We start from the raw sequence: 91284 nt of genomic DNA, 5'->3' as shown, positions 1-91284 counted from the left end.
GGATGTGCAACCGGCGGATTGCGGTCCCTAGCCCCGCGTCCGGCGGCGCCCTGTTTCCCGCTTGGTTCGATCGGCGCGCACCCGGATCTGCGGCGACGAAAGTTGCCAAGCGGATCTCGACCTTCGCGAGTCGTCAGGCGGCCCTTCGAACAAGCGTTGAACGGCAGTTGTCGGCAGAGTCTTCTCAAAGAAAAACAGACGCCGCCGCGGTCGACGGCCGTTCCCGGCCCATCGATGAAAATGGCCGGATCGGCCACCCGCCGCGCGAGGATGCGGTCGACCATCCGCCCCGCCCCCACATTGCCCCGGCTGCGCTGGTGTCCGACCGGCCCGCCGCGCGACAGGGTGCATTCCGGTCCGCGAGGGGGCGAAGACAAGGCAGGTGGCCAGCGGAGACCCCCACGAAGAAGTTCCGGCGCAACGACCGGGCGCTCTGCGGACGGGGTCCTGCCCTGCGTTCATGGGTGCCCGCCCGACGCGGATTTCCCCGGGAAATGCGTCGCCGCAAACCGGGCCTTACGATCTTGCTGCCCCTCATCGTCCGTCCGGAGTCAGGGCGCGACTTGCGGCCGGGAGAGCCGTCTGCCGGGCCTTCCATGCACGGGTTGGGAGGTTTTCGCATTATCACTGCCTGTCGCAGGATCAGGCAAGAATACTGCGGCAATGGTCTATCTGCATCAAGCTTTCATGGACTATCCAGCATGCAACGGCGACGCACATGCTCGCGTGCCGACCTCGAAAGGATACAGGATGGAACTCACGCAGGACTGGGACAAGACCTTCCCGAAAAGCGACAAGGTCGACCACCGCAAGGTCACCTTCTCCAACCGCTACGGCATCGAACTGGCCGGCGACCTCTACACCCCGAAGGGCGGTGGTCCCTTTGCCGCAATTGCGGTCAGCGGGCCCTTCGGTGCGGTGAAAGAGCAATCCTCCGGCCTGCACGCGCAGACCTTGGCCGAACGCGGCTTCGTCACCCTAGCCTTCGACGCCTCCTATACCGGCGAAAGCGGCGGTGAGCCCCGCAACCTGGCCTCGCCCGAGATCAACACCGAGGATTTCAGCGCCGCCGTCGACTTCCTGGGCCTGCTGCCCGGCGTCGACCGCGAACGCATCGGCATCCTGGGCATCTGCGGCTTCGGCGGCATGGGCCTGAACGCGGCCGCCGCCGACAAGCGGATCAAGGCCGTCGCCGCCACCACCATGTACGACATCAGCCGGATGATGGCGAAGGGCTACTTCGACAGCACCACGCCCGAGCAGCGGGCCGAGGCGCTGGACGGCCTGAGCCGTCAACGCTGGGCCGACGCCGAGGCCGGCGCCCCGGCCTATGGCCCCAACGGCCTGGAACTGAAGGGCGGCGAGCCGCAGTTCGTCGTGGAATACGCGGCCTATTACAAGGACGAGAAGCGCGGCTTCCACCCGCGATCCGTCAATTCCAATGCCTCCTGGACACTGACCACGCCGCTGTCCTTCATGAACATGCCGCTGCTGACCTATATCGACGAGATCGCGCCGCGCCCGATCCTGCTGGTCCACGGTTCCGCGGCGCATTCGCTCTACTTCAGTAAAACCGCCTATGAAAACGCGGCGGAACCGAAGGAACTGTTCATCGTGGAGGGCGCCACCCATACCGATCTCTACGACCAGATGGACAAGATCCCCTTCGACAAGTTCGTCAGCTTCTTTTCAGAAACCCTGTGACGAACCGGCGGAGCCGCCTTCGGGTGGCTCCGCGATTCCATTTGGACATCGCGCAAATGAGCGAACACGAAACCCGACACGGACAGACGCCGCACGCGAAACTCGCCGGGATGATCCGGGGCTGGTCCGGCCCTGCCGAGGATGTCTCGACACCGATCGACGGGCTGAGCTTCTTTCAGCGCACCCGGCCGACCGAGCCCGATCTCTGTCTGGTCGAGCCTGCGCTGCTGGTCGTGGCCCAGGGGGCAAAGCAGATGTTCGTCGGCGGTGCGCCGCATCGCTACGACCCTTCGGGCTTTCTCATCACCTCGCTGGAAATTCCCGGACAGACGCAGATCATCGAGGCCAGCCCGGACACCCCCTGCCTGGGCCTCGTCCTGAAGCTCGACCAGCGGATTCTGGCCCGGATGGTGGCCCGCGACGTGACGCCGCCGCGCCGGCAGAGAGACCGCAGCAGCGTTGCCGTGGGAACCATGACGCCAAAGCTGATTGCCCCGCTCGAAAGACTGGTCGCGCTGCTTGACGAACCCGACGCACTCCCGTTCCTTGCCCCGCTGATCCTGCAGGAGATCCATTATCGTCTTCTGGTCAGCGATCAGGGCGCGCGCCTGTGGTCCTTCGTGGCCGCAGGCACCCCGAACCAGCGGATCCTGGCGCTGCTCAACTGGATGAAGCTGAACTATGCCAAGCCGCTTCGCGTGGAGGATCTGGCAGAGCGCGCGCAGATGAGCGCCTCGACCTTCCACCAGCATTTCCGCGAACTCACGACCATGAGCCCGCTGAAATACCAGAAGTGGCTCCGCCTCAACGAGGCGCGGCAGTTGATGCTCAACGATCACCTCGATGCGGCCAGCGCTTCCTATCGCGTGGGCTACGAAAGTCCGTCGCAATTCAGCCGGGAATACGCCCGCCTCTTCGGCAATCCCCCCAAGCGGGATATAGAGAAGCTGCGCCTCGATGTTGCAGACTAGGCGTTCGGTCCCGGCATCTGGTGGAGTGGGTTGGCGACGATTCTGTCCGGCTCCGAAGTGCAGACTTTGCAGGCATCGTGGGTCATGAGACCGCTTGGGGCTCTGAGCCCGCGCGCGACCTTATCGGCGGCCATGTATCGACCCGGCGGAATCTGGTCGGTCAAGCCGCCGATCTGAATGCCTCGACAGGCGTAGGCAAGGCAGGCGCCTGATGAGGGCGGCGGTTCGGCCTGTCCCTTTCGACATCCGGTATCCTCGGCCGCGATCTGCTTCGCAGCACGCCTCTGGTCGGCAGCTGCTGTCCAGAACCGCCCCGTATTTATCGGTGAGCAAGAAGCTCGAAGCATACCCGTGATGAGCAGGAAATCTTACAGCCCATCCTGCCCGGCCGAGCTGCGTGAGCGCGGCGTCCGGCTTTTCAGGGAACGCCGTGGCGAACACGCCGGCGATAACGCGGCCTATCGGGCGATTGCGCCGAAGCTCGGCTGGTCTTCGGACAGCCTGCGTGTCTGGTGCCAGGGCACCGAACGCGATGCCGGGGCCCGGCCTGACCAGCGCAGAGCGGGACCGGAGCGCGCCGTTGGAGCGCCGTTGGTCCGAGAGCGATGGCGAACGACCTGGAGCGCGAGGTCCGGGAGTTGCGGTCAGCCAACGAGAGTCTGACTGAGGAGGATCAGGAAAACGTCCGGGGGACGTTCTCCCCGACGAAGGCGAGCGCGTATATCGCCCAGGCGGACCTGGATAGCCGCGACGGGTGAGGAGATCCCGGTCGCGCTGGCACTGACAAGTGCCGATGCCCCGCAACGGGTGCGGGAGCCAGCCGCAGCGGCGTTATCTTGGGCGCTGTCTCGGGACGTATGGGGAACGAACGGCACCGATTTTGCACATGCAATCGGCGCCCGTTCACGCATCGTTCCGTTGCACGCCGCAAGAATATGCATGGCGGACCCTTTTGATACTTGCGGTTTTTTCCGGGGAAGCGTATTTGCGGCGGCGGGACACCCCTCCCCAACGAGGGGCGTATATCTGGAAGGATACCAGCGATGGTTACCGCTACCCCGGCAGCGCGCCCGGTCAATCCGCGTTTTTCGTCCGGCCCTTGCGCTAAACTCCCCAACTTCTCTGTCGACATGCTTGCGGACGCCGCTCTTGGCCGGTCGCACCGTGCCGCCATCGGCAAGGCCAAGCTGAAGGCCGCCATCGACACCACGCGCGAGATCCTCGGCGTGCCTGCCGACTATCGTATCGGGATCGTGCCCGCCTCGGATACCGGCGCCGTCGAGATGGCGATGTGGTCGATGCTGGGCGCTCGCGGAGTCGAGATGCTGGCCTGGGAAAGCTTCGGCGCGGGCTGGGTCACCGATGTCGTCAAGCAGCTGAAGCTCGACGCCACCGTGCGCGAGGCCCCCTATGGCGAGATCGTCGATTTCGCCGAGGTCGATTTCGACAAGGACGTGGTCTTCACCTGGAACGGCACCACCTCGGGCGTGCGCGTGGCGAATGGCGACGCGATCCCGGCTGACCGTGCGGGCCTGACGATCTGCGACGCGACCTCGGCCGCCTTCGCGATGGACCTGCCCTGGGACAAGCTCGATGTCGTGACCTTCTCCTGGCAGAAGGTGATGGGCGGCGAGGGCGCGCACGGGATGCTGATCCTGAGCCCGCGCGCGGTCGAACGGCTGGAAAGCTACAAGCCCGCCTGGCCGCTGCCGAAGATCTTCCGCCTGACCAAGGGCGGCAAGCTGATCGAGGGCATCTTTGTCGGCGAGACCATCAACACCCCGTCGATGATGGCGGTCGAGGACTACCTGGTGGCGCTCGACTGGGCGAAATCGATCGGCGGCCTGCCGAAGCTGATGGAGCGCTCGACCGCGAACTTCAGGGCGGTGCAGGACTTCGTCGATGCGAAACCCTGGATCGAGAACCTGGCGGCGGACCCTGCGACGCGGTCGAACACCAGCGTCTGCCTGAAATTCACCGACGCGCGGATCAAGGACGGTGCGGCCTTCGCCAAGGCCATCGTCAAGCGGCTGGAAAAGGAAGGCGTGGCCTTCGATATCGGGTCCTATCGCGATGCGCCCGCGGGTCTGCGGATCTGGTGCGGCGCCACGGTCGAGGCCGCCGATGTCGCGGCGCTGATGCCCTGGATCGAATGGGCCTTCGAGGCCGAGATCGAGGCGCAGACGGCCGCCGCCTGACGCGAATTTTCTGCGAAAATTCGTGGCCGGGCGATGCCCGTCCGGCCCATGCCCCCATTCCATGAGGAGTGCCCAAATGGCCCCCAAGGTTCTCGTTTCCGACAAGCTTTCCGAAACCGCCGTGCAGATCTTCCGTGACCGCGGCATCGATGTCGACTTCCTGCCCGACCTCGGCAAGGACAAGGACAAGCTGCTTGAGGCAATCGGCCAGTATGACGGCCTGGCCATCCGCTCGGCCACCAAGGTGACCGAAAAGATCCTCGAGGCTGCCACCAACCTCAAGGTCGTCGGCCGTGCCGGCATCGGCGTCGACAACGTCGACATCCCGGCCGCGTCCAAGAAGGGCGTGATCGTGATGAACACCCCCTTCGGCAACTCGATCACCACCGCCGAACATGCCATTGCGATGATGATGGCCGCCGCCCGGCAGATCCCCGAGGCCAACGCCTCGACCCATGCCGGCAAATGGGAGAAATCCCGCTTCATGGGGGTCGAGCTGACCGCCAAGACCCTTGGCCTGATCGGCTGCGGCAATATCGGGTCCATCGTCGCCGACCGTGCCATCGGCCTGAAGATGAAGGTTCTGGCCTACGACCCCTTCCTGTCGCAGGAACGTGCCGACAAGCTGGGCGTGACCAAGGTCGAGCTGGACGAGTTGCTGCCCAAGGCCGACTTCATCACGCTCCACGTGCCGATGACCGAGAAGACCGCCAACATCCTCTCGAAGGACGCGCTGGCCAAGACCAAGAAAGGCGTGCGCATCGTCAACTGCGCCCGCGGCGGTCTGGTCGACGAGGAGGCCCTGGCCGAGCTGCTGAAATCGGGTCATGTCGCGGCCGCGGCGTTCGACGTCTTCGCGGTCGAGCCCGCCAAGGAGAACATCCTGTTCAACCTGCCCAACGTCGTCTGCACGCCGCACCTGGGCGCGTCGACCACCGAGGCGCAGGAAAACGTGGCCCTTCAGGTCGCCGAGCAGATGTCGGACTACCTGATGACCGGCGCCGTCACCAACGCCATCAACATGCCCTCGATCACCGCCGAGGAAGCCAAGGTCATGGGACCCTGGATCAAGCTGGCCGGGCATGTCGGGTCCTTCATCGGGCAGATGACCGACGAGCCGATCAAGGCGATCAACATCCTTTATGACGGCGTCGCCTCCGACATGAACACCGCCGCCCTGAACGCCTCGGCCATCGCGGGCGTCCTGAAAGAGGTGATCGCCGAGGTGAACATGGTCTCGGCCCCGGTGATCGCCAAGGAACGCGGCATCGCGATCTCGACCACCACCCAGGGCAAGTCGGGCATCTTCGACGGTTACATCAAGATGACTGTCGTCACCGACAAGCGCGAACGCTCGATCGCGGGCACCGTCTTCTCGGACGGCAAGCCGCGCTTCATCCAGATCAAGGGCATCAACATCGATGCCGAGATCGGCGAGCACATGCTGTACACCACCAACCGGGACGTGCCCGGCATCATCGGCGCGCTCGGCGCGGCGATGGGCGCGCATGGGGTCAACATCGCGAACTTCACCCTTGGGCGGACAAAGGCCGGTGAGGATGCGATCGCGCTGATGTATCTGGACCAGCCGATGCCCGCACATGTAGTGGAAGAACTCGAGAAGACCGGGCTCTTCCAGCAGGTCCGCCCGCTGGAATTCGAGATCGCCTGAGATCGCGCCGGCCGGGCCGGATCGGTTTGAACGACAGGGAGGGCCTGCCGCGTGTCTGACGGCAGGCCCTTCGCTTTTTGAGGTCGAGAAAATGCTGAGAACCTATGCCATTGGCGATATCCACGGACAGCGCGCCCTGCTGGAAGCGGCGCATGCCCGCATTGTCGAGGATCGCGCGCGGACCGGCGATGCCGAGGCGCCGGTCGTCCATGTCGGCGACTATGTCGACCGCGGCCCCGACAGCTGCGGGGTTATCGAGTTTCTGCTGGACGGGCTCCGGCGCGGCGCTCCCTGGATCTGCCTGATGGGCAATCACGACCGCTGGATGCAGCATTTCCTGCTGCCGACCTGCGAACAGGAGCCGACGAACCCCGCCATGCACTGGCTCGAGGACGGCGTGGGCGGCCGGGCGACGCTGGCCTCTTACGGCGTCGATGCGGGCACGCACCGGATGATGCTGGACATTCACGCCGATGCCCGGGCGCAGATCCCGGCGGACCACATGTCCTTCCTCGACGACCTGCGGCCCTTCTACCGGCGCGGCGCGGCCTTCTTCTGCCATGCGGGGATACGGCCGGGCATTCCGCTGGACGCGCAGGACGTGACCGACCTGTTCTGGATCCGCAGCGAGTTTCACCGCGACACCCGCGACCACGGCGCCCTGATCGTGCATGGCCATACCCAGGTCGAGGCGGTCAAGAACTGCGGCAACCGGGTCAATCTGGACACCGGGGCGGGCTATGGCCGCGCCCTGTCGGCGGTCGTGATCGAGGGTCAGGATGTGTTCCTGCTGAGCCCGGAGGGCCGCGTGCGGATCGACCCGCTCGACTGCCGCGAGGCGGTCTGACCGGGCCGGGGCCGCTTTCGTCCGGCCGCCGCCCGGGGTAGAACCGCCGCCATGACCGAAATCGACCCTTCCAGCCTGCACGATCCGGGCGGCAAGACCCGCTGGGCGCTGCCGCCGGGCATGCGCGGCAGTGCCGTCTTTTCGCCCTGCGGACGCTACCGGACCCGGCTCGAACGCGACTGGACGCCCGAAGGCCAGCCCGCCCGGACCATCCTCTTCTGCGGCATGAACCCCTCGACCGCCGATGCGCTGGTGCAGGACAATACCTGCGCCAAGGAGACAAGGCGCGCCGCGGTGCTGGGCTTTACCCGCTATCTCAAGGGCAATGTGCTGGATTATCGGGTGACCAACCCCAAGGACTTGCCGAAGGATCCGGCCCTTGCCTGCAGCCCCGAGAACCTGCCCGCGATCCTTGCCATGGCCGCCGAAGCCGAGGTCGTGGTGATGGCCTATGGCCGGCTTCATCCTCGCTATGCCGGGGTGGTGGACGGCATCGTCGCCGCGCTGCGGGACAGCGGCCGGCCGCTGTTCTGTTTCGGCAAGAACCAGGACGGGTCGGCCAAGCACCCGCTGTATCTCAGAAACGACGCGCCGCTTTTGCCGTTCTGAGACCTAGCGCGCCAGCGACAGCACCTGACCGAAGGGCGCGCCGCCCGGCGGCACCTCGCCCGGCACCGCCCAGATCACCGGCAGGCCGCGCGGCGGTGGCGGGCCGAAGGGTCCCAGAAGGTCGGTCAGGATCACCACCGCCGAGGGGCCCAGCGCCAGCGCCTCTTCCATCACCGCGATGAAGGACGTCCCGCCCTCGCGCGAGAAGAGCACATCCGCGATGCGGCCCTCCCAGATGCCGCCGCCCATCACCTGATGGCCCTGCACCTTCGTGTCGAAGACCAGAACATGTGTCTCGGCCCCGGTGCGCTTGGAAATCCCCGCCACCTCGGCTGCGAACTTGGCCAGCAGGGTCGGTTCGACCGACCCGGAACTGTCGATGCCCACGACGATCCGGGGGATTTCGAGATCGCGGGTCCAGGCATATTCGAAGGCCGGAGAGGGCTCGCCCCGCGCCCGCGCGTCGCTGTCGCGCGCGATCCAGCGCCGGGCCGGGCGGGTGCTGCGGGGCTGGGGCTGCACCGTCACCGCCCGGGTCACCAAGGCGCGCAGATGCTGTTCCCAGGGGGTGTGAACCTCGGGCAGGTCGGCCAGCCGGTGGCCGAGCATGCCGATGCCGTGCCCGGCGATCCGCCCGGCCTCCATCGCACGGGCCACGCGCTGGCGCCACTCGGCATCGGCCTCGCTGCCCGCGCCCTGATCGCTGTCGGTGCCGCCAGTGTCGATATCGGGGGCAAAGCCCTGCTGGCGGCCATAGTCGCGCGCGGCCTCGGCGACAGCGCCCCCGGGCCGTGGCCGCGCCTCGCCGGTGCTGCCCTGCCCCTGGCCCTCGCCCGCCGCGCCGCCCGCGCGCATGCCACGGTCGCCGGCCTTGCCGCCTTGGGGCGCGTCGTCCTGCAAAAGCCGCAGATAAAGCCGTTCGGCATCGTAGCGGGTCACCGCCTCGTCGGCGCCCAGCTCTTCTCGGGCGGCAGTCTTCAGAAGCCCGGTCAGCCGCACCACGGGCCGGGGCAGGATGAAGCCCGACAGCATCAGCGTCTCGTTCACGATGGCATCGGTCGCGAGGTTGAAGAGGTCCTCGTCGAAGCGGTCGCCGAAGCGCAGATACATCGCCTGCGTCCGGGGCGCGTGGCGAAAGGCGACATGCAGGATGTGATGGGCCGCGACGCCGATCTGTTCAGGCAGGCTCAGGGCCTCGAAGGCGGGCCCGTAGCGAATCGCCGCGCCATCGGTCCAGGCCGGACCCTCGCGTGCATCGCTGTCGGCATGGGTGCACCACAGCGCCAGCGCCGCGAAGGCCGGGTCCTCTTCGGCCAGCTTCTGCAAGGCCCGGGTGGCCCGGGCCGAATGCCGCGACGGGATCACCTTACAGCCCCGCCGCCTTGCGCTCGGCCGCATAGCTTCGATAGGCCTCGTGCCCGAGGAACCGTTCGCCCAGCCCAAGGTCGAGCCCCTTGCGGATCAGCCCCTCGAAGCCGTAGGTGCAGAGCTCGCCCAGCGGCATCCGCTGAAACGCCTCTTCAGGGCGCTGGCGCGCCAGCTGCCGGATCTCGGCCATGCAGTCGATCACCGCATCGGCGTTGCGCGCGTCGAGAACCCCGATCAGCCCGTAGATCAGTGCGTTCAACCCGTGCATCGAGGCGGGATAGAGACCGATCCGGTCCTTCCGCGAGGCTTCGAGCATCTCCTGCACCTGGACCGTCGCGGCGATGTCGTCGGCGATCAGCGCAAATTCGGCGGCCACCGCGTCGCCCACCGTGCCCGCGATCAGCACGTTTCTGAGACGCCGCTCGGCCACCGCGCCCATGATCTGGCTGACCCGCTCCCAGCTGCGCGGCGTGGTCGCGATCAGCTGGCCCTCGGCCACGGCGCGCTCGGTCGTGTCCAGCAGGTCGGGGCGGGTCTTGATGAAGGCGACGACGGTCGCGTGAAGCCCCTTCGGCACCGCGTAATTGTCCAGCCAGTCGGTCGCCGCGGCCTGCACATGCAGGTGGATCAGCCGGTCCGACAGCGCGGTGTTCATCTGATAGGCAATGGCCCCGTCCTCGACGGTATTGCCCGCCGCCACGATGAAGACATTGCCGGGCAGCCGGTGCCGCCCCACCCGGCGTTCCTGCAACAGCCCGTAGACCGTCGGCTGCAGCATCGGCGAGGCGGCGGTGAGTTCGTCGAGAAACAGGATCGAGGGCTGCGCGGGGTCGTCGGGCAGGTCCTCGGGCCGGTACCATTTGGTCTTCTGCGCCTCGTGGTCGTAATAGGGCAGCCCGCGCAGGTCCTGCGGCTCGATGGTGGTCAGCCGAAGGTCGAAAAGCCGCGCGCCGATCTCGGCGGCCAGTTGCTCGATCACCTGGGTCTTGCCCACGCCGGGCCGCCCGTGAAGCATGTAGGAGGCCGTCATCTGCCCGGCCTGTTGTGCCTGCCATCCGGCGCGCAGAACCTCCAGCGCCTCGCCGGCCGATACGATCATCGCATTGACGCTCATTCGATCTCCTGTCTGCCTCCCTTGTCGGGCAAGGGCTTCCCTTGACCTAGGGCAGAGCGCGGCCGGATCACGCCCCCGGGGCTCACGCGGATGTGCACATTGCCGGTCCGGCCTTTGTGCCTATGTCACATCCCGGCGGGGGAGGGATCGCTATGCGATCCGGAAGAGATTTGCAAAGGACTGCCCGCATGCCCGATTCCAAGTTCGATTCCCGTCCGCTTCCCGTGCCCGCGGGGCGGTTGACCCGGCTGGCGCGGTTTGGCGGGCTTGCCTCGAACCTTGCCGGGGCGGCGGCGCTGAACGGCATGCAGCAGCTGGCCCAGGGGCACCGGCCGAAGGCGCGCGATCTGTTCCTCACGCCCTCGAACATGAAGAAGGTCGCCGACCAGCTGGCCCATATGCGCGGCGCAGCGATGAAGGTGGGCCAGCTCGTGTCGATGGATGCGGGCGACATGCTGCCGCCCGAACTGGCCGAGATCATGGCGCGGCTGAGGGCCGATGCCCATTACATGCCGGGCGGGCAGCTGAAACAGGTGCTGAACGCCAATTGGGGCGAGGGCTGGCTGAAACGCTTTGCCCGGTTCGACGTGCGCCCCATCGCGGCGGCCTCGATCGGGCAGGTGCACCGGGCCCAGACCAAGGACGGCCGCGATCTGGCCATCAAGGTGCAATATCCGGGCGTGCGCCGGTCGATCGACAGCGACGTGACCAATGTCGCCGCGCTGTTGCGCCTGTCGGGGGCGATGCCGAAACAGATGGACATCTCGCCGATGCTGGACGAGGCCCGGCGCCAGTTGCACGAAGAGGCCGATTACGACCGCGAGGGCCGCTATCTGCGCCGGTTTTACGACCTTCTGGCCGACGCGCCCGAATTCGCCGTGCCGCGCATGCACGAGGATCTGACGACCGAGAACGTGCTGGCAATGGATTTCGTCGAGGGCGTGGGCATCGAAACCCTGACCGAGGCGCCGCAGGCCGAACGCGACCGGGTGATGGGGCTTCTGGTCAGGCTTCTGTTCCGCGAGCTGTTCGACTTCCGGCTGATGCAGACCGACCCGAACTTCGCCAACTACCGCTATCAGCCCGATACCGGCCGCGTGGTCCTTCTGGATTTCGGCGCCTCGCGCGAATTTCCCGCCGAGATGACCGAGGCGTTCCGGGGCCTGATGCGGGCGGGGCTTGCGGGCGACCGCGAGGCAGTGCGGCAGGCGATCCTTCGGATCGGGTTCTTCGGCGAGGACACGGCCGCCCATCACCAGCAGCTGATGATCGACATGTTCGAGATGTCGATGGAGCCGCTCCGCCGCCCCGGCGCCTTCGATTTCGCGCAGAACGACGTGGCGCTACGGATGCGCGATGCCGGGATGGAGCTGGGTCAGGACCGCGACTTCTGGCACATCCCGCCGATGGATACGCTGTTCATGCAGCGCAAGTTCGGCGGCATGTACCTGTTGGCCAGCCGGTTGCGCGCGCGGATCGACCTGCGCGAGATCGTCGAGCCCTATGTCTAGTCAGCCCTTGACGAAAACCCGGTTCGGGTGCAGCTCGCCCGCCTTGTAGATGCCGACCGCCACCGCCTCGCCATCCAGCGAGGCCCAGGCCTCGTCGCCATATTCGACGTCGGAGGCCAGCACGATGCCGGGATTGCCGTTGCGCAGCTTGGTCGCGCCATCATGGGTCGTGCGCAGTTCCGGCAGATCGGCCAGCCCCTCTTCCAGCGGCCGCAGGTAGTCGTCGAGCGCGGGCGTGCGCGCCAGCTCCTCGACCAGATCGAGCGTCACCCCGTCCTCGGCCTCGAACGGCCCGGCCCAGACCCGGCGCAGGCTGACCACATGGCCATGGCAGCCCAGCGCCTGCCCCAGATCGCGGGCGATCGAACGCACATAGCCGCCCTTGCCGCAGATCATCTCCAGCACCGCGTGATCGGCATCCGGGCGCTCGACCATCTCGAGGCTTTCGACATAAAGCGGGCGGGCCGCGATCTCGACCTCCTCGCCCGCGCGGGCCAGCGCATAGGCGCGCTCGCCGTCGATCTTGACCGCCGAGAATTGCGGCGGCACCTGCTCGATATCGCCGACGAAGGCGGGCAGCGCGGCCGCGATCTCGTCATCCGACGGCCGCCTGTCCGAGGTCGCGATCACCTCGCCCTCGGCATCGTCGGTATTGGTCGCCGCGCCGAAGCGCACGGTGAAGCGGTAGGCCTTGAGCGCATCGGTCACGAAAGGCACGGTCTTGGTGGCCTCGCCCAGCGCCACGGCCAGAACCCCGGTCGCGGCCGGGTCGAGCGTGCCGGCATGGCCTGCCTTCTTCGCGTTGAAGGCCCAGCGGACCTTGTTGACGACGGCGGTCGAGGTCAGCCCGGCGGGCTTGTCCACGACCAGCCAGCCCGAAATGTCGCGTCCCTTGCGGCTGCGTCCCATATGCCTTGGCTCCTCCGCTGCGGTCTGAGCGACCCGGATGCATGTGCGAGGCCCGCCTGCTAGCGAAGCCGGGGCGTTCCGTCAATGCAGGGCAGGCGCAAGGCGAGGGGGCCGTCTACTCGGCGGCGGGCACAACGGCGCCGATGATCGGCCCCATCGGCAGCCCGGCATCGTTGCGGCCAAGATCCGGGGCATAAAGTTTCGACACCTTGCCGTCGAAGTAAAGCGCGTTCGGGGTCTTCAGCACGTCGCGGAAGAGCCGCCCGAATTCGTGGAAAGTGACCGGCGCGTCCGAGATCGCGAAGTGAAGCCGCCCCTCGGCATCGACGCCGACGCCGTTCCGCACATAGCGCGAGTCGCTGTCGGACAGGAACCGCGGGTGCAGCGCGCCGTCGATCACCAGCATCGGCCCCGATTGTGTCGCATAGCGGCACTCGGGCGGGTCGGCCAGATAGGCGCGGGTCTCGATCACCTCGGCCCGGCCGTCTTCAAGGCACAGCACCCCGTTGGGCAGCATCCCGAAATTGCCCGGCCCGGCCGCGGCCACGGCATGCATCTGCTGACGGCCGTCCTCGACATACAGCCCGACGGGGCGGCGGTCGGGATGGTACATCCCGGCATTCATCGCGAAAGCCAGGGTCTCGCCCCGCGCCGCCAGCGCCTGGTTCAACCGGCCGAAGCTGCCAAAGATCCCGCCCTGGTCGGTCTTCAGGAACAGCCGCAGGTCGTCGGTCGCCGGATCAGCGCTGCAGACGACATAACCGCGGTCCTCATGGGTCAGCGGATGGCAGGCGGGCTCTGCCGCGGCGGGCAGGGGAAGAAGGACGACCAGCAGGAAAAGGGCGGCCCTAATCCTCATCGCCATCGGGGGCGGCCAGGTCGCGGCGCACGGTCTCGTCGGCCAGAAGCCGCCGGGTCTCGTCCATCCGGTCGAAGGTTTCATCGAGGGTGAAGCGCAACTCGGGCGTGAATTTCAGCTGGGTCTTCTTGCCCACCACCCGGCGCAGCTCGCCCCGGTTGCGGCGGAGCGCGGCCAGCGCCTCTTCGGCGTGATCCCCGCCCAGCGGCAGCACGAAGGCGGTCGCGACCTTGAGATCGGGCGAGGTGCGGACCTCGCCCACGGTGATCGACATCCGGTTCAGGTCGGGGTCGTGCACGTCGCCGCGCGCCAGCACTTCCGAGAGGGTGCGGCGGATCAGCTCGCCGACGCGCAGCTGTCTTTGGGACGGGGCAGAAGATCTGGACATGGGCTGCATCTAGGCCACCCGGCGGGCTTTGCCAAGCGGGGCTTTGCGCGCGCCCGCCCATGGGCTACATCGGGCCCATTCAGGTCGAAGGAGCAAGTGCGATGGACAGCCTGCCGGGCATCGTGGTGATGGGCGCCTCGGGGCGCATGGGTCAGATGCTGATCGGGGCCGTGCTGAACAGCGAAAAGGCCCGGCTGGCGGGCTGCGTCGAACGGCCCGGCCATCCCTGGATCGGCCGCGACGTGGGCGAGGCGATGGGCGGCCCGGCGGTCGGCGTGAAGGTCACCGACGACGCGCTGGCGGTGATCGCCCAGGCCCAGGCGGTGATCGACTTCACCACGCCCGAGGCCACGGTCGCGACCGCCACCCTGACCGCGCAGGCCCGCGCGGTGCATGTGATCGGCACCACCGGGCTTGCGCCCGAGCATCTGCAGAAGATCAAGGCCGCCGCCCGCCATGCGGTGATCGTGCGCGCCGGAAACATGAGCCTCGGCGTCAATCTGCTGGTGCAGCTGACCCGGCGGGTTGCCGCCGCGCTTGACGAGGATTTCGACATCGAGATCGTCGAGGCGCATCACCGCCACAAGGTCGACGCCCCCTCGGGCACCGCGCTGATGCTGGGTCAGGCCGCGGCGGAAGGCCGGCGCATCGGGCTGGACGAGTGCTCGGAACGCGGCCGGGACGGCATCACCGGCGAACGCGCGAAAGGGGCCATCGGCTTTTCGGCGATTCGCGGCGGCGACATCGTGGGCGAACATGACGTGATCTTCGCGGGCCTCGGCGAGCGGATCGTGTTGCGCCATGTCGCGACCGACCGCCGGATCTTCGCCCGCGGCGCGCTGAGGGCTGCGCTCTGGGGTCAGGACCAGAAGCCCGGCGAATACGACATGCTCGACGTGCTGGGGCTATAGGCCCCGGCCGTAACGGCCAGGGCGACCCGCCGCCTGAAACCGCTGGGGAAATGCCCTCATGTGCCGGGACCTGCGCATGCGGCCGGGATTGCCCGAGTTGCGCAGCTTGCCGGGCACGGGCCACTCCCCAAGGAAAGCCTTCGCCCGGATGTCCCGTCCGACACAGGTTTTGTCTAACCGGACTCCGTTCGATAGAACCCTCTGAACATTGCACAGGCTCGTCCTGCGCTTTGTGCCGGGACCTTTGATATGACGGAGCTGGAATGAGAGGACTAGAGCGGATCGTACGGGCCTACCGCCATTGGCATCTCAGTGTCGCCGTGGCAGGGAACCTGCTGTTTCTGGTGGGCTCCGTTCTCTTTCTGCCGACGCTTTCAAGCTGGAAAACCGTGGCGGTGTGGATGTTCATCGTCGGATCGTTCCTCATGCTGATCGGCGCCTTCGGAGAAGTCGCGAAGGCCATTTACGAGAAACATGATCGCGACAAAGAAACATGATCGCGACAAAGGGTAAGCGACACGGCCGTCCGTGACGGCCCTGCCCCGCTTGTCGGAATGAAGCGGCGCCCGACCGCGTCCAGGATCTGATCTGCCGCCTGTGCGGCCCCGCATGCCCCCCCCGGGCCGCGACACGGCAGGTTCAGAAGTCGATGGCGATACCCTTCTTCTCCCAGTCGCCATAGCGGACCGGATCGGGGCCGTCTCGGCCGCCCAGCTCGACGGGCCGGGCCTTTTCGGCGGCTTCGGCGGCCTTGCGCCGCTCGGCAGCCTCGGCCAGCGCGCGCTGCGCGGCGGGCGGCAGATCCTTGCGGGGGGTGTCTTCAGCGTCGTCGGACATCGGGCGCCTCCTTGCCGGTTGCGGTCCGGTGATATACCGGGGGCGCGGCAAGGAGCAAGCGGGGGCCGGGATGGACGAGCCACGGGAACGCGGGACCGAACGCGCACGGGCGGCGGCGCTGGATCTGATCCGCGCGGTGCTGGAAGACCGGCGGCTGATGGCCGAACTGGCCGGGTCCGACGGCCCGCTGGACCCGCTTGAGCCCTCTGACCGCGCCCGCGCCCAGCGGCTGGCGGTCTCGACGCTGCGGCATATGGGCCGCGCCGATGCGGTGCTGAAACCCTTCCTGCGCCGCCCCCCGCCGCCCCCGGTCCACGCCATCCTCAGGCTCGCGACGGTCGAGATGCTGGAAGGCGGCGCCGCGGCCCATGGCGCGGTCAACGCGGCCGTGGCGCTGGCCCGGGCCGACCGCAGGACCGAGGCGCTGGCAGGCCTCGTCAACGCGGTGCTGCGCAAGGTGGCCGATCTGCCCGCCAGCGACTGGCAGGCGCTGCCGCCGCCGCGTCTGCCGGGCTGGCTGCGCGGACGGCTCGACAGCGCCTGGGGGCGGGCGGCCGTGGTCGGCATCGAGGCGGCCCATGCCGCGGGCGCGCCGCTCGATCTGACGCCGAAGGACGGCGATGCCCTGGCTCTGGCCGAGGCCACGGGCGGTGTGGCGCTGCCGACCGGGTCGGTCCGGATCGCGGGGTCGGTGCAGGTCTCGGCGCTGCCGGGCTATGGCGAGGGCATCTGGTGGGTGCAGGACGCGGCCGCCTCCCTGCCCGCGCGGCTTTTGGCGGCGCGCCCGGGCGAACGGGTTCTGGACCTGTGCGCCGCGCCGGGCGGCAAGACGATGCAGATGGCGGCGGCGGGCGCTGCGGTCACCGCGATTGATATCTCAGAGCAGCGGATGGCGCGGGTCGAGGAAAACCTGGCCCGCACGGACCTGACGGCCGAGCTGGTCGTCGCCGATGCGCTGGACTGGGAAAGCGACGCGCGGTTCGACGCGATCCTGCTGGATGCGCCCTGTTCGGCCACCGGCACGATCCGGCGCCATCCCGATCTGCCCTTCGCCAAGGATGGCGCGTCGGTCAAACCGCTTTTCCCGCTGCAATCGGCGCTGATCGACCGGGCGCTCGGGCTGCTGGCGCCGGGCGGGCGGCTGATCTTCTGCACCTGTTCGCTTTTGCCCGAGGAAGGCGAGGCGCAACTGGCCGCGGCGCTGGACCGGCACCCGGATCTGACCCCCGTCGCCTTCGACGCGCCGTGGATCGAGCCCGGCTGGCGCACCGCCCATGAGGCGCTGCGGCTCAGGCCCGATTTCTGGGCCGAGTGCGGCGGCATGGACGGGTTCTTCATCGCCGGGCTGCGCAAACCCGCCTGATCCCTGCCCGAAACCGGGCACAATTCTCCGGTGACACCCGTTGACCGGCCCGGTATGGTCCGGCGGCAGGCAAGAGCCCGACAGAACGAAGCCCGACCATGGCAGGCCCGACCGATACCGAGTTCCCGCCCGTCCGGCGCGGCGCGTGGAGCAACCGTTTCCACGCCCGGCTGAGTGCGCTTGGCCAGCCGGTCCTGCGCCTGGTGCTGCAGCCCGAGCCTCGGTCCGTCGGCAGTTTCGCCCGGGGGCGGCAGCTGTGCTCGGGCCGGTTCCTGTTTGACGGCGGCGCGGTCGAGGCACCGGGCACCGGGATCTGGGACGTCGCCAGCCCCGGCGCGCGGTTCGAGGCCGACCGGCAGGGCTTTGCCTGGCTCGACGATCTGGCGGCGGCGGCCGACGGCAAGGCGCGGACCGCGGCCCAGGACTGGACGCTGGGCTGGATCGAGCGGTTCGGGCGCGGCGGCGGGCCGGGCTGGACGCCCGAACTGGCCGGGCGCCGGACCATCCGGCTGATCCATCATGCGCGATTCATCGAGGCGGGGCTGGACGAGGCCCAGCGCGCGCGCCTGCATCTGGCGCTGGCGCGGCAGACCGCGTTTCTGGCGCGGCGCTGGCGCAACGCGCCGCCCGGCCTTGCGCGGTTCGAGGCGCTGGCCGGTCTGATCTACGGCGCGCTCTGCCTCGAGGGGATGGGGCGGCACCTGCCCAAGGCGCTGGCCGCCCTTGACCGCGCCTGCGACACCGACATCGCCGATGACGGGGCGCTGGCCACCCGCAATCCCGAAGAGCTGCTGGAGGTGCTGACGCTTCTGGGCTGGACCGAGGCGGCGCTGGCGCTGGCCAAGCGCCCGGCCTGGCAGGGGCACCGCGCGGCGATCCAGCGGATTGCGCCGGTGCTGCGCGCGCTGCGCCATGCCGATGGCGGGCTCGCGCGGTTTCACGGCGGCGGGCGCGGGCCGGAAGGGCGGCTCGATCAGGCGCTGGCGGCGGCGGGGGTCAAGCCGCGCGCGCTGAGGGGGCTGGCCATGGGCTATGCGCGGCTTGCCTCGGGGCGGACGACGGTCATCGTCGATGCCGCGCCGCCGCCCGCGGGCCCGGCCTCGGCCGAGGCCCATGCCTCGACGCTGGCCTTCGAGCTGACCTCGGGGCGGCGGCCGGTGATCGTCAATTGCGGCGCGGGGGGGGCCTTTGGCCCAAGCTGGCGGATGGCCGGGCGCGCGACGCGGTCGCATTCGACGCTGGCGATCGAGGGATTTTCCTCGTCGCGGCTTGCGCCCCGGCGGCGCAGAAGGCCGCAGCTTCTGACAGAGATCCCGGGCCCGGTCGAATGGCGGGCCGAGACCGGGCAGGCCGGGCATGCGCTGACCGCCTGGCATGACGGCTATTCGGTGACCCACGGGCTGACCCATGTGCGCCAGCTGAACCTCGCCTATGACGGGCGGGCGCTGTCGGGCGAGGACACGCTGGCGGCCTTCACCCCCGAGGAACACGCGGCCTTCGAGCGCGCGCTGGCACGCTCGGACGGCGAGGGCATCGCCTTCTCGATCCATTTCCACCTGCATCCCGAAATCGACGCGGCGCTGGATCTGGGCGGCTCGGCGGTGTCGCTGGCCCCCAAGAGCGGCGAGATCTGGGTGTTTCGCCACGATGGCGCAGCGACCTTGTCGCTGGCGCCCAGCGTCTATCTGGAAACGGGCCGGCCCGAGGCGCGCGCGAGCCAGGAAATCGTGCTGTCGGCGCGGGTGACTGATGCGGCCTGCGTCGTCGGCTGGACGCTGGCCAAGGCCCATGAAGGCGCGCAGGCCCCGCGGGACCTTGAGCGCGAGGACGAATTCGACGATACAGCAGCCCCCTGGACTCGCCCCCATTCAATGACGAAGGACTGATCCGATGACCGATCTCGTGCCCGTGCGCCGCGCGCTCCTTTCCGTATCCGACAAGACCGGGCTTGCCGATCTGGGCCGGTCGCTGGCCGCCCGGGGGGTCGAACTCTTGTCGACCGGCGGCACCGCCAAGGCGCTTCGCGAGGCGGGGCTGGAGGTCAAGGACGTGTCCGAGGTCACCGGCTTTCCCGAAATGATGGACGGCCGGGTCAAGACGCTGCATCCGATGGTGCATGGCGGGCTGCTGGCGCTGCGCGACAACGAGGCCCATGTGATGGCCATGGAAGAGCACGGCATCGGCCCGATCGATCTGCTGGTCGTGAACCTCTACCCGTTCGAGGCGACCGTCGCCAAGGGCGCCGAGTATGACGACTGCATCGAGAATATCGACATCGGCGGCCCGGCGATGATCCGCGCGGCGGCCAAGAACCACGCATTCGTCAACGTCGTGGTCGATACCGAGGATTACGCGCGGCTGCTGGGCGAACTTGACCGCCATGACGGCGCGACCTGCCTGAAGTTCCGCAAGAAGCTGGCGCAGATCGCCTATGCCCGGACCGGCGCCTACGATGCCGCCGTCTCGACCTGGATGGCGAAGGCGCTGGGCGACACCCAGCCGCGCCGCCGCGTCTTTGCCGGCGCGCTGGCCCAGGGGCTGCGCTATGGCGAGAACCCGCACCAAGAGGCCGCCTTCTACATCGACGGATCGGACCGGCCCGGCGTTGCCACCGCCAAGCAATGGCAGGGCAAGGAGCTGAGCTATAACAACATCAACGACACTGATGCGGCCTTCGAGCTGGTCAGCGAGTTCCTGCCCGCGACCGGCCCGGCCTGCGCGATCATCAAGCACGCCAACCCCTGCGGCGTCGCGCGCGGCGAGACGCTTGAACAGGCCTACCGGCGCGCCTTCGACTGCGACCGCACCTCGGCCTTCGGCGGCATCGTCGCGCTGAACATGAAGCTCGACGAGCCGACCGCCAGGGCGATCAGCGAGATCTTCACCGAGGTGGTGATCGCGCCCGCTGCCGACGACGCGGCGAAAGAGATCTTCGCCGCCAAGAAGAACCTGCGGCTGCTGACGACCGGCGGGCTGGCCAACCCGGCTGCCGCCGCGCTGACCTACCGGCAGGTTTCGGGCGGGTTCCTGGTGCAGGACAAGGACAATGGCCGGATCGAGGCCTCGGACCTGAAGGTGGTCACGAAACGCGCGCCGACCGAGGCCGAGATCGCCGACATGCTGTTCGCCTGGACCGTGGCCAAGCACGTCAAGTCGAACGCCATCGTCTATGTCAAGGACGGCGCGACCGTCGGCGTCGGCGCGGGCCAGATGAGCCGGGTCGATTCCTGCCGCATCGCCGCGCGCAAGGCCCAGGACATGGCCGAGGCGCTGGGCCTTTCCGAGCCGCTGACCAAGGGCTGCGCGGTGGCGTCCGACGCCTTCTTCCCCTTCTCCGACGGCCTGCTGGCCGCGGTCGAGGCGGGCGCGACGGCGGTGATCCAGCCCGGCGGGTCGATCCGCGACGAGGACGTGATCGCGGCGGCCGACGAGGCGGGGCTGGCCATGGTCCTGACCGGCATGCGCCACTTCCGGCACTGAGCGATGCGGCGGCTCGGGATCGTCGCGGCGCTGGTCTTCCTGCTTGACCAGGCCAGCAAGGTCTTTGTGGTGTTCCACATGGGCCTTGCGCTCGATCAGCGCATCGACGTCTGGCCGCCCTATCTGACCTTCCGGATGGCCTGGAACCAAGGGGTCAATTTCGGGTTTTTCGCCCATGACGCCGATCTGGCCCGCTGGCTGCTGATCGGGGTGTCGCTGGCAATCTCGGCGGGCGTTGCCATCTGGATGGCGCGCGGGCGGCATCGCCCGGCGGCGCTGGTCTCGGCCGGGCTGCTGATCGGCGGCGCTTTGGGAAATGCGCTGGACCGGGTGCTGTACGGGGCGGTGGCCGACTTCCTGAACATGTCCTGTTGCGGCATCGACAATCCCTATGCTTTCAATGTCGCCGATGTCGCGATCTTCGCGGGCGCGCTGGGGCTGGTGCTTTATACCGGGAAGGACAAGACCCCGTGACGCGCCCTGCAAGCTGCGTTAAAGAGGGCCAGATCGGACGAAGGGGACTGCGCATGCGATCGGCACGGATACTGGTTCTTGGGGCGGCCATGGCGGCTGCCTTGTCGGGCTGCAGCCGTGGCGACGACTATCAGCCCAAGCTGATGCATCTGCGCGGCGCCGAGCGCGGGCCCGACGAATTCTCGGTCGTGCCGAACAAACCGCTGGAAATGCCCCAGGACGTGGCGAGCCTGCCCGCGCCGACGCCGGGCGGCGCGAATCTGGTCGATCCGACGCCCGAGGCCGACGCCATCGCCGCGCTGGGCGGCAATGCGGCGCGCGGAACGGGCGGAGATCCGGGCCTGATGGCGCAGGTCGGCCGGTTCGGGGTCGATCCCTCGATCCGCCAGACGCTGGCGCAGGAAGACCTCGAATACCGCCGCAAGCATGACGGCCGCCTGCTGGAACGCTGGTTCAACGTGACCGTCTATTACAAGGCCTACAGCCGTCAGGCGCTGAACCAGTACGAGGAACTGGAACGCTGGCGCGCGCGCGGCGTGCGCAATGTCAGCGCGCCCCCCGAAGGTCTGAAATGACAGGGCGGCCATAGCGTCCGCTCACATCTGCGTGGCGCCGGTTGCAAACCCCGGGCGCCGCGGTAGCTTGCCTCATGCCGCCTGACCCGAGGAGAGACAAGCGATGATGCCGATCCGGCTGGCCCTTCTGGCCCTGATCGCCATGGCCGGGGCTGCCCGCGCCGAGAAGGTGACCGATTTCACCCTGCCAAACGGGATGGAGGTTGTGGTGGTCGAGGATCACCGCGCCCCGGTCGTGGTGCAGATGGTCTGGTACAAGGTCGGCGCCGCCGACGAACCGGCCGGCAAGTCCGGGATCGCCCATTTCCTGGAACACCTGATGTTCAAGGGCACCGACACGGTCGGATCGGGCGAATTCTCGAAGATCGTCGAGGAAAACGGCGGGTCCGACAATGCCTTCACCTCGTGGGACTACACCTCGTATTTCCAGCGCGTGGCCGCCGACCGGCTGGATCTGATGATGAAGCTCGAGGCCGACCGGATGACCGGGCTGAAGCTGTCGGAAGACGATGTCGCGACCGAGCGCAACGTGATCCTCGAGGAACGCAACCAGCGCACCGAGAATGACCCGGGCGCGCTCTTTTCCGAACAGCGCAACGCCGCGCAATACCTCAACCACCCCTACGGCATTCCGATCATCGGCTGGCGCCACGAGATGGAGGGGCTGAGCCGGGCCGATGCGCTGGCCTATTACCGCACCTATTACGCGCCGAACAACGCGGTGCTGGTGGTCGCGGGCGATGTCGAGCCCGACGCGGTCAGGGCGATGGCCGAGGCCCATTACGGCCCGCTGGCCCCGTCGGAAACGCTGCCGCCGCGCCTGCGCCCGCAAGAGCCGCCGCAACTGGCCGCCCGGCATCTGACCTTTGAGGACCCGCGCGTCGCCCAGCCCTACGTGATCCGCACCTATCTGGCGCCCGAACGCGCCCCGGGCGATCAGAAACAGGCCGCTGCCCTGACCTATCTGGCCGAGATCCTCGGCGGCTCGGGCACCAATTCGGTGCTCAGCGACAAGCTGCAATTCGACAGCCGCACCGCGATCTACAGCTCGGCCTTCTATGACGGGCTGTCGCTCGACAAGACCACTTTCGGGTTTGTCGTGGTGCCCGCCGAGGGCGTCTCGCTGGGCGAGGCCGAGGCCGGGCTCGACAAGGCTTTGACCGAGTTCCTCGATCAGGGCGTCGATCCGGCCCTGTTCGAAAGCATCAAGACCCAGCTGCGCGCCTCGGAAATCTATGCCCGCGACAATATCCAGGGGCTGGCCCGGCGCTATGGCGCGGCGCTGGCGGTGGGGATGAGCGTCGAGGATGTGCAATCCTGGCCCGAGATCCTGCAGGAGGTCACGCCCGAGGACGTGATGGCGGCCGCACACGCCGTGCTGGACCCGCGCGCCTCGGTCACCGGCTGGCTCGAAACCCCGCCGGGGGTCGCGCCGTCCGACGCACCCACGGCGATTCCCACGGGCTCGCAGGAGGTGACCCAATGATCCGCGCCGTCTTCAGCAGCTTCGCCTTCGTCCTTCTCGCAGCCCTGCCCTTGCGGGCCGAGGTCGAGATCCAGGAGGTCACCTCGCCCGGCGGCATCCATGCCTGGCTGGTCGAAAGCCACGAGGTGCCCTTCGTCTCGGTCGAGATCCGGTTTCAGGGCGGGGCGAGCCTCGACGCGCCGGGCAAGCGCGGCGCCATCAACCTGATGACCGGTCTGCTTGAGGAAGGGGCGGGCGAGATGGATGCCCGTGCCTTTGCCCGCGAACGCGATGCGCTGGCGGCCAGTTACCGCTTTGACGTGAGTTCGGATTCGCTGGCGATCTCGGCCCGGATGCTGACCGAGAACCGCGACGAGGCGGTCGGGCTGCTGCGCCAGGCGCTGGTGGCGCCCCGCTTCGATCAGGATGCCATCGACCGGGTGCGCGCCCAGGTGATCTCGGGCATCCGGTCGGACGCGACCGATCCCAATGCCATCGCGGGCCAGACCTTCGACCGGATCGCCTTCGGCGACCACCCCTATGCCACCCCGATCAGCGGCACCGAGGACAGCGTGAATGCCCTGACCCGCGACGATCTGATTGCGGCCCGCGACCGGGTGATCGCCCGCGACCGGCTGTATGTGGCCGCCGCCGGCGACATCTCGGCCGAGGATCTGGGCAAAATGCTCGATACGCTTCTCGGCGATCTGCCCGAAACCGGTGCGCCGATGCCCGGACCCGCGCCGCTGAACCTTGCGGGCGGGGTGAACGTTGTGCCCTTCGACACGCCGCAATCGGTGGCGGTGTTCGGCCAGCGCGGGCTTGAACGCGACGATCCCGATTTCTTCGCGGCCTTCGTGATGAACCAGATCCTCGGCGGCGGCGGCTTCGGCGCCCGTCTGATGGAAGAGGTCCGGGTCAAGCGCGGGCTGACCTACGGCGTCTATTCCTACCTGATGCCGATGGATCATGCGGCGCTGATCATGGGGCAGGTCGCCTCGGGCAATGACAAGATCGCCGAGGCGGTCCAGGTGATCCGGGACGAATGGGCGCGCATGGCCGAGCAAGGCGCGACCGAAGACGAACTCGACAAGGTCAAGACCTACCTGACCGGCGCCTATCCGCTGCGCTTCGACGGCAACGGGCCCATCGCCCGCATCCTCGTCGGCATGCAGATGGAGGGGCTGACGCCCGATTACGTCAAGACCCGGAACGACAAGATCCGCGCCGTGACGCTCGACGACGTGCGCCGGGTGGCGGCCGAATGGCTTGACCCGGCGCATCTGCAATTCGTCGTGGTGGGCCAGCCGCAGGGTCTGGAAACCACCAACTGACCCCATGGTCGAATCGGCGGGGGGCGTGCTAGAAATTGTGGCATGACCTCCCCCGCCCCCAACATTCGCCAAGATCCCCCAAGAATTCGTCAGCTTGACGAGGCGGCCATCAACCGCATTGCCGCGGGCGAGGTGGTCGAACGGCCCGCTTCGGCGGTGAAGGAACTGGTCGAGAACGCCATAGATGCGGGCGCGCGGCGGATCGAGGTCGCCTATGCCCAGGGCGGCAAGGGGCTGATCCGCGTCACCGACGACGGCTGGGGCATGGCGCCCGAGGATCTGCCGCTGGCCCTGTCGCGCCATGCCACGTCGAAAATCGACGGCTCGGACCTTCTGGATATCCGCAGTTTCGGCTTTCGTGGCGAGGCGCTGCCCTCGCTGGGGGCGGTCGGGCGGCTGACCATCACCTCGCGCCGCGACGGCGCCGAGGCCGCGCGGATCGTGGTCACCGGCGGCGCGGCCGGGCCGGTGACACCGGCGGCGCTGAACCGGGGCACCGTGGTCGAACTGCGCGATCTTTTCTTCGCGACGCCCGCGCGGCTGAAATTCCTGCGCAGCGACCGGGCCGAGGCGCAGGCCATCTCTGATGTGGTGAAACGGCTGGCGCTGGCCGAGCCCTTCATCGGCTTTTCGCTGCGCGACATGTCGGACGGCGGCGAGGGCCGCGTGATCTTCCGCGCCGATGCGCAGACGGGCGATCTGTTCGACGCGCTTTATGGCCGGGTCGTCGCGGTGATGGGCCGCGACTTCGCCGAGAACGCGCTCAAGATCGAGGCCGAGCGCGAAGGCTTCGGCCTGACCGGCTTCGCCGCCCTGCCGACCTATTCGCGCGGTGCGGCGGTCGCGCAGTTCTTCTTCGTCAACGGGCGTCCGGTCCGCGACAAGCAACTGATCGGGGCGCTGAGGGCCGCCTATATGGACGTGCTCAGCCGCGACCGGCATCCGGCGGCGGCGCTGTTCATCGATTGCGACCCGCATCTGGTCGATGTCAACGTCCACCCCGCCAAGGCCGAGGTCCGCTTTCGCGAGCCGGGCATCGTGCGCGGGCTGATCGTCTCGGCGCTGCGCCATGCGCTGGCCGGGGCCGGGCACCGCGCCTCGAGCACGGTGGCGGGCGCGACGCTGGGCGCGATGCGGCCCGAACCGCCCGGCCCGCCGCGGGTCTACCAGATGGACCGGCCCTCGCCCCGCGCGCTGAGCCTGTCCTTTGCCGTGCAGGCGCCGCTCACGCCGCCGGCCCTGTCCGGAGTCCCGTCCGAGGCGCCATTGGCCCAGGGCTTCGCCGATCCCTCGGCCCGGTTCGAGACCGTCGCGCCCGCGCCCGAGGCCGAGGCTCTGCCCCTTGGCGCCGCCCGGGCGCAGCTGCATGAGAACTACATCATCGCCCAGACCGAGCGCGGCATGATCATCGTCGATCAGCATGCCGCCCATGAGCGACTGGTTTACGAGAAGCTGAAACGCCAGATGGCCGAGCGGGGCGTCGCGGCGCAGGCACTGCTGATCCCCGAGATCGTCGATCTGTCCGAGGGCGACATCGCCCGGCTGATGGAGCACGAGGCCGACCTGACCCGCATGGGCCTGACGGTCGAGCCCTTCGGCCCCGGCGCCATCGCGGTGCGCGAGACGCCCGCGTTGCTGGGCGAGGTCGATGCCGGGGCGCTGATCCGCGACATCCTCGACGAACTGGCCGATCTGGGCGACAGCCAGACCCTGCAGGCGCGGCTCGATGCGATCCTCAGCCGGGTGGCCTGCCACGGCTCGATCCGGTCGGGACGGCGGATGCGCGCCGACGAGATGAATGCGCTGCTGCGCGAGATGGAGGCGACGCCGTTGTCGGGCCAGTGCAACCACGGCCGCCCGACCTATGTCGAGCTGAAGCTTTCCGATATCGAGCGGCTGTTCGGGCGCACATGATCGAGGTCTTCGGCACGGCCTATGCCTGGGATGACCCCGTCGTACTGGCGGCGGCCGGGGCTGCGGCGCTTATCCTTCTGGTGCTGGGGCTTCTGATCGCGGCGGTGCGCCGGGCCGGGCGGTCGGCCGAGATGGCCGCACCGCTGATCTACCAGATGGACCGGCTGGCGCGGCGGGTCGATCAGCTGGGCGAGGGACAGCAGCGGCTGGCGGGCGGGCTGACCCATGTGTCGGAGGCGCAGGCGGCGGCGCAGGCCAACATGCTGCGGCTGATGGAAAGCCGTCTGGCCGCGGTCACCGAGCAGATGAACCGCAATCTCGAAGGCGCCTCGCGCCGCACCGCGCTGTCGCTGGGCGAGTTGCAGGAACGTCTGTCCACCATCGACCGGGCGCAGGAGAATATCGAGAAGCTGTCGGGCAATGTGCTATCCTTGCAGGACATCCTGTCGAACAAGCAGACAAGGGGCGCCTTCGGCGAGATCCAGCTGGCCGATATCGTCGGCAAGGCGCTGCCCAAGGACAGCTATGTGCTGCAAGCGACGCTGTCGAACGGCAAGCGGGCCGATTGCCTGATCCGGCTGCCGAAGCCGCCCGGACCCATCGTGGTCGATTCGAAGTTTCCGCTGGAAGCCTACGAGGCGCTGCGCCGGGCCGAAACCCAATGGGACCGGCAAGAGGCCGCGCGCGCCTTCCGCACCGCCGTTCGGACCCATATCCGGGCAATCTCGCAGAAATACATCGTCGCCGAAGAGACTGCCGACGGTGCGCTGATGTTCCTGCCCTCCGAGGCGGTCTATGCGGAACTGCACGCCAATTTCCCCGATCTGGTGCGCGAAAGCTTCGAGGCGCGGGTCTGGATCGTGTCGCCCACCACCTGCATGGCGACGCTGAACACGATGCGGGCGATCCTCAAGGATGCGCGGATGCGCGATCAGGCCGGCGCCATCCGGCGCACACTGCGCCAGTTGCATCGCGATGTCGAACTGGTGGCGGAACGGGTTGACCGGCTGACCACCCATTTCGGTCAGGCCCGCGCCGATCTGGAAGGCATCGGCGTCGCCGCCGAGCGCGCGGGCAAACGCGCGGCCAAGCTCGACAATCTCGATTTCGAGGAACTGGGGGCCGATCAGGACGAGATGATGCCGCCCCTGCCCCGGCCCGCCGAATAGGGCGGCGGCTCAGATCCCGATGAAAGGCTGCGCCAGACGCGGCAGCAGGCCGTGGAATTTCAGCGGCGCGTCGGTCGCAGCCAGACAGATGCAGTCGGGACCCGGCGCCGCGACGGGGGTGTGGTCGAGGTCTTCGCCCGCAACCTCGACATCGCCGCGCCCATAGCGGCCGCCCGCATCCTCGAAGGCGCCCTGCAGCACCAGCGTCAGTTCCATCCCGCCATGGCCGTGATCGGGCATCGCCATGCCTGCGGGGATATACAGCAGCCGCACGGTCGCGTCCCGGGCCGTGGGCAGAACCGCCTGCCGCACCCCGCCGCCCAGCGCGCGCCATTGCACCGTATCCGCATCGCCGCCGACATAGTCGCGCAGTGGCATCGGGAAGACGGGGGCGGCCGGTTCGGGCGCCGCGATGCGCGCCTCCTCGGGCATGTCGGCAATCAGCCGGAGCGTCGCGGCCAGGCTGTCCTCGGCCATGGCAACGCCCGGGTCCGCGTCTTCAAGCACCGCGCCGCCCACCGCCTCGTATCCGGCCAGCCGGGCCCGACACTCGTCGCACAGCGACACATGGGTCGCGACGACCAGCCCGAAGGCTTCGGGCAGGCTGCCCGAGGCATGGGCCATCAGAAGATCGTCGGTCAGGTGGTGGATGATGGGCGTCGTCATGGGTCCGGTCGCATCCTCATGTCATCTCCTGGCGCAAGCGTTCCAGCGCCAGCCGTATCCTCGATTTGATCGTGCCAAGCGGCAGGCCGGTCTCGGCTGCGATCTCGCGATGCGAGAGCTCGCCGAAATAGGCCCGTTCGATCAGCACCCTCTGGGCCTCGGGCAACGCCTGAAGGGCGCGCCCGAGCTGTTCGCTCTCCTGTTGCAGTGCCAGTGTCTCGGCCTGGTCGGGCTCGTGTTCCGGGCCCCAGGTCAGATCCTCGGGCTCGGGATGCCGCTGCTTGCGCAGCGCGTCGATCCGCCGGTTGCGGGCGATGGTGAAGATCCATGTCGCCACGCTGGCCCGCTCCGGATCGAACAGATGCGCCTTGCGCCAGACCGTCGCCATCACCTCCTGCGCACATTCTTCCGCCAGGGCCGCATCGGCCCCGGATTTCATCAAGAACGCCTTCACCCGGGGGGCGAAATGCGCGAACAGCCGGGCGAAAGCGGTCTGGTCCCGCTCGTCCCGGATGCGCGTCACGCATGTCACCCATCTGGTGTCGGTCGCCTGTCTTTCATTCACGACGTCAGCCTCGGTCCTGCGCAGAAATGGTTCATTTCTTCCAAGATAGGGCGGTGCCCTCCTGGCTTCATCCCCAAACTGGCTGGCCTGCAAGCCGTGCATCATGGTCCTGATACGCGGCAGAGGCCGGACCGGATCACCGCGATGCCGAAAAAAACGCCAGCCTGCCGAAGGAACGGGACGAAACGGTGCGGGACATAGGCGCCCAAGTTCTGGACAGACGCCCCCGAAAGCCCATATCCGAGCACGGGGCAAAGAGGAGCAGACCGGAATGGCAATCGACACCGCGGCGGGGCATCGTCGGCGCATCGCCGTGATCGGGGGCGGCATCTCGGGGCTTGGCGCGGCGCATCTGCTGGCCGAAAGCGCCCGGGTGACGCTGTTCGAGGCCGAGGGGCGGCTGGGCGGCCATGCCCGCACGGTTCTGGCGGGCCGAAAGGGCGACCGGCCCGTGGATACCGGCTTTATCGTGTTCAACCGGGTGAACTACCCGCATATGGTGCGGCTGTTCGAAAAGCTCGGCGTGCCGGTGGCGAAATCCGACATGAGCTTTGGCGCCTCCTTCGATGGCGGGACCTTCGAATACGGCCTGAGAAACCTGCGCGCGGTCTTTGCCCAGCCCGCGAACGCGCTGAACCCGCGCTTCTGGGGCATGCTGCGCGATGTCACCCGCTTCAATGCCCGGGCAAAGGACGAGGCCCGCGACCCGTCGGTTTCCCTGGGCGATTTCCTTGCCGCGCTCGGCACCGGCGACTGGTTCCGCGACCGCTATCTTCTGCCCCTTTCGGGCGCGATCTGGTCGACGCCGAGCAAGGGCATCCTCGATTTCCCGGCGCAGGCCCTGATCAACTTCTTCGACAATCATGCGCTGCTCAGCACCTCGGGCCAGCATCAGTGGTACACGGTCGCGGGCGGGTCGGTCGAATATGTGCGCAGGCTCGAGGCCGCGCTGGCCGACCAGGGCGTCGAGATCCGCAAGGCCGCGCCGGTCGCGGCGGTGCGCCGCGATGCCGAGGGCGTCGAGATCCGCGCCCAGGGCGGCGCGTGGGAGCGGTTCGACGAGGTCGTCTTCGCGACCCATTCCGATGACAGCCTGGCGCTTTTGTCCGATGCCACGCCCGAAGAGCGCGCGGCGCTGGGGGCCGTGCGGTATCAGCCGAACGAGGCGGTGCTGCATGCCGATCCCTCGGTGATGCCCAAACGCCGCGCGGTCTGGTCAAGCTGGAATTACGCCGAAGAAACCGGCGCCCGGACCGAGCGGATCGACCTGACCTACTGGATGAACTCGCTGCAACCGATCCCCGAGGACGATCCGCTGTTCGTCACGCTGAACAGCCGGCGGCCGATCCGGGACGACTTGATTTATGACACGGTCACCTTCCGCCATCCGGTCTATGACCGGGGGGCGCTCGAGGCGCAGCAGACCGTGCGGCGGATGAACGGGACCAACCGCACCTGGTTCTGCGGCGCCTGGATGCGGAACGGGTTTCACGAAGACGGGCTCGCGAGCGGCATCGAGGTGGCAGAGGCCCTTCTGCGCGGGCGGCCCGAGGCGGTGGCGGCATGACGGCGGTTGTAGAGCATATCCGGGGCAAGACCTTTCACGAACGGCGCGGTCAGGTCGGGCACAAGCTGACCCATACGGTCGATTACGTGCTTTTCGACGCCGAGGCCCAGGACCTGAAGGCGCCGCGCTGGTTCGGGCGCGAGCCCGGCAAGTCGATGGCGGTGCTCGACACCGATCACGGCGGGCCCAAGGGCCAGGGCCGGGGCGCCGCCTGGGTGCGCGAGGTGCTGAAGGCGCGCGATCTTTTCGCGATCCGCGGCAAGATCGAGCTGATGACCCTGCCGCGCGTCCTGGGCCACGAATTCAACCCGGTCAGCTTCTGGCTCTGCCATGACACCGAAGACCAGCTGCGCGCGGTGATCGCCGAGGTGAACAACACCTTCGGCGACCGGCATTGCTATCTGTGCTGCCATCCCGACCAGCGCCCGATCGAACCCACCGACATCCTGACCGCGACCAAGATCTTCCATGTCTCGCCGTTCCAGCCGATTTCGGGCGGCTACCGGTTCCGCTTTGACATCCGGCCCGACAAGGTCGGGATCTGGATCGACTTCGCCGCCGGGGGCGAGGAAGGGCTTTACGCCACCCTGACCGGGCCGCGTCGGCCGCTCAGCACCTGGGCCATCCTCAAAAGCGCGCTGCGCCGGCCCTTCGGATCGCGCCGGGTGATCGTGCTGATCTACTGGCATGCGCTGCGGCTGGCGTTGAAGGGCGCGAAATACCGGACCAGGCCCAAACCGCCGTCCGAAGAGCTGACCTGATGCGGGCAGCCCCCCTGCCGGGCTATGCGGTCTTTGCCGCGATGCTGACCGCGGCGGGGCTGCCGATCTATATCCACGCGCCGAAATTCTATGTCGACCAGTACGGGGTGAGCCTTGCCGCGCTGGGCAGCGTACTGTTCGGGCTCAGGCTGCTCGACGTGGTGCAGGACCCGGCGCTGGGCTGGCTGTCGGAGCGGCTGCACCGCTGGCGGTCCCTTGCAGTAGCGGCGGCGGTGGCGCTTCTGGTGGCCTCGATGGCGGGGCTATTCGCGGTGACGCCCCCGGTCGCCCCGCTTCTGTGGTTCGCGCTGACCCTGACCGGGCTGTTCAGCGCCTTCAGCTTCCTGACCATCACCTTCTACGCCCAAGGCGTGGCCCGGGCGGGCGGCATGGGTCCGGGCGGGCATGTGCGGCTTGCCGCCTGGCGCGAGACCGGCGGGCTTCTGGGCGTCTCGGCCGCCGCCGTCGCCCCGACCCTGCTGATGGGGGTGACCGACGCGCCCTTCGCAGCCTTTGCCGCGGGCTTCGCGGTGCTGGCGGCGGTGGCGGCAGTGGCGATGGCACGCGACTGGTCGCTGCCCGCAGCCCAAGGGCAATCGGGCTGGAGCGAGGTTCTGGCCGATCCGGTCGCGCGACGGCTTCTGATTCTGGCGCTGATCAACGCCACGCCCGTTGCCGTGACCTCGACGCTGTTCCTGTTCTTCGTCGAAAGCCGTCTTGGCCTGCCGGGATGGGAGGGGCCGCTGCTGGTGCTGTTCTTCCTCTCGGCCGCGGCCTCTGCGCCCGGCTGGGGACGGGCGGCACGGCGGTTCGGCGAGAAACCCGCGCTTCTGGCGGGCATGGTCCTGTCGATCCTGGCCTTCGGCTTCGCGACGCTGCTGGGAGCGGGCGACGCCCTGCCCTTCGCCGCGATCTGCGTCGCCTCGGGCGCGGCGCTCGGCGCCGACATGACGCTTCTGCCTGCGATCTTCGCCGCCCGGATGGCACGGATCGCGCCCAATGCCGGGCAGGCCTTCGGGCTCTGGTCCTTCGTGTCGAAATTCACCCTCGCCCTTGCGGCGGTGGCGCTGCTGCCGCTTCTGCAGGGGGCGGGGTTCCAGCCCGGAGAGGCCACCTCTCCGGCGCGGGCGCTGGTGGTGCTGAGCCTGCTTTACGCGGCCCTGCCCTGTGCCCTCAAACTCGTGGCGGTCGCGCTTCTGGTCGCGACCCCGCTCAACAGGGAGACGATCGGATGATCGCATTCGTCCTGGGGCTGGCGGTGGCGCTGGCCCTTGTCGCGCTCAAGACGCGCTATCTGGGCTTTGCCGCGCAGACCCCCGCGGATTACGACGGCAAGGGACCCGCCTTCGATCTGCGCCGCCATCTTGACGGCCCCATTCTTTGCGAAGGCGTGATCTACGGCCCGACCGGCCGCGTGGTGTCGCGCTTTACCGGGGATTTTCTGGCCCGATGGCAGGGCAATACCGGAACGATGGCCGAGGAATTCCGTTATGACAGCGGTGCTACCCAAAGTCGCAGATGGACCTTCCGCCTTGAAAACGATGGGTCGATTACGGCCGATGCTCCGGATCTTGTCGGCTCCGGGCATGGCATGCAGAGGGGATCGGGGGTACACCTCCGCTACCGCATCCGGCTGCCCGAGGATTCGGGCGGGCATGTGCTGGCGGTGACCGACTGGATGTATCTGATGGAAAACGGGGCGATCGTTAATCGCAGCCAGTTCCGCAAGTTCGGCTTTTTGGTCGCCGAACTGGTGGCGACGATGCGCCCGAAGGAGGCCGCGTGACGACGGACTGGATCGGAAAACGCTACTGGATCATCGGGGCGAGCGAGGGCATCGGCCGCGCTCTGGCGGAACGGCTGGGGGCGCTCGGGGTCAACCTCGTGCTGAGCGCCCGCAGCACGGACCGGCTGGAAGAGCTGGCCGCATCGCTGCCACGCAAGGCCGATGTGGTCCCGGTGGACGTGACCGACGCCGCATCGGTCAAGGCGGCCGTCGAAGCGGTCGGCGAAATCGACGGCGTGGTCTATGTCTCGGGCACCTACTGGCCGATGACGGCCAAGGACTGGAACGCCGATCAGGTCGAGACCATGTTCGACGTCAACCTGATGGGCGCCGCGCGGGTTCTGGGCCATGTCGTGCCCTGGTTCGTCGCGCGCGACCGCGGCCATATCGTGCTGACCGGCAGCCTTGCGGGCTATCGCGGCCTGCCGGGGGCCATCGGCTATGGCGCCTCCAAGGCCGGGCTGATGTCCTTGGGCGAAAGCCTGCAGGCCGATCTGCGCGGCACCGGCGTCAAGGTCCAGATCGCGAGCCCGGGCTTCGTCAAGACCCGGCTGACCGACAAGAACGACTTCAAGATGCCGTTCATCATGACGCCCGAAGAGGCCGCGCATGAATATGTCGAGCTGATGATGTCGGACGCGATGTCGCGCAGCTTCCCGACGCTCTTCTCGTGGATTCTGCGGCTGACGCAGCTGCTTCCCGACTGGATTTATTTCCCGCTTTTTGCGCGCAAGGGCTGACGCTTGCCCTTGCCTCCGCGACGGGCACGGGCGACACTGTGCGCCCGTGCCGGAGGAGAAGACGACCCATGGAAGAGCTCTTGGAAATCAGCCCCAGCAAGGTGGTGCAGGTGATCTTTCAGGCCCGCGAGAAACGCCAGGGCGAGGCCGAGCTGCGCGGCTTCATCGCGGCAATGAACGAGGACGAAAAGGCAAGCCTCGTGGCGCTGACCTGGATCGGCCGCGAAACCTTCGACGCGGACGAGCTGGAAGAGGCGATCGAGACCGCCAAGGCCGAGGCGACCTCGCCGACCGAGGACTATCTCGTGAACATGCCGCTCTTTGCCGACTATCTCGAAGCCGGGCTTGAAGCCATCGGGATCAGCCCGGCCGATGTCGAAGAGGATTTCTTCGACCGCTAGGCACCGGCCCGGCACAGCGTTTTCTGCACTGGCGCATCGCCCCTGCCCGGGCGGCTCATCCTCCCGTTGCGGAACGCAAAATTTCCCACCCTACCCGCCTCGCGCAATTATCTAACCTTTCGCTTGACCAGCGTTTGGGCTTGGGCAAATCTGCCCTCAACGCCCGGATGTGGAGGGGGGCCCAACGGGGCCTTATGTCCGGGCGCGATGAGGAAACCATGCGCAGGAACGCAGTCGATGCGGTCGGACCATCCGGCCTCGTCGCTGCGGCCCGCTCGGTCGGGGCGCGCAGGCCGGACCCGGACAGACCCGCGGGCAACGCGGGCAGGTCCGGGGTCTGGCGAAGGGGGGAGGACGACTTTTGGCGGCACCTGGCGCGTCTGCGCACGATCCCTGCTCGATTCCGGCGCTGCTGGCGCGCAACGTCGCGCTTTACGGCGACCGCCCGGCCTATCGCGAGAAGGAATTCGGGATCTGGCAGGCCTGGACCTGGGCCGAGGCGGCGGACGAGATCCGCGCCATGGCGCTGGGCTTTCTGGCTCTGGGGATGGCGCGGGGCGACCATGTCGCCGTGATCGGCCGCAACCGGCCCGCGCATTACTGGGCGATGGTGGCCGCCCAGATGTGCGGCGCGGTGCCGGTGCCGCTGTATCAGGACGCGGTGGCCGAAGAGATGGCCTATGTGCTGGAGCATTGCGGCGCCCGCTTCGTCGTCTGCGGCGATCAGGAACAGGTCGACAAGGTCATCGAGATCCGCGACCGCGCCCCCGGCGTCGAGCATGTGCTGTACAACGACAAGCGCGGCATGCGGAAATACGACCACAGCCATCTGAACTGGCTGCACGATATCGGCGAGGAGGGCCGCGCGGCGCATCGCCGGCTGGAACCCGAGCTTGACGCGCGCATCGCCGAGCAGACCTGGGACACGACCTGCGTCATGCTTTACACCTCGGGCACCACCGGCAAGCCCAAGGGCGTGGTGCTGTCGAACCGCAACATCATCGAGACCGCGAAGGCCTCGGTCGCCTTCGACCATCTGGGTCAGGACGAAGAGGTGCTGGCCTATCTGCCGATGGCCTGGGTCGGCGATTTCATCTTTTCCATCGGTCAGGCGATGGTGGCGGGCTTCTGCGTCAACTGCCCCGAAAGCCCCGACACGATGATGACCGACCTGCGCGAGATCGGGCCCACCTATTTCTTCGCGCCGCCCCGGATCTTCGAGACCATGCTGACCAGCGTGATGATCCGGATGGAGGATGCGGGCGATCTGAAGCACGCGCTGTTCAGGCATTTCATGGACTTCGCCAAGGGCACCGGCGAACGCTTCGGGATGCCACGCTATCGCCGCAAGCAGTCGCGACCGACGCTCAGGCGCCGGGTGCGCTGGGTCTACCGCTATGCGATGGGCATCGGCTTCGCGATCGAGACGCTGGCCGAGAACGCGGTGCGCGGCTTCTTCGTGCGGCTGCGCCACCCGCTGGAGGCACGCAAGCATTACCGGGCGCGGGGGCCTTTGCTGAATCTCTATCCCAAGCCGCTGCGCGATTATTTCGACTACCGCACCGGCGAGGTTCTGATCTACGGCCCGCTCAAGAACACGCTGGGCCTGTCGCGCATCCGGGTGGCCTATACCGCGGGCGAGGCCATCGGCCCCGAGATTTTCGACTTCTACCGCTCGCTCGGCATCAACCTCAAACAGCTGTACGGCCAGACCGAGGCCTCGGTCTTCATCACCCAGCAGCCCGACGGGCAGGTCCGGTCCGACACCGTGGGCGTGCCGAGCCCGGGCGTCGAGGTGAAGATCGGCGAGACCGGCGAGGTCTTCTATCGCAGCCCCGGCACCTTCGTCGAATATTACAAGAACCCCGAAAGCACCGCCTCGACCAAGGATGCCGAAGGCTGGGTCGCCACGGGGGATGCGGGTTTCTTCGAAGAAGCCAGCGGGCATCTGAGGATCATCGACCGCGCCAAGGATGTGGGCCGGATGGCCGATGGCGCGCTGTTCGCGCCGAAATATGTCGAGAACAAGCTGAAGTTCTTCCCCGACATCCTCGAGGCGGTAGTGTTCGGCGCCGGGCGCGAGATCTGCACCGCCTTCATCAATATCGACCTTACCGCCGTCGGCAACTGGGCCGAGCGCAACAACATCGCCTATGCGTCCTATCAGGAACTCGCGGGCCATCCCCGCGTGCTGGAAACGATCAAGTCCCATGTCGAGGAGGTCAACCGCTCGTTGGCCGAGGACGAGATGCTGTCGGGCTGTCAGGTCCGCCGCTTTCTGGTTCTGCACAAGGAACTGGACGCCGACGATGGCGAGCTGACCCGCACCCGCAAGGTGCGCCGCCGCATCATCGAAGAGAAATACGCCGATCTGGTGGCCGCGCTTTATGACGGCTCGGCCGAGAAATACACCGAAACCGAGGTGACCTACGAGGACGGGCGCAAGGGGCGCATCCGGGCCACGCTCAAGATCCGGGATGCGCGCAGCTTCCCGGCAGAATTCCCGAGGAAGGTAGCCGCGGAATGACCGAGAACCGACCCACGATCCCGATGCCGTCGCTCGACTGGCAGATCCCGTTCGGACGGGCGCAGAAGGACGTGCTTTGGGCCAGCTTCGCCGTGCTGACCGCGATGGTGGCGTTCGGCGCGGGCTTCTGGGCGCTGGCCGCGGTGTTTTCGCTGGCGCTGGCGGTCTTTGCCCAGATCCGGGTGCCGCAGGAACCGGCCATGCCCGAAGGCAACCGCCTCGCGCCGCTGTCGCATGCGCTGCGCTACGGGCTGGCGAACCTCGTCACCATGATCGTCGTCTATGGCGCGGCGACGGTACTGGGGTCCGGTCTGCGCATGGCGCTGACGAAGGTTCTGGCGGCGGTATGAACCGTATGAGCTCTGCCCCCCCCACCGAGAGCCATGTCACCGAGGATGGCCGCACCATCGGCCCGGTGCTGATGGAGCTGAGAAACATCACGCTCCGGTTCGGGGGCGTGGTCGCGATCAAGGACATCTCGTTCGACATCCGCGAGGGCGAGATCCGCGCCATCATCGGCCCGAACGGCGCGGGCAAATCCTCGATGCTGAACGTGATTTCGGGCTTCTACCGGCCCTCCGAGGGCGAGGTGTGGTTCGAGGGCGCGCGCCGTCCCGCGATGCGGCCCTACAAGGTCGCGCGGCAGGGCATCGCCCGGACCTTCCAGAACATCGCGCTGTTTTCCGGCATGTCGACGCTCGACAACATCATGACCGGCCGGATCACCCGGATGAAATCCTCGCTGCTGTCCCAGGCGCTGTGGTGGGGTCCGGCCGAGCGCGAGGAAAGCGACCACCGCGCCGCGGTCGAGAAGATCATCGATTTCCTCGAGATCCAACATATCCGCAAGACGCCCGTGGGCCGTCTGCCCTACGGGTTGCAGAAGCGGGTGGAGCTGGGCCGGGCCCTGGCGGCCGAGCCTCGGCTTCTGCTGCTGGACGAGCCGATGGCCGGGATGAATGTCGAGGAGAAGGAGGACATGTCCCGCTTCATCCTCGATGTGAACGACGAATTCGGCACCACCATCGTCCTGATCGAGCATGACATGGGCGTGGTCATGGACCTGTCCGACCGGGTGGTGGTGATGGATTACGGCCGCAAGATCGGCGACGGCCCGCCCGAGGAGGTGCGCGCCAGCAAGGACGTGATCGACGCCTATCTGGGAGTGGCCCATGACTGATCTGCTTTACGCCGTCGAGGTGATGATCAACGGGCTGATGGCAGGGGTGCTTTACGCGCTGGTGGCGCTGGGCTTCGTGCTGATCTTCAAGGCCTCGGGCATCTTCAACTACGCGCAAGGGGTGCTGGCGCTGTTCGCGGCGCTGACGCTCGTGGGGCTGCAGGAGGGGCAAGTGCCCTTCGCCCATCTGATCAACGCGGCCTTCGGCACCGATCTGCACTATTTCGGCTGGCAGCTTCCGGCGGTAGTGGCCATCGTTCTGACGATCGGTGTGATGGTGCTGCTGGCCATCGCCATCGAGCGGCTGATCCTCAAGCATCTGGTCAACCAGGCGCCGATCATCCTGTTCATGGCGACCATCGGGCTGGCCTATTTTCTTGAGGGCTTCGGCGACATCATGTGGGGCGCCGACATCAAGACGCTGGATGTTGGGTTGCCCCAGGGCGGCAGCGCCTGGCTTGAACAGGCCACCGCGGGCTGGGGCGGCGAGAATTTCTACGGCTTCTTCATCGACAGGCTCGATATCGTGGCGACGCTGGTCGCGGCGGTTCTGGTGATCTCGCTGACCCTGTTCTCGCAATATTCCAAGCAGGGCCGCGCGCTGCGGGCGGTGGCCGACGACCATCAGGCGGCGCTGTCGGTCGGCATCTCGCTCAGGTTCATCTGGGTGCTGGTCTGGTCCATCGCCGGTATCGTCGCGCTGGTCGCGGGCATCATGTGGGGCGCAAAGTCGGGGGTTCAGTTCAGCCTGTCGCTGATCGCGCTGAAGGCGCTGCCGGTCCTGATGCTGGGCGGTTTCACCTCAATCCCGGGCGCCATCGTCGGGGGGCTCATCATCGGGGTCGGCGAGAAGCTGTTCGAATTCACGGTCGGCCCGATGATCGGCGGCGCGACCGAGAACTGGTTCGCCTATGTGCTGGCGCTAGTCTTTCTTGTGTTCAGGCCGCAGGGCCTGTTCGGAGAGAGGATCATCGAAAGGGTCTGACATGCAAAAGCTCTATGCCATTGCCTGTGTGATCGGTTGGGGGTTCTTCTATGCGTTCGCCTATCTTGCCGTGGCCTCGTCGAACGACGCCGAATGGATGTCGGTGATCTACGGCCTGCTGTCCTTCGCGGGCTTCGTGGCCGGCATGTTGTGCTGGGTGCGGCTGGTCCGCGGCAAGCGGCCGGTCATCAGGACGATGCCCACGGGCGTCGCCCGGGTGCGGAGGCCGCTGTGACTCACCGGACCCGGATCGGCGGCCTTTGCATCGATTGCCAGACCGACGATCTGGGTCCGGCGCTAGCCTTCTGGTCGGCGGCGCTGGGGCGCGAGGGTGCGCTCGTCGAGGACGGGCGCTATGCCCAGCTCAGTGGCCCGCCCGCCGCGCCGCAGGTGATCCTGCAGGCAGTCGGCCATGACCCCCGGGTGCATCTCGACATCGAGACCGACGATATCGAGGCAGACTGCGCCCGTCTGACCCGCCTCGGCGCGGTCGAGGTCGCGCGGATCAAGGACTGGATAGTGATGCAGGCGCCGACCGGGCACCGCTTCTGTCTGGTGCCGCCCGAAGGGGATTTTCCAAAAGATGCCAGGGAGGTCGACTGAATGTTCTACCGCGAGGCCGGCGATTTCAAGACGTCCTACCGGGACGACAGCCAGACCTTTCCCATAGGCTTCGACCGCTACCGCTATTACGCGGTGCTGGCGGTGGCCTTCGCGGTCGTGCCGTTCGTGATCGACGATTACTGGGCCAGCGCGATCTTCGTGCCCTTCCTGATCTATGCCATCGCCGCCATCGGGCTGAACATCCTTGTGGGCTATTGCGGGCAGCTGTCGCTTGGCACCGGCGGGTTCATGGCGGTGGGGGCCTATGCCTGCTACAAGCTGATGACCGCCTTTCCCGACCTCAACATCGTCTTCTGCATCCTCGGCGGCGGGCTGGTGACGGCCGCGGTCGGAGTGCTGTTCGGCCTGCCCTCGCTGCGGATCAAGGGCTTCTATCTGGCGGTCGCGACGCTGGCCGCGCAGTTCTTCCTGGTCTGGCTCTTCAACAAGGTGCCGTGGTTCTACAATTATTCCGCCTCGGGCCAGATCTCGGCGCCCGCGCGGACGGTCTTCGGCCTGCCGGTCACCGGCCCGGGCGTCGAGGCCTGGGCGCAATACCTGATCTGCCTCGTCTTCGCCGTCGTGCTGGCCTGGGCCGCGCGCAACCTGACGCGGGGCACGGTCGGGCGGTCCTGGATGGCGATCCGCGACATGGACATCGCTGCCGAGATCATCGGGGTGAACCCGCTGAAAGCCAAGCTGACGGCCTTCGCGGTCTCGTCCTTCTATATCGGCATCGCCGGCGCGCTGTTCTTCGCGGTCTATCTGGGCGCGGTCGAGGTGGGCGAGGCCTTCGGTATCCAGAAGAGCTTTCTCATCCTCTTCATGATCATCATCGGCGGGCTCGGCTCGATCTTCGGCAGCTTCGCGGGCGCGGCCTTCCTGGTGCTGCTGCCGGTCCTGCTGAAGAACCTGCTGGTGGGCACGCTGGGATGGCCCACCGACCTGACCGCCCATGTCCAGCTGATGATCGTGGGGGCGCTGATCATCGGCTTTCTGATCGCCGAGCCGCATGGGCTGGCCCAGCTCTGGCGGATCGGAAAGGAAAAGCTGAGGCTCTGGCCATTCCCGCATTGACGGGCACGACACGCGCGACCGACCGGGCCAACCCGGCACGCATTTCCAAGGGAGGAACGACGACATGACGACACGACTGGCCCCGCTTGCACTGGGTGTCCTGCTGGCCGCGGGCCCGGCTGCGGCCGATCTGGTATTTCCCGATCTCAGCTACCGTACCGGCCCCTTCGCGGCGGGCGGCATTCCCTTCTCGGACGGCTATCAGGACTACTTCACCCTGATGAACGAACGCGACGGCGGCATCGGCGGGGTCAAGGCCCGGGTGCCCGAATGCGAGACCGCCTACAACACCGAGAAGGGGGTCGAGTGCTACGAGGCCACCAAGGGCGACGGCGCGCTGATCTACCAGCCGCTGTCCACGGGCATCACCTATCAGCTGATCCCGAAGGTCGAGGCCGATCACATCCCGCTGCACACCATGGGCTATGGCCGCACCTCGGCCGCCAATGGCAAGGTCTTCGAATGGGTGTTCAACTATCCCGCCAACTACTGGGACGGGGCCTCGGTCGTCATCAAGTACCTGATGGACGAGAACGGCGGCAGCCTCGAGGGCAAGAAGATCACGCTGCTGTATCACAACTCGGCCTATGGCAAGGAGCCGATCCCGACGCTGGAGGCGTTGTCGAAGAAGCACGGCTTCAAGCTGACGCTGATCCCGGTCGACAGCCCCGGCCAGGAGCAGAAGTCGCAATGGCTGCAGATCCGGCGCGAGCGGCCCGATTTCGTGGTGATGTGGGGTTGGGGGGTGATGAACCAGGTCGCGATCCAGGAGGCCGCCAACATCAACTTTCCGATGGACCATTTCATCGGCAACTGGTGGGCCGGGGCCGAACATGACGTGACCCCCGCGGGCATGGCCGCCGACGGCTACAAGGCGCTGAACATGAACCGGGTGGTCGATTACCCGGTCTTCGCCGATATCCGCACCCATGTCGTCGACAAGGGGCTGGCGGCGGGCGACGGGTCCAATGTGGGCTCGGTGCTGTACACCCGCGGCATGTATGCGGCGATGCTGGCGGTCGAGGCGGCGAAAACCGCGCAAGAGATGACCGGCACCGCCCAGATCGACGCGGCGATGATGCGCGACGGGATGGAACATCTGGAGATGACCGCCGCCAAGATGGAGGCGCTGGGCATGCCCGGGATCGGCCCGGAATTCACCGTGAGCTGCGCCGATCACGGCGGGTCGGGCATGGCCATCGTCCAGCAGTGGAACGCGGGCGACAGGAAATGGGTGCCGCTGACCGATTTCATCGCCCCCGATGCCGAGGTGATCGCGCCGCTCATCGAGGCCGATTCCGCGGCCTTCGCGGCCGAGAACGGCATCGCGCCGCGCTGCGACTGACACCAGTCCGCCCCCGGCCGCGACCCGGCCGGGGGCTTCGCCCACAAGGAAAACGCCGATGTTCGATGCCGCGCCGCAGGGCGAGACCCTGCTTGAGGTCAACAATATCGAGGTGATCTACAACCACGTCATCCTGGTGCTGAAGGGCGTGTCGCTGTCGGTGCCGCAGGGCGGCATCACCGCCCTTCTGGGTGGCAACGGCGCGGGCAAGACCACGACGCTGAAGGCCATCTCGAACCTTCTGCGGTCGGAACGCGGCGAGGTCACCAAGGGCTCGATCCTCTATCGCGGCACCCGCGTGCAGGACCTGAACCCCGCCGATCTGGTCAAGGCGGGCGTGATCCAGGTGATGGAGGGGCGGCACTGCTTCGAGCATCTGACCGTCGAGGAAAACCTTCTGACCGGCGCCTACACCCGCACCGACGGCCGCGCCGCGATCCAGGCCGATCTGGAGATGGTCTATGGCTATTTCCCGCGCCTGAAGGAGCGGCGGAAGTCCCAGGCGGGCTATACCTCGGGCGGCGAGCAGCAGATGGTGGCCATCGGCCGCGCGCTGATGAGCCGGCCGCAGATGATCCTGCTGGACGAGCCCTCGATGGGGCTGGCGCCGCAGCTGGTCGAACAGATCTTCGAGATCGTGAAATCGGTCAACGAAAACGAGGGCGTCACCTTCCTGCTGGCCGAGCAGAACACCAATGTGGCGCTTCGCTATGCCCATTACGGCTATATCCTGGAATCGGGCCGGATCGTGATGGACGGCCCGGCCGCCGATCTGCGCGAGAACCCGGACGTCAAGGAATTCTATCTCGGCATGTCCGACCAGGGCCGCAAGAGCTTTCGTGACGTGCGGTCTTATCGTCGCCGCAAGCGTTGGTTGAGTTGACGGCAGCCGTCGGGCTGGGCCACCCTGCCCGTGCAGACCGGAAAGAGTGACCGAAGGAGTGCCCATGTCCGTCTATTTCGACGATCTCGAAACCCGTTCGGCGGACGAGCGGGCCGTCTCTCTGGCCGAATGCCTGCCGGCGCTGATCGCGGCCGCGCGCGCGCTTCCCGGCTATGCCGAGGCGCTGGCCGAGGTGAACCCCCTGACCGTGACCTCGCGCGAGGCGCTGGCGGCCCTGCCGGTCCTGCGCAAGTCCGATCTGGTGGCCGCGCAATCGGCCGAGGCCCCCTTGGGCGGCTACACCGCCTGGGGCCAGCATCAGTTCGACCATATCTTCCAGTCGCCGGGCCCGATCTACGAACCGGGCTGTGTCAGCACCAACTGGTGGCGGCTGGGGCGCTTCCTCTATGCCGCCGGGATCGGCGAGGGCGACATCGTCCAGAACTGCTTTGGCTATCATCTGACCCCCGCCGGGATGATGTTCGAGAACGGCGCGCGGGCGGTCGGCGCGGCGGTCCTGCCCGCCGGGACCGGCCAGACCGATCTGCAGGTGCGCGCCGCCCATGACGTGGGCGTGACCGCCTATGCCGGGACGCCCGATTTCCTGAAGGTCCTGCTGGACCGCGCCGACGAACTGGGGATGGACCTCTCGCGCATCCAGCGCGCCGTCGTGTCGGGCGGGGCGCTGTTCCCGTCGCTGCGCCAGGAATATGCGGATCGCGGCATCGCCTGCCTGCAATGCTATGCGACGGCCGATCTGGGCAACGTCGCCTATGAAAGCCCGGCGATGGAGGGGATGATCGTCGACGAGGGCGTGATCGTCGAGATCGTGCGCCCCGGCACCGGCGATCCGGTGCCCGAGGGCGAGGTGGGCGAGGTCGTGGTGACCGCGCTGAACCCCGACTATCCGCTGGTGCGGTTCGCGACCGGCGATCTGTCGGCGGTGCTGCAGGGCCTCTCGCCCTGCGGCCGCACCAACATGCGCATCAAGGGCTGGATGGGCCGGGCCGACCAGACGACCAAGATCAAGGGCATGTTCGTCCGCCCCGAGCAGGTCGCCGATCTGGTCGCGCGCCATCCAGAGGTCGCGAAGGCGCGGGTCGTGGCGGGCCGCGCGGGCGAGAAGGACACGATGACGGTGCGGCTCGAGACCGAGGCGACCGACCCCGCGCCCTATGCGTCTTCGGTCAGCGAGGTGCTCAAGCTGAAGGCCGAGATCGAGCTGGTCGCGCCCGGCAGCCTGCCCAATGACGGGCTGGTGATCGAGGATACCCGGAAATACGACTGACCGCCCGGCGCCTCGGGAGGCCCCTCAGGTCCGGCGGCGCAAGGATTTCGGGGACGGAACGGTCCGGTGCAGGCAATGCCTGCCGGGCGGTTCCATCGCCCGGCCAGCGGCCCCTGCCCGTTCCGGCGGGCCGGGCGGGGCCCCGCAGGGCCGCCCGGCCGAAGGATCAGGTCTCGTCGTCGTCCTCGGAGGACATGTCGGCGATATCGTCGAGCGAGACGTTGTCGTCGTCGTCATCCTCGAGCACATCGTCGCCCAGATCGACATCGGTGCTGTCGTCCTCATCGTCGATGATATCGTCATCGCCGTCGATGTCTTCGTCGCGCGCCTTGGCGGGCGCGGCTTTCTCGGCGATCAGCGTGCGGTGCTTGCCGGCGGTCAGGCTTTCCGCAGAAAAGCTGTGACCGCAGGAGGGGCAGGTCATCGGGTCGCGCTGAAGATCGTAAAATCGGGTAGAGCAGTGCGGGCAAACGCGCTTAACGCCCCATTCTTCCTTGGGCATGGGCATCCTCTCACAGGGGTCACGGCTTTGCGGTTGCAGCCACGTGCCATAAGTCCCCCCACGTGTCAAAGCCCTTTTCGGCTGATATGCTCGCAGGAAAAGACGAGGCAGAGATGAGCATCACCCGCATTCCCGGCGATCCGCCGCTTGAGGTCACGCTGCGCCGTTCGGCGCGGGCGCGGCGCTATTCCCTGCGCGTCTCGCAGCTTGACGGCCGGGTGACGCTGACCCTGCCCCAGCGCGCCCCCGAAGCCGACGGGCTGGCCTTCGTCCGAGAGAAAGAGGCCTGGATCCGCCGGCACCTGTCGGCGCGGCCCGAGGATCAGGTGGTGCGCGCGGGCGGCAGCGTGCCCTACGAGGGCCGCGCGCTGCCGCTGGTGCCCGGCACCGGCAGGGCGCCCCGGCTGCAGGATGGCGCGCTGGCGGTGCCCGGCCCCGCGTCCGAGGTGCCCGCCCGTGTTCAGGCCTTCCTGAAGACCCGGGCGCGGGCGCGTCTGGCGGCGGCGGCCGACGGCTATACCGCCGCGCTGGGCCTGTCCTACCGGCGGCTCACGCTTCGCGACGCCCGCTCGCGCTGGGGGTCCTGTTCCTCGCGGGGCGATCTGATGTTCGCCTGGCGGCTGATCATGGCCCCGCCCAAGGTGCTGGACTATGTCGCGGCCCATGAGGTGGCGCACCTGGTCGAGATGAACCACTCGCCCGCCTTCTGGGCCGTGGTCGCGCGGCTGATGCCGGGCTATGAAGCGCCCCGCGCCTGGCTCCGGGCCAATGGCGCGGCGCTTCACCGGGTGCGTTTCGGCGATTGACGCCCGACCCCGCGCGGCAGCACTATCGCCCCCATGCTGATCCAGACCCGCCCCGGCGAGACCGTCTCTGCGGCCCATGAGCGTCTTTACCGCACGCTCCGGACCCAGATCATGCATGGCGAACTGGCCCCCGGCGCGCCCCTGACGCTGAGGGGAATCGGCAAGAGCTTTGGCGTGTCGATGACCCCTGCCCGCGAGGCGGTGCGGCGGCTCGTGGCCGAGGGCGCGCTGACCCTGTCCTCGTCGGGGCGGGTCTCGACGCCCGAGCTGTCGAACGAGCGGCTGGAGGAACTGGCCTCGCTGCGCGGGTTGCTGGAACCCGAACTGGCCAGCCGCGCCCTGCCCCGCGCGCATTTCGCGCTGATCGAGCGGATGCAGAAGATCAATGCCGAAATCGGCGAGGTCGTCGCGCGGGGCGATGCGGTCGCCTATATCCAGAAGAACCTCGAATTCCACCGCGCGCTTTACCTGCGCGCCCAGGCCCCCGCGATGCTGGCCATCGCCGAGACGGTCTGGCTGCAGCTTGGCCCGACGATGCGGTCGTTCTACGGGCGGCTCGGCCGGACCGAACCGCCGCAGCATCACCGGATGATCCTCGCGGCGCTTCGGGTCGGGGACGAACCGGCGCTGCGGCTGGCCGTGCGGACCGACGTGACCCAGGGGCTGAAGTTCCTCGCAACCTGATCCGCGCCCCCGGGTCTTGCGGCAGGGCGGCGATGCCGGGTGCGCCCCCGCCGCTCTGGCGCACGACCCGGAGCTGGGCTATTCCGGCCCGCGACCGCGCTTTTGCGGCGCCCAGCAGCCGATCGGAACCTGCCCCATGCCTGTCGTCACGCTTCTGACCAACCCCGCGCGCGCGTCCCTCGAGCGCAGCACCGTCGAATCGCTTCGGGATGCCTGGGGCGGCGGCGAGGCGATCTGGCTGGCCCCCGGCATCGCCGCCGAATTTGCCGTGGCGGCACTGCCCGACAATTTCCGCGAGGTCTGGGACGGTCTGCAGGGGCTGGGGATCGATCTTGTGGCCCAGCCCGCCGAGGGCCGCCGCAAGCGGCTGCTGATCGCCGACATGGATTCGACCATGATCCAGCAGGAATGCATCGACGAACTGGCCGCCGAGGCGGGCGTCGGGCCGCGGGTCGCCGAGATCACCGCGCGGGCGATGAATGGCGAGCTGGATTTCCACGGCGCGCTGCGCGAACGGGTCGGGCTGCTGAAGGGGCTCGATGCCAGCGTCATCGACAAGGTGCTGGCCGAGCGGATCACCTTCATGCCGGGCGGCCGGACGCTGGTCGCGACAATGAAGGCCAACGGCGCCCATGCGCTGCTGGTTTCGGGCGGCTTCACCAATTTCGCTTCGAAGGTCGGAGCCGCGCTCGGTTTCGACGAGTACCGCGCCAACACACTGCTGATCGAGGACGGGCACCTGACCGGCACCGTGGCCGAGCCGATTCTGGGGCGCGAGGCCAAGGTAGAGGCGCTGCGCGAGGTCACGGCCCGGCTTGGGATCGGGCTGGAGGATGCGCTGGCCGTCGGCGACGGGGCGAACGATCTGGGCATGCTGGGGCTTGCGGGCGCGGGCGTCGCGCTGCATGCCAAGCCCTCGGTCGCGGCCCAATGCGAGCTTCGGGTCAATCACGGCGACCTGACCGCGCTGCTATACCTGCAGGGCTACGCCCGGGACGAGTTCGTTTCCTAACTCCCTCGGACCGTCCAATACCAACACCGGCATAAGCCATCCGAATCCGGCTAGAAAGGCATAGGAAGAGGAGGCCAAGAATGAGAATTCACGCTGGACTTATAGCCCTGATCTTCCTTCAGGCACTGCCTGCGTCGGCAGGCGACTACGAAGACGACCTCGGCGCGCTCATCGAATTTGTCCGAACCAATCCTCTGACCGACGGAGGGTGCTGGCTGGAGATGCAGAACGTATTCGGACACTGGGAGAAGCTTGCCCTCATTTTCGGATTCGCGGACCCCGGCGACGCCGCCGCGTGCGCTGAAATCGCAAGCCGGGCGGCAGAGACCAATCCGGCCAGGAGGTACCGGTGCAATCCGGTAGACTGAGACCAAGCCGCATCACAGCCGGGACGTAGCTCAGTCGTCCGGTGCAATGGTACCGCGCAGCGCCTTGACCGCGCCGCGTTCCTTCTTGGCCGCGAGCCTTCGCCGTTGCGAGCCCAGCGTGGGCCGGGTCGGCACCCGCCGCTTGGGCTTTTCCAGCGCCTTCCGGATCAGCTCGGCCAGCCGCTCGCGGGCGATCTCGCGGTTGCGGGCCTGACTGCGGGTCTCTTCGACCCGGATCAGCACCGCGCCATCCTGGGTCCAGCGCCGCCCGGCCAGCCGCTTCAGCCGGGCCTTGACCGGGCCCGGCAGGTTCGGTGACCGCTCTGCCTCGAAGCGCAGATCGACCGCGGTCGAGACCTTGTTGACGTTCTGCCCGCCGGGTCCGGACGAGCGGGAAAAGACCTCGGTCAGTTCCCAGTCCGCAAGGGCGACGGTATCGGTGATGCGCAGCATGGTGGGACCCTATCGCGGCAACGGCGGGACGCAAGGGCCCGGTTCGCCCGGCGGCCCCACCGTCATTCGAGGCGGCAAAGCTTCAAGGATGCGAAACGGAAAGGGCCGTTCTTGCGAACGGCCCCGAGAGCTACGGAGATGGCCCGGTTAGAGCGTGGGCCCAATCAGAAGATTTCAGTCCCAGGGATTGCCCTCAGACCACGGCCCCCCTGACTGTTCCAAGACCCTTCTCCAATATCACTCTAGACACTGGACCACCTCCTTTCTGCTGTTGCCGTTGAGTTCAGCCTGCCACAGATCTGGTATATGTCCAGTTAATTCACGCTAGCTGTGCGGTCAGACGCCCAACAATGAGGCGGAATGGAACGAGAGCGATCAAGGCGAGAGCAAGTTTTACACTCCAGTCCGCCAGCGCGAGCGACACCCACAGCGGAACCTGCGGTCCGACGCCCAGAAGCGGCAGCATTTCACCCGCCCAGGAGACGTCGTTGCCGGGTTCGAGAACGGCGAGCGTGCCGGAGAACGCGACGCTGAAGAAGATCAGGGTGTCGACGCTCGACCCCACCAGCGTCGAGGCAAGCGGCGCGCGCCACCAGCGCCCCGCGCGCAGCCGGTCGAAGACCGCCACGTCCAGCAGTTGGGCCGACAGGAAGGCCAGCCCCGAGCCCATCGCGATGCGCAGGGTGACGATCGGGCCGAACTCGCCCTGGATCTGGGTGCCTATGAAGGAGCAGATCACCCCCACCACGAAGCCCGCCAGGACCACGCGGCGGGCCGCGGCCACACCATAGACGCGGTTCATCACGTCGGTCACGAGAAAGGCCAGCGGATAGGTGAAGGCGCCCAGGGTCAGCCATTGGCCGAACAGGACCTGGACGAGGATATTCGAGGCCACGACAATGGCGGCCATGGCAAGGATGCCGGGAAGAAGACGGGTCATGCAGCGAGTTCCGTTTTGGCAAGGTCGCGGAGACTTGGTCCGCGCGGGACGCCCGACGGACGCGGCTGTCTACAGCCCCGCCGCGCCGCTGACAACCCGGTATTCGACGAACTGGTTGCGCTGGATCGCCAGCCCGTTGTCGTCGCTGACCATGCTCAGCCGGATCGCCCCGGCCGCATCGCGCCAGACCGCCAGGCCTTCCAGATTGCCGTGCCGGCCCGACCCGGTTTCCAGCAAGACGCTGTCTTCGGTCGCGCCTTCGGGTCCCAGAGCGATGCGCCGGACCCGGCTGCGAAAGCCGAAAGGCCCGTCGAAGGCGCGTTCCAGAAGATAAAGCCGCCCGTCAGGGCCGAAATCGGCACCCGAGGGGTGAAACCGCCCCTGCGGCGTCAGGCTGGCGGCCAGGGTCCAGCCCCGGCCGTCATGGCGGTAGACCGGGATCGCCCCGTCCACCTCCCAGCGTTCGGGAATGGCGTAAAGCGCGCCGTCCGGGCCCAGCGCCAGCGCCTCGATCCCGCCATTCTCGGGATAGGCGGCGGCGTCGGGCGACGGGTCCATCGGCGCGGGCCGCACCGCCCCCGGCGCCCAGCGCAGGATCCGGTGATCGCCCTCGAAGGCCACGAAAAGCGTGCCGTCGGACGCCAGCGCCAGCGCCTCGGCATCGGTCTCGGCCCGCCCCTCCAGCGGGTGCCCGTCCGGGCCGGTCAGGCGCAGCGGCGGCGAGACCCGCAGTGCGACGGGGGTCTCGTCCCTGCGGGCGATGGTGACATCCAGCCGCCAGCCCCGGTCGGCGACCAGAAGGCCGTGCGTGCCATCTGCCGAAAGCTCGAGCCCCGACAGCCCCTGCGTCGCGGCGGTCTTGGCGACCGCCAGTTCCGCCACCAGCTCGACCTGGGTCCCGGGGGCCGCGCGCGGCGACGGGGCCGTCGCGCCCAAGACCAGAAGACCGGCGGCGAGGCTCAGTCCGAGGCCAGCACGGCGCGGCATTCGCGGGGCAGGTCGGTCATGGTGAACTCGCGCGCGCCCCGCTTTCTCGGCTCGGGCTTGGCCGGTTGCGCTGGCCGGGCCGCCTTTTTCGGCGGATCGAGATAGTCGGTCACCCACCATGTCAGCGTCTCGTCGCAGCCATCCCCGCCCTTCGACAGTTCCGCTACCGTGGGCCGCTGGGTCTCGCAACTGCGCGCGCCGGGCGGACATTTCAAACGCACGTGAAAATGCGTGTTATGCCCGTAAAGCGGGCGGATCTTCTGCAGCCAGGCGCGGTCGGCCCGGGTCGCATGTTTGCACATCTCGATCTTGACCGGGGCGGTGACGAAGATCCGGTCGACCGCCGGGTCCATCGCCGCGGCGCGCAAAAGTGCTGCATGGGCGGCGGTATAATTGCCGTTCACCCGGCGCTGATCAGCCGAGCGCACCGAAATCGACGAAAGCGATTCCCGTTCCGCCCGCGTCAGGTTCAGCCGCCTGGGCGGCAGCATCCAGATATCGGCGTCGAGCCCGATCTGATGCGAGGCATGGCCGCTGGTCATCGGGCCGCCCCGGGGCTGGCTGATATCGCCGACATAGATGCCCTTCCAGCCGATGGCGGCGGCGTGGGCGCCCAGCCGCTGGATGAAGGCGATCATCTCGGGCTGGCCCCAGTTGCGGTTGCGCGACAGCCGCATCGCCTGCCAGGTCGGGCCGGTTTCCGGCAGTTGCACCAGCCCGGCGCCGCAGCCCCTGGCATAGGTGCCGATGGGCTGGGGCGCCTGCCGCGAGGCCCGCTTTTCGGCCCCGAACAGCGAAGCCGCCGTCGGCGCCGCCGAGACCGGCAGGGCGGTCGCGACCGCCAGTGCCAGCGCCAGGATCTTTCCGCTCAGGGTGTTTGCCATCGATCCGCCCGTTCGCCCTCTGCCCGGACGAAGCCTAGCAGACCGAGCCCCAGCAGGAAAAGCACAACCAGGGGGATAATGCCCGCGGGCTGCGAGCCGGTGAGATCGGTCACAATCCCGATCGACATCGGCGCCAGAAAGGCGGTGGCCTTGCCCGACAGCGCGTAAAGCCCGAAGCTTTCGGTCATTCGTTCCGGATTGGCCTGACGCACCATCATCGTGCGGCTTGCGCTTTGCATCGCACCGCCCGCCGCGCCGATCACTGCGCCGACCAGGTAATAGGCCAGATCGGGCAGGGTCGAGCCCGGCGCCACCGGCAGCCACAGCACCGTCGTGCGCGAGATCGAGATCGCCAGCACCGCCGCCCCGATCAGCGTCACGAGGCAGACGAGAATCACCGGTTTCGGCCCGAAACGCCGGTCGGCCTTGCCGCCCAGCCAGGCGACCAGCGCCGCGGTCACCACCGCAAGGATGCCGAAAAGGCCCACATCCACCACCGACCAGCCCAGCACCCCCGCCGCGTAGATCCCGCCGAAGACATACATCCCGTTCAGCGCGTCGCGGTAGAACATCGAGGACAGCAGATAGGCCGACAGGCTTGGCGTCCGGGGCAGACGGCGCAACGTCGCCGACAACTCGGGCCCGACCTGGCCCAGCGCCTGACGCAGGGTTGCGCGGCGCGGGGTGCGGGGCAGGCGCACCCAGAGAAAGAAGGGAATCATCGAGACCGCGTACCAGATCGCCACGAAGGGCCCGACGAAGCGGGTGCCCTCGCGCGTGTCGGGATCGAGCCCGAAGGCGGGAACGCGGCCGATCAGGGTCCGTCCAGCCTCGTTCTCGGCGAAGAAGGCCAGCGTGACCACCAGCGCGATCAGCCCGCCGACATAGCCGAAGGCCCAGCCCGACCCCGAGATCCGCCCCAGCTCGTCGCGCGGCCCCAGATCGGGCAGCATCGCATTGACGAAGATCGCCGAGAATTCCATTCCGATGAGCCCGAGCCCGAAGAAGCACAGGATCATGGGCAGGCTGAAGCCTGTCGGATCGGCGAACCAGAGCCCGGCCGCGCCCAGCACGTAGAAGACAGAAAAAAGCGCGATCCAGGGCAGCCGGTGCCCGTTCAGATCGGCGACCGCGCCAAGACAGGGGGCCAGCAGGGCGACGATCAGACCCGCCGCGCCGACCCCGTAGCCCCAGGCCGCCTGCGCGGCGGACCCGTCGCCCAGCAGGTCCTTGACGTAAGGCGCGAAGATGAAGGTCAGCAGCAGGGTCGCGTAAGGCTGGCTGGCCCAGTCGTAGAACCACCAGCCCCAGATCCGCCGCCGGGCCGCCCTGTCTAAGGCTGCCCTGTCCTCGATCGCCGCCATCTCGCCCCCGCCCGCGCCATCCCACAACCCTCTCATATGACAGGGTTTTCGCGTCGGGCGCAATCGGTCTTCGCGGGGCCGCGGCGGGAACCGGTCAGTCGGTCATGGGCGGCCAGGGACGTTCGGCTTCGGCCGCGATCCAGGCCTGCACCCAGTCCGGCAGCGGCGGCGGGGCGATTTCGCGCCCCATCGCCGCCATCAGCCGCACGGTCGGCACGATGCCGTTCCGGTCGGTGACCGCCGAGCGATACAGCGCATGGTTGGCGCAGTCGCCGTTTCGCCACATGCCCTGTTCGATATAAAGGAACTTCTCGTCCCAGCCGACGCAGCGGCTGCGGATCTCGAAGGCGTCGAACATCCGCACCCGGCGGCGGTAGCGCACCGACACCCCGGCCATGGTCAGCGACCAGCGTTCGCGCCTGAGCACGCCGATCAGTCCGACCCGCTGCGCCAGCGGCAGCCGCCCCAGATCCAGCAACGTGAGCGTGCGCCCGTTGTTCAGCTCCATCCACATGTCCAGATCCCAAGGCCAGCAGACATGGCGCGAGACATGGATGCCGGTCAGCGGCAGCGGCTCGGCATTGCGGTGCAGGTAGAGTTCCTTGAACAGGCGGAAGAAGGGATACATCGGCAGGCTCCGTCGCGCATGAGGCAACCCTGCCTCGCGCGGCACGGGGCTGCGGTCAAGGGACTCGCGGCGGAAAGCGTGACGGAAAGCCCGTTGCGCATGGGCGCCTGTCCGCCTACCTCTTGGGCAACCGCCCCAGGAAAGGCTTGCCCATGCTGTCTCTGTTCCAGATCCTCCTGCTGATCCTCGACATCGTCTGGTTCATCATCATCGTCCAGATCATCATGTCCTGGCTGATCAGCTTCAACGTGCTCAACGTCTACCAGCCGCTGGTGCGCCAGATCTGGTCGGGCCTGAACCGGCTGCTCGAGCCGCTTTATTCGCCGGTGCGCCGCATCCTGCCCAATACCGGCGGGCTCGATCTGGCGCCGCTGATCGTGCTGATCGCAATCTATGCGCTGCGGATCATCATCGCCAACAACATGATGGCCTTCGTCTGATCGCCTGAGGCCATCCGGGGCGCGAACCGGGGCACCGGCGGCGCCGCGCCCCGAGGGTTGTTCACCCCGTCTTAGTATGGGATGGTCCATGGTACCGAGCAGTTTTCCTAAAATACCATGGAAACCATGGACCGCCCCCACGCCCTTTTGCAGTCGATCTTCGGCTTCGACGCCTTCCGTCCCGGCCAGCAGGACATCGTCGAGGCCGTGGCCTCGGGCCGCAACACCCTTGCGATCATGCCGACGGGCGGCGGCAAGTCGCTGTGCTTTCAGCTTCCGGCGCTGCTGCGCGACGGCGTGACGGTGGTAATCTCGCCCCTGATCGCGCTGATGCGCGACCAGGTGCGCGGGCTGACCGAGGCGGGGGTGCCTGCGGGCGCGCTGACCTCGGGCAATACCGACGAGGAAACCCGCGCGGTCTTCGACGCGCTCGAGGCCGGGCGGCTGAAACTTCTCTACATGGCGCCCGAGCGGCTGGCCTCGGGCGGCACCGCCAACATGCTGCGCCGGATCGGCGTCGGGCTGATCGCGGTCGACGAGGCCCATTGCGTCAGCCAGTGGGGCCATGATTTCCGCCCCGACTACCTGCGCATCGGCGAGCTGCGCCGGGCGCTGAACGTGCCGCTGGCGGCCTTCACCGCCACCGCCGATGCCGAGACCCGGGCCGAGATCGTCACCCGGCTGTTCGACGGCGAGGCGCCCGAGACCTTCCTGAGGGGCTTCGACCGGCCGAATATCCGGCTGGCCTTCAGCCCCAAGGACCAGCCCCGCCGCCAGATCCTGGCCTATGCCGCTGCCCGCAAGGGCCAGTCGGGCATCGTCTATTGCGCGACGCGGGCCAAGACCGAAAGCCTTGCCGCCGCTTTGGAACAGGCGGGCCACAGCGCCTGTTCCTATCACGGGGGCATGGAGGCGCAGGACCGCCGCGCGGTCGAGGCGCGGTTCCAGACCGAGGACGGGCTGATCGTGGTCGCGACCGTCGCCTTCGGGATGGGCATCGACAAGCCAGATATCCGCTGGGTCGCCCATGCCGACCTGCCCAAGTCGATCGAGGCCTATTACCAGGAAATCGGCCGCGCGGGCCGCGACGGGGCGCCGGCCGAGACGCTGACGCTTTATGGCCCCGACGACATCCGCCTGCGCCGGACCCAGATCGACGAAAGCCCGGCCCCGCCCGAACGCCGCGCCGCCGATCATGCCCGGCTGAACGCGCTGCTGGGGCTGGCCGAGGCGCTCGATTGCCGCCGCCAGACGCTGCTGGGCTATTTCGGCGAAGAGGCTGCGCCTTGCGGGCATTGCGATCTGTGCGACAGCCCGCCGGAACGCTTCGACGCCACCGAGGCGGTGCGCAAGGCGCTGTCGGCGATGCTGCGGACGGGCGAATATTTCGGCACCGGCCATCTGATCGACATTCTCACCGGGGCCGACACCGCCAAGATCCGCGAGCGCGGCCATGACAAGCTGCCGACCTACGGCGTCGGGCGCGAATTCGACAAGCGCGGGTGGCAGGCGGTGTTCCGCCAGATGATGGGCCGCGATCTGGTCCGCCCCGATCCCGAACGCCACGGCGCGCTCCGGATGATGGACCCGGCACGCCCGATCCTGAAGGGCGAGGCGACGATCGAGCTGCGCCGCGACACCATCGCTGCCGCCGCCGCCCGGCCCGCCGTCAGGATGCTGGTCAGCGAGGAGGACGCGCCGCTCCTGTCGGCGCTGAAGGCCAAGCGCCGGGCGCTGGCCGAGGCTGCGGGCGTGCCCGCCTATATCATCTTCACCGACCGCACCCTGATCGAGATGGCCGAGACCCGGCCCGCCAGCCTCGACGCGATGGCGCGGGTCTCGGGCGTCGGGGCCACCAAGCTCGAGCGCTATGGCGCCGACTTCCTGAAGGTCGTCACCGGCGCCGAGGCCGAGATGCCCCACCCCGCCCGGCGCAAGCTGGCGGGCGGCGGGGCGGCCTCGCTTTACGACCGGCTGATGGCCGCGCAGAACAGGCTCGCCCGGGGCGAGGATGGCTGCGAAAAGCCGCTCAGTTGTTCTGCCTCGCAGGTGGCCAAGCTGGCCGAGATCCGACCCTCGGACATGGGCACGCTGACCCGGCTTCTGGGCGAACGCCGGGCCGACCGCTTCGGGGCCGCCTTCCTCGACGTGCTGGCCGAGGGCTGAGGCGCCTTTACCCCGGCCGCAGGGCTGCTATCAGTTGCGCGAGGTTGCAGGAGGTTCCCCATGCTTGTGGTGATTTCGCCCGCCAAACGGCTTGACGAGAAGCCCGGTCCCGATGTCGGCCCGACGACGCGGCCCGAGTTTCAGGCCGAGGCCACCCATCTGGCCGGGGTGGCGGCGCGGCTTTCGCCCGACGACCTGCGCGGGCTCATGCATATCAGCGACAACCTCGCCTGTCTGAACGCCGCGCGCTTCGCGGGCTTTCAGGCCGAACCCGCCCCCGAGGCGGTGAAACCTGCCGTCCATCTTTTCGACGGCGACACCTATGCCGGGCTCGATGCCGGATCGCTCGATCCCGATGACCTGCGCTATGCCCAAGGCCATCTGCGCATCCTGTCGGGGCTTTACGGGCTTTTGCGACCGCTCGATGCGATCCAGCCGCACCGGCTGGAAATGGGCAGCCGTCTGGCCACCGAAAAGGGCGCCTGCCTGTACGATTTCTGGGGCGACCGGGTCGCCGAGGCGCTGAACCGCGCGGCCGAGGCGGCGGGCACGCACTTTCTGGTGAACTGCGCAAGCAAGGAATACTTCACCGCTGCCGACCGGACCGCACTAAAGCCCAAGGTCGTCACGCCGGTCTTTTTCGAGGAACGCCCCTCGGGGCCGAAGATCGTCAGCTTCTACGCCAAGAAGGCGCGCGGCGCGATGGCGCGCTTCATCGTCGAACGCCGCCTGACCGACCCCGAGGGCCTGAAGGATTTCGACGCGGGCGGCTACCGGTTCCGGCCCGAGGTGTCCGACGACAGCACGCTCGTCTTCCTGCGGGACGGCGACTCCTGACGGAAAGCCCGGCTCACGCCTCCCCCGCCGCCGCCCCCGGCAGGATCGGCAGGCGGTTGTCGGGGCGGTAGGCCTCCAGCGTCTCGACGATCTCGGCCTTGCGCAAGGGCTTGGTCAGGCAGCCGTCAAGCCCGGCCTCGAGGATCTCGAGGACATCGCCGCTGAGTGCATGGGCGGTCAGCGCGATCACCGGCACCGGCGCGACCCCGGTTCCGGCCTCGAGCGCGCGGATCCGGCGCGTGGCTTCCTTGCCGTCGCAGCCCGGCATCGAGATATCCATCAGGATTAGGTCGGGGCGGGCCTCGGCGAAGGCGTCGACCGCCTCGTTCCCGTCCTTGGCAAAGCGGATCTCGAGCGCGAGCCCGCCCAGCATCTTTTCCAGAACCAGCCGGTTCGTGCGGTTGTCCTCGGCCGCGAGCACCCGCATCGGGAGGACGCCGCCCGGTGCCGGGTCACCGGTCGAGGCGTCCGGCGCAGGCAGCGCGGCGGGGGCGGCGGTGGCCGGTCCGGGCGGCGCGAGCTTCGCCACCGCCTCGAAAAGCGCGCGCCGCAGCAGCGGCTTTTGCAGCACCATGTCGATCCCGCTCGACTGCGGGTCGTCGGTCGCCCGCATCCGCATCGGGTTCGAGGACAGCATCAGGATCGGACCCGCATAGCCGCCGTCGCGCAGCGCCCGCGCGAAGGACATGCCGTCCATCCCGGGCATGCGGTGATCGGTTATGACAAGATCGAAACCCTGGGCGTCCTGAAGCGCGAGTTCGCCGCAGATATGGGAAACCACCTCCAGCCCCAGCTGGGCCAGCTGGCGTTCGAGGATGGTGCGGTTCACCTCCTGATCGTCGACCACCAGCACCCGACGCGCGCCGATGGGGGGCGCGACCGGCAGGTCGTCGGCCTCTTCGCAGACCGGAAGCGTCAGGCGGATGCCGAAACAGGCCCCCTCGCCCTTTTCCGAGACCAGCCAGATCTCGCCCTCCATCATGCCCACCAGCCGCTTGGTGATGGCGAGACCCAGCCCGGTGCCCTCGAACTTGCGGTTCTCCTGGTCGTCGACCTGGTTGAACTCGCCAAAGATATGCTCTTGCAGATCGGGAGATATGCCGATGCCGGTATCCTCCACGATCAGGTGGATCTGGTAGCTGCCAGGCGCGTCCTCGATGCCAACGACACGCACCAGCACATGGCCTTCCTCGGTGAACTTGACCGCGTTGCCGACGAGGTTGGTGAGGATCTGCCGCACCCGCACCCCGTCGCCCACGAAGCGCGTGGGCAGGAAGATGTCGTAATCGATCAGCATGTCGAGCTGCTTGTCCCGGGCCGGAGCCTGCAGCAGCATCACCACCTCGTGGATGATCCGTTCCAGATCGAAGGGTTCGGGATGCAGGGTCAGCTTGTCGGCCTCGATCTTGGAATAATCGAGCACGTCGTTCAAAAGCCCCAGAAGCGCCTCGCCCGACTCGCGGATGGTATGGGCGTAAAGCCGCTGTTCTTCGGACATGTCGGTTTCGCACAACAGTTCGGCCATCCCGACCACCCCGTTCATCGGGGTCCGCAGCTCGTGGCTCATGTTGGCGAGGAAGGCCGACTTGGCGCGGTTCGCGGCCTCGGCGGCGACGCGGGCCTGATCCAGCGCCTCCTGCTGGCGCTTCTGTTCGGTGATATCGACCCGAAGCCCGACGATCCCGCCATCGGGGGTGCGCTGTTCGAGGATGCGCAGCCAGCGCCCGTCGGCCAGCCGCTGTTCGACCGGGGCTCCGGGCTTCTGGTGGTTGGTCATCCGTTCGGTCAGCCACTCTTCCTCGCGGCCCAGGGCCTCGGGATACTGGCCATGTGCCAGACCGTGACGCAGAACGTCCTCGAACCTGGCCCCCGGGACCATGGCCTCGGCGCTTTCGGCATAGAACTCGCGGTAGCGGTCGTTGCACATCACCAGCCGGTCTTCGTAGTCGTACAGCACGAAGGCGTCGGGGATCGCCTCGACCGAGGCCCACATCCGCATCATGTCGGTGATGTTGATGCCGAGGCAGACCATATCGCCCGAGGGTGTGCGGCGGTCGATCAGCTTGATGTATTCGCCGGTCCAGAGCCGGACCACCCGCGAGGGCACCGGATCGAGATGCCAGCGCGACAGCAGATCCTCGGCGAATTCCTGCGGGCGTTCGTCGCCGATGTCGAACAGCCCCTCCTCGACCGCCAGCCGGATGATCTCGTCATAGCGGGCGCCGGGCGCGACCGCCTCGAGCCCCTCGAACAGCTCGAAGAAGGCATTGTTGGCGATCACCAGCCGGTCGTCGGCATCGAACAGCGAAAAGCCGTCCTTGACGGTTTCGAGCGAGTCCCAAAGCCGCTGCTTGGCCACGGTGAAGGCCTTCGAGACCTCGGCCAGTTCGTTCATGACCTTGTTGTTGCGGCCGCGCAGTTCCTCGGCGGTCTGGCGGGTCTGGACGATCTCTTCCGACAGGGCACGGGCATGCAGCGCCAGACGGCGGTTCGCTTCGAACAGCTCGCGGCTTTTCTGTTCCAGCAGGCGTTCTGCCGCCAGACGGGCGCGCCGTTCCTTGGCCAGCTTGTCATGCAGATCCATTCCGGACCCCTGGTAATCGTTTCTCCGGTATTGGGCGCGTCACGGTGAACAGCCGATTAACGCGGCCGGGAATCCTTGCCAAATACGCGCGTGACGTGTCAGCATCCCGGCAATTTCAGCCTGACGAGGAGGCCTTGATGGCCCGTTCAGCCGCCCTTCTGGCCCTTGCCCTCACCGCCCTTGCAACCCTCACGACCGGCGCGGCCGCCCAGTCCGAGGGCAGCCCGCTGCCCGACCGCCGCGCCGTGCTGTGGCGCGACATGGACTTTCCGGGCGGCGATCTTCGGACCCTTCTCGACACCAGCTTGCCGGGCTGCCTGCGCGCCTGCCTGAGCGATGCACGCTGCGCCGCCTTCACCTTCAACGCCCGTTCCAGCGCCTGTTTCCCGAAGTCCCGGGCCGAGGCGCCTACGCCCTATTCCGGGGCCGTCTCGGCCCGGATCGTGACGACCGACCCGGCGGTTCTCGCCGCCGCCCCGGCCCGCGCGGCCGAGCTGGACTTCCTGCGCGCCAGCGATCTGGCCGAGGCCCGCGCGCAGGCCGAGAAGCTGCCGCAGGACCATCCGGTCGATGGCGCCACATTGGAGGAACTGCGCCGCGCGGCGACCTCTGCCCGCGCCGCGAACCGCCCGACCGAAGCGCGCCGCCTGCTGGGCGCCGCGGTCGCGCTGAGCGACGAGCCCGCCGCCTGGACCGACTATGCCGCCGCCTCGGCCGCGCTGTCGCCCGAGGACAGCGGCGCCCGGCGCCGGGCGCAGGGCGACGCCCTGTCGGCGGCGGTCAACGCCTATCTGCGCGGCGGCGCCCCGGCCGTGCGGGCCCGCGCGCTCGAGGTGATGGCTGGCGCGCTCGAGGATCTCGGCCGCGGCCGCGACATGATCCCGGCGCTGCGCCTGGCGCAGGATCTCGCCCCCCGGGACGAGCTGTCCGCGCGGCTGGACGAGGCCATCGGCAAGTATGGCTTCCGGATCACCGGGACCGTGGTCGAAAGCGATGCCGCCCGACCCCGGATCTGCGCCGAATTCTCCGAGGATCTCGTCAAGGCCCGGACCGATTACGCCCCCTTCGTGCAATTGCCCGACCCGGGCCTGGCCGTCACCGCCGAGGACCGGCGGCTGTGCGTCGAGGGGCTGGTCCATGGCGAAACCTACCGGCTGACCTTCCGCACCGGTCTGCCCGCCGCAAGCGGCGAGACGCTGTCGAAACCCGTGACGCTGACCCAGTATGTGCGCGACCGCAGCCCCTCGGTCCGGTTTCCGGGCCGCGCCTATGTGCTGCCGAAGGCGGGCGGCACCGCGCTGCCCGTCGTCACCGTCAATTCCGACCGGCTCGATTTGACGCTCTACCGGATGTCCGACCGGAACCTGCTGCGGTCGGTGCAGAACGGCTATTTCGGCGAGCCGCTGTCGCCCTGGGAGGAAGAGACCGTCTCGACCGATCTGGCCGAAAAGGTCTGGTCGGGCCAGGCCGAGGTAGGGCGCGATCTCAACCGCGACGTGACCACGCGGCTGCCGCTCGACGAGGCGCTGGCAGGCCAGCCCGCCGGGATCTATGCGCTGAAGGCCGCGATCCCCGGCGAGGACCCCTATGACGTGCCTGCCGCAACCCAGTGGTTCGTGCTGTCCGATCTGGGGCTTGCCAGCATGAGCGGCACCGACGGGCTGCATGTCTTCGTGCGCGCGCTTGGCAGTGCCGAGCCCAAGGCCGGGGTCAAGGTCTCGCTGCTGTCCCGCGCCAACGAGGTGCTGGGCAGTGCCACCACCGACGAACAAGGCTATGCGCGGTTCGAACCGGGCCTCACGCGCGGGCGCGCGGGCGCCGCGCCTGCCATGCTGACCGCCGAAGACGGGACCGCCGACATCGCCTTCCTGTCGCTGACCGATCCAGAATTCGACCTGTCGGACCGGGGTGTCGAGGGCCGCGAGCCCGCGCCGCCCATCGACGTCTTCCTGACCACCGATCGTGGCGCCTACCGCACCGGCGAGACCGTGCATGCGACCGCGCTGACGCGCGACGACCGGGCCGAGGCCATCGCCGATCTGCCGCTGACCGCGATCCTGTCGCGCCCCGACGGGCTGGAACATGCCCGCCAGCTGTCGCAGGGCGGCATCGCGGGGGGCCATGTCTTCGATCTGGACATCGCCGGAACCGCACCGCGCGGCACCTGGACGCTCGATCTCTATGCCGACCCCGAGGCGCCTGCGCTGGCCTCGTCCAAGATCCTGGTCGAGGACTTCCTGCCCGAACGGATCGACTTCGATCTGGGCCTGCCCGAGGCAGCCATCGACCCCGCCGCCCCGCCGCTGCTGTCGGTCGAGGCGCGCTATCTCTTCGGAGCACCCGGCGCCGATCTGCCTATCGAGGGCGAGGTGCGCCTGGCCGCCGTCTCGGGTCTGCCTGCCTATCCGGGCGTTGTCTTCGGCCGCTACGATGCCTCGGTCGCGCCCGCGATGGCAGCAATCGAAGGCGCGGGCCGCACCGATGCGGCCGGACAGGCCCGGATCGGGCTGTCGCTGCCCACCCTCAGGACCGAGGGCAAGCCGGTCGAGGCCCGGATCACCCTGCGCCTGTCCGAAGGCTCGGGGCGCCCGGTCGAACGCAGCCTCACCCGCCCTGTCGTGCCGTCCGGCCCGCTGGTCGGGATCAAGCCGCGCTTTGACGGCGACCTGCGCGAAGGCGCCGAGGCCGGGTTCGACCTGATCGCGCTCGGGGCCGACGGCCAGCCCGAGGACACGGTGCTGCACTGGGCGCTGAACCGGGTCGAGACCCGCTATCAGTGGTACCGCGTCGATGGCGACTGGCGGTGGGAGCCGATCACCACCCGCGAGCGCATCTCCGAAGGCGAGACCCGGCCCGAGGATGGCCGCGCCTCTATCGCGGTGCCGGTGCGCTGGGGGCGCTACGAGCTGGTGGCCGAACGCGGCGAGGGCGCCTGGGCCGAGGCCGCGCTGGCCTTCGATGCCGGCTGGTACGCGCCCGCCGATGCCAGCACCACGCCCGACATGCTGGAACTGTCCCTGGACAAGCCCGCCTATCGCCCCGGCGAGACCGCGACGCTGAGGATCGTGCCGCGCGAGGCGGGCAAGGGGCTGGTGACGGTGATGTCGAACCGGCTGATCGACATGGTGCCGGTCGAGCTGACCGAGGGCGAGAACGTCGTCCGGCTGCCCGTGACCGACGACTGGGGTGCGGGCGCCTATGTCGCCGCGACCCTGATCCGGCCGATGGACCTGCCTGCGGGCCATAACCCGACCCGGGCGCTGGGTCTGGCCCATGCCGCGGTCGACCCCGGCCCGCACCGTCTGGCCGCCGCCTTCGAGGTCCCGGCCGAGGCCGAGCCGCGCCAGCCGCTCGACATCGCGCTGAAGGTCGAGGGCATCGCGCCGGGCGAAACCGCATATGCCACTATCGCCGCCGTCGATCTGGGCATCCTGAATGTCACGGGCTTTGCCAGCCCCGACCCGGACAATCACTATTTCGGGCAGCGAAAGCTCGGGATGGGACTGCGCGACGTCTACGGGCGGCTCATCGACGGGCTGAACGGCGCCATGGGCACGGTGCGCTCGGGCGGCGACGGCACGGCCGGGATGCGGCGGCAGGCGCCGCCCCCGACCGAGGAACTGGTCGCGCTGTTCTCGGGGCCGGTGACGGTGGGCGCGGACGGGATCGCCCGTGCCCGGCTCGACATCCCGGCCTTCAACGGCACGCTCCGGCTGATGGCGGTCGCCTGGTCGCCGACCGGGGTCGGTCAGGCCGAGGCCGATATCCTGATCCGCGATCCGGTGGTGGTGACGGCAAGCCTGCCGCGCTTCCTCGCGCCCGGTGACGAAAGCCGCCTGCTGCTGGAACTTGTCCATGCCGAAGGCCCTGCCGGGCGGATGCCGCTGAGTGTCACGGCCGAGGGCGTGACACTCGATCCGGCCGCGATCCCCGAGGCGGTCGAGCTGGCCGAGGGCGGCAAGACCGCGCTGTCGATCCCGATCAATGCGGGCATGCCGGGGGTTCACCATGTCGAGGTCGCCCTGACCACGCCCGATGGCAAGGTGCTGAGCCGGACCCTGACGCTGCCGGTCGAGGTCACCGACCCAGAGGTCGTGCGGACCTCGCGCTTTACCCTCGCCGACGGGCAAAGCTTCACCGCCGATGACGCCTTGTTCGCCGACATGCTGCCCGGGACCGGGCGCGCGACGCTGGCGCTTGGCCCGATCGCGCGGCTCGATGCGGCGGGGCTGCTGGCCAGCCTCGACCGCTATCCCTATGGCTGCACCGAGCAGGTGACGTCGAAGGCGCTGCCGCTGCTGTACCTCGACCAGGTGGCCGAGGCGCTGGGGCTTGTCACCCGCGACCGGCTGGCCGAGCGGCTGGATCAGGCGGTGACCGAGGTGCTGGCCAACCAGTCGCCCTCGGGCGGGTTCGGGCTCTGGGCCCCGGGCGAGGGCGATTTCTGGCTCGACGCCTATGTCACCGATTTCCTCTCGCGCGCCCGCGCGCAGGGCGTGACGGTGCCCGACCGGGCTTTCGGAATGGCGCTCGACAACCTGCAGAACCGGGTCAATTACGCGCCCGATTTCGACGATGGCGGCGAGGATATCGCCTATGCGCTGATGGTGCTGGCGCGCGAGGGCAAGGCCGCGATGGCCGATCTGCGCTACTATGCCGACACCAGGGCCGAGGCCTTCGCGACGCCGCTGGCCGCCGGACAGCTTGGCGCGGCGCTGGCCGCCTATGGCGACCCGACGCGGGCCGATCTGATGTTCGCCCGCGCCGCCCGGATGATGGCCGGGCGGATTGGCCGGGACGAGCCCCCGATCTGGCGCACCGATTACGGCACCGACCTGCGCGACGCGGCGGGGCTTCTGACGCTGGCCCTCGCCGCCGGCAGCACCGCCGTCGACCGCGACGCGCTGACCGGCTATCTGGCGGCGACCGACCGGCCGCTATCGACCCAGGAGGCCAGCTGGATGCTGCTGGCCACCCACGAGTTGATCGACCGCCCCGGGGCAGAGGGCTTCACCCTGAACGGCGCGCCCCTGACCGGACCGCTGGTGCGGCTTCTGGCCCCCGGCGATGGCCCGGCGGTGCTGGGCAATGCAAGCGGCCGCGCCGAGACGCTGACCGTCACCAGCTTCGGCGTGCCCGAGGTGCCGGACCCCGCGGGCGGCAATGGCTATGCCATCTCGCGACAGCACTACACGCTGGAAGGCGATCCGGTCACGCTTGACGCCGTGCCGCAGGGCACCCGGATCGTGACGGTTCTGGAGGTGACGCCCTTCTCGGCCGATCAGGCCCGGCTGATGGTCTCGGACCCGATCCCGGCGGGCTTCGAGATCGACAACCCGAACCTGCTTCGGGCGGGCGACATCCGAGCGCTCGACTGGCTTGGCACCACCGCCGAGGTGCAACACAGCGAGGCAAGGCAGGACCGGTTTCTTGCCGCCATCGACTGGGGGTCGGCCGATCCGTTCCGGCTGGCCTATATCCTGCGCGCCACCGCGCCCGGAACCTATCGCGCCCCTGCGGCCAGCGTCGAGGACATGTACCGCCCCGACCGCCGCGCCTGGACCGATGCGGGTCGCGCCAGCGTCACGCCATGAGGGCGCTTCTGCCCGCGCTGGCGGCGGTGCTGTTTCTGGGCGCCGCCGCACGCGATGCGGTCGACGCCTGGATCGACGCGACCGTGCTGCCACCGCTGGCCGCCGAAACCTCGGTCGAGGTTCTGGACCGGCACGGCACGCTGCTGCGCGCCTATACCGTCGAGGACGGGCGCTGGCGGCTTGCGGCCAGTCCCGACCGGGTCGACCCGTTCTATCTCAGGATGCTCGTCGCCTATGAGGACCGCCGGTTCCGGTCCCATCCGGGCATCGATGCGCTGGCACTGGCGCGCGCGGCGGGCCAGGCGCTGGCGCAGGGCCGGATCGTCTCGGGAGGCTCGACGCTGTCGATGCAAACCGCGCGGCTTCTGGAAGACAGCGGCACCGGACGCTGGGCAGGCAAGTTCCGCCAGATGCGGGTGGCGCTGGCGCTGGAACGGCGGATCGGCAAGGACGGCATCCTCGCGCTTTACCTCGCCCGCGCCCCCTTCGGCGGCAATCTCGAAGGCATCGCGGCCGGAAGCCTCGCCTGGTTCGGCAAGCCGCCCGCACGGCTGAGCCCGGCAGAGGCGGCGCTGCTGGTGGCGCTGCCGCAATCGCCCGAAACCCGCCGCCCCGACCGCGCGGCTGACGCCGCCCGGGCCGCCCGCGACCGGGTGCTGGCGCGCATGGCAGAGGCGGGCGTTCTGGACCCCGAAACCGCCGCCCACGCCGCCCTTGTCCCCGTGCCCACGACCCGCCGCCCTTTTCCCGAGCTTGCGCCCCATCTGGCCGACCGCGCCCGCGCCGCCGAGCCAGGGACGCGCCTCCACCGCCTGACCCTCGATGCGGGCCTGCAGGCGCGGCTGGAAACGCTTGTCCGGGGCAGCGTCCGCCCGATGGGCGACCGGCTCTCGGCCGCGCTGATCGTGGCCGACCACCGGACCGGCGAGATCCTGGCCGAGATCGGCAGCCCCGATTACACCGACATCGCCCGGGACGGCTTCGTCGACATGGCGGTGGCGACGCGCTCGCCAGGCTCGACGCTGAAACCGCTGATCTACGGCCTCGCCTTCGCCGAGGGGCTCGCCCATCCCGAAACCCTGATCGAGGATCGCCCGACCGCCTTCGGACCCTACCGCCCGTCGAATTTCGATGGCCGCTACCGTGGCACCCTGCCGGTCCGCGCCGCCCTTCAGGCCTCGCTCAACATCCCCGCCGTGGCCCTGACCGAGGCACTCGGCCCGGCCCGGCTGCTGGCCCGGCTGAACCGCGCGGGCGCCGCGCCGCGCCTGCCCGACGGCCCGCCCGGGCTCGCCATCGCGCTGGGCGGGCTCGGCCTGACGCTCGAGGACCTGGCCCGGCTCTATGCCGCCCTCGCCGAGGGCGGGCGCCCGGTGCCGCTTTACTGGCGCATCGGCGCTGCGCCCGCCGCCGACGGCCCGCCGGTTGTGACCCCCGAGGCCGCCTGGCAGGTCGCCGACATCCTGCGCGGCGTACCCGCGCCCGCCAGCGCGCCGCAAGGCCGGATCGCCTTCAAGACCGGCACCTCCTACGGCCATCGCGACGCCTGGGCGGTGGGCTTCGACGGGCGCCATGTGGTGGCGGTCTGGATCGGCCGCCCCGACGGCACCCCGGTACCGGGCGCCTTCGGGGCCGACCGCGCGGCACCGCTGCTGTTCGACGCCTTTGCCCGACTCGGGCCGCCCGAGGCGCTGCCCCCGCCCCCGCCCGGCACGCTGATCGCGGCCAACAGTGCCCTGCCCGCGCCGCTCCGCCACTTCGCCCGGCCGGGCGAGAGCCCCGGCACCGACCCGCTTCGCCTGGCCTTCCCGCCCGACGGCGCCGATCTGGCGCTCGACGGGGCGCCCCTTGCGGTCAAGATCGAGGGCGGCACGCCGCCCTTCACCCTGCTGGCCGATGGCCGCCCCCTCGCCACCGGCCTCCGGCACCGGACCGCCGCCCTGCCTGCGCCGGGGCCGGGCTTTGTGACGCTCTCGGCCGTCGACGCCGCCGGGCACGCCGCCCGCGCCCGCCTGCACCTGACCGACTGACACCCCCTGTTTTCTTCTTGGCAAAAATACCCGAACCGGCGCGCCCGGCAGGGGCGCGCCCCAGTGAAGGACTGGCCCCGAAGGGGCCTCCGCCGGATCAGATCCGTTCCAGCGCCAGCGCGATCCCCTGACCGCCGCCGATGCACATGGTCACCAGTGCGCGCCGCGCCCCGGTCCGCTCCAGCTCGTAGATCGCCTTGACCGTCAGGATCGCGCCGGTCGCCCCGACCGGATGGCCCAGCGCGATGGCCCCGCCATTGGGGTTCACCTTCGCCGGGTCGAGCCCCAGCATCCTGCTGACCGCCAGTGCCTGCGCGGCAAATGCCTCGTTGCTTTCGACCACGTCGAACGCGTCCGGCACCAGACCGGTCCGCGCACACAGCGCCTCGACTGCGGGCACCGGCCCGATCCCCATCACCTCGGGCGCCACCCCGGCATGGGCATAGCCGACGACCCGGGCCAGCGGCACCAGATCGGCCGCCTCGGCCGCCGCCTCGCGCGCCAGAACCAGCGCCGCGGCCCCGTCATTGAGGCCGCTCGCATTGCCCGCCGTCACGCTGCCGTCCTTGCGGAAGGCGGGCCGGAGCGCCGCCAGCGCCTCGGGGCTCGTGGCCTTGGGGTGCTCGTCGACCTTGAAGGCGACGGTCTCGCGGCGCCTCTGGACCTCGACCGGCACGATCTGGGCGTCGAACCGCCCCTCGGCGATGGCCCAGGCCGCACGCTCCTGGCTCTGCATCGCGAAGGCGTCCTGATCGGCCCGCGACACGCCATGGGCCTCGGCCACATTCTCGGCGGTCACGCCCATGTGGCCGGTTCCGAACGGGCAGGTCAGCGCCCCAAGCATCATGTCGGCTGCGGGCGTGTCGCCCATCTTCCGGCCCCAGCGTGCATCCGGCAGGATATGGGGCGCGCGGCTCATGCTTTCGGCCCCGCCCGCCAGCCCGAAATCGGCCTCGTTCAGCATCAGCGCCTGCACCACCGACACGATGGCCTGCGCCCCCGACCCGCACAGCCGGTTGACGTTCATCGCGGGCACCGTGTCGGGCACGCCCGCTTCCAGCGCCGCGACCCGGCTGAGATACATGTCGCGCGGCTCGGTATTGATGACATGCCCGAAGGCCACATGCCCGACCCGGTCGGCCGGAAGCTTCGCGCGCGTCAGCGCGGCTTTCGCCACCGTCGCGCCCAGCGCAATCGGCGGCACGCCCGCCAGGCTGCCCCCGAAGGTGCCGATCGCGGTCCGCGCGGCCCCCAGGATCACAATTCCGGTCATTGTCGGCCTCCTCCCCTCATCCACCGGTGCGGCGGGCTCTCTGCCCTGCGGCGCCCCGGCCCCGGTGCCAGCCTGACCGCGGCGGGGCTGTAAATCTAGTGTGAAAAAACCGGTTGCAGTGACCAGTCGAGTAGCAGAGGTTAACGCCCGAACAGCGGATAAGAACAAGAACCGGTGTGGGAGACTGCGATGAGGAGAGGGGCCGTCCGCGGCGACCTGAGGGTCGCGCCGGAATCGTTGCCTTCTTTCGCCTCCCGATCCGGCAAATCCGCCGACGCGTCGGCATCCCGGGCCTGTCCCTGCCCGGGCCGCCGGTGGAGGATGCGTGATGCCCTATGACTACAAGCCGCTTCCCTATTCCGCGCCGCCCGGGCTGAGCGGACCCGAACCGCGCCACCGCGTCGTGGTGGTCGGCGCGGGGCCGGTCGGGCTGGCGATGGCGCTGGATCTCGCGCGGCTCGGCATCGCCTCGGTGGTGCTTGAGGACAAATCCTCGGTCATGGTCGGCTCGCGCGCCATCGTCTGGTCCGAGCGCAGCCTGCAGCTTTTCGCGCGGCTCGGGATCGTCGATCAGGTGATGGCCCGCGCCGTACCCTGGAGCATCGGTCGAATCAGCCACGGCGACGACGAGATCTTCAGCTTCGACATGGCCGGGACGACCACCGGCCGCTTCCCGCCCTTCGCCAATCTGCAGCAATACCATATCGAGGACATCCTGATCGCGCGCGCGCTGGCCGAGCCGCTGATCGACCTGCGCTTCCGCAACCGGCTGACCGGCGTCGATCAGGACGGAACCGGGGTCGAGCTGTCGGTCAAGACGCCCGACGGCCCCTACAAGCTTTCGGCCGATTATCTGCTGGCCTGCGACGGCGCCCGGTCGCTGACTCGCGCGCTGATGGATCTGGATTTCGAGGGCGAGTTCTACGAGGAACGCTTTCTGGTCGCCGATATCGAGATGGAGGCCGATTTCCCGGCCGAGCGCTGGTTCTGGTTCGACCCCTCGTTCCATTCCGGCCAGTCGGCGATGCTGATGCCCCAGGCCGACAATGTCTACCGCATCGACCTGCAGCTGGGGCGCCTGGCCAATGCCGGGGAAGAGGCGCGGCCGGAACGGGTGATCCCGCGCATCCAGGCGGTGGTGGGCCCCGATTTCGATCTGGAATGGGTGTCGATCTACACCTTCCAAAGCCGCAGGCTGGCCGAGTTCGTGCATGGCCGCGTGATCTTTCTGGGCGATGCCGCGCATCTGGTACCGCCCTTCTCGGCCCGGGGCGCCAATGGCGGGCTGCGGGATGTCGAGAACCTGGGGTGGAAGCTGGCCGCCGTGCTGGAAGGCCGGGCCGACGAGCGGCTGCTGGACAGCTACAACCGCGAACGGGTCCAGGCCGCCGACGAGAACCTGCGCGATTCCGCCCGGGCCGCGAGCTTCATCTCGCCCGCCCCGGGGGTCGAGCGGCTGTTTCGCGACCAGGTACTGACGCTGGCCCGCGAGACCGCTTTTGCCCGCGAATGGGTCAATGCCGGACGCCTGGCCGTACCCTGCATCTATGCGACCGGTGCGCCCGACGACCCGCGTCTGCCGGACGAGGCCCGGCCCGGCGCCGCGGCGCCCGAGGCGCGGATCGGCAATGGCTGGCTGCTGGACCAGATCGGCCCCGGGCCGACGCTGCTGGCGATCAACTGCACGGCCCCTGACGGGCTGCAAATTCCGACGCTGTCGGTGCGGGCCGATCCCGCGCTTCGGGCCCGCTATCTGGGCGATGCCGAGCGGGCGCTGTATCTGATCCGGCCCGATCTGGTGGTGGCCGCGCGCTGGGTGACGGCCGAGCCCCGGGCGGTTTCGGCCGCCATCCGGGCGATGTGGGAGGGACGGGAATGAAACTGATCACCGACCCGAACCTGCCCGACCATGACGGGTTCTTCGCCGAGCTTCTGGCCGCCCATAGGGGCCTGTCCGACGCCGAAAGCCAGGCGCTGAATGCGCGGCTGATCCTGATTCTCGCCAATCATGTCGGCGACCGCGAAACCCTGACCGAAGCGCTGGACCTCGCCCGGGGCCGCTGAGGGCCGGAACAGGGCTCCCGAGAGAGGAAGGGCCCCGCCCGGTTTCCCGGACGAGGCCCCTTCGCGGAGAGATAATGGTTCAGGCGCTGGCCTGGCCGAACTGGCCGGGCGCGACACCCAGGGCTTGCAGCGCGGTCGCGGCGATGTCCTGCGCGGTCAGCTGCGCCTCGGCATACATCTCGGCCGGGCTGCCCTGTTCGATGAAGGCATCGGGCAGCGTCATGGTCCGGATCGCCAGCCCGCGATCCAGCCGCCCGGTCCGGGCCAGCCAGTGCAGGACGAGCGCGCCGAAGCCGCCCTCGGCGCCATGCTCGACGGTGATCAGCGCCTCGTGCTCTTTCGCCAGCCGGGCGATCAGATCGGTATCGAGGGGCTTGGCAAACCGCGCATCGGCCACGGTGACGGAAACGCCCCGCGCCTCCAGCGCATCGGCCGCCGTCAGGCAGTCGACCAGTGGCGCCCCGAAGGACAGAAGCGCGACCTTGCTGCCTTCGCGCACCACACGTCCCTTGCCGATCTCGAGGATCTGCCCGCGCTCGGGCATCTCGACGCCCATGCCTTCGCCGCGCGGATAGCGGAACGAGATCGGGCCCTCGTCATAGGCCGCGGCGGTCGCGACCATGTGGCGAAGCTCGGCCTCGTCGCCCGCGCCCATCACCACCATGCCCGGCAGGTTCGACAGGAAGGCCACGTCGAAGGCGCCCGCATGGGTCGAGCCGTCGGCGCCCACCAGCCCCGCGCGGTCGACGCAGAACCGGACCGGCAGCTTCTGCAGCACCACGTCATGGACGATCTGGTCATAGCCGCGCTGCAGGAAGGTCGAATAGATCGCGACGAAGGGCTTCAGCCCCGAAGCCGCCATGCCGCCCGCGAAGGTCACCGCGTGCTGTTCGGCAATGCCCACATCGAAGACCCGCTTCGGGAAGCGGTCCTGCAGGATGTCGAGCCCGGTGCCCGAGGGCATCGCGGCGGTGACGCCGACGATCTTGGCGTCGCGCGCGGCTTCGTCGGTCAGGGTCTGGCCGAAGACCTTGGTGTAGGAGGGCGCGTTGCTGGAGCTTTTCTTCTGCGCGCCCGAGGCCACGTCGAATTTCGCCACGCCATGGCCGCGGTCGGCCGAGCTTTCGGCCGGCTTGTAGCCCTTGCCCTTGACCGTGCAGACATGGATCAGCACAGGCCCCGAGGCCCGCGCCCGGGCGGCGCGCAGCACGGTCAGCAACTGGCCCATGTCATGGCCGTCGATCGGGCCGATATAGTCGAAGCCCAGCTCTTCGAAGAGCGTGCCGCCCCCCGGGAAGCCGGTGACCAGCTGGCGGGCGCGGCGGGCGCCCTCGCGGATCGGGCCGGGCAGGGCGGCCTCGAAATCCTCGGCCATGTCCTTGAGCTTGCCCAGCGGCGTCTCGTGATAGAGCCCAGAGAGATATTTCGACATCGCGCCCACGGGCGGGGCGATGGACATCTCGTTGTCGTTCAGGATCACGAACAGGCGGCGCTTTTCATGGCCCGCGTTGTTCAGCGCCTCATAGGCCATGCCCGCGCTGATCGAGCCGTCGCCGATCACCGCGATGGCGTCGCCCGTCGGCTGGCCCATGTCGCGGCCGACGGCAAAGCCGAGCGCCGCCGAGATCGAGGTCGAGGAATGGCCCGCGCCGAAGGCATCGTATTCGCTTTCCGTGCGCTTGCAGAACCCGGCCAGCCCGCCGCCCTGACGCAGCGTGTGCATGCGGTCGCGGCGCCCGGTCAGGATCTTGTGCGGATAGCACTGGTGGCTGACGTCCCAGACCAGCTTGTCGAAAGGCGTGTTGAAGACCGCATGAAGCGCGACCGTCAGTTCGACGACCCCCAGCGACGAGCCCAGATGCCCGCCGGTCTGGGCGACCACCGAGATCACCTCTTCGCGGAGGTCCCGCGCCAGCAGCGTCAGATCGGTCTGGCTCATGCCCTTGAGGTCGGCCGGACCGGCGACACGGTCCAGGATCGGGGTCGGAGGCTTGACTGTCATGGGTCGTCTCCCGCGCGTTTCCAGTTTGAAAAAAAGCGCCGTGTGGTCTGTTCCCCACACGGCGCCAGTGTCCTGTGTCTGACAGGAAGGGAACCGGGGTGTGGAGGCCCCGAATACCGGGCCCCGCCAGGGACCCGATGAGGGGAAGGGGCGGCTCTCGCGCGCCGCCCCTTCGAAGTCAGATCATTCCGCCGGAGCGGCCAGCTCGGGCCATTCGGCGACCATGTTCTTGCCGTTCAGCGGGCTGATGACGCCCATGTGGCAGGTCATGCAGTCGATCTTGGCCGATTCATGCCCCAGGATCTCCGAGCGGGGCTCGTAATAGGTCTGGTTCATGTCGATCGACATTTGCTGCGCCAGAGTCGTCACCGACCATTGCGGCGTCACCTGGGTCGGGTCGTAGAAGGCCCGGGTGTTGTGGCAGTACACGCAGCCGACGTTCAGCGCGTTGGCCTGATGGTTCATCAGGCTGTAAGTGCGCTCGGCATTCTGCCAGGTCGGGTCGCCCGGTTGCTGGTCGACGCGGCTTTCGGTGTCGGTGACCTTGATGGTCTCGCCGTCAAGCAGCAGTTTTTCCAGCGCATCCACCGGCAGCGAGGTGAACTGGCTGTCGGTATACTTGCGACCCACCATCAGGCGGTTCTGCACACCGGACCAGCTTTCCATGGCGCTGTTGACATTGCCGGACTTCATCCACGAGCCGGGAGGGGTCGGCTGACCCCGGTGGCAGGTGTAGCAGTTCACGCCCTTGCCTTCGGAGGCAAGGTTGTGCGTGTCCCAAGAGTCGTTGAGGTACTGGGTCGCCTCGATGCAGTTCTTGGTGATCGCCAGCGTGGTCTGATCGACCTCGCCATTGTCGTAAAGCACCACATCCATGCCGACCCAGGCGCTCATCGCCTTGGTGAGCTGGTCGAAGTTGGCCTGGTCCATGTCGCCGAAGGCGATGACGCTGTCGCCGTAGGCCTCGGCCGCGGTCGGGGTGCCTTCCGGCGCCTCGACCCGGTCGAAGACCTGGTATTCGGCCTCGTAGACATCGAACTGCGGGTTGTCCTTGACGAACTTGGACACCGCCATGCCGATGCCGCGGGGGCCGGTCTGCTGGTCGATGGTGGCATTCGGGTTGCCGAAGGCTACGATGATCGCAGCCACGGCCACGGCACCGCCCACAGTCCCCACGAGGATCGCCGGACCCATCAGGTCGGTCGGGTTCTCCTCACTCCATTTGAAGAACCATTTCGGGAACTTAAGCATGATCAGCCTCCTTGCCCGACATAGGCGTCAATGCCGTAGGGCTGGGTGTACTCCGTGACGAAGTTGTGCTCCTGGGCCCAGATGAACCAGTTGTCGACGACAGTGCCCGTGAGCAGGATGCCGATCCCGCCGGTCAGCGGGGTCAGAACGGCGAACCACCACGCCCAGCGGTGAATGCCTTCCATGGTGGCGTTGAAGCCCATGGTCCAGCGCCAGAACAGGGCGGCACGCTCGGACGCGGTCCCGCGGTCGTAGATCTGCTCCAGCTCGCGGTCGCCGCCGAAGCGGGTCACGGCGAGGATGGTGCCGCCATGCATCGCGAAGAGCAGGGCCGAACCGTAGAGGAACGCGATCGAGAGCGCGTGGAACGGGTTGTAGTAGAGGTTGCCGTACCGGATCGAGAAGGCGGTGGTCCAGTCGAGGTGCGGGAAGATGCCGTAGGGCACCATTTCCGACCAGGAGCCCATCAGCAGCGGGCGGAAGAAGCCCAGCACCATGAACAGCCAGATCGCCGACAGGAACGCCCAGGCAATGTGCTTGCCCATCTTGTGCTCGACGGCGAGCATGTAGGTCCGTGCCCACCAGGCCCAGACCGAGATCAGCAGGAAGAAGCTGGCGACCATGTACCAGCCGCCTTCCTTCAGCGGCGGAATGCGCAGGCCGTATTCCGGCGAGGGCGGCTCAAGCGCCAGCCAGAAGCCCTGACGCAGGAACTGCACCAGCGACCAGTCGACCTGGGCCAGCATGTTGAGCCCGATGATGAGGAACGCGAAGGCGCCCGCGATCACCGAGATCACACCGGTATAGCCCAGATAGATCGGGCCGAGCTGCGCATTGCCGAGCCAACCGAGGATGGAGAAGTGGCCGATACCGGCGGCACGCTCTTCCATCATGTTGTTCTCGTTGTCCATGCCCCAGTCGCCGGGACCCTGGACCTGCACCTGGGTGAAAATGTTCTGATATTCAGCCATGGTTACATGCTCCCCTGGACAGCCGGAATGGCTTCGGGCCAGATCGGCAGGTTGCTCCACCAGGTCCACCATTCGGGCCAGCCCTCGGTCCAGAGCGGACCGGAGATGATGATGCAGACCGCCGAGAAGAAGACCGCGTTGATGGCCAGAAGCCAGCCGGCGCGGTGGATCCCGAGCGTCCCGATCGAATAGCCGATGAGGTCACGGAAGAAGCTGTCTTCGTGATCCGGCGTTTTCGCCTCTTCACCCTTTTCGGGGTTGCAGGCCGACAGGATCAGACCACCATGCAGCGCGAGCGCCAGACAGGTGGCGAAGAACAGCGACACGCCCAGCATGTGGAACGGGTTATAGTGGAAGTGCAGGTAGTGGTAGCCGGTGTTCGACACCCAGTCGAGATGGGTGAAGATGCCATAGGGGAACGCATGCCCCCAGGCGCCCATCAACATCGGGCGGAACACTTGCAGCGTCACATAGGCGAAGATCGCCACGCTGAAGGCGATCGGAATGTGGTAGCCGATGCCGAGCTTGCGGCAGATCTCCACTTCGCGAAGAGCCCAGCTCACGAACGCGCCGATAGCGCAGAGCGTGATGAATTGCCAAAGCCCGCCCTCGGCGAGCGGCGCGATGCTGAGCCCGTAGCTGAGATCCGGCGGCGCGATGTGGATCTTCAGCGGGTTGAATGTCCCCTGAAGCGCGGCGCCCCAGAAGATCATGGCGGTTCCGAGGGTGGCGAAGAAGATCGTCGTCACTCCGAAGAAGCCCACAAAGAAAGGCCCCACCCAAAAGTCGAACAGATCGCCACCGATGAGCGTCCCTCCACGGACGCGATACTTTCTCTCAAAACTGAGCAGTGCCATCGTCTGTCTCCGCAAATGGCGGCCGTGTCCGTCCGGGCCTCAGCCGTCCTTGTTCTTGAGATTGCCGCGGGCGGGAGATCGGGGCTCCCGCCCGCAGCGTTTGGTGTCACTTCCGACTGCTCACATCCGGAAGCCACGAGGACGCTTACGCGCCGGCGGCTTTCTCGGCGGCGATGGTCAGCCAGTTGAAGTAGTCCGTGCTGAGCAGGACGAGGTGAATCATCACAGCCAGCAGGAACAGGAAGACGCCCTGCGCAACGAGCACGCGACGGGGGTCGAAGATCATCCAGATCTTGTAGAATTTAGCCATTTCTCAGGTCCTCTTCTCAGAGCCACGGGCGCCAGATGTACACTGCCAGGTGAGCCAGAACGGCGACGGCCGAGAACAGCCAAAGCCCGCTCATGTAGACAGCGTGAATTTCTTGCGCCTGCTCGTCGGTCAGACCGGTGAACGACACGTCAGATTCAGCCATTAACTTTCCTCCGGATCGTCAGACTGATGCCGCGCACCCCGGCGGCCGGGTCCCGACAAGGTTTTATCCCTGCCAGCTATTCGCCCAACCGGGGGGTGGGCGAATTTCGGAACTCCACCTTTTCAGGCAGAGAAAATCATGGGGGTGATGATCCGCGCCTGGCTCCAGGCACGGGCGATCGGCCCCTTGGTCTTCAGGTCGCCCTGCCGGACCATCGCCAGGAAGGAGGCGATGAAGGCCAGCGGCAGCGCGGCGATGAAGATAATTGCGAAATAGACCATGAACTCCGCTTTCGGCGGGCGATGGGCACGTACCAGGTGGACGTCGGAAGTCTGGTCAGTCATTTCGACTCTCCTTTCGAAGAAGGGCGGGCGAAGCCGGCGGGCGCAAGCGCCTCGACGGTCTCGAGAACAACGCGCTCGGCCCCTTGCTCAAGCGCGGCCTTCTCGGCGGCGTCGCGCAGGGATTTCGCGGCAGAGATGCGGGTCAGCACCGGGTGCTCGGCCACGATACGGTCGAGCAGCGCCTGGGCATCCTGGTCCCAGGGGAAGTCGCGGCGAAGCCGGGTAGGCGTTGCGGAGGCCGAGTCCATCTCGGTCCCGAGCGGAAGGATATGGAAGAGCGCGTCGAACAAGGAATTGCACACTTCCTGAACCAGATACGTCGCACCGGCGTACCCCATAAAGGGGGTGCCCGTCGCGCGCCGGATCGCCGCACCGGGGAACCCGGCGGGGATGAAGGCGGGCTTGGGGCCGTGACCGGCGGACAGCTCGGCAAGATAGATCTTTTCGTTGATCGAGCCGAAGACGACCAGCGGCCGTTTCTGCCCCATCAGCGCGCGAACCTCGGCATTGTTGGTCTTTGCGCCGCGTTTGCGGGCCACTGCAAAGGCGCAGGGCAGGCCCAGATCGGCCTCGAGGAAGTGCCGGACGCCGCGCGCATATGTCTCGTTCGCGACGATGGCGAAGCTGGCCGTCGCAAAGAAGTCCTGCGTGACAGACCGCCACAGGTCCCAGACCGGCTTGATCGTCGAGTGCTTTTCGCGCGCGATGAAGGGCTCGGGGTCGAGCCCCAGCATCTCGCCCAGCTTGCGCAGGAACTTCGTCGTCGAATCGATTCCGATGGGCGCCTGCAGATAGGGCTTGCCCAGAACCTCGGCGAGACCCCGGCCGAACTCGCGATACATCACGATGTTGGCGTCGGCATTCACCAGGTTGCGCATCTCGGCCACATGGGCGCCCAGCGGCATCACCATGTTGACCTCGGCACCGATGCCTTCGACCAGACGCCGGATCTCGGCCAGGTCCGAGGGCATGTTGAAGACGCCGTACATCGGCCCGAGGATGTTCACGCGGGGCTTGGCCCCTTCTTCGCGCGGCTTCTCGGGCGGCATCCGGCCCTTGGTCATGCCGAATTCGGTGAAGATCCAGGTCATCGCCCGGTCCGCCGCTTCCCATTGATCCTCGTCGATGGTGCGCGGCAGGAAGCGCTGGATATTGGTGCCCTGGGGCGTGACGCCGCCGCCGATCATCTCGGCGATGGACCCGGTGACGACCACCGCGGGAAGCGCGGGATCAAGCGTGCCCCAGGCGCGTTTCATCGCGCCCTCGGTGCCCTCGCGGCCCAGCTCTTCCTCACCCAGACCGGTGACGACGATGGGCAGCTCATGCGGGGGGAGCGCGTCGGTATAGTGAAGGACGGAGGTGACCGGCAGATTCTCGCAGCCGACCGGCCCGTCGATCACCACTTGCAGGCCCTTGGTGGCACAGAACGCATAGACTGCGCCCCAGTACCCCCCTGCCCTGTCGTGATCCAAGACCAGCATCAGATCATCTCCTGCGCCTTCTCGGCGCGACGTTTCTTGTCCAGTTTCTTCTGATGGAGAGCGCGGAATTCTGGGTGGAGATTCGGATCTCCTTCCCACACCCCCGCAGTGTCTCCCTCGCCGACACCTTCGAAGAATTCCTTCATCGACGCCATGCGTCCCTTGTTCGCAATGGCCGCGTTTACCACTTGCGCAAGGCTGCCCGCGCCCGCCGGACCCATCAGCGGACGGGCCGAGATGAGATTCGTGAAGTAGAGCGACGGAATGCCCAGCTCTTTGGCATGCTGCACCACGGGCGTGGTGCCGACGGCCAGGTCGGGTTTGATCGCGTCGACCGCCGCCTTGTCGTCTTCCAGAGAGGCCCGGAACACGACCTTGACGCCCTTCGATTCGAGCCAGTACCGGTCGGCTTCGGATTGCTTCGTTTTGGGGCAAGCCGTTCCGACATAAGGAATATTCGCGCCAGACTCGATCAGCAGACGGGCCACCAGCAGCTCCGAGCCCTCATAGCCCGACAGCGTGATCGTGCCCTTGACCGGGGCACCGGCCAGCGCGCCACGGATGGCGGGCAGGAACATGTTCTGGGCCTTGGCGACCGTGTCGGCGGGCAGCCCGAAGGCGTCGCCGATATTGGCCAGCCAGGCGGCTGTGCCATCATGTCCCACCGGGGCCGACCCAACTATCGGGCGACCTGCCGCGTCGAATTCACGCATGGCGGCAGTATAGAACGGATGGATCGCCGCCACCGCGCCGCAGTCGAGCGCGGCGTAAAGCTCGCGCCATTCGCGGGCCGGGACGACCGGGCCACAAGCCAGCCCCAGCGGGTCGAGCATCTGCCCGATCACGATGGGATCGGCCGGGAACATCTCGCCCAGAAGGGTCACGGTCGGACGATCCGAGACGCCGCCTTCGGGGGCAGCAACGGGACCGGCCTCGATTTCCTTGCGGGCGTAGTTCAGCATCGCGCCCGCTAGAACGTCCTTGGCCTCGGCATGGGTCGGCACGCCGAATCCCGGCACGTCGATGCCGACGATTCGCACGCCGTTGATCTCGTCGGGCAGCAGCCGCAGCGGCACGCCCGAGGCGGTCGGCACGCAAAGGTTGGTCACCACCACCGCGTCATAGCGGTCGGGGTCGGCCAGTTCATGCACCGCGTCGCGGATATCCTCGAACAGCTTGCCGGTGACGAGCGTCTCCGAGCTGAACGGCACATAGCCGATGGACCGCCGCGCCCCGTAGAAATGGGACACGAAGGACAGCCCGTAGACGCAGCAGGCCGAGCCCGACAGCACGGTCGCCACACGGCGCATCCGAAGCCCCACCCGGAGGCTGCCGAAGGCCGGGCACATGCTTTGCGGCCGGTCATGCGGGCCTTGCGGGTAGTCCTTTGCATATTGGTCGAGGATGTCCGAGGCGCCCGCCGCGCGGGCCGCCTTCTCCATCTCGGCCGCTCCGGCATGGCACCCCATGCCGTCGCCCAGACGAGGGTCGGCGCCTTCAGGAGCGTTTCCGGGCTCCCGGGGCGTGCCCTCGATCACCTCTGCGGTGTGGGCCTCGTCATATCTGACCTCTTCGGTCATGCGTCCTCCAGTTCGCGCGAGGGCGCGGCCGCCTCGACGGCCGGCGCCTCCTGGACTTCTGCGATTTCCGCGGGTTCATGGTCCTCGTAGTGATGCGAGAGGGCCTCAAGCACGTTGTCCCAGCGGGACATCTGGTTGAGATCAAACATCGTCATAGACCACTTCGAGAGATTTCTTGGGCTTGGCGTTCTTGCCGCGCATGTCGGCATCGGTCGCCGGTTGTAGCTCGAAATCGGCGCCCACATCCTCGGGCGCGAACAGCCCCAGCAGACCGTCATTGGTCAGCGGCGCCGGACGGATCGGCGGCGCCTCGGCCACGGCCGAGGCAAGCCCCGCGAAGAGTTCGCCCCAGGGGCCGTCATGGGTGCCGACGATCTGGTAGTTGGCCGATTTCCGGCGCAGCTCCTCGTCCTGCGGGATCGCCGCCAGAACCGGAATGTCCACCGCCTTGGCAAAGGCCTGCGCCTCGCCGGTGCCGTCATCCTTGTTGATGACCAGCCCCGCGACGCCCACGTTGCCGCCGAGCTTGCGGAAATATTCCACCGCCGAGCAGACGTTGTTGGCGACGTACAGCGATTGCAGGTCGTTCGACCCGACCAGAATCACCTTCTGGGCCATGTCGCGGGCGATCGGCAGGCCGAAGCCACCGCAGACCACGTCGCCCAGAAAGTCGAGCAGCACATAGTCGAAATCCCAGTCATGAAAGCCCAGCTTTTCCAGCAGCTCGAAGCCGTGGATGATGCCCCGCCCGCCGCAGCCGCGACCGACCTCGGGTCCGCCCAGTTCCATCGCGAAGACGCCGTTGCGCTTGAAGCAGACATCGCCGATGGCGACCTCTTCGCCCGCGAGCTTCTTCTTGGTCGAGGTCTCGATGATGGTCGGACAGGCCTTGCCGCCGAACAGCAGCGACGTGGTGTCCGATTTCGGGTCGCAGCCGATCAACAGGACGCGCTTGCCCATTTCGGCCATCATGTTCGAGAGGTTCGCCAGCGTGAAGGACTTGCCGATGCCGCCCTTGCCGTAGATCGCGATGATCTGCGTCTTCTTGGTCGGCTCGGTGACGGGGATTTCGTCCAGCGGCTCGTTGGCTTCGTCACGCAGGCGCTGGTCGATGTCTTTGATATTCGGGACGTCAAGCGTCATGAACGGCTCCCCAGTTCAGGATCATTTTCAGACAGGCAGGATCGTTGAAGGCGGTTTCGTAGGCTTCTGCGGCCTTTTCCGCCGGGACGCTGTGGGTAATCAGTTCCCCCAGCGACAACGCGCCCGATTCCACGAGCTGGCGCGTTGCAATCAGGTCCTCGCGTTCCCATTCGGCGGCGATGCGCAGCCGGGCCTCCTTCATGAAGGCAGGCGGGAAGGCGAAGGAAATCGGGTCGGTATAGAACCCGGCCAGAACCACCTCGCCGCCCTTGGCGATGCGGGTGATCAGCATATCGAGCAGCGAGCCGACGCCCGAGGCATCGTAGATCGTGCGATAGTCGCGGCGCGGGTCGTTATCGGGGTGCAGCACCTCGTAACCCATGGCACCGCCCTGCCGGTCGGGATTGATTTCCCAGACGGTGGGCGCGGGGGCGCCGGCGGCGATGGTCAGCCGCGCCAGCAGGCGGCCGAGGACGCCATGGCCGACGATCAGTTCGGGCATCTTCTTGTCGACACCGGCCAGCGCATGGCGCGCGGTCGCGGCCAGCGCCAGCAACGCGCCTTCCGGCCCGAGGCCGGGGTCGATCCGGGTCACGCGGCTGGCATCGGTGACCAGCCGCCGGGCCGAGCCGCCGAACAGGCCGCGCGCGCCTTCATAGCAGTTGGCGCCGGGGACGAAGATGTGTTCGCCCACCTTGAAGTTGGTCTCGGACCCGGCCTCGATCACTTCGCCCGCGGCCTCGTAGCCCGGGACCAGCGGATAGCCCATCCCCGGAAAGGGGGGCATGTTGCCGGTATAGAAGAGCTTCTCGGTGCCGGTGGAAATGCCGGAATGGGAAATCTCCACCACCAGGTCCTTCGGTCCGGGCGCCGTCAGGCCGAGTTTCCCGAGGCCGATTTCCCGGGGCCCCCGGAGGATGACCGCCGTCGTCTCCATGGACATTTCCCTTCCTGACGCTTGCCCGCTTGGGCGGGACTCACTCATTGGTGATTGGCTCTTGTCAGTTTATTTAGACAGGCCCAAGTGTCAACTTTTTTAGACAGCTTGGGCCGAGCATTATGTCGCCCCGGGCTTTCGGCCCACCACAACCGACGTGACATAGGACCGGTGGGTCCGGGGCATCTCAACCCCTTGGAATCCGGCCTCTTTCATCATTTCCGCCAGGCGCTCCGGGGACCGCGCGCGGCCGGTTCCCATCGCCATGCAGTAGAATGCGAAATATGCGTCGCCCGACCGATTGGGATGCGCGCCGCCCGCCATCGGCTCGGAAACGACCAACCGGCCGCCCGGCGGAAGGGCGTCGAGGATCTTGCGCATCAGCGCCATGACCGTCTCGTCGGCATGGTCGTAGCAGACCCGGACCAGCGACACCGCGTCGGCGCCCTCGGGCAGCGGATCGTCGCGGAAGCTGCCGCCCCGCACCGTCACGCGGTCGGCCATGCCCAGCGCTCGGAACCGCTCTTCGGCGGCCGGCACCACGGCGGGCAGGTCGAACAGCGTCATCTTCAGATCGGGACAGGCCGCCCCCACCGCCGCCAGAAAGGCGCCGGTGCCGCCGCCCACATCCATCAGCCGGGTGACCCCGTCGAACCGGATCGCGCGCAGGGTTTCTTCGGCGACCAGCGCCTGGCTGTCGGCCATGAGCTTCGAATAGCGCTGGGCGGTTTCGGGGTTTTCCGCAGCCCCGGCCCCGAAGACATAGGGCCAGAATCGCGCCAGTTCGGTCTCTTTCTCGCCGCGCAGCACCGCAAGCGGGTCCTGCATGTCGCGATAGAAGACGTCGTGATGGCGGATCATGTCGACCACGCCCGGCGCGCCCATCAGCGCGGCGCCCAGCGCCGACAGCTGATAGCCGGGCGCCACCCGGTCGAACAGCCCAAGCGCGGCGCCCGCCTGCATCAGCGCCTCCATCCGGTCCACCGGAATCGCCGCGCGATGGGCCAGCGCCGCAAGGCTTTGCGCTTCGTCGCAGGTGGCCTCCAGCAGATCAAGCTCGACCACGGCCCACAGAACCTGGCTGTAGACGAAGCCCGAGACCAGATCGAACATCCGCTCGCCCTCGCGGCGGACATGGCCCCGTGTCAACGGAAAGCGGCTGGCCCAGCTCTGAAAACCGCGGTGCGCGATCTTGCGATTGCGCCAGCGACGCCAGCTGAACCCGCTTGGCCGCGCGGGTCCGGTCCCCGAAACGGTGTCGGTCATTCTGCGGGCAGACGCGCGGGTTCGGGGATCAGCCGTTCGGCCATGTGGCGCACCATCTGCGCCAGATCGGCCTCGCCCGGACAGGAGGGAATCGAGGCGATGGCGCCCGAAAGGATGTCCCGGAACCGCTGCACCGCGCCCTCGACGCCCAGCTCGGTCACGGCGCTGGGGCGGCCATGGGCCTCGTCCTGACCGGCGGGCTTGCCCATCTCGTCGGCATCGAGCAGCGCGTCCTTCAGATCGTCGGCCACCTGGAAAGCCTCGCCGATGCGGTCGCCCAGCTCTTCCCAGGGCTCGGCCGGCTGGCCTGCCGCCACCGCGCCCATGCTGGTCGCGGCGATGAACAGCGCCCCGGTCTTGGCCCGGTGATAGGCGGAAAGATCGATCTGATCCTCGCTTTCCCAGCCCTGCCCCGCGCAGATGCCATAGGGCATGCCGGTGCGCTGGCCGAGGATGCGGATCAGTTCGACCGCGCGGGCACAGTCGTGGTGGGCAGCGCGCGCGATCACCTCGAAGCCCGCCACGATCAGGCTGTCGCCGGTCAAAAGCGCCAGCGGCTGGCCATAGGCCTTGTGCAGCGCCGGCTTGCCGCGACGGATGTCGGCATCGTCGAAACAGGGCATGTCGTCATGCACGAGGCTCGCGCAATGGATCAGCTCGATCGAGATCGCGGCAGCATCGGCCAGCGCCGGGCGGTCGTCGCCGCAGGCGCGCGCCACATTGAGGCAGATCGTCGGACGAATGCGGGCGCCGCCGGGCGTCAGGGCATATTCGAAGGCCGATGCCAGTTTGCCGGGCGCGGCCCCTGCCTGCCCCTCGGCAATCGCCTGCCGCATCGCAGCCTCGATTCGCGCCGAAATGTCCATGAACGGCTCTCCAATGCTTGGTCCGCCACCCCTCCACGCAGCTGTCAGGACGGCGAGACATTCACGATTGTAAATCAGGGTGGACAGTCTATGGTCCCGAGTCAACATTCCTTGAGGTGGATCAAAAATGGCCGGATCTGCGGGAAAAGTCGTCGTGATCGGGGCGGGGATGGGCGGGCTTTCAGCCGCGATCCGGCTGGCCCATGGCGGGTATGAGGTCGAGGTCGTCGACCGCGCGCCGGTGCCTGGCGGCAAGATGCGCACCTTCGCCAGCGACGCGGGTCCGGTCGACGCCGGCCCCACGGTGATGACCCTGCGCCCGGTCTTCGAGGAACTCTTCGACAGCGTCGGCGCGCGGCTGTCCGACTACGTCACGCTGCACCGCGAAGAGGTGTTGGCGCGGCACTGGTGGCCCGACGGCTCGACGCTCGATCTTTTCGCCTCGCGCGAGCAAAGCGCCGATGCGGTGGGCCGGTTCGCCGGTGCGCGGGCGGAAAAGGAGTTCCGCGCCTTCTGCCGCCGGTCCGAGCGGCTTTACAACGCCTTCGACGCGCCGATGATGCGTGCGGCCGAACCCTCGCAAGGCGCGCTGACCCGGCATGTGCTGACCCATCCCTGGCTGGCGCTCGACATGGCGCCGCAGCGCAGCCTCGCACAGGCGCTGGGCAAGGCGTTTTCCGACCGGCGGCTGGCCCAGCTCTTCGGGCGCTACGCGACCTATGTCGGCGGCTCGCCGTTCCAGTCGCCCGCGCTGCTGTCGCTGATCTGGCATGCCGAGGAACAGGGCGTCTGGCGGGTCGAGGGCGGCATGCACCGTCTGGCCCGCGCGCTGGAACAGCTGGCCCATGACAAGGGCGTGCGCTTCACCTTCGGCAGCCGCGCCACCCGGATCGAGATCCAGCAGGGCGCGGCGGCGGCGGTGCATCTGGACAGCGGCGCCCGCCTTCCGGCCGATGTGGTGGTCTTCAACGGCGATCCGGCGGCGCTCGCGGCCGGACTGCTGGGCGAGGGCCTGCGCGAGACCGTGGCCCCCGACGCGGTCCGCCCGCGCAGCCTATCGGCCTATGTGTGGTCCTATGCCGCGGAACCGCACGGCCCCGAGATGGTTCACCACAACGTCTTCTTCTGCGACGACGCGCATGCCGAATTCGATCCTATCGCCCGGGGCGAGATGCCCGAGGACCCGACGCTTTACATCTGCGCCCAGGACCGCGGCACCGGCCGCAACCCCGAGGGGCTCGAACGGTTCGAGATCATCATGAACGGCCCGCCCGCGGCAGACGGGACGGACCCGACCGACGAGGAGAAAGAGACGTGCCGGACACGCACCTTCCAGACACTGGCCCGCTTCGGGCTGACCTTCGACCCGAGGCCGGGGGTCCAGGCGCTGACGACGCCGCGCCAGTTCGCGAAGCTGTTTCCGGCCTCGGACGGTTCCCTTTACGGGCGGAGCCCGCACGGGTTGACGGCCGCGCTGAAGCGGCCGACGGCGCGGACCAGGGTCGCGGGGCTCTATCTGGCGGGGGGAGGGACGCATCCCGGCGCGGGCATCCCGATGGCAACCCTCTCCGGACGGCACGCGGCCGAGGCGATCTTGACGGACCGTGCTTCGCCCTCGACGTCCCCGCAAACGGCTATGCGTGGTGGTATGTCGACGGCCTGAGCCATGACGGCGAGCGGTCGATCTCGATCATCTCGTTCATCGGCTCGGTCTTCTCGCCGTGGTACCGCTGGTCGGGCCGGAAAAGCCCGGAAAACCATTGCTGCATCAACGTCGCGACCTACGGGCCGGGCGGGCGCTGGACCATGACCGACCGGGGCCGCGCGGCCCTGCACCAGACGAAGAACACGTTCCAGGTGGGGCCGTCCAAGCTGACCTGGGCCGGCGGCAAGCTCATCTTCGACATCGACGAGATGACCTGGCCGCATCTGGGCCGGCTCAAGGGTCGGGTGACGGTCACACCCTCGGCCGTGACCGGGGTCGAACTGCCGCTCAAGGCCGATGGCAGCCATGTCTGGCGGCCCTTCGCGCCGTCCTCCGAGATCGAGGTGGACCTGAACCAGCCGGGCTGGCAATGGACCGGGCACGGCTATTTCGACGCGAATTTCGGCACAGCGGCGCTCGAGGACGATTTCAGCTACTGGACCTGGGGCCGCTTCCCGACCAAGGCGAACGGGGCCTGGTGCTTCTACGACGCCTCGGTCCGGGACGGCTCGGAGCTGGCGGTCGGCGTGCATTTCGACGCGGATGGCCGGGCAGAAGTGGTGGAGGCCCCGCCGCGCACACGGTTTGCCAGGTCGAAATGGCTGGTCCGGCGCGAAACGCGGGCCGATCCCGGCTACACGCCCCGGCAGGTGCACGACATGCTGGATGCGCCCTTCTATTGCAGGTCGGCGATCCGCACGAAGGTGTTCGGCGAAGAGATGGTGGGCGTGCATGAGGCGCTCGATCTGGACCGTTTCGCCAGCCCGCTGATCAAGCCGATGCTGGCGGTCAAGGTCCCGCGAAAGCCTGGATGGCCCAGCCCGCGATAGGTCCCGGGCGCGATTTTTCGCAGAAAAATCGAGGCCGAGACCCGGCGTGGCCGCTCAGTCGAGCCGCCGCGCCTCGTCGACCAGCATGATCGGAATCCCGCCGCGGATCGGAAAGGCCAGTCCGGCCGACTTCGACACCAGCTCCTGGCGGTCCGCATCATAGGCCAGGGGTCCGTGGGTCACCGGGCAGACCAGGGATTCAAGCATCTTCCGGTCGGCTTGGGTCATGTCGTTCATTGCATCTTCTCCTCGTCGTTGCCGCTTCGTAAGGCAAATTCGATGAGAGTCACAAGGGTCTCGCGCCGCGTCGAAAGCGACGGCGCCTCCAGCAGTGCCTGCTTGTCCTCGGGCGCGAAGGGACAGAGCATCGACAGCGAACTGATCAGCAACTCGTCCTCGGCCTCGCGCAGGCTGTCCCAGTCGGTCGAAAGCCCGCGGCTGGCGAAGAACCGGCCGAGCAGCTTGAGAAAAGCCTCGCGGTCGAAGCCCGGATCGTCCTCTCCGGGGCCGAGATCGCGCCCGAACCCGTCCCAGGCGACATCGGCCCGGATATAGGGCGTGAACCCGGCCTGATCGCGGGTGATCCGGAACCGCGAAATCCCCGACAGGGTCAGCATGTAGCGCCCGTCCTCGGTCTCGGAAAAGGCGGTCACGCGGCCGGCGCAGCCGATCGCATGCAGCTTCCGCTCGTCCGAGCCGGGCACCTCGCGCGGCTGCACCATACCGATCAGCCGATGCGAGGTCTTCAGCGTATCGTCGAGCATCGCCAGATAGCGCGGCTCGAAAATATGCAGGGGGAGCCGCGCCCGAGGCAGCAAGAGCGCCCCAGGCAACGGGAAAACGGGAATGGTTTCGGGCAGGTCGACCGCTGAGAACATGCCCGAGAAGCTAGGCCGCGCCATCCGTCAGGCAAATATCATCGACGACAGTTTCCGGCGGCCTTTCAGGACGATGGGATCCTGCGGCTTCAGCGCTTCGAAGATGGTGAAAAGCTGGGCCTTCGCGGCACCGTCATTCCACTCGCGGTCGCGACGGAACAGTTCTAGCAACTCGTCCACCGCCGCCTCGACCTCGCCGCCGGCATGCAGCGCCTTGGCCAGTTCGAACCGCGCCTGATGGTTGTCGGGGTCGTGATCGACCGCCGCGCGCAGCTCGACCACCGGTCCGGCCTCGGCCGCCTGGCGCGCCAGCGCGACCTGGGCGCGTGCGGCTTCGATCTCGGGCGCGCGGGCGATCTCGGGCTGCACCGCCTCGAGGAACTGTTCGGCCTGGTCGATCTCGCCCAGCGCCAGATGCGCGCGGGCGAGCCCGGAATAGGCGGGCGCGTTCTTCGGGTCCTCGCCGAGGATCGCGGCGAAGGTCTGCGCGGCCTCGACCGCGGCCCCTTCGGCCAGAAGCTCTTCGGCCGCGGCGACCGCTTCGGCCAGCCCGCCATCGCCCGCGATCGCCGCCACCCGGTCGACAAAAGCCTGCACCTCGGACCCGGGCAGAGCGCCCTGGAAGCCGTCGACCGGCTGGCCCTGATAGAAGGCATAGACCGTCGGGATCGACTGGATGCGAAGCTGCGCCGCGATGGTCTGGTTGCGGTCCACATCGACCTTGGCCATCCGCACCTTGCCGCCGGCTTCGGTCACCGCCTTTTCCAGCATCGGCCCCAGCGTCTTGCAGGGGCCGCACCAGGTCGCCCAGAAATCGACGATCACCGGCACCTCATGCGAGGCGTCGATCACATCCGCCATGAAGGTCGCCTCGGTGACGTCCTTGATCAGGGCCTCCGGTGCCCCGTCCGTCCCCGCAGCCTTGCCACCCAGTTCCAGCATTGTCTCCGTCTCCGTCCGTCAGAGCGTTTCGCAATATATGAGGCGGTCCGCCGCAAAACCCAAGGGCGAAGACCTAGAGATCGAACCGCGCAAGGACCGGCACGTGATCCGAAGGCTGGTCCCAGCCCCGCACCGGGCGCAGGATGCGGCTGTCCTCGGCCGCGTCCGCGATATCGGGGGTCGCCCAGACATGGTCAAGCCGCCGCCCCTTGTCGGCCGCGTCCCAGTCGCGCGCCCGGTAGGACCACCAGGAATAAAGCTTGCCCTCGGGGATATGGGCGCGGGTCACGTCCACCCAGCCGCCCGCCTCCTGCGCCGCGGCCAGATGATCGACCTCTACGGGCGTGTGGCTGACGATCTTCAGAAGCTGCTTGTGCGACCAGACATCGTCTTCGCCCGGCGCGATGTTGAGATCGCCGACCAGGATCGACCGTTCCGGGCGGCTGGTCCGGAAGGCGTCCCGCATTTCGGTGAGAAAGTCGAGCTTCTGGCCGAATTTCTCGTTGACCGCGCGGTCGGGCACATCGCCGCCGGCGGGGACGTAGAAGTTGTGCAGGAGCACGCCGTTTTCCAGCCGCGCCGCGACATGGCGGGCCTGGCCGAGCCCGGCGAAATCGACCGAGCCCGCATCCTCGAGCGGCAGCTTCGACAGGATCGCGACGCCGTTATAGCCCTTCTGCCCGCGCGCCACGACATGGGTGTAGCCCAGCGGCGCGAAGACCTCGAGCGGCAGCTTATCGACCGGACACTTGCATTCCTGCAGACAAAGGATGTCGGGCGCCTGCTCTTCCATCAGACGGGCGACCAGCGGGGCACGCAGCCGCACCGAATTGATATTCCAGGTGGCAAGCGTGAAGGGCATCGGGGTCTCCTTGTCCGGACGGGCTTTGCGCGGCGGCGCGCCGGACGCGACCCTAGACGGCGCCGCCCCGGGGCTCAAGCCGAAGCCTGCGCCTAGTCAGGGTCGCCGTTCTCGATCAGGACATAGGCCGAGGCGCCGGGCAGATAGCGCTGATGGGCGCAGCCCGCCTCTGTGCAGAAATCGCGATGGAGCCGCAGGCCCTCGCGGCAGGAGACATAGCCGAAATCGACCGAGACCTCGGGATAGTCGGATCCGGGCAACAGCCGCTCGCGCACCGCCCCGGAGCCGATCTCGGCGCCGTCGCGGCCCAGCGCGCGGCATTCGCGGTTGGTCCGTGCCTGCAGGGTCTCGTCCAGCGCGCGCCGCATCGCCGCGGGATCCGGCCGCGCCGGATGCGGCGGCGGGCAGCCCGCCAGAGCGGAATCAAGCGCCTCGGCCGCGCCGCTCAGGCGGAAGTCGACCGGCGCGCCCTGATAGTCGTACAACACCAGCGTCGAGCCGCTGCGCATCGCGGTCAGGAACTCGGCATCGGGGCGGGCCAGCGCCAGGCCCGCCTGCCCGGTCCAGGCGATCAGGAAATGCCGCTCGCCGATCTTGGCCGGGCGTTCGAACGCGCCGTCGGGCAGGTCTGTCCCGTCGGCCAGCACCCCCATTACCGGCTGCCCCTCGGGCCCGCAGGCGACCGCCAGTTCGGAAGACCCCTCGAACCCGACCTGATAGGCGCTGGGCACCTGCCAGGACTGCCAGCCGGGAAGCACGGACCAGTAGCCGGGAATGTCGGTCGCGGCCTCCGCGGCCGGACCGATCTGGAGAAGGGCACATAGAATGCCGAAAAAACAGGTCCATTGCCCCGACATGGCGGAAGAATTGCGCAACCTGCGCGCGGCCACAAGACCAAAAGCCACCGCTCCGGATGCGAAAAGGGCGCCGACAGGCACGCCGACCGGCCGGTCCTTAGGCAACCAGGCGGTAGCCGCCGGATTCGGTCACCAGCAACCGGGCATTGGACGGATCGGGCTCGATCTTCTGGCGCAGCCGGTAGATATGGGTTTCCAGCGTATGCGTCGTCACCCCGGCATTATACCCCCAGACCTCGTGCAGCAGCACATCGCGCGCCACCACGCCCTCCGAGGCGCGGTAAAGGAACTTCAGGATATTGGTTTCCTTTTCGGTCAGGCGGATCTTGCGGTCGTCTTCGGTGATCAGCATCTTCATCGCGGGCTTGAAGGTATAGGGTCCCAGCTGGAACACCGCGTCCTCGGACTGTTCATGCTGACGCAGCTGCGCCCGGATGCGGGCCAGCAGCACCGGAAACTTGAAGGGTTTGGTCACATAGTCGTTCGCGCCCGAATCGAGCCCCAGAATGGTGTCGGCATCCGTGTCATGGCCGGTCAGCATCAGGATCGGGCATTTGACACCCTGCTTGCGCATCAGGCGGCACAATTCGCGCCCGTCGGTATCGGGCAGGCCCACATCGAGGATCACCAGATCGTAGATCGCCGCGCGGGCCTTCTCCATCGCCTCGACCCCGCTTCCGGCCTCGAAGACGTCGAAATCCTCGGTCATCACCAGTTGCTCGCTCAGCGCCTCGCGCAGGTCGGTCTCGTCGTCCACCAGAAGGATCTTTTTCAGAGTGCTCATCGGGTCCTCCGCAATCTCTTGGACTCAGATGTCGCCGCCTTCGGATGGCTCAAGATTTGCGACAGGGTTCTCACGCAAGCGTGTGGCCGGGAAGGGAATTGTTTCAAATCTCCCGGAACTGTGGCTTAACCCGCCCGAAGGAAAGGAATGGCTCATGCGTCTTGGCCCCGGCAGCACCGAACGACTGGCCCGCGCCCGCGGCGATCTGAGGATGGGGGTCCCGGTCGTGGTCGGGCCGCTGGTCGTCGTCGCGGCCGAGACCCTGACGCCCGATCGGCTGGAGGCGCTGCGCGCGCTCGGCGGCAGGCCGGTTCTGGCGATCACCGCGCGCCGGGCCGAAACGCTCAAGGCGCGGCCCTATGACGGCGATCTGGCCCGGCTGCTGCTGCCCGCCGGGGTCGGCACCGACTGGGTGCGCGCCGTGGCCGACCCGGCCGACGATCTCGACAAGCCGATGCTCGGCCCCTTCGCCTCGGCCCGGGGCGGCGAGGCCGAACCCCATCGCGCGGCGATCGCCCTGGCGAAATCGGCCCGGCTGCTGCCTGCGGTGCTGGCGGTCGAGGTGACGGCGCCCGACACGCTGGCCGGAGCCGAGGGGCTGACCCGCGTGACCCTCGGCGAGGCGGCGCTGGCCCGCGCCGAAGGCACCGAGCTGGCCGAGGTGGTCTCGGCCCGGGTGCCGCTCGAGGTGTCGAAGGCGGGGCGGCTGCATGTCTTCCGCCCGGCCGATGGCAGCGAGGAACATTACGCCGTGGAAATCGGCACCCCGCCCCGGACCGAACCGGTTCTGGCCCGGCTGCATTCGGCCTGTTTCACCGGCGATCTGCTGGGCAGTCTCAAATGCGATTGCGGCGCACAGCTCAGGACGGCGTTGGCGCAGATGGGTTCAGAAGGCGCGGGCGTGCTTCTGTACCTCAATCAGGAAGGACGCGGCATCGGGCTTGCCAACAAGATGCGGGCCTATTCGCTGCAGGATCAGGGCTTCGACACGGTCGAGGCCAATCACCGGCTGGGTTTCGAGGATGACGAGCGCGATTTCCGGATCGGCGCGGCGATCCTGCGCGAGATGGGATTTTCGGCGGTGCGCCTGATGACCAACAACCCGGCCAAGATCGAGATGATGCGCGCGCGCGGGATCGAGGTCACCGAACGCGTGCCCCTCAAGGTCGGTCACACGCCCGAGAATGCCCGCTATCTTGCCGTCAAGGCCGAGAAATCCGGCCACCTGATGTGACCTGAGCCCCGGGGCGGCCGCAAGGGCCCCCGGCTGGGTGAAGCCGCGCGGTCGTCCCCGTCACAGGAGAAAGGCCGCGAGAAGCGCCACTGCTGCGGAGCGCATCCGCCGGGCCCTGCCGGTATGCGCCTCGGGTGGCCGGATGCCCAAAAATCAAGCAAACCCGCCGCCACGGCCTGACAGGCCCCCGGACGCCGCAAAAGCGCCCTTGACCCTGCCGCTTTGCGCTTCGCTATATAGCAACACAACATATCGAATGGCTGGCCGTGTCGTCGGCAGGACGGGCCTCGCCCGAACCGGCGGGACAGGCGGCAGGAGAGCGAAGCACGATGACGCAGAAAGACCATGACGGAATGGGC

86 protein-coding genes are annotated in these 91284 nt (G+C 68.0%); 48 read left to right on the top strand and 38 right to left on the bottom strand.

The features are described from left to right. Positions 1 to 284: hypothetical protein (locus C8N38_RS21735; RefSeq protein WP_215731173.1), on the bottom strand; the 284-nt coding region annotated here is incomplete at its 3' end. Between the two features lie 379 nt (positions 285 to 663). On the opposite strand from C8N38_RS21735, the gene C8N38_RS16965 reads away from it, so the two are divergent. From C8N38_RS16965 to C8N38_RS16940, 6 genes are all read left to right on the top strand, one after another. Beyond that, entirely contained in the window at positions 664 to 1704 is a 1041-nt protein-coding gene (locus tag C8N38_RS16965; protein WP_215731172.1) for an alpha/beta hydrolase, read from the top strand. Positions 1705 to 1745: 41 nt separating this feature from the next. Further along, on the top strand, positions 1746 to 2675 hold the full coding sequence (locus C8N38_RS16960) for an AraC family transcriptional regulator (protein ID WP_215731171.1): 930 nt from the start codon (positions 1746 to 1748) through the stop codon (positions 2673 to 2675). A gap of 1043 nt (positions 2676 to 3718) precedes the next feature. Then, positions 3719 to 4873, top strand: a complete 1155-nt coding sequence (locus C8N38_RS16955; RefSeq protein ID WP_108028331.1) for a phosphoserine transaminase — start codon at positions 3719 to 3721, stop codon at positions 4871 to 4873. A gap of 76 nt (positions 4874 to 4949) precedes the next feature. Continuing rightward, positions 4950 to 6545 (top strand): phosphoglycerate dehydrogenase, encoded by a 1596-nt coding sequence (serA, locus tag C8N38_RS16950; protein WP_108028330.1) that lies wholly within the window; start codon positions 4950 to 4952, stop codon positions 6543 to 6545. 94 nt (positions 6546 to 6639) lie between these two features. Next, the gene (locus tag C8N38_RS16945; RefSeq protein WP_108028337.1) at positions 6640 to 7392 is read left to right on the top strand and encodes a metallophosphoesterase; all 753 of its coding nucleotides are present in this window, start codon (positions 6640 to 6642) and stop codon (positions 7390 to 7392) included. Between the two features lie 51 nt (positions 7393 to 7443). Further along, positions 7444 to 8001 (top strand): DUF1643 domain-containing protein, encoded by a 558-nt coding sequence (locus C8N38_RS16940; RefSeq protein WP_108028329.1) that lies wholly within the window; start codon positions 7444 to 7446, stop codon positions 7999 to 8001. Between the two features lie 3 nt (positions 8002 to 8004). On the opposite strand, the gene C8N38_RS16935 is transcribed toward C8N38_RS16940, so the two are convergent. After that, the gene (locus C8N38_RS16935) at positions 8005 to 9366 is read right to left on the bottom strand and encodes a vWA domain-containing protein (protein ID WP_245895779.1); all 1362 of its coding nucleotides are present in this window, start codon (positions 9364 to 9366) and stop codon (positions 8005 to 8007) included. Position 9367: 1 nt separating this feature from the next. Then, a complete protein-coding gene (locus C8N38_RS16930) occupies positions 9368 to 10483 on the bottom strand; it encodes an AAA family ATPase (RefSeq protein ID WP_108028328.1) in 1116 nt (371 codons plus the stop codon). Between the two features lie 188 nt (positions 10484 to 10671). Here C8N38_RS16930 and C8N38_RS16925 point away from each other — a divergent pair, with 188 nt between their 5' ends. After that, positions 10672 to 11994, top strand: coding sequence for an ABC1 kinase family protein (locus C8N38_RS16925; RefSeq protein ID WP_108028327.1), 1323 nt, complete (start codon positions 10672 to 10674; stop codon positions 11992 to 11994). Here the strand turns inward: C8N38_RS16925 and truB are convergent, their stop codons facing one another. The 3 genes from truB to rbfA form a co-directional block, all read right to left on the bottom strand. Further along, a complete protein-coding gene (truB, locus tag C8N38_RS16920) occupies positions 11995 to 12903 on the bottom strand; it encodes a tRNA pseudouridine(55) synthase TruB (RefSeq protein ID WP_108028326.1) in 909 nt (302 codons plus the stop codon). A gap of 115 nt (positions 12904 to 13018) precedes the next feature. Continuing rightward, positions 13019 to 13768 (bottom strand): phosphodiester glycosidase family protein, encoded by a 750-nt coding sequence (locus C8N38_RS16915; protein WP_108028325.1) that lies wholly within the window; start codon positions 13766 to 13768, stop codon positions 13019 to 13021. Further along, on the bottom strand, positions 13752 to 14150 hold the full coding sequence (gene rbfA / locus C8N38_RS16910) for a 30S ribosome-binding factor RbfA (protein WP_181498064.1): 399 nt from the start codon (positions 14148 to 14150) through the stop codon (positions 13752 to 13754). The genes C8N38_RS16915 and rbfA overlap by 17 nt, the downstream gene beginning before the upstream one ends. Before the next feature lie 101 nt (positions 14151 to 14251). On the opposite strand from rbfA, the gene dapB reads away from it, so the two are divergent. Both dapB and C8N38_RS16900 read left to right on the top strand, forming a co-directional pair. Then, positions 14252 to 15061: a 4-hydroxy-tetrahydrodipicolinate reductase gene (gene dapB, locus C8N38_RS16905; RefSeq protein ID WP_108028323.1), complete on the top strand. Its 810-nt coding sequence runs from the start codon at positions 14252 to 14254 to the stop codon at positions 15059 to 15061. A gap of 263 nt (positions 15062 to 15324) precedes the next feature. Next, positions 15325 to 15558 carry a YrhK family protein gene (locus C8N38_RS16900; protein WP_108028322.1) on the top strand — a complete coding sequence of 78 codons (234 nt, stop codon included), beginning with the start codon at positions 15325 to 15327 and terminating at the stop codon, positions 15556 to 15558. A gap of 142 nt (positions 15559 to 15700) precedes the next feature. Here the strand turns inward: C8N38_RS16900 and C8N38_RS16895 are convergent, their stop codons facing one another. Next, entirely contained in the window at positions 15701 to 15898 is a 198-nt protein-coding gene (locus C8N38_RS16895) for a DUF1674 domain-containing protein (protein WP_108028321.1), read from the bottom strand. Between the two features lie 70 nt (positions 15899 to 15968). Between C8N38_RS16895 and C8N38_RS16890 the strand changes: the two genes are divergently transcribed. From C8N38_RS16890 to C8N38_RS16850, 9 genes are all read left to right on the top strand, one after another. Then, positions 15969 to 17261: an RsmB/NOP family class I SAM-dependent RNA methyltransferase gene (locus tag C8N38_RS16890; protein ID WP_108028320.1), complete on the top strand. Its 1293-nt coding sequence runs from the start codon at positions 15969 to 15971 to the stop codon at positions 17259 to 17261. Between the two features lie 98 nt (positions 17262 to 17359). Continuing rightward, positions 17360 to 19147, top strand: a complete 1788-nt coding sequence (locus tag C8N38_RS16885; RefSeq protein ID WP_108028319.1) for a heparinase II/III family protein — start codon at positions 17360 to 17362, stop codon at positions 19145 to 19147. 4 nt (positions 19148 to 19151) lie between these two features. After that, on the top strand, positions 19152 to 20741 hold the full coding sequence (gene purH, locus C8N38_RS16880; RefSeq protein ID WP_108028318.1) for a bifunctional phosphoribosylaminoimidazolecarboxamide formyltransferase/IMP cyclohydrolase: 1590 nt from the start codon (positions 19152 to 19154) through the stop codon (positions 20739 to 20741). Positions 20742 to 20744: 3 nt separating this feature from the next. Then, a complete protein-coding gene (gene lspA / locus C8N38_RS16875; RefSeq protein ID WP_108028317.1) occupies positions 20745 to 21215 on the top strand; it encodes a signal peptidase II in 471 nt (156 codons plus the stop codon). Between the two features lie 53 nt (positions 21216 to 21268). Continuing rightward, entirely contained in the window at positions 21269 to 21790 is a 522-nt protein-coding gene (locus tag C8N38_RS16870; protein ID WP_108028316.1) for a DUF3035 domain-containing protein, read from the top strand. A gap of 103 nt (positions 21791 to 21893) precedes the next feature. Next, positions 21894 to 23276: a M16 family metallopeptidase gene (locus C8N38_RS16865; protein ID WP_108028315.1), complete on the top strand. Its 1383-nt coding sequence runs from the start codon at positions 21894 to 21896 to the stop codon at positions 23274 to 23276. Beyond that, the gene (locus C8N38_RS16860) at positions 23273 to 24589 is read left to right on the top strand and encodes a M16 family metallopeptidase (RefSeq protein ID WP_108028314.1); all 1317 of its coding nucleotides are present in this window, start codon (positions 23273 to 23275) and stop codon (positions 24587 to 24589) included. Before C8N38_RS16865 ends, C8N38_RS16860 begins: the two co-directional genes overlap by 4 nt. A gap of 42 nt (positions 24590 to 24631) precedes the next feature. Then, complete coding sequence (mutL, locus tag C8N38_RS16855; RefSeq protein WP_108028313.1) at positions 24632 to 26503, top strand: DNA mismatch repair endonuclease MutL; 1872 nt, start codon at positions 24632 to 24634, stop codon at positions 26501 to 26503. Continuing rightward, positions 26500 to 27672: a DNA recombination protein RmuC gene (locus C8N38_RS16850; RefSeq protein ID WP_108028312.1), complete on the top strand. Its 1173-nt coding sequence runs from the start codon at positions 26500 to 26502 to the stop codon at positions 27670 to 27672. Before mutL ends, C8N38_RS16850 begins: the two co-directional genes overlap by 4 nt. Before the next feature lie 9 nt (positions 27673 to 27681). On the opposite strand, the gene C8N38_RS16845 is transcribed toward C8N38_RS16850, so the two are convergent. Then, the gene (locus tag C8N38_RS16845; protein WP_108028311.1) at positions 27682 to 28338 is read right to left on the bottom strand and encodes a ChrR family anti-sigma-E factor; all 657 of its coding nucleotides are present in this window, start codon (positions 28336 to 28338) and stop codon (positions 27682 to 27684) included. A gap of 16 nt (positions 28339 to 28354) precedes the next feature. Beyond that, the gene (locus C8N38_RS16840) at positions 28355 to 29008 is read right to left on the bottom strand and encodes a sigma-70 family RNA polymerase sigma factor (protein WP_170120333.1); all 654 of its coding nucleotides are present in this window, start codon (positions 29006 to 29008) and stop codon (positions 28355 to 28357) included. Positions 29009 to 29174: 166 nt separating this feature from the next. Between C8N38_RS16840 and C8N38_RS16835 the strand changes: the two genes are divergently transcribed. The 16 genes from C8N38_RS16835 to C8N38_RS16760 all read left to right on the top strand — a co-directional run bounded on the left by C8N38_RS16835 (position 29175) and on the right by C8N38_RS16760 (position 44046). Further along, positions 29175 to 30470: an NAD(P)/FAD-dependent oxidoreductase gene (locus C8N38_RS16835; RefSeq protein WP_108028310.1), complete on the top strand. Its 1296-nt coding sequence runs from the start codon at positions 29175 to 29177 to the stop codon at positions 30468 to 30470. Beyond that, positions 30467 to 31231 carry a DUF1365 domain-containing protein gene (locus C8N38_RS16830; RefSeq protein WP_108028309.1) on the top strand — a complete coding sequence of 255 codons (765 nt, stop codon included), beginning with the start codon at positions 30467 to 30469 and terminating at the stop codon, positions 31229 to 31231. Before C8N38_RS16835 ends, C8N38_RS16830 begins: the two co-directional genes overlap by 4 nt. Next, positions 31231 to 32466 (top strand): MFS transporter, encoded by a 1236-nt coding sequence (locus C8N38_RS16825; RefSeq protein WP_108028308.1) that lies wholly within the window; start codon positions 31231 to 31233, stop codon positions 32464 to 32466. Before C8N38_RS16830 ends, C8N38_RS16825 begins: the two co-directional genes overlap by 1 nt. Continuing rightward, the gene (locus C8N38_RS16820) at positions 32463 to 33017 is read left to right on the top strand and encodes a DUF3833 domain-containing protein (RefSeq protein ID WP_108028307.1); all 555 of its coding nucleotides are present in this window, start codon (positions 32463 to 32465) and stop codon (positions 33015 to 33017) included. The genes C8N38_RS16825 and C8N38_RS16820 overlap by 4 nt, the downstream gene beginning before the upstream one ends. Beyond that, positions 33014 to 33757 carry an SDR family NAD(P)-dependent oxidoreductase gene (locus C8N38_RS16815; protein ID WP_108028306.1) on the top strand — a complete coding sequence of 248 codons (744 nt, stop codon included), beginning with the start codon at positions 33014 to 33016 and terminating at the stop codon, positions 33755 to 33757. Before C8N38_RS16820 ends, C8N38_RS16815 begins: the two co-directional genes overlap by 4 nt. A gap of 68 nt (positions 33758 to 33825) precedes the next feature. After that, a complete protein-coding gene (locus tag C8N38_RS16810; RefSeq protein WP_108028305.1) occupies positions 33826 to 34158 on the top strand; it encodes a DUF3775 domain-containing protein in 333 nt (110 codons plus the stop codon). A gap of 361 nt (positions 34159 to 34519) precedes the next feature. Then, on the top strand, positions 34520 to 36685 hold the full coding sequence (locus C8N38_RS16805) for an AMP-binding protein (RefSeq protein WP_108028304.1): 2166 nt from the start codon (positions 34520 to 34522) through the stop codon (positions 36683 to 36685). Then, entirely contained in the window at positions 36682 to 37035 is a 354-nt protein-coding gene (locus C8N38_RS16800; RefSeq protein ID WP_108028303.1) for a hypothetical protein, read from the top strand. Before C8N38_RS16805 ends, C8N38_RS16800 begins: the two co-directional genes overlap by 4 nt. Further along, entirely contained in the window at positions 37032 to 37865 is an 834-nt protein-coding gene (locus C8N38_RS16795) for an ABC transporter ATP-binding protein (protein ID WP_425440053.1), read from the top strand. The genes C8N38_RS16800 and C8N38_RS16795 overlap by 4 nt, the downstream gene beginning before the upstream one ends. Beyond that, entirely contained in the window at positions 37858 to 38850 is a 993-nt protein-coding gene (locus C8N38_RS16790) for a branched-chain amino acid ABC transporter permease (RefSeq protein WP_108028301.1), read from the top strand. The genes C8N38_RS16795 and C8N38_RS16790 overlap by 8 nt, the downstream gene beginning before the upstream one ends. A gap of 1 nt (position 38851) precedes the next feature. After that, the gene (locus tag C8N38_RS21730; RefSeq protein ID WP_108028300.1) at positions 38852 to 39085 is read left to right on the top strand and encodes a hypothetical protein; all 234 of its coding nucleotides are present in this window, start codon (positions 38852 to 38854) and stop codon (positions 39083 to 39085) included. Further along, the gene (locus C8N38_RS16780; RefSeq protein ID WP_108028299.1) at positions 39082 to 39453 is read left to right on the top strand and encodes a VOC family protein; all 372 of its coding nucleotides are present in this window, start codon (positions 39082 to 39084) and stop codon (positions 39451 to 39453) included. Before C8N38_RS21730 ends, C8N38_RS16780 begins: the two co-directional genes overlap by 4 nt. After that, a complete protein-coding gene (locus tag C8N38_RS16775) occupies positions 39454 to 40530 on the top strand; it encodes a branched-chain amino acid ABC transporter permease (RefSeq protein WP_108028298.1) in 1077 nt (358 codons plus the stop codon). It abuts the gene before it with no gap. A 64-nt stretch (positions 40531 to 40594) separates the two neighbouring features. Further along, the gene (locus C8N38_RS16770) at positions 40595 to 41875 is read left to right on the top strand and encodes an ABC transporter substrate-binding protein (protein ID WP_108028297.1); all 1281 of its coding nucleotides are present in this window, start codon (positions 40595 to 40597) and stop codon (positions 41873 to 41875) included. A gap of 58 nt (positions 41876 to 41933) precedes the next feature. Continuing rightward, positions 41934 to 42758: an ABC transporter ATP-binding protein gene (locus C8N38_RS16765; RefSeq protein ID WP_108028296.1), complete on the top strand. Its 825-nt coding sequence runs from the start codon at positions 41934 to 41936 to the stop codon at positions 42756 to 42758. Positions 42759 to 42822: 64 nt separating this feature from the next. After that, entirely contained in the window at positions 42823 to 44046 is a 1224-nt protein-coding gene (locus tag C8N38_RS16760; protein ID WP_108028295.1) for a phenylacetate--CoA ligase family protein, read from the top strand. Positions 44047 to 44212: 166 nt separating this feature from the next. Here the strand turns inward: C8N38_RS16760 and C8N38_RS16755 are convergent, their stop codons facing one another. Continuing rightward, positions 44213 to 44548, bottom strand: coding sequence for a TIGR02300 family protein (locus tag C8N38_RS16755; RefSeq protein ID WP_108028294.1), 336 nt, complete (start codon positions 44546 to 44548; stop codon positions 44213 to 44215). Positions 44549 to 44667: 119 nt separating this feature from the next. On the opposite strand from C8N38_RS16755, the gene C8N38_RS16750 reads away from it, so the two are divergent. The 4 genes from C8N38_RS16750 to C8N38_RS16735 all read left to right on the top strand — a co-directional run bounded on the left by C8N38_RS16750 (position 44668) and on the right by C8N38_RS16735 (position 47418). Beyond that, on the top strand, positions 44668 to 45354 hold the full coding sequence (locus tag C8N38_RS16750) for a M48 family metallopeptidase (RefSeq protein ID WP_170120335.1): 687 nt from the start codon (positions 44668 to 44670) through the stop codon (positions 45352 to 45354). A 33-nt stretch (positions 45355 to 45387) separates the two neighbouring features. Next, on the top strand, positions 45388 to 46038 hold the full coding sequence (locus C8N38_RS16745) for a GntR family transcriptional regulator (RefSeq protein ID WP_075783860.1): 651 nt from the start codon (positions 45388 to 45390) through the stop codon (positions 46036 to 46038). Between the two features lie 136 nt (positions 46039 to 46174). After that, complete coding sequence (gene serB / locus C8N38_RS16740) at positions 46175 to 47050, top strand: phosphoserine phosphatase SerB (protein ID WP_108028292.1); 876 nt, start codon at positions 46175 to 46177, stop codon at positions 47048 to 47050. Between the two features lie 80 nt (positions 47051 to 47130). Beyond that, complete coding sequence (locus C8N38_RS16735) at positions 47131 to 47418, top strand: hypothetical protein (protein WP_108028291.1); 288 nt, start codon at positions 47131 to 47133, stop codon at positions 47416 to 47418. 30 nt (positions 47419 to 47448) lie between these two features. Here C8N38_RS16735 and arfB read toward each other — a convergent pair whose 3' ends face one another. The 6 genes from arfB to C8N38_RS16705 form a co-directional block, all read right to left on the bottom strand. After that, positions 47449 to 47871, bottom strand: a complete 423-nt coding sequence (gene arfB / locus C8N38_RS16730; protein WP_108028290.1) for an alternative ribosome rescue aminoacyl-tRNA hydrolase ArfB — start codon at positions 47869 to 47871, stop codon at positions 47449 to 47451. Between the two features lie 319 nt (positions 47872 to 48190). After that, positions 48191 to 48811 carry a queuosine precursor transporter gene (locus C8N38_RS16725; protein WP_108028289.1) on the bottom strand — a complete coding sequence of 207 codons (621 nt, stop codon included), beginning with the start codon at positions 48809 to 48811 and terminating at the stop codon, positions 48191 to 48193. Between the two features lie 69 nt (positions 48812 to 48880). Beyond that, on the bottom strand, positions 48881 to 49798 hold the full coding sequence (locus tag C8N38_RS16720; RefSeq protein WP_108028288.1) for an esterase-like activity of phytase family protein: 918 nt from the start codon (positions 49796 to 49798) through the stop codon (positions 48881 to 48883). After that, positions 49771 to 50682 carry a penicillin-insensitive murein endopeptidase gene (gene mepA / locus C8N38_RS16715; protein WP_108028287.1) on the bottom strand — a complete coding sequence of 304 codons (912 nt, stop codon included), beginning with the start codon at positions 50680 to 50682 and terminating at the stop codon, positions 49771 to 49773. The genes C8N38_RS16720 and mepA overlap by 28 nt, the downstream gene beginning before the upstream one ends. After that, positions 50667 to 52046 carry an MFS transporter gene (locus tag C8N38_RS16710; RefSeq protein WP_108028286.1) on the bottom strand — a complete coding sequence of 460 codons (1380 nt, stop codon included), beginning with the start codon at positions 52044 to 52046 and terminating at the stop codon, positions 50667 to 50669. The genes mepA and C8N38_RS16710 overlap by 16 nt, the downstream gene beginning before the upstream one ends. Positions 52047 to 52140: 94 nt before the next feature. Continuing rightward, positions 52141 to 52674 carry a thioesterase family protein gene (locus C8N38_RS16705; RefSeq protein WP_108028285.1) on the bottom strand — a complete coding sequence of 178 codons (534 nt, stop codon included), beginning with the start codon at positions 52672 to 52674 and terminating at the stop codon, positions 52141 to 52143. A gap of 152 nt (positions 52675 to 52826) precedes the next feature. On the opposite strand from C8N38_RS16705, the gene C8N38_RS16700 reads away from it, so the two are divergent. The 3 genes from C8N38_RS16700 to yaaA all read left to right on the top strand — a co-directional run bounded on the left by C8N38_RS16700 (position 52827) and on the right by yaaA (position 56117). Then, the gene (locus C8N38_RS16700) at positions 52827 to 53114 is read left to right on the top strand and encodes a YggT family protein (RefSeq protein WP_075783868.1); all 288 of its coding nucleotides are present in this window, start codon (positions 52827 to 52829) and stop codon (positions 53112 to 53114) included. A gap of 126 nt (positions 53115 to 53240) precedes the next feature. Then, on the top strand, positions 53241 to 55280 hold the full coding sequence (gene recQ / locus C8N38_RS16695) for a DNA helicase RecQ (protein WP_215731170.1): 2040 nt from the start codon (positions 53241 to 53243) through the stop codon (positions 55278 to 55280). A gap of 60 nt (positions 55281 to 55340) precedes the next feature. Continuing rightward, complete coding sequence (yaaA, locus tag C8N38_RS16690; protein ID WP_108028283.1) at positions 55341 to 56117, top strand: peroxide stress protein YaaA; 777 nt, start codon at positions 55341 to 55343, stop codon at positions 56115 to 56117. A 13-nt stretch (positions 56118 to 56130) separates the two neighbouring features. Here yaaA and C8N38_RS16685 read toward each other — a convergent pair whose 3' ends face one another. After that, on the bottom strand, positions 56131 to 58701 hold the full coding sequence (locus C8N38_RS16685; protein WP_108028282.1) for a response regulator: 2571 nt from the start codon (positions 58699 to 58701) through the stop codon (positions 56131 to 56133). A gap of 137 nt (positions 58702 to 58838) precedes the next feature. On the opposite strand from C8N38_RS16685, the gene C8N38_RS16680 reads away from it, so the two are divergent. Next, positions 58839 to 64295 (top strand): alpha-2-macroglobulin family protein, encoded by a 5457-nt coding sequence (locus C8N38_RS16680; protein ID WP_108028281.1) that lies wholly within the window; start codon positions 58839 to 58841, stop codon positions 64293 to 64295. Then, positions 64292 to 66325: a penicillin-binding protein 1C gene (pbpC, locus tag C8N38_RS16675; protein WP_108028280.1), complete on the top strand. Its 2034-nt coding sequence runs from the start codon at positions 64292 to 64294 to the stop codon at positions 66323 to 66325. Before C8N38_RS16680 ends, pbpC begins: the two co-directional genes overlap by 4 nt. Before the next feature lie 97 nt (positions 66326 to 66422). Here the strand turns inward: pbpC and bktB are convergent, their stop codons facing one another. After that, positions 66423 to 67598, bottom strand: a complete 1176-nt coding sequence (gene bktB / locus C8N38_RS16670; RefSeq protein WP_108028279.1) for a beta-ketothiolase BktB — start codon at positions 67596 to 67598, stop codon at positions 66423 to 66425. Positions 67599 to 67926: 328 nt separating this feature from the next. On the opposite strand from bktB, the gene C8N38_RS16665 reads away from it, so the two are divergent. Both C8N38_RS16665 and C8N38_RS16660 read left to right on the top strand, forming a co-directional pair. Continuing rightward, positions 67927 to 69477: an FAD-dependent monooxygenase gene (locus C8N38_RS16665; RefSeq protein WP_108028278.1), complete on the top strand. Its 1551-nt coding sequence runs from the start codon at positions 67927 to 67929 to the stop codon at positions 69475 to 69477. Next, positions 69474 to 69662, top strand: a complete 189-nt coding sequence (locus C8N38_RS16660; RefSeq protein ID WP_075783875.1) for a DUF2783 domain-containing protein — start codon at positions 69474 to 69476, stop codon at positions 69660 to 69662. The genes C8N38_RS16665 and C8N38_RS16660 overlap by 4 nt, the downstream gene beginning before the upstream one ends. Positions 69663 to 69741: 79 nt before the next feature. Here the strand turns inward: C8N38_RS16660 and dxs are convergent, their stop codons facing one another. The 14 genes from dxs to C8N38_RS16595 all read right to left on the bottom strand — a co-directional run bounded on the left by dxs (position 69742) and on the right by C8N38_RS16595 (position 82833). Next, positions 69742 to 71664: a 1-deoxy-D-xylulose-5-phosphate synthase gene (gene dxs / locus C8N38_RS16655; protein ID WP_108028277.1), complete on the bottom strand. Its 1923-nt coding sequence runs from the start codon at positions 71662 to 71664 to the stop codon at positions 69742 to 69744. A gap of 183 nt (positions 71665 to 71847) precedes the next feature. Further along, a complete protein-coding gene (gene pufC / locus C8N38_RS16650) occupies positions 71848 to 72915 on the bottom strand; it encodes a photosynthetic reaction center cytochrome PufC (RefSeq protein ID WP_108028276.1) in 1068 nt (355 codons plus the stop codon). Positions 72916 to 72917: 2 nt separating this feature from the next. Beyond that, positions 72918 to 73886, bottom strand: a complete 969-nt coding sequence (pufM, locus tag C8N38_RS16645) for a photosynthetic reaction center subunit M (RefSeq protein ID WP_108028275.1) — start codon at positions 73884 to 73886, stop codon at positions 72918 to 72920. A gap of 2 nt (positions 73887 to 73888) precedes the next feature. Continuing rightward, positions 73889 to 74743, bottom strand: coding sequence for a photosynthetic reaction center subunit L (gene pufL, locus C8N38_RS16640; RefSeq protein WP_075783879.1), 855 nt, complete (start codon positions 74741 to 74743; stop codon positions 73889 to 73891). Positions 74744 to 74888: 145 nt separating this feature from the next. Next, positions 74889 to 75053 carry a light-harvesting antenna LH1, alpha subunit gene (gene pufA / locus C8N38_RS16635; protein WP_042458393.1) on the bottom strand — a complete coding sequence of 55 codons (165 nt, stop codon included), beginning with the start codon at positions 75051 to 75053 and terminating at the stop codon, positions 74889 to 74891. A gap of 16 nt (positions 75054 to 75069) precedes the next feature. Continuing rightward, positions 75070 to 75216: a light-harvesting antenna LH1, beta subunit gene (gene pufB / locus C8N38_RS16630; RefSeq protein ID WP_042458389.1), complete on the bottom strand. Its 147-nt coding sequence runs from the start codon at positions 75214 to 75216 to the stop codon at positions 75070 to 75072. A 122-nt stretch (positions 75217 to 75338) separates the two neighbouring features. Further along, positions 75339 to 75560, bottom strand: a complete 222-nt coding sequence (gene pufQ / locus C8N38_RS16625) for a cytochrome PufQ (RefSeq protein WP_075783880.1) — start codon at positions 75558 to 75560, stop codon at positions 75339 to 75341. Further along, complete coding sequence (bchZ, locus tag C8N38_RS16620) at positions 75557 to 77041, bottom strand: chlorophyllide a reductase subunit Z (RefSeq protein WP_108028274.1); 1485 nt, start codon at positions 77039 to 77041, stop codon at positions 75557 to 75559. Before bchZ ends, pufQ begins: the two co-directional genes overlap by 4 nt. Then, complete coding sequence (bchY, locus tag C8N38_RS16615) at positions 77041 to 78621, bottom strand: chlorophyllide a reductase subunit Y (RefSeq protein WP_108028273.1); 1581 nt, start codon at positions 78619 to 78621, stop codon at positions 77041 to 77043. Before bchY ends, bchZ begins: the two co-directional genes overlap by 1 nt. After that, positions 78618 to 78776 carry a hypothetical protein gene (locus C8N38_RS21445; protein ID WP_158272373.1) on the bottom strand — a complete coding sequence of 53 codons (159 nt, stop codon included), beginning with the start codon at positions 78774 to 78776 and terminating at the stop codon, positions 78618 to 78620. The genes bchY and C8N38_RS21445 overlap by 4 nt, the downstream gene beginning before the upstream one ends. Next, the gene (locus C8N38_RS16610; protein WP_108028272.1) at positions 78763 to 79764 is read right to left on the bottom strand and encodes a chlorophyllide a reductase iron protein subunit X; all 1002 of its coding nucleotides are present in this window, start codon (positions 79762 to 79764) and stop codon (positions 78763 to 78765) included. Before C8N38_RS16610 ends, C8N38_RS21445 begins: the two co-directional genes overlap by 14 nt. Further along, positions 79754 to 80701 (bottom strand): chlorophyll synthesis pathway protein BchC, encoded by a 948-nt coding sequence (gene bchC, locus C8N38_RS16605; RefSeq protein WP_108028271.1) that lies wholly within the window; start codon positions 80699 to 80701, stop codon positions 79754 to 79756. Before bchC ends, C8N38_RS16610 begins: the two co-directional genes overlap by 11 nt. A gap of 120 nt (positions 80702 to 80821) precedes the next feature. Continuing rightward, complete coding sequence (locus C8N38_RS16600) at positions 80822 to 81967, bottom strand: methyltransferase (RefSeq protein WP_108028270.1); 1146 nt, start codon at positions 81965 to 81967, stop codon at positions 80822 to 80824. Continuing rightward, positions 81964 to 82833 (bottom strand): polyprenyl synthetase family protein, encoded by an 870-nt coding sequence (locus tag C8N38_RS16595; protein WP_108028269.1) that lies wholly within the window; start codon positions 82831 to 82833, stop codon positions 81964 to 81966. Before C8N38_RS16595 ends, C8N38_RS16600 begins: the two co-directional genes overlap by 4 nt. Positions 82834 to 82960: 127 nt before the next feature. On the opposite strand from C8N38_RS16595, the gene crtD reads away from it, so the two are divergent. Next, positions 82961 to 84496, top strand: a complete 1536-nt coding sequence (gene crtD / locus C8N38_RS16590; protein WP_108028268.1) for a 1-hydroxycarotenoid 3,4-desaturase CrtD — start codon at positions 82961 to 82963, stop codon at positions 84494 to 84496. Further along, a complete protein-coding gene (gene crtC, locus C8N38_RS16585) occupies positions 84493 to 85368 on the top strand; it encodes a carotenoid 1,2-hydratase (protein ID WP_108028334.1) in 876 nt (291 codons plus the stop codon). The genes crtD and crtC overlap by 4 nt, the downstream gene beginning before the upstream one ends. 54 nt (positions 85369 to 85422) lie before the next feature. Here the strand turns inward: crtC and C8N38_RS16580 are convergent, their stop codons facing one another. From C8N38_RS16580 to C8N38_RS16555, 6 genes are all read right to left on the bottom strand, one after another. Further along, a complete protein-coding gene (locus C8N38_RS16580) occupies positions 85423 to 85605 on the bottom strand; it encodes a Trm112 family protein (protein WP_215731169.1) in 183 nt (60 codons plus the stop codon). Then, entirely contained in the window at positions 85602 to 86246 is a 645-nt protein-coding gene (locus C8N38_RS16575) for an LON peptidase substrate-binding domain-containing protein (protein WP_170120334.1), read from the bottom strand. Before C8N38_RS16575 ends, C8N38_RS16580 begins: the two co-directional genes overlap by 4 nt. Positions 86247 to 86273: 27 nt before the next feature. Beyond that, positions 86274 to 87188: a thioredoxin gene (gene trxA / locus C8N38_RS16570; protein WP_108028266.1), complete on the bottom strand. Its 915-nt coding sequence runs from the start codon at positions 87186 to 87188 to the stop codon at positions 86274 to 86276. Positions 87189 to 87261: 73 nt separating this feature from the next. Further along, positions 87262 to 88050 carry an exodeoxyribonuclease III gene (locus C8N38_RS16565; protein ID WP_108028265.1) on the bottom strand — a complete coding sequence of 263 codons (789 nt, stop codon included), beginning with the start codon at positions 88048 to 88050 and terminating at the stop codon, positions 87262 to 87264. A gap of 92 nt (positions 88051 to 88142) precedes the next feature. Continuing rightward, complete coding sequence (locus C8N38_RS16560) at positions 88143 to 88808, bottom strand: invasion associated locus B family protein (RefSeq protein WP_146176302.1); 666 nt, start codon at positions 88806 to 88808, stop codon at positions 88143 to 88145. Positions 88809 to 89004: 196 nt separating this feature from the next. After that, complete coding sequence (locus tag C8N38_RS16555; RefSeq protein ID WP_108028263.1) at positions 89005 to 89691, bottom strand: response regulator transcription factor; 687 nt, start codon at positions 89689 to 89691, stop codon at positions 89005 to 89007. 154 nt (positions 89692 to 89845) lie between these two features. Between C8N38_RS16555 and ribA the strand changes: the two genes are divergently transcribed. Continuing rightward, on the top strand, positions 89846 to 90925 hold the full coding sequence (gene ribA, locus C8N38_RS16550) for a GTP cyclohydrolase II (RefSeq protein ID WP_108028262.1): 1080 nt from the start codon (positions 89846 to 89848) through the stop codon (positions 90923 to 90925). The last annotated feature ends 359 nt before the right edge of the window (positions 90926 to 91284 follow it).

It is taken from the genome of Rhodovulum kholense (assembly GCF_003053725.1).
GTDB classification, from domain to species: domain Bacteria; phylum Pseudomonadota; class Alphaproteobacteria; order Rhodobacterales; family Rhodobacteraceae; genus Rhodovulum; species Rhodovulum kholense.
The sequence above is the reverse complement of the archived record's forward strand: the minus strand, read 5'-3'. Positions and strand labels throughout refer to the sequence as shown.

What these genes read in the sequence shown, in the direction of transcription:
- C8N38_RS16965 (WP_215731172.1), top strand. Translation starts at nt 664, where the DNA reads ATGGTCTATCTGCATCAAGCTTTCATGGACTATCCAGCATGCAACGGC.
- C8N38_RS16955 (WP_108028331.1), top strand. Translation starts at nt 3,719, where the DNA reads ATGGTTACCGCTACCCCGGCAGCGCGCCCGGTCAATCCGCGTTTTTCG.
- serA (WP_108028330.1), top strand. Translation starts at nt 4,950, where the DNA reads ATGGCCCCCAAGGTTCTCGTTTCCGACAAGCTTTCCGAAACCGCCGTG.
- C8N38_RS16940 (WP_108028329.1), top strand. Translation starts at nt 7,444, where the DNA reads ATGACCGAAATCGACCCTTCCAGCCTGCACGATCCGGGCGGCAAGACC.
- C8N38_RS16930 (WP_108028328.1), bottom strand. Translation starts at nt 10,483, where the DNA reads ATGAGCGTCAATGCGATGATCGTATCGGCCGGCGAGGCGCTGGAGGTT.
- C8N38_RS16925 (WP_108028327.1), top strand. Translation starts at nt 10,672, where the DNA reads ATGCCCGATTCCAAGTTCGATTCCCGTCCGCTTCCCGTGCCCGCGGGG.
- truB (WP_108028326.1), bottom strand. Translation starts at nt 12,903, where the DNA reads ATGGGACGCAGCCGCAAGGGACGCGACATTTCGGGCTGGCTGGTCGTG.
- C8N38_RS16915 (WP_108028325.1), bottom strand. Translation starts at nt 13,768, where the DNA reads ATGGCGATGAGGATTAGGGCCGCCCTTTTCCTGCTGGTCGTCCTTCTT.
- rbfA (WP_181498064.1), bottom strand. Translation starts at nt 14,150, where the DNA reads ATGTCCAGATCTTCTGCCCCGTCCCAAAGACAGCTGCGCGTCGGCGAG.
- dapB (WP_108028323.1), top strand. Translation starts at nt 14,252, where the DNA reads ATGGACAGCCTGCCGGGCATCGTGGTGATGGGCGCCTCGGGGCGCATG.
- C8N38_RS16900 (WP_108028322.1), top strand. Translation starts at nt 15,325, where the DNA reads ATGAGAGGACTAGAGCGGATCGTACGGGCCTACCGCCATTGGCATCTC.
- C8N38_RS16895 (WP_108028321.1), bottom strand. Translation starts at nt 15,898, where the DNA reads ATGTCCGACGACGCTGAAGACACCCCCCGCAAGGATCTGCCGCCCGCC.
- C8N38_RS16890 (WP_108028320.1), top strand. Translation starts at nt 15,969, where the DNA reads ATGGACGAGCCACGGGAACGCGGGACCGAACGCGCACGGGCGGCGGCG.
- C8N38_RS16885 (WP_108028319.1), top strand. Translation starts at nt 17,360, where the DNA reads ATGGCAGGCCCGACCGATACCGAGTTCCCGCCCGTCCGGCGCGGCGCG.
- purH (WP_108028318.1), top strand. Translation starts at nt 19,152, where the DNA reads ATGACCGATCTCGTGCCCGTGCGCCGCGCGCTCCTTTCCGTATCCGAC.
- lspA (WP_108028317.1), top strand. Translation starts at nt 20,745, where the DNA reads ATGCGGCGGCTCGGGATCGTCGCGGCGCTGGTCTTCCTGCTTGACCAG.
- C8N38_RS16870 (WP_108028316.1), top strand. Translation starts at nt 21,269, where the DNA reads ATGCGATCGGCACGGATACTGGTTCTTGGGGCGGCCATGGCGGCTGCC.
- C8N38_RS16865 (WP_108028315.1), top strand. Translation starts at nt 21,894, where the DNA reads ATGATGCCGATCCGGCTGGCCCTTCTGGCCCTGATCGCCATGGCCGGG.
- C8N38_RS16860 (WP_108028314.1), top strand. Translation starts at nt 23,273, where the DNA reads ATGATCCGCGCCGTCTTCAGCAGCTTCGCCTTCGTCCTTCTCGCAGCC.
- mutL (WP_108028313.1), top strand. Translation starts at nt 24,632, where the DNA reads ATGACCTCCCCCGCCCCCAACATTCGCCAAGATCCCCCAAGAATTCGT.
- C8N38_RS16850 (WP_108028312.1), top strand. Translation starts at nt 26,500, where the DNA reads ATGATCGAGGTCTTCGGCACGGCCTATGCCTGGGATGACCCCGTCGTA.
- C8N38_RS16845 (WP_108028311.1), bottom strand. Translation starts at nt 28,338, where the DNA reads ATGACGACGCCCATCATCCACCACCTGACCGACGATCTTCTGATGGCC.
- C8N38_RS16840 (WP_170120333.1), bottom strand. Translation starts at nt 29,008, where the DNA reads ATGATGCACGGCTTGCAGGCCAGCCAGTTTGGGGATGAAGCCAGGAGG.
- C8N38_RS16835 (WP_108028310.1), top strand. Translation starts at nt 29,175, where the DNA reads ATGGCAATCGACACCGCGGCGGGGCATCGTCGGCGCATCGCCGTGATC.
- C8N38_RS16830 (WP_108028309.1), top strand. Translation starts at nt 30,467, where the DNA reads ATGACGGCGGTTGTAGAGCATATCCGGGGCAAGACCTTTCACGAACGG.
- C8N38_RS16825 (WP_108028308.1), top strand. Translation starts at nt 31,231, where the DNA reads ATGCGGGCAGCCCCCCTGCCGGGCTATGCGGTCTTTGCCGCGATGCTG.
- C8N38_RS16820 (WP_108028307.1), top strand. Translation starts at nt 32,463, where the DNA reads ATGATCGCATTCGTCCTGGGGCTGGCGGTGGCGCTGGCCCTTGTCGCG.
- C8N38_RS16810 (WP_108028305.1), top strand. Translation starts at nt 33,826, where the DNA reads ATGGAAGAGCTCTTGGAAATCAGCCCCAGCAAGGTGGTGCAGGTGATC.
- C8N38_RS16800 (WP_108028303.1), top strand. Translation starts at nt 36,682, where the DNA reads ATGACCGAGAACCGACCCACGATCCCGATGCCGTCGCTCGACTGGCAG.
- C8N38_RS16795 (WP_425440053.1), top strand. Translation starts at nt 37,032, where the DNA reads ATGAACCGTATGAGCTCTGCCCCCCCCACCGAGAGCCATGTCACCGAG.
- C8N38_RS16790 (WP_108028301.1), top strand. Translation starts at nt 37,858, where the DNA reads ATGACTGATCTGCTTTACGCCGTCGAGGTGATGATCAACGGGCTGATG.
- C8N38_RS21730 (WP_108028300.1), top strand. Translation starts at nt 38,852, where the DNA reads ATGCAAAAGCTCTATGCCATTGCCTGTGTGATCGGTTGGGGGTTCTTC.
- C8N38_RS16775 (WP_108028298.1), top strand. Translation starts at nt 39,454, where the DNA reads ATGTTCTACCGCGAGGCCGGCGATTTCAAGACGTCCTACCGGGACGAC.
- C8N38_RS16770 (WP_108028297.1), top strand. Translation starts at nt 40,595, where the DNA reads ATGACGACACGACTGGCCCCGCTTGCACTGGGTGTCCTGCTGGCCGCG.
- C8N38_RS16765 (WP_108028296.1), top strand. Translation starts at nt 41,934, where the DNA reads ATGTTCGATGCCGCGCCGCAGGGCGAGACCCTGCTTGAGGTCAACAAT.
- C8N38_RS16760 (WP_108028295.1), top strand. Translation starts at nt 42,823, where the DNA reads ATGTCCGTCTATTTCGACGATCTCGAAACCCGTTCGGCGGACGAGCGG.
- C8N38_RS16755 (WP_108028294.1), bottom strand. Translation starts at nt 44,548, where the DNA reads ATGCCCAAGGAAGAATGGGGCGTTAAGCGCGTTTGCCCGCACTGCTCT.
- C8N38_RS16745 (WP_075783860.1), top strand. Translation starts at nt 45,388, where the DNA reads ATGCTGATCCAGACCCGCCCCGGCGAGACCGTCTCTGCGGCCCATGAG.
- serB (WP_108028292.1), top strand. Translation starts at nt 46,175, where the DNA reads ATGCCTGTCGTCACGCTTCTGACCAACCCCGCGCGCGCGTCCCTCGAG.
- C8N38_RS16735 (WP_108028291.1), top strand. Translation starts at nt 47,131, where the DNA reads ATGAGAATTCACGCTGGACTTATAGCCCTGATCTTCCTTCAGGCACTG.
- arfB (WP_108028290.1), bottom strand. Translation starts at nt 47,871, where the DNA reads ATGCTGCGCATCACCGATACCGTCGCCCTTGCGGACTGGGAACTGACC.
- C8N38_RS16725 (WP_108028289.1), bottom strand. Translation starts at nt 48,811, where the DNA reads ATGACCCGTCTTCTTCCCGGCATCCTTGCCATGGCCGCCATTGTCGTG.
- C8N38_RS16720 (WP_108028288.1), bottom strand. Translation starts at nt 49,798, where the DNA reads ATGCCGCGCCGTGCTGGCCTCGGACTGAGCCTCGCCGCCGGTCTTCTG.
- mepA (WP_108028287.1), bottom strand. Translation starts at nt 50,682, where the DNA reads ATGGCAAACACCCTGAGCGGAAAGATCCTGGCGCTGGCACTGGCGGTC.
- C8N38_RS16710 (WP_108028286.1), bottom strand. Translation starts at nt 52,046, where the DNA reads ATGGCGGCGATCGAGGACAGGGCAGCCTTAGACAGGGCGGCCCGGCGG.
- C8N38_RS16705 (WP_108028285.1), bottom strand. Translation starts at nt 52,674, where the DNA reads ATGTATCCCTTCTTCCGCCTGTTCAAGGAACTCTACCTGCACCGCAAT.
- C8N38_RS16700 (WP_075783868.1), top strand. Translation starts at nt 52,827, where the DNA reads ATGCTGTCTCTGTTCCAGATCCTCCTGCTGATCCTCGACATCGTCTGG.
- recQ (WP_215731170.1), top strand. Translation starts at nt 53,241, where the DNA reads ATGGACCGCCCCCACGCCCTTTTGCAGTCGATCTTCGGCTTCGACGCC.
- yaaA (WP_108028283.1), top strand. Translation starts at nt 55,341, where the DNA reads ATGCTTGTGGTGATTTCGCCCGCCAAACGGCTTGACGAGAAGCCCGGT.
- C8N38_RS16685 (WP_108028282.1), bottom strand. Translation starts at nt 58,701, where the DNA reads ATGGATCTGCATGACAAGCTGGCCAAGGAACGGCGCGCCCGTCTGGCG.
- C8N38_RS16680 (WP_108028281.1), top strand. Translation starts at nt 58,839, where the DNA reads ATGGCCCGTTCAGCCGCCCTTCTGGCCCTTGCCCTCACCGCCCTTGCA.
- pbpC (WP_108028280.1), top strand. Translation starts at nt 64,292, where the DNA reads ATGAGGGCGCTTCTGCCCGCGCTGGCGGCGGTGCTGTTTCTGGGCGCC.
- bktB (WP_108028279.1), bottom strand. Translation starts at nt 67,598, where the DNA reads ATGACCGGAATTGTGATCCTGGGGGCCGCGCGGACCGCGATCGGCACC.
- C8N38_RS16665 (WP_108028278.1), top strand. Translation starts at nt 67,927, where the DNA reads ATGCCCTATGACTACAAGCCGCTTCCCTATTCCGCGCCGCCCGGGCTG.
- C8N38_RS16660 (WP_075783875.1), top strand. Translation starts at nt 69,474, where the DNA reads ATGAAACTGATCACCGACCCGAACCTGCCCGACCATGACGGGTTCTTC.
- dxs (WP_108028277.1), bottom strand. Translation starts at nt 71,664, where the DNA reads ATGACAGTCAAGCCTCCGACCCCGATCCTGGACCGTGTCGCCGGTCCG.
- pufC (WP_108028276.1), bottom strand. Translation starts at nt 72,915, where the DNA reads ATGCTTAAGTTCCCGAAATGGTTCTTCAAATGGAGTGAGGAGAACCCG.
- pufM (WP_108028275.1), bottom strand. Translation starts at nt 73,886, where the DNA reads ATGGCTGAATATCAGAACATTTTCACCCAGGTGCAGGTCCAGGGTCCC.
- pufL (WP_075783879.1), bottom strand. Translation starts at nt 74,743, where the DNA reads ATGGCACTGCTCAGTTTTGAGAGAAAGTATCGCGTCCGTGGAGGGACG.
- pufA (WP_042458393.1), bottom strand. Translation starts at nt 75,053, where the DNA reads ATGGCTAAATTCTACAAGATCTGGATGATCTTCGACCCCCGTCGCGTG.
- pufB (WP_042458389.1), bottom strand. Translation starts at nt 75,216, where the DNA reads ATGGCTGAATCTGACGTGTCGTTCACCGGTCTGACCGACGAGCAGGCG.
- pufQ (WP_075783880.1), bottom strand. Translation starts at nt 75,560, where the DNA reads ATGACTGACCAGACTTCCGACGTCCACCTGGTACGTGCCCATCGCCCG.
- bchZ (WP_108028274.1), bottom strand. Translation starts at nt 77,041, where the DNA reads ATGCTGGTCTTGGATCACGACAGGGCAGGGGGGTACTGGGGCGCAGTC.
- bchY (WP_108028273.1), bottom strand. Translation starts at nt 78,621, where the DNA reads ATGACCGAAGAGGTCAGATATGACGAGGCCCACACCGCAGAGGTGATC.
- C8N38_RS21445 (WP_158272373.1), bottom strand. Translation starts at nt 78,776, where the DNA reads ATGACGATGTTTGATCTCAACCAGATGTCCCGCTGGGACAACGTGCTT.
- C8N38_RS16610 (WP_108028272.1), bottom strand. Translation starts at nt 79,764, where the DNA reads ATGACGCTTGACGTCCCGAATATCAAAGACATCGACCAGCGCCTGCGT.
- bchC (WP_108028271.1), bottom strand. Translation starts at nt 80,701, where the DNA reads ATGGAGACGACGGCGGTCATCCTCCGGGGGCCCCGGGAAATCGGCCTC.
- C8N38_RS16600 (WP_108028270.1), bottom strand. Translation starts at nt 81,967, where the DNA reads ATGACCGACACCGTTTCGGGGACCGGACCCGCGCGGCCAAGCGGGTTC.
- C8N38_RS16595 (WP_108028269.1), bottom strand. Translation starts at nt 82,833, where the DNA reads ATGGACATTTCGGCGCGAATCGAGGCTGCGATGCGGCAGGCGATTGCC.
- crtD (WP_108028268.1), top strand. Translation starts at nt 82,961, where the DNA reads ATGGCCGGATCTGCGGGAAAAGTCGTCGTGATCGGGGCGGGGATGGGC.
- C8N38_RS16580 (WP_215731169.1), bottom strand. Translation starts at nt 85,605, where the DNA reads ATGAACGACATGACCCAAGCCGACCGGAAGATGCTTGAATCCCTGGTC.
- C8N38_RS16575 (WP_170120334.1), bottom strand. Translation starts at nt 86,246, where the DNA reads ATGTTCTCAGCGGTCGACCTGCCCGAAACCATTCCCGTTTTCCCGTTG.
- trxA (WP_108028266.1), bottom strand. Translation starts at nt 87,188, where the DNA reads ATGCTGGAACTGGGTGGCAAGGCTGCGGGGACGGACGGGGCACCGGAG.
- C8N38_RS16565 (WP_108028265.1), bottom strand. Translation starts at nt 88,050, where the DNA reads ATGCCCTTCACGCTTGCCACCTGGAATATCAATTCGGTGCGGCTGCGT.
- C8N38_RS16555 (WP_108028263.1), bottom strand. Translation starts at nt 89,691, where the DNA reads ATGAGCACTCTGAAAAAGATCCTTCTGGTGGACGACGAGACCGACCTG.
- ribA (WP_108028262.1), top strand. Translation starts at nt 89,846, where the DNA reads ATGCGTCTTGGCCCCGGCAGCACCGAACGACTGGCCCGCGCCCGCGGC.